Consider the following 85,361-nt stretch of genomic DNA (forward strand, 5'->3'; position numbering starts at 1 on the left):
ATGGAGAATTATAACTGTTAGTGAAATCAACTACGGCATTATAATTTACGTTATAAGTGGGGCTATTTCTGTATACCGGTGCTCCAACTGCCGCAGGTTTGGTTGCGTTTGAACCTCTAGCTTGGGAATACCAAGTACTTACACTGGTATCATTAGCAACCGAAGTTGTTCCGTCTAATAAATCGGCTCGTAACCATAATTGCAAATCAGCGGTTACGCCACCGGGACCATTAACTAAAGTAGCCGGAGGTGTTGCGTCTCCCCATTTTATAATTATTCTTCCGTTTCCACCAAAACCTCCCAAACCTGAGTTTGAACCGTTATTGTTGTTTCTTCTTCCGCCACCGCCACCGCCGCCCGGATTTACCCCAGGGAAACCGTCACCATTTACAGCAATGTAACCATCACCACCATTTCCGCCATAACAAGTTGCAATAGCGCCTTTGTAGTCATTAGCACTTGGGGTTATTCCAATTTCTCCTGGTTCTGCACCTGCACCACCTCCGCCTCCGGAAACATTATCAATTCCGGTAGCGCCATTACCGCCGCTCGCGGTTAAATCACCAATACAGCTCGCTGCATTTCCGCCATTGGAACCAATTTTAACATTGTTACCGGTACTATTACCTCCTTTGGCAAGTATGGTTGTATTATTTATAAACCAAGAATCTCCACCGGGAGCTGTTGTAGTAGCGCCGGTCCCAACATTAACCGTGTAGGTCGCACCGGGAATTACCGCAATTGATTTTGAAGCAAAAGCACCACCGCCGCCGCCGCCGCCAACATTGATTCCGTTTTGAGACAAACATGAGCCTCCTTTTCCACCGCCGCCCCATGCTTCAACAGTGACTTGATAGACACCTGCAGGTACGGTAAACGTTCCTGATGCATTATAGACTTGCGGACTGGTTTGAGCGTTTGAAATTAATGTTATTAATAGGAACAATAACATTATTGATTTTTCGAATTGTAGTAATAATTGTTTCATAACTTTTGGGGGTTTAGTTAATGATTTAATTATTTCTAATAAAGAATCTTACTTCTTCATTTATTTCACATATCAAAATTAAGATTTTAGCTCAAAAAATCGACAAAAATACTAATATAATCGATAAAATGCATATTTATAAAATTATTACATATAAAAAACTTACAAAAAATATTTATTTTTATTGAAAATTAATCTTTCTTATTTATTGATAAACAAATAGTTAAGGAAATAGTGACAGGGTGATTTTGGAATAATAGGGGTGAGTCTTATTTTGATAGTATTTATTAAGAGTGCGGAGTTACTATCGTTTTAAAGGAAATGCACAATAAAAAAAAACTCCCTTTCAAGGGAGTTTTTCGTTAGGAAAATATTAAGATTATTTAATTATGAATTTTTTACTGGTACTACCTTTATCAGTATTCACTTTAACAATGTAAGCGCCACTGGTAAAATTATTTACCGATAATTGTATGTCATTCTGATTTTGGTTGTCCAATGTCCACGTGTTAACTGTTTGACCCATCAAATTGAAAAGTACAACAGAGTCAATATTAACTTCTTGTAACTCATTTTTGATAACAATCATTTCATCAGATTGAGAATGAACAACAGAAATGCCGTTTTGTAATTCGTTTTGGTTAGTCCCAAGCGCACTAGCATCATTGAATCTTAATGAGAATCTGGTATCATTTGTTCCGGCTGGTAAATTGATTTCAAAACTTTCTGACTTGATGTTGTGGTATTCATCTGTTACACTGTCATAAATGTAGATATCCTGATTTTCATCCATAAATTCTTTGTTATCAACGCTGAATTTTACATTTCCGGTCACTGCATTTTTCACACCAAGCGGATAAATATTATTAACATTAAAATAACTGTCACCTTGAATATTCAATCTAGTACCTTCATTGATAAAATACATGTCATTTGTTAATGATTCAATGCTTAATCCATCATATCCTATATCAAATCCTGCTGTTGCATTTTCATTCATAAAGCCAAGCAAAATTTGTCTGTGGTAATTATTAGCAGAATCGAATCCCAGGCTTAACTTTGTGAATTGTTCTTCTTCAATTTCATCATCAGAATCGCTATTCTCAACATTTGAATTGTTGGTTCTGAATAAGGTATAAGAGGCTGTATTTTCTTCTTTAACAAAGCGTCGTTGACTATTTTTATAAGTTATAGTTCCGCCTGCAGGAGATCCTGTAACAAAGAATCCTTGTCCAACAGGAATAAATCTTTTTGGCTTTTTTGCACTGGTTCCTAATCCGCTCACTCCTGATGGTGCTACCGGTGCAGTTCCTCCTGTTTTGGTGTAAGTTGCATAACCACCTTGGTATTGTATCGTATTGTGTGAAGTGTTAGTGCTGTAATGTTCCCAAAAGTATAAAGTTCCCGTTATGCTTGCAGCATTGTCATCAATAAATTTATTGGCATCAATTGCGGAAGGGTAAGGGTTTCCACAAAGATTTAAATTTCCTGAAGACACGGTTGAGGTAATAGTTCCATTATTTGGTTTACCTACAAAAGTATAGTTTTGTTTAGCTGCGGCAGTACCAGAGCCTTTTAAAGTGAAGCCTTGACCTGTCAATAATGCTCCGTTTTGACCTACTGCACCCCAATTGGCAAAACCATCTCCTAATTCTTGGAAATTGAATATCCAATAGCTTGCCAATGTTATTGGGCTTGTAGGAGCACCGTCAATTCCGGCTGACCAAGTTATATTTTGTGGGGTTGAGGTCGTTCCGTCTTTCATCACATCAGCTACAGTAAATCCGTGATTGATTGTTGAACTATTTATTGAACTTACAGGAGATGACCAATAATTATAATTATAAATATTTGATTGTCCTTGTTGATCTCTTTCAATTGTACCGGAACTAGTAACATCTAAATCACTGTTAATTGGCTGAACTAATTGTGATTTTCCGGCTAAATCAATTTTACCGTCTAATTTCAAGTAGTGAGAAATTTCAATTTTGGTATCGTTATTTGCAGTCAAAGTATTATTGGAAACCAATAAGCCAAGTAACATTTTATTGGTAGTTGAAAATACATTATGGCTGGTTCTAACAATATTCCAATTGATTGGTGTTGTATTGTTAACTATAGAAACACCATTTGGAATGGCTTGTATAGAACCATTCAACCAAGTACTAGAATTTGACCATTGTCCTTCAATTACTGTATTATAAGGCATTGGGGCAGTTTGATTGGCCACAGTAACTTTGTTTAGGTTAAATAAATTACCTCTGTTGTTGTTAGCAGAGTCATCATCAACGTGTGTTCCAATGAATGAATTCATAGAATAATAAGCCACAAGATTTGCCCATTTTAATGTTTGGATATCATTTTTGGTTATGGTCTCAGGAATGATAGCTCCTTTTATACCTGTCCCGCTTTGAAGTATTTCTTGATTAATTATAAATTTAATATTAGTTAGGCTTAAATTTTTGTCCCATAATCTGAATTCATCGATATCACCGGCAAAATAATTTCTGATGTCTGATTTGTTTCTGAATTCTGCTCCAATAGAAAAAGTATTTGTGTTTGCAGTCGGAGCCGATGACGCAACTGTAGAATCCAGAACACCATCAATGTATAATTTTGTTGAGCCACTTGAATATACGATAGCAATATTATGCCAAATCGAACTAGGCAATACGGTTGATGAAGTCATTGTAGTTCCGCCAGTCCATGACACATTTAGTTTGTTGTCAGTAGATAAATATACTCTGTATCCCGATGTACCATCGTATTTTGAGGCAATTGTTCTGTCATTGATTAAGGCATTTTGTCCTGTAGGTCTAACCCAAAACATCATAGTAAAAGCACTAGCTAAGTTGTTTACAGCCTCAAATTTTATTAACTCGTCCATACCGTCAAAAGAAGCATGTCTAGAAGAATTAGTTTGATGTGTTATGCCAAAAGTAAAATACTTGGTTCCGTCAAAGTCAAAGTCAGCCTCTAGATTAGTTCCGTTGGCAGTTAAGAACACCGTTTCAACATTGGAAGTAAATCCGGCATCGCTTGCAATAATCATCACATAAGCATCATTGCCTGATAATGCAGGCATTCCTGCCATTCCTGAGGAAGGAATTGATACTTTTATTTTTCCGACATCACCACCGGATTCTACAATTTTCCATCTTCTGTTAGGAAGATCTACAGATGTTGAAATACCTGAAGTACCGCCAAAACTTAATGTTACATCACTATTGGAATCATTCATATCGCTGTTGTTATCACCCCAAACGAGATAATTTCTATCAGCACTGAAAGTATTCGGATTTGCAGCATTCGAAGCAGCAATGTTACCTAATCCAATAACTACAAACGGAGTTGGACCCACATCAGTATTCTGTTTTTTGTTCAAACTTAAGTTGTCATCTCTACCGATTAAATCGATATTGTTGTTGTAACCGCTGTTTGCAGTCGCATTCCAAATGATATTTCCATTTGAATCATATTGGTCTTGACCATACGAAACTGACGTTATTATCAACGTAATTAAAAGGAAATAATTTCTCTCTAGGTTAAGTAATGTGTTTTTCATAACTTTTGGGGTTTAGTTAATGATTAATTATGTTGAAGACTAAGCTCCATCGTTTTATTTGACATTTCAAAACTATAAAAGAGTTTATATAAATCGATAAAAAGTATTAAATAATCGATAAAATGCATAAAAATTAAAATATAAAAAGTAAAATACTTACAAAAAATATTATTTGTAAATTTAAAATTGCATCGCGCTTTAGTTGATTTTTTAGAAGAATTGTGTAAAAAAAGGAAGTAAAAGAATGTTGTAGAAATAAAAAAAGGCCCGGTAATTTCCAAGCCTTTTTTTTGGTAGCGAGGACGGGAGTTGAACCCGTGACCTCAGGGTTATGAATCCTGCGCTCTAACCGACTGAGCTACCTCGCCATTAAGAAGCATTCCCTGAATGCGGGTGCAAATATAAAATTAAAATTATTGGCTACAAACATATAATGGTTATTTTTTTTATTTTCGAAAAACGTTTTTTTTTTGATTTTATATTCTATATATTTCCAAAAAATTTGTTGCATCATGGATAGTAAAATACGTTATGAGCTAGAGTTTCCGTTGAATTCTTCGCCTCAATTATTGTATCAATATATTTCAACTCCTTCAGGGTTACAAGAATGGTTTGCTGATAATGTAAATTCCAGAGGAGAATTTTTTACCTTTATTTGGGATGGTGCTGAGGAAAATGCAAGGCTTGCTTCCAAAAAGACCGGCGAGAAAGTCAAGTTTAAATGGGTTGACGACAATAAAAAGGATACAGAGTACTACTTTGAATTGAGGATTTTAGAAGATGAAATTACCAAAGACGTCTCTTTAATGGTAGTAGATTACGCTATTGAAGACGAATTAGAAGAATCTAAACTTTTGTGGGAAAATCAAGTTTCCGACTTAAAACACGTAATAGGTTCGATATAAATATTTTTATTACAGTATATTTGTCCCGCTAAAAACGGGACTTTTTTATGGTAAATTTTAACGGTGATATTCTGGATTCTGAATTGCAATTAACGGTTTCTAATCGTTCATTTCTCTATGGCGATGGTATTTTTGAGACTTTAAAAGTAGTTGATAATAAAATTTTATTTTTCGAAGACCATTATTTCAGATTATTAGCCTCGATGCGAATCATCAGAATGAAAATACCAATGTCATTTACTTTAGAGTATCTCGAAAATCAAATTTTAGCATTGGTAAACCAACAAAATGTAAACAATGCTGCTCGGGTAAGATTGACTGTTTTCAGAAATGAAGGCGGTTTTTATTCTCCAACAGACCATTCGGTTTCCTTTGTTATTCAGGCTAATGCTTTAAGTGATAAATCATATTCTATCAGCAAGGAAGTTTTTGAAGTTGATTTGTATAAAGATTTTGCTGTCACCAAACAATTGCTTTCGACACTTAAAAGCAACAATAAAATCATTCAAATCACCGCCAGTATTTTTGCCCAAGAAAACCAATTAGATTCCTGTTTGTTAATTAACGAAGACAAAAATGTGATCGAAGCGACCAATGGTAATCTATTTATGTTGCTTAATAATCTACTGATAACGCCGCCAATCACAGAAGGTTGTTTGAACGGAATCATGCGCAAGCAAATCTTAAAATTGGCCAAAGAACTTGACAATATTGAAATAATAGAAAAAGAAATCTCCCCTTTTGATTTGCAAAAAGCCGATGAATTATTTATTACGAATGTGATTCTTGGCATCCAACCAATAACTAAATACCGCAAAAAAGAATTTGAGACAAGATTGTCTAGGGAATTGTTGGCAAAACTAAATCAGTCGATTGAAGTTTAGTTTAAGATAGGATTTTCGGGCGCGTTAGACCAAATAAGGTATTCACCGCCTAATTCAATGATTTTTTCTTTCCAAAAGTGAACAGAAGCCTTGCCTAAAATTTTGTTTTCGTAAACATTTTTAGTCAATATCCACGAGCTCGATTGCATTTCGGTCTCCAATTGCTCAGAATCCCAACCGGTATAACCCAAAAAGAAACGAATGTTTTTCTTTTTCAGCAGTCCTTTGTTGATTAAGTCTTTGGTCAATTCAAAATCACCACCCCAAAAAATACCATTAGAAATCTCAATACTATTCGGAATCAAGTGAGGGACATTATGAATGAAGTATAAATTGTCTTGTTCCACCGGACCGCCATTGTAGATTTTATACTTAGCGTCAATTTCCGGAAGCAAATCCTTGATGGTGTATTTCAAAGGTTTGTTCAAAATGAACCCAACAGAACCTTCCTCATTGTGGTCGGCCAATAAAATTACAGATCTGTTAAAAGACAAATCACCTATAATAGATGGTTCTGCTATTAATAATTGACCTTTTTGTAATTTTTCTGAGATCATTTACAACTAATTTTTATTAAAGTTGGGAAAAAAAATTCAGATAACCAAATGATTTTGGTAAAAACAAAAAAACCACCCCGTTTTATCAGGATGGTTTTTGTATATCAGAAGAACTAATTAATTAGTTTACTGCTCCGTCTAATTCAGCACCAGCTTTGAATTTAACTACATTTTTAGCAGCAATTTTGATAGTTTTTCCTGTTTGAGGATTTCTTCCGTCTCTTGCAGCTCTTTTAGATACTGACCAAGAACCGAATCCTACTAAAGATACTCTTCCACCTTTTTTCAAAGTACCACCTACATTTCCTAAAAATGATTCTAAAGCTAATTTTGCAGCAGCTTTTGTGATTCCAGCGTCAGCTGCAATTGCATCGATTAATTCTGATTTGTTCATAATGTTAGTTATTAATTGTTGGTTAAACATTTTGTTAATGATAACAAATTTAATAGGAATTCCTTACCACACAAGCGTTTTGGCGTTTTTTTCAAGCATTTGTTGATAACTTCGGGCTTTTGTTGATAAACCTCGGTCTTTCGTCGATTTTTTAACTAAAAAAACGCTTGAGACCTTATTCTGCTTGCGCTCTTTCGGAAAAGGTAACCCCATTTAATAGCTCGTAAGCCTGCATTTTTTTCTTTCCGGGCAACTGTAAACTTAGGATTTGAATAAAACCATCTTTTACAGCGACTTTAATTTCTTTTTTGGTAGTGATAATTTGACCAATATTAAAATGATGTTGTTCCAAAATCAATTTTACCTCATACAGTTTCACATTCCATTCTTCACCATTGTCTTTAAAAAAACACCATGCAGAAGGATAAGGAGATAATCCGCGAATTAAATTGTGAATTTCAGCCGCCGATATAGTCCAATCTACCTTGCAGTTTTCACGATTGAGTTTGTACGCCGTTTTGATGTCTGAATGGTCTATTTGAATAGTTGTGGTGACATCACCTTTTTCTATTAAGGCCAAAGTTTCAACAACTGCAGAACTTCCTACTGTCATTAATCGGTCATGGAGTTCGCCTGCGTTTTCTTCAGCGCTGATTCCGATTTCTTTACTCAATATCATCGCACCGGTATCAATTTTATCATCAATAAAGAAAGTAGTCACACCGGTTTTGGTTTCCCCATTAATAATCGCCCAGTTAATTGGTGCTGCGCCACGGTAATTAGGCAACAAAGAAGCGTGAAGATTAAACGTTCCCAATTTTGGCATGCGCCAAACGACTTCCGGCAACATTCTGAAAGCAACAACGACTTGCAAATTAGCATTCAAACTTTGCAATTCCGCCAAAAAAGTTTCGTCTTTTAAATTGGATGGTTGCAATAGTTTTAAATTGTGTTTCAAAGCATATTCCTTCACCGCAGAATATTTCAGCTTTTGGCCACGACCCGCAGGTTTATCGACTGCGGTAATGACACCAACGACTTCGTAATTGTTTTTGATAATGGTGTCCAAAATGCCAACGGCAAACTCAGGCGTTCCCATAAAAACGATGCGTAACTTTTCCATGCTTATTTTAAGGAATATAAATTATTCGAATTGATGCTAATGGTTTCTTCTTCCAACAGCTTTTGCAACGCAAAGATAACATCGTCTTTCGGAAATTTGGTCAACTTTTGAATATCTCTCGAATTGAAATCCTGCATTTTCAATAATTCCACAATCTTCTCGGAAACAGTAACCGGGTTTTGTTTCTTTTTGTTTTTGGCAATACAATAGGAGCAAATGCCACAATCGTCTTTTTGGCTTTCGCCAAAATATTGCATTAATAATTTACTCTTGCAGGTTTTGTTGTCCTTACTATATTGTAAAACGGCTTGAAGTTGTTCGGTTTTTAATTTGTTCTGCGCTTCCAAATATTTCGAAACCCGATTGATCGTTCTATCGTCTTCGCGTACTTCATTTAAAGTTATCGTCGCGTCATTGTTTTTCGCCATCATTTCGATGATGTCTTTTTCTTTTAATTTTTGCAAAAGCGAAAGCACAGCGTTCTCGGTATGATTAGATTTTTTGGCAATCAAGGCCAAATTAAAAGCTGTTTGCATGTCATAAATGCCGGGATAAGTACGCAACATGGTTAATAGAATTTCCTCGTCATTCGGGTTCAAACTCATATAGTGAATCACTTCTTTGGACGGAATAATAAATTGCAAAGTGATTTTCTCCGAGAATTCCTGTGATAAAGTGATGATGCCTTGTCGGTCTATAAACTGCAACGCATTATAGGTTTTCAATGTTGGGAAACTGTATTTGGTACAAAAGTGATTCAGGTTAAAACTAAACTGCTCGTCAATGCCTTCGCCGTAAGCAATCTGGAAATAAGTACACAATTTGGCAAACACCAAATTCAAAAAAGCTTTGTCCGGCAAAACGCTGATGAATTGTGCTTCGGCGTGTAAAATATCGGATGGATTATTTAGTAAAACGGCAAATGCTTTGTCGCCATTCCGACCGGCACGACCCGATTCTTGGTAGTAGTTTTCTAAATTTTGAGGCAAATGCAAATGAATGATCGTTTTCACATTCGCTTTATCAATGCCCATTCCGAAAGCATTCGTGGCAACCATTACCTGAACTTTTTCGTCCATCCAAAGTTGCATGTGCTTTTCTTTGTCTTTCGATGATAATCCGCCGTGATAAAATGTAGCGGTAAAACCAAGGCTTTCCAACTGATGAACGGTTTCAGAACAAGCTTTTCTATTGGTTACATAAATAATAGACGGTTGCGGGTTTTTATGTAATATTTGTTGCAGCAAATGCAACTTGTCTTCGGTTTCAAAAACCATGTAAGCGATGTTGTCCCGATAAAATGATTTGGTGAAAATCTGAGGATTATCGAGTTTTAATTGCGTAATAATATCTTCCTTAACGCGTGGTGTAGCCGAAGCCGTTAGCGCCAAAAAAGGCACTTTCGGGAAGAATTCTTTTAGCTGCACAATCTTCAAATAGGCCGGACGGAAATCATGTCCCCATTGCGAGACACAATGCGCTTCGTCAATGGCTATAAGGTTTATCGGGAGATTTTTAATCCGTTCCAAAATCCAGTCGTTTTGCAAACGTTCCGGTGATAAATAAAGGAACTTGTAATTTCCAAATTGACAATTGTCCAATAAATCTATGATTTCGTCTTGTCGAATGCCTCCGGTCAAAGCGATGGCTTTAATGCCTTTGTTTTGTAAATTTTGTACTTGGTCCCGCATCAAAGCAATGAGCGGAGAAATCACCAAGCAAATGCCTTCCATCATCATGCCCGGAACTTGAAAACAAATCGATTTTCCACCACCGGTTGGCATCAACGCAAAAGTGTCTTTGCCTTCCAAAACGGAATCAATTATGGCTTCCTGCGGCTCGCGAAAAGCATCGTGTTTCCAGTATTTGGTTAGGATTTCTGAGGGTTTAGACATTTTTTTGTTGTATGTTCTATGTTGTAAGTTGTATGTTTTATCAAAGCTACTTAATTTTTTTAATCTACAACTTATAACTTATAACCTACAACCTTTTTAAGCAAGCTGGCTCAAGATAAACTGAATGCGCTCTTCCACAGTGCCACAAGGAACTTGAATCAATTCGTAACCGTATTTTTCATAGGTTTCTATCAAATGGTCGAAGATGAGTTTGGCTTGCTCGAAGTTTTCGTAACGCGCTTCATCACTTTTGTAGATTTCTTCCCAAGGTGGAAGGACGAAAATTTTGGAATATTGGTGTTCTCTGCAGGCGTGGTCAAAAAACGCCGGATAACTGTCGCCGATATAATGCATGTAAGCTAAAATATCTGGTATGCCTCGGTCTAAAAAAACCAAATCGGCTACGTCTTCTGTGGCTTGCTGGTGTTGTTTTCTTCTGCCTTCGAGCAATAATTCGCTGAAAAGGAGAGGTTTTTCTAAGAACAATTGTTCGATACCTTGTTTTTTGGCTTCCAAAGTAACCTGTCTTGAAATTTCAGGAAAACATGCATAACCTTGTTCGATGAATGTATCGATGATGGTGGTTTTCCCCGTACCCGGACCGCCGGTTATGACTATGAGTTCCTTTTTCAAAATTTTTGGAAATAAGGGGCAAATTTATCGAAACAAATTAGAATACCGAAAAGGATTTTGGTTTTTATTTCGGTCGTTGCCAAAAGTGCGAATAGTTTCCTTTTTAGCCCTGATGGGAGCGGTTACCGTGTAAAAGCGGACAGCAGGAAAACGGCTGGCAAATCAACCCGAACCCTTCGCTCAAAAAAATAAATGAAACCGATGGAATTCTTCTGTAAAATCTGAAATCAATACTGTATATTTGCTTTTATTTTTTGATTAATGGATAAGAAAACCCAAGAATTTTATACCCGATTGCGAGAAGAGTTGAACAATACTTCAACATGGCCGACAGAATATTTGTATAAATTTATTGTGCCAACAGACCCAAAAAAGATTGAAGAAGTGGAGAATGCTTTTGATAATTTGGGTGCCGTAATTCAAACTACCCAATCTAAAACGGGAAAATACACCAGTCTTTCGGTAAATGTGATGATGGAAAGTCCGGAAAGCGTGGTCGAAAAATACATCGAAGTTTCTAATATAGAAGGAATAATTTCATTATGATGGCGGAAAAATATATAAAAGAGAATGCCAATGATGTCGTTCACCATTTGGAATACAATGCCGAAAGACCGCATTTGCTCATTCCGGAATATGGTCGTCATTTGCAAAAATTGATTGACCAAGCCACTGAAATCGCCGATAGGGAAGAGCGCAACAAAGCAGCGAAATATATCATTCAGGTGATGGGAAGTTTGAATCCGCACTTGCGTGATGTACCCGATTTTCAACATAAATTATGGGATCAGATTTTTATCATGTCTGATTTTAGATTAGATGTTGATTCGCCATACCCAATTCCGACCAAAGATGTAATTCATCTTAAACCGGAAAGATTGCCTTACCCACAAAAAAATCCGAAATACCGTTTTTATGGTAACAACATCAAGTACATGATTGATGTGGCCAACAGTTGGGAGGAAGGCGAAATGAAAAATGCTTTGGTGAAAGTCATTGCCAACCACATGAAGAAATCTTATTTGAGTTGGAACAAAGACACTGTTACCGATACGGTGATTTTTGAGCATTTATATGAATTGTCCGAAGGCACTTTAAACTTATTGCAAAGCAGCGAAGAATTGTTGAATACCAATGATTTGATGCGTACTAATAAAAAGATGTCGAACAAAAACATGCCGCCTCAAAACGCAAAGATTAAAAGTAATAACGGGAAGAAACCGTTTCAGAAGAAGAATAATAACAATCAGAAATAAAGGTGCTAAGGCGCTAAGGTTCTAAGGTACTAAGACCTCAGAACCTTAGCGCCTTAGAGCCTCAGAACCTTAAAAATACATATGGGAACTTTTAAAATTGAAGGTGGAATTTCACTTAAAGGAGATGTCCAACCACAAGGGGCAAAAAATGAAGCGTTGCAAGTTTTGTGTCCGGCACTATTAACCTCAGAAAAAGTTAGAATTACCAATATTCCGGATATTATTGATGTTAATAAACTAATAGTTTTACTCGGAAATTTAGGGGTTAAAATTCAAAAAAACGGGGTTGGCGATTACACTTTTCAAGCCGATGAAGTTAATATTGATTATTTAAAAACGGAAGCTTTCAAAAAAGAAGGCGGCAGTTTAAGAGGTTCGATTATGATTGTTGGGCCACTTTTAGCTCGCTTTGGTTGTGGCTATATTCCAAAACCGGGTGGCGATAAAATTGGTCGTCGTCGTTTGGATACGCACTTTGAAGGGTTTATTAATCTTGGAGCCAAATTCCGTTACGAAAGAGAAGACCATTTCTATGGTGTGGAAACCAAAACCCGTTTGAAAGGCGCACACATGTTATTGGACGAAGCTTCAGTAACCGGTACAGCGAATATCGTAATGGCAGCCGTTTTAGCCGAAGGAACAACCACGATTTACAACGCAGCTTGTGAGCCTTATTTGCAACAATTGTGTAAAATGTTGAACTCGATGGGTGCGAAAATCACCGGTGTTGGTTCTAACTTATTGACTATTGAAGGTGTTGAAAAATTAGGCGGTTGTGAACACAGAATCCTTCCCGACATGATTGAAATCGGTTCATGGATTGGATTAGCAGCCATGACGCGTAGTGAGATTACCATAAAAAATGTGAGTTGGGAAAACTTAGGGGTTATTCCAAGTGTGTTCAGAAAACTGGGCATCACGTTAGAGAAAAAAGGAGACGATATTTATATTCCGGCTCATAAGAAAGGATATACTGTGAAAACTGATATTGATGGTTCTATTTTAACGATTGCAGATGCACCGTGGCCTGGATTTACACCAGACTTATTGAGTATCGTTTTGGTAGTAGCAACGCAAGCTAATGGAGATGTTTTGATTCACCAAAAAATGTTTGAAAGCCGTTTGTTCTTCGTGGACAAATTGATTGATATGGGTGCCAAAATTATGTTGTGCGATCCGCACAGAGCCGTAGTTATGGGACACAATTTCCAATCACAACTCAAAGCAACGACGATGTCTTCGCCTGATATTCGTGCGGGAATTTCGTTGTTGATTGCAGCGCTTTCCGCCAAAGGAACTTCGACTATTCAAAACATCGAGCAAATCGATAGAGGTTACGAAAGAATTGACGAAAGACTTAGAGCGCTTGGAGCCAATATCGTAAGAGTATAATTCATGAGAATCCTAAGCTTTTGCTTGTTGTTACTGCTAATGTCGTGTAAAACGACTTACCGCAGGGCTGACATCAGTTCAATTTCTGAAAAAGAGAAAGCAAAGGTTTATGATTTTGGAAAAAGATTACTGGAAACCTGTAAAACAAGACAGTTTGTTCAGTTGTCCGAAAGAGAAGTTACCAAAGGTTTGGCCACGCTTTCATTAGCAGAAATGCAGCATGCCTGCGATGTGTTGGATAAAAGAAATGGAAAGTTCATCGATATGACATTGATTGAGGTTATTGATGATACCTTTACCGGGAGTTCAAAAATATACCGATACAAAGGTAATTTTGAGCGAAATGATTTTGTAAATGAAATTAGGATTTGGCTCAGACCCGATGGGAAATTTCAAGGAATCATTTGGATGGAATGGAAAGACGAATATATACCGTATAAAAAATAACAGAATCCCAATTTGCAAATGTGAATTGGGATTTTAAATTTAAAACATGGAAAACTACATCATTGTATTGCTTTGTATTGCTTCTTTCTTCGCCGGTTTTGTCGATGCTATTGTTGGCGGCGGCGGTTTAATTCAAACTCCGGTCGCGATGATCTTGATGCCGAATTTATCAGTAGCGAGTATTATTGGTTCGCTCAAAATCCCGGCATTTAGCGGAACCAGTTTTGCGGCTTTTCAGTATTTGAAGAAAGTCGATATGAACTGGAAGTTGCTTGGTATTATGGCAGTTTTGGCTTTTTGTTCGGCTTTTTGTGGTTCGGCGCTGTTGAATGTGGTCAGTAATGATTTCATGAAGCCCTTGTTGTTTTTTATTCTAATCGGTTTAGCGATTTATACTTTTAAAAAGAAAAACTTCGGGCAACACCAAGAGAAAGACCATTCGACCAAAAAACAAATCATTTATGCCGTTATCATTAGTATTTTGGTTGGTTTCTATGACGGATTTATTGGTCCAGGAACCGGAAGTTTTTTGGTTTTAGGTTTTGTGTCAATTTTAGGTTTTGATTTTTTACACGCTTCCGCGAATGCTAAAATGGTCAATCTTGCGACCAACTTTGGTTCGATTTGTCTGTTTGTATTGAAAGGCAAAATCATTTGGGCCTTTGCGATTCCGATGGCTTTTTCAAATGCTTTGGGTGGATTTATTGGCGCCAAATTGGCTATAAAAAAAGGAAATACTTTTATTAGAAAGTTTTTCCTTTTTGTAGTGATATTGACGTTACTCCGTTTTGGTTATGATGTTTTTCTGGCTTAGAAATTCAAACCAAACATCACGCCATCGCCTTGATACCCATTTTGATAAGTACGAACGTAATCGATTCTTAAAATTCTGAATTTACCAAAGCCTAAATTACTCAAACCTGCTGAGAATTCCTGGTACGGATTTCTATCGGGAACGGCTAAGTTTTTAAAACCTAAAACTAATTTGGATTGCAATTTGTTCAGCAACGGAATTTTATTCATGATAAATCCTTTGTCATTGTATTCCATATGCGTTTCAAAATAGCTGTCGTTGGTGCTGGCTAAGTAGTATGGTAAAAAGTTGAATTGGTTGGTGTACGAACTGCCAAAAACCACATGCGTTTGGTTGCCGTTAAAGTGGTTGTAATCTACAAACGAGATGCCTTCCGCATTGAAGAACTTTCCGGCTTTACTGTTAATGGCAATCTCGCCTTTATTTCCGAGCGTTACATCATAGTTTACTCTGGCCGAAATTTTATCATAATTGTAATTGTCCTCACTGCCGCCGAATCCTTTTTCATAGTTTAGGGAAAGAGTCGGGTATTTGTTATTGCCGAGATTGTATTTCCCGTCGGGACGAGTAATGTATTCTTGGCCAAATTTAATTCGGGCACCCACATTCAATTTAACCAAGTTATGTCGGTCAATTGCCGATGTGGTGTAATCAAATGGCAGCAATGGATTATTAGAAGTATACAAATCATCATTTTTAATAAAAGTATAATCTGTAGAGTTGAAAATCGGTTTTCTTTCGGAATATTCTAGTCCCAAACTCATGTTTAAACCATTGAACATTTCTCTTGAAAAATTGGCTGCTATATAATTCTTCTCATACAATTTCATATAATTGTCTTTGAAAAATAAAGTACTTACGGTGTTGATTAATTTTGAAATCGGCTCTTCTCGGTTGAACTGATTCACAGCATTTCCACCAAAAACAGAAAGATAGGATTTGGATTTGTTACTCAATTTTGATGAAAAATAAGCCGTTGGTCTAAACCTTTCGTCTGAAAAACCATAAGCCAACGAGGAACCAAACTGATAATAAGTGTTTTTGTCTTCGTTTCTTTTGAAGTAGGACAAACCAATACTGGAGTTCCAACCTTGAACAGTATTGAAAGAAGTATTCATCAATGGACCATCATAATTAATGGACCATTTTTTATACGAATTCGAATAGCGGTAACCGTTTAAAATGTCAGTTAAGCCAAATTTATTTTTCTTGGCATCAATAGAATCCAGATATACTTTTGATTTTTTCTTTTCCTGAAGCGCATCTTTTTTGAGGTAATCTGTTGTTTCTTCTGAGGTTAAAGGTACAGGACGAATGGTGTTCCAAAAGGCATCATCTTTCTTATTGGCATTTTCTTCAAATCGGATAACTTCTGCAGTAAAGGTTTTTTTGGCAAACTTTTCCGGAAATTCAAAATTGGAGAATACATAGGTAAATCGCCCTGAGATATTTACTCCAAACATGCCGGCATCAAAGTCAAGTGTTTGCGTATTTTTCGCCCATATTTTTGAAGTGCTGTTGTAACTGAAGCTTTGTTTCAAGGCCATCGTGTTCAGAGCAGGATTTTGAATTTGTTTTCCTGTAAAACTCACATCAACCGCGTAAATGGCATAAGTGTCATCCACAATATAAATGTAGCCCGACATTACCGGTTCGGTTTCACGGCGAGGAATGATTTTGATTTTATTAATCTGTTGGCGATTTTCAGTAAAGAAAGAACCTTCAAATTGGTACTTATAGTAATTGAAAGCGTTATCCGCTATAGGTGAGACAACATTGACATCAAATTCCAAATAATTATCATAAAAATCGAAGTTGGCCGATGATGCATCATTAAAACTAAAACCGTTGTCGTTGCCACTCACTTTAGACGCAAGAATTTCTTCTTTCATTTTATCCGGTTTTTGGAAAGTAACTTTGGAGACTGTTTCGGATAAATACAAAATCCCGCTTCTGGTTGAATCAATGATTTCATCAAAGAAATCAATTTTTTGTCCTAAGATTGTTTTGGGTAAATTTTTAACTCTGAAAATACCTCTTGAATAAAAATCGGCTGTGTATTTCGCTGTTTTGGCTGAGTTTTCTTTTTTGTTTTTGATGGCATTTCTAATGATTTCGTTGGCCGGATTGTCTTTAGGATTAATCACAACCTCATTTAGGATGATATTTTCTTCTGCCAAAATAATCTCTAAAACAATCGGTGTTTTATCTGTAGTAACCGTTTTTTTGATGGTTTTATAACCTAAGTATTGAAAAACAATAGTGTGACTTCCGGAAGTTTTGAGATTTAATTCAAATTGTCCTTGGTCGTTACTGGTTGTTCCGTTATAGGTGTTTTCTTCAAAGATGTTTACAAAAGGTAATGGATTTCCTTTTTCATCGGAGACTTTGCCTTTAATTTGAGATAAAGCAATTGTGCTAAGTAATAAGAATAGGGCAGAGAGTAGTTTTTTTTTCATGGTTTTATTTGTTACACAGAGATTCACAGAGTCTTAAGAGATTCACAGAGTTTAAATTTTGAATCTTTTTTTATTCCTTGTTTTAACAATTTTGTATTATAGTTTTATTAGTTAGTTGATTCCAACAATCCTTGTTCAAGTTTTTTGTTTATTTCAATAGCGAGTATAATAATTGTCTCAATCAGTAGATTAATTTTAATTTTTCTCAGTGTATCTCTTTTTTGCTCCGTGAATCTCTGTGAAATTTTTTTAGTTACACATTGATTAACAGGGATATATGAGATTCACAGAGTTTAAATTTTGAATCTTTTTATTCCTTGTTTTAGCATTTTTGTATTAAAGTTGATAAGTAATCCGGTTGAATAATTTCCTAGTTTCATATAGGTTAATATTTGGGCAAAATGTACATCAGTAAAAGCTTCTACGGTTTTGAGTTCAATAACTAATTTGTTTTCAATTAATAAATCAATTCTATAGCCTTGTTCTAATTTTATTTCTTTGTAAACTAATGGCAGTGCTTTTTCGCATTCAGCATTGATTCCGGATTTTTTAATTTCATAAAACAAACACTCCTTGTATGCCGATTCCAATAAACCAGGCCCAAGTTGTCTATGTACTTCAATGGCTAGTCCAATAATTTTTTCTGTTAGTTGATTAATTTCCATTACTCAGTGTATCTCCGTTTTCTTTGTGAATCTCTGTGAAACTACAAAAAAGATTGCAAAGCCAATTCGTAACTTTTTAAACCGAAACCAATGATAATTCCTTTAGCATTTGGAGAAATAAAAGATTGATGGCGGAAAGTTTCTCGAGCAAATGTATTAGAAATGTGTACTTCAATAACCGGCGTTATGATAGCTTTAACAGCATCGCCAATTCCGACAGAAGTGTGCGTGTAGGCTGCGGCATTGAGGATTATGCCATCATAAGTAAACCCAACTTCCTGAATTTTATCAATTAATTCGCCTTCTATATTGCTTTGAAAATAGCTTAATTCTAGTGTAGGATATTTGCTTTTTAAGGTTTCAAAAAAAGACTCGAAAGTAATGTTTCCGTATACTTCCGGTTCGCGTTTGCCCAACAAATTAAGATTAGGGCCATTGATGATAGCTATTTTCATAGAATGAATTTTAAGTAAAAATAAAAAACCGCTGTCGAACGGACAACGGTTTTGTACTAAAGTTTTGATTTTATTAGAATCGGTAACCTAATGATAGCTGTATTACCCTGTTGGTAACCTCTGCATTTCTGGAAGCTTCTGTTAATCCTGCAATATATCTTGCCTGAAGAAGGAAATGCTCTGTAATGTTATAGCCTAATCCACCGGCAATGCCAAAATCAAATGTTTCTCCTTCAAATTGTGCTGCCACATCTTCATTGACCAAGAATGAAAATTGCGGTCCGGCTTCAAAGCTCAACTTGTTTTTGGTTAAATAAAATTTGGCCAAGACAGGAACTGTGATATAGTTATAGTTGATGTCATCAAATGCGGCTTCGTTAATTTTGGTTCCTTGAGAAGAATATACCAGTTCGGGTTGAATTGATAAATTCTCCAATAGTTTTACTTCTAGCAAAGCACCAAAATGAAAACTGGTGTAAGTAGAACCTTCAACGTTATTACCTTCCAAATTAGAGAAGTTAGCACCGGCTTTAAGACCAAATTTTAAAGTTTGAGCATTTAATAAATTGAAAATGAATAACATAACGATTGATACAACGGCTTTTTTCATAGGAATTGTTTTTTAGTTAAATGAAATACTATAATAAATTAACGGAATTTTACTCTTTTTAGTATAAGGTGATATAAATTTTCTAAATGCTATAAAATGTGGGGAAATCGGCTTTGTTTTGTCAATGGCAAAATATTGGTTGTTTTGCGATGTTCTGTTAAATACCTGTATAACAGCTGTTTTGCAATGTTGTGTTGTTAACAACCTTGTTAATAAGTCGAATTTCCCTTATTATTCCTATTAATCTAAACTTTTAACTTTGCTTATATTAATTTTAAAATTAAACAAACATGAAAAAAATTATTTTAACTATGGCTGCTGTATTTGCTTTTTCTTTTGCAAATGCACAAGATTCTAAAGGCGGATCTAGCGACATGAAATTTGGTGTTAAAGCTGGTTACATCAATTCTAACTTCACTGGTGACTTTGATGGAGATGCTACTTCTAGCTTCTACATTGGTGGTTTAGTAGATTTCGCTGTTTCTGAAAAATTCCACGTACAACCAGAATTATTGTACTCTATGGAAGGAGCTAAAGATGCTGCATTAAACTTCATCAAAATTCCTATTATGGCTAAGTATTACGTAGCTGAAGGTTTCAATTTACAAGCAGGTCCACAGTTTGGTTTTGTTGCCGGTGGTGATGATATCAAAGATTTTACAAAATCTATGGATTATGGTTTAGGAATTGGTGCGGGTTATGAGTTAGAATCAGGTTTGTTCTTTGACGCTAGATATAACTTAGGTTTAGCTGATCTTAACGATTTCCCTAGTGGATCAGGATTTGAAGATTTCAAATTAAACACTACATCTTTCCAAATCGGTTTAGGATACAGATTCTAATCAATTTAGAAGATTATAATTCAAAACCTCTCCATGTGAGAGGTTTTTTTTTGGTTTTAACCAAACTTTACTAGTATAAAAATACTACTTTTGTGTACTAATTTTAAACTTATAAATGATGAAAAAATTTGTTGTTGCCTTTGTCGTCCTAATCAGTTTCAATGCCTTGCAAGCTCAGGATGTAAAGTATGGGTTGAAAGGTGGTTTGAACATTGCCAATTTGAATGTTTCCGGTGAAGCATCCCCAAGCATGAGTTCAATTGTGAATTTTAATTTTGGTGCTTTTGCTGAATTTAAAATAAATAAAAAAATGGCTTTTCAACCTGAGTTGATTTATTCTGTTCAAGGGGCAAAGTATAGCCAAGTTGTTGATCTTGACGGAAATTTATACGATACAAATAACACTTTAAAATTTTCTTATTTAAACGTGCCTTTAATGTTTAAATATTATCCTCAGAGCAAATTTTATTTTGAAGCCGGTCCACAATTGGGTTTTTTAACTGCTGCTAAGGTTGATGTTGATGTTGTAGGATTTGGTTCAGGTAGCGATGATGTGAAAGAATTTTTTAAAACTATTGATTTCGGGATGAATATTGGTTTAGGTTATAATTTTTCTAAAGTCGTATTTGCAAATGCCAGATATAATTTCGGACTTACTAACATAGCTGATACAGAGCCAGGCGACAACACAAAAATGAAGAATAGCGTATTTTCTATCTCATTAGGTTACATTTTCTAAAATAACTGGAACAATTAAAACCTCTCCTTCGTGAGAGGTTTTTTTATACCCATACATTTCGTTTATTTGTAGCATGAACTGGAACAGTTATATCAAAAATTTTCAATCTTATTTAAAAATCGAGCGAGGTTTGTCCAAAAACACGGTGGCTAACTATACATTCGATTTAGAGCGATTGTGTGCTTTTTTAAATGAAAACAGCATCAGTATTGCGCCTGAAAAAATAAAGGAAGAAACTATTCAGCAATTTATTTATGCCATTTCCAAAGAAGTCAATGCGCGTTCACAAGCCCGAATTATTTCCGGATTGAAAAGCTTTTTTTCCTATATGATTTTCGAAGATTTTCGCACCGACAATCCAATGGAATTGATTGAAGCCCCAAGAATAGGTCGAAAATTACCCGATACACTTTCTGTAGAAGATATTGATAATTTGATTGGCGCCATAAATCTGGCAACACCTGAAGGCGAACGCAACAGAGCCATGCTCGAAACGCTTTACGGATGTGGTTTACGTGTTTCTGAAATCATAACCTTGAAGATATCCGATTTATTTTTCGAGGAAGGTTTTATCAAAATCACCGGAAAAGGCAACAAACAGCGCTTTGTTCCCATTGCCAAATCAACTCAAAAGTATATTAAACTCTACCGAGAATCCATTAGAAATCATATGGTCATAGCCAAAGGTTTTGAGGATACTTTATTCCTAAATCGAAGAGGAAAACAATTAACGCGTGCTATGGTTTTTACGATTATAAAAGACTTGGCGGTAAAGATTAATTTGGCCAAAAACATTAGTCCACACACACTCAGACATTCCTTTGCGACGCACTTACTCGAAAATGGGGCAGATTTGCGCTCGATTCAAATGATGCTCGGACATGAATCAATTACCACTACGGAGATTTATGTGCATTTGGACAGAAAACATTTAACACAAATCGTGAACAGATTTCACCCGAGAAAGCAGTAGTTTGTTGGATTTTTATCTATTTTTGTTCAGTCAAAAAACAATAATCCCCAAATCTGTTTTTACAATGAAATTCAACAACGTATTTGTTGTAGATGATGACAAAGTGCACCACTTTATCATCAAAAAGCTACTGGAAAAAAACAATATCCGGACCAACACTTCTTTTTTTGAGAATGGTCATGAAGCCTTGAATAATTTAAAAGTCAAACTTCAAAATGGTGAAAATCCTCCCGATTTAATTCTGTTAGACATTAATATGCCGGTGCTTGATGGTTGGCAGTTTTTGGAAGAATTCAATGAGATAAAAAAGCATATCCTAAATGAAATTACCATCTATGTAGTTACTTCTTCTGACGACTATTTTAATGCGGATAAGATTGAAGAGTATAAAAGTGTGATAAAGAGTTATTACGTCAAACCAATGACTAGTGAAGTAATTAAATCAATATTTTTATAACAAAAAAGGCGACCATTTGGTCGCCTTTTTTAATTTGTAATACTTTATTATTTAGCGATATTCACCGCTCTGGTTTCTCTGATTACCGTGATTTTTACTTGTCCAGGATAAGTCATTTCCGTTTGGATTTTTTGTGAAATCTCAAACGAAAGATTGGCTGCATTTTCATCACTTACTTTTTCGCTTTCCACAATCACACGCAATTCACGTCCGGCTTGGATAGCATATGCATTTTTCACACCGTTAAAGCCAAAGGCAATGTTTTCCAAGTCTTTCAATCTTTGGATATAAGAATCCAACACTTGACGTCTTGCGCCTGGTCTGGCACCTGAAATAGCATCACACACTTGGATAATAGGAGAGATTAAATATTTCATCTCAATCTCGTCGTGGTGAGCTCCGATGGCGTTACAAACTTCTTCTTTTTCGCCAAATTTCTCAGCCCATTGCATTCCTAATAAGGCGTGTGGCAAATCACTTTCTGTATCCGGCACTTTTCCGATATCGTGTAATAAACCGGCACGTTTGGCTAATTTTACATTCAATCCTAATTCGGCTGCCATGATACCACAAAGTTTGGCTACTTCACGTGAGTGTTGTAATAAGTTTTGTCCGTAAGACGAACGGTATTTCATTCTACCAACGACTTTAATCAATTCGGGGTGTAAACCGTGAATTCCTAAGTCGATTACGGTACGTTTACCTACTTCAATGATTTCGTCATCAATTTGTTTCGTCGTTTTAGCTACTACTTCTTCAATTCTTGCCGGGTGAATTCTACCATCGGTCACCAATTTGTGTAATGACAAACGGGCAATTTCTCTTCTCACCGGGTCAAAACACGATAAAATAATCGCTTCAGGCGTATCGTCAACAATAATTTCTACACCGGTTGCGGCTTCTAAAGCACGGATGTTTCTTCCTTCACGACCAATGATTCTTCCTTTTACATCATCCGATTCTATATTGAATACTGATACACAGTTTTCTACTGCTTCTTCGGTTCCAACACGTTGAATGGTGTTGATGATTACTTTTTTAGCTTCTTGTTGTGCCGTTAATTTAGCTTCTTCAATAGTGTCTTGAATATGCGACATCGCTTTGGTTTTAGCCTCAGCTTTTAAACTTTCAACCAATTGCTCACGAGCATCTTCAGCCGATAGACCGGAGATTACTTCCAATTGTTCTACTTGACTTTTGTGAAGTTTTTCCAATTCTTGGTGCTTCTTGTCAAGCAATTCAATTTTGGCGTTGTACTCATTGGTTTTAGCTTCGTAATCGTCGTTGATTTTTTTGGCTTTGGCTAACTCACTAGATACTTGAGATTCTTTATCTCTGGTTCTTTTCTCTACTTCTGCTATTTTTTTGTCTTTGTTCAGAATCTCTTTTTCGTGTTCCGATTTCAATTCTAAAAACTTTTCTTTGGCTTGAAGTAACTTGTCCTTCTTGATGTTTTCAGCTTCAACGTTGGCATCTCTTAAGATAGAAGAAGCTTCTTTTTTAGCATTTTTAATCATGTTAGAGACGTTACTCTTTTCTAAGAATTTTGCAATTCCGAAGCCTCCGCCGATTCCTGCGATTAACGCAATTATAATCAATATAGTTTCCATGTTTTTGTTAGTGTTTATATATAAAAAAAGCCTACATTAGGTGAATGCATAAACTCGTAAGGACAAGTTTTGAGCTAACTCGTTGGTCAAGGATCCACGATAAAAGTGGCGTGCTTTAGTAACGATGACTGGCTCATTCTAATTTGTTAGTGTTGAGTTTACCAATTAAAATCTAATGTAGGCGGTATTGTAATCTATGTTAAGAACGTTATTTTTTGTCGAGATAATCGAACAACAAATCATTAATTTTTTTCAATCTGTTAAGAGTTTCTGTACCATCAATGGTGTTGTCGACTTGCTTTTGTTCTACTTGCGAAGCAAATTGTAAGGCGCACATGGCTAATACATCTTGCTTGTCGCGAACTGCGTAGTTTTCTTCGAATTGCTTAATCATTGCATCAATTTTTTTGGAAGCACTTCTCAGCCCTTCTTCTTGCGATAGGTCTACCGTTAACGGATAAACTCTGTCGGCTATTGATAACTTTATTTTAAGCTTATCCTCCATATTTTAGTCTGACAACTGCGCGATACAGTAATCTATCTCTCGAATTAATGAATTTATTTTAAGCTTGGTATCTCGTTTATTTTCTTCACCGCCTAATAATGAATTGGCCATTTTGAGCGATTCACATTCCGATTTTAAGGTGTTAATTTCATCGGTTTGCTTTTGAATCATACTTGCAGCTTGTTGTAATTCTGTTCTCAATGCCATAGAATTCGTCTCCAAACTGTCTATTTTCATAAAAAGCTTTTCAATCCTATTTTCAACAGAATCAATTATTTCTGCAATGTCACTCATAAATTACTTTATTCATTACTTACTTTACAAAGTTAGGATTCTATTTTGTTTGCACAATATTTTTGACAATTATTTATTGCTAATTTTAAACGGATTTATAATAATTTGTTTTTTAAGGAGTTATAAATAAATTTTACGCTTGTAAATTTTAACTCACTTTTTTCATACCTTAGCTAAAACAACTTTTTTATGAAATTTATTTGGCTGTTTTGTTGTTATACTGCTTTGGTTTTAGGCCAAAATCAATATACGAAGGACTATTTTCGTTCTCCTTTGGATGTACCGTTGCAGCTTTCCGGGAACTTTGGAGAATTGCGACCGAATCATTTTCACTCCGGCTTCGATTTTAAAACACAAAAGAAAGAAGGTTTCCCTGTTTATGCAGTAGCCGATGGTTACATTTCCAGAATAAAAATTGCTGAAAACGGTTACGGCAAAGCCATTTACATCAATCATCCCAATGGCTACACTTCGGTTTACGGTCATTTGCAATCGGGTTTTGGAGAAGTAGAAAAATTAATCAAAAGAGAACAATACAAAGCCAAATCGTACGAAATTGACGTGAGTTTTTCTCCCAATGATTTGTCGGTTAAAAAAGATGAAGTCATCGCTATCTCAGGAAATACTGGAGGTTCAGACGGACCGCATTTGCATTTTGAAATTCGCAACACCCAATCTGAAAAAATAATCAACCCCATGTATTTTGGATTTGATGAATTGCTGAAAGACAGTAAAAGACCCATTTTGAATAGCTTAATGGTTTATCCTTTGGGTCAAAATTCGGTAGTGAACCAATCCAAAAGACCGATTGCAGTGAGTATTTCCCAACAAGCAGACGGTAGTTACATCGCCGAAAAAGTAATGGTCTCCGGAAAAATAGGTTTCGGAATTACTACTATCGATTATGATGATGTTTCTTGGAATGCTAATGGGATTTTTAGGGTGCAAACTTTTCTAAACGGTAAAACCGATTTTCGATACCATTTCGATACTTTTTCTTTTGACGAAACCCGATATGTCAATGCGTTGATTGATTATGGTCGGTATAAAAAAATAGGCCAAAGAGTGCAGAAATTGTTTGCCGAAAATCCATATCCGCTAAGTATCATTCAACCCGGAAATAACAATGGAATTATTTCAATCACTTCGAATGCCAATCAAAATTATAAAATAGAAATTGCCGACTTCAGTGAGAATCTCACAAGGGTTTTTATTCCTATTGCCTTTGAACCAATGGCTGTAAAAGTCAATGAAGAACCGATTACCTCAAAATATTGGGTCAAAACCAACAAAGAAAATATTTTCTCTGTGGAAAATGTTACGGTTACTATTCCGGCCAATGCTTTTCTGAAAGATTTCTCTATGGATTTTGAAGTCAAAAACGGATTATTGCACCTACACGATGATGTTGAACCGGCTTTCGCCAATATGACCATTACTTTTGAAGACAGTCTAAGTTCGGAAAAAGACCGACCAAAAATGTTTATCGGTTCTATTGATGGCAAAAAAATCTATTATTACAATACTAAACGCTACAAAAATTCGTTTACTGTTTATTCCAAATATTTGGGAGATTATAAGTTGTTCAAAGACAGTATGCCACCCAAAATTAAAATCGATAAAAAAATTGGTGGCCAATGGATTAGCCAGCAAGAAACTTTACAATTCACTATTTCCGATGATTTATCGGGTATTAAAAGTTATGAAGGTAAGTTAAACGGTCAATGGATTTTATTAGAATATGATCCAAAAACCAAAAAATTAATCCATCGCTTTTTGGATGGTATAGTAGCCGAAGGGAAAAACGATTTAAAAATAGTCGTTACCGATAATGTTGGAAATTCTACTATCTTTGAAACACAATTTTTCAGAAGTCAAAAACCTTAATCATATAGTTTGAGAACAAATAAATTCCTTTTTACGCTCCTTTTTTTAGCGTTCAGCAGCATCGCTTTTGCCCAAAATCAAACGGCTAAAGTCGCCGGAGTCGTACTCGATGAAAACAACAGACCTGTTGAAGGCGTAACCGTTAGCTACCAAACCAAATCTTCCATAACCGATGCCAATGGTTTTTATGGGATAGTTGTTCCGGCCAACCAAAAAATTGTTTTGGTTTTTACCCATTCCTCCTTGAAGAAAATAACAGCAACATTACAATTAAAACCGAATGAAGAAAGAGAGTTTTATGTAGTCATGAACGATGCAGAGCAATTGGGAGAAGTAGTTGTAACCGGAAGAAGAAGTCGCGTACAGGGAATAGTCTCGGTTTCTCCTGAAACAGTCCGAAAAAATCCAAGCGCCATGCCAGGAGTGGAAAGTGTTATAAAGTTAATGCCAAGCGCCAGCGGAAATAACGAGTTGAGTTCAGGCTACAATGTTCGTGGCGGAAATTATGATGAAAATTTAGTTTATGTTAATGAAATAGAAGTCTATCGTCCGTTTTTAGTTCGTTCCGGACAACAAGAAGGATTGAGTTTTACCAATACCGATATGGTGCAGAATGTAGATTTTTCTGCGGGTGGATTTCAAGCCAAATATGGTGATAAATTGTCTTCGGTTTTAGATATCACTTACCGAACACCAAAAAAATACAGTATAAGTGCTGATGCGAGTTTTTTGGGTGGAAGTATCACGGGTGAAGGCGTTTCTAAAAACAAAAAATGGTCAGCCATAACCGGCGTTCGTTACCGCGACAATTCACTTTTTGTCAACAGTCAGGAAACGCAAACGAATTACCGACCAACTTTTGCCGATGTACAAACCAATGTCAATTTTAGCCCAAATGATAATTGGAATTTCAGTTTCTTGGGCAATGTTTCGCAAAATAAATACAATTACCAACCGTTATCACGCCAAACCAATTTCGGAACCATTGACGAACCAATTGCGCTTCAGGTTTTTTATGAAGGTCAGGAAAAAGACAAATACCAAACGCTTTTTGGTGCTTTTAAAACCACTTTCAACAAAGACGACAACAACAATTTCCGATTGATTACTTCCGTTTACCATACGCAAGAGCAAGAGTACTTCGATATTTTTGCGGCTTATTTTTTAGGCGAAGTCGATACCAATATCGGTTCGGAAACTCTAGGCGAAGTAACTTTTAATCGCGGAATTGGAACACAGTTGAACCATGCACGCAACGATTTAGATGCTTTAATTATCAATGCTGAAATCAAAGGAACGCACCAAATCAATAATAAAAAACACCAAATCGATTGGGGTTTTAAATACACTCGTGAAAATATTCGCGATAGAATAGTGGAGTGGGAAGTAATTGATTCAGCAGGTTTTTCCATCAATCCGCCTGAGTTTGATTTCCCGAACGACCAACCGTATAATCCTTATATCGGACCGTTGGTGCCATACCAAAATGTGAGAGCGACCAATTTTATTGATATTGACAGACTTTCAGGTTTTGCCCAATGGAATACCAAAACTAATTTGGGCAACAGTCAGCTTTGGATTACTGCCGGAGCACGTTTTCACAATTGGACGGTTTCAGGCGATGGTATTTCCAATGCTAAAAACCAAACCGTTTTCAGTCCGAGAGCGCAATTTGCCCTCAAACCGGATTGGGACAAAGATATGGTGTTTAAATTTGCAGCAGGATATTACCACCAACCGCCATTTTACCGTGAATTAAGAGATAGTAACGGTGCTGTGAATCCGAATGTGAAAGCCCAACAGTCGATTCACTTTGTGTTAAGCAATGACTATAATTTTATGATGAACAACCGCAAGTTTAAATTGGTTACCGAAGCCTATTACAAAACGATGACGGATGTAAATACTTATACATTGGAAAACGTTCGTATTCGCTACCGTGCCAACAATGATGCGGAAGCTTTTGCCTACGGATTGGAAGCAAGGTTAAATGGAGAGTTTGTGCCGGGAACGGAATCGTGGTTGAGTTTTGGTTACATGAAAACCGAAGAAAACCAAGACGGAAGAGGTTATATTGCTCGTCCGACCGACCAACGATTGAAATTCGGAATCTTGTTCCAGGATTATATGCCCAATTTGCCTAACATGAAATTATACTTGAATTTAGTTTACAACACCGGTTTACCCGGAGGTTCGCCTTCTTATGCCGATGCTTATACTTACCAGAGTCGTTTGCGTGATTACCGTCGTGCCGATGTGGGATTCTCGTATGTGTTGACTGAGAAAAACAACGAAAGAGCTGAAGGTCATTGGCTGAAAAAATTCGAGGACTTATCGATTGGTTTTGAAATCTTTAATTTGTTCAACAACCAAAATGCGATTACCAATACTTGGGTGCGCGATGTGTATACTAAAAACCAATACGGAATTCCAAACTATATGACTACGCGTGTTTTCAATATAAAACTGACCGCTAAATTGTAGAAATAATTCACTATTTTTGGTTGACAAATTTATATGAGATGAAAAATTGCACTTTCTATATTTCCTTGATTTTAGCGGTGACTTTGGCAAGTTGCAAAAAAGAAGAAACGCCTACACCTAAAGTGATTTACGAAGACACTTCCAAACCTAAAACGGAAGTTCCCGAAGACACTACCCAAATAGAAATAGCCGATTTGCCCATCAATATGGACGGAACAAATTACTTGATTTTCCCAATCGGAACAGTTTCAAGCGATAAGAAAGTTAAAGCTTCTTATGATTCTAATACAGGTTACACCGTTTCCAATTACGGCGAATACCAAATTACTGGTTATTTGCAGAATTTAAAGTTTCAGGAAATAGGGAAGGATACCATTTACGCCTTGACGGATAAAAATGTTTTGATAGAAACCGCGACTTATTTAAAATCCACAGCAGATAAGACTAAAAAGCAACTGATGGCTTATTCTTTGGCGGATATGGATACCAATAAAGACAATAAACTAGACAATAACGATATCAAAGCACTTTACTTGAGCGATATTTCAGGAAAAAACTTCACTAAAATTTCTGTTGATTTTCAGGAATTAATCGATTGGAATGTTGTAGAATCCAGAAGTAGACTGTATTTCAGAGCTATTGAAGACACTAATAAAAACGGAGCATTCGACAAAGAAGACACACTTCATTATTACTTTGTCAATCTTTTGGACAAAGAATGGAAAGCTACGGAAATCAAACCTTTGCCTTAAATAAATCTAAATCAGAATATCGCTTTCTAAATCAGACTTTTCAATCTCAAAGTCAAAGCCTAATTTGTCAACTAATTCGATAACCAACTTTTTATACCAATTCTCTGATTTGGGATGAATGTAGATTTTTTCTATCATTTGGTTGATATCGACGTCAATTTTCAAACCGTCATTGATTTTAATGTCTTTGTCAGATAAGTCGGCAATAATTCTGACTTCGCCTTCGTATTGAAAACTTTTTCGCTTAAACAAGAAGGGGAAAAACATATCGTCAAACGGAATGTATTCCTTTTTGTAATCGATGTAATTGACTTCGCCGATGAATTGGTTGAAATCTTTTTCGGCTTCTAAAGCTTTTTGCAAACGACCAATAGTTGATTGAATCGCCAAACCTTCGCTGTTTTGGGTAAAAATCTGCCACATGGCAAACGATTCGTATTCGTTGATGTGCCAACTGCTAACGACTACTTTTTCGCGATGTGATTTGTAATAAGCTAAGAATTCCGGATTGTTCTCGGACAATTTTTTGATTTCCTCAAAAGTGGGTTCGCTAAAAGTGCCTTCGTATTGGTCTTCAAATTTGTCCGAACGCGACATAAATAACTTTCGCGAAAGCAGTAAATCAAGGAATTTAGACAAGTCCAAATATTTCCAAACTACGGTATTGGGATCTTCAGGCAGTTTGATATTTGGATTGTTTACATACATAAATCACTCAAAAGATTGCAAGGTCACCAATTTAGAATAAGTTCCGTTTTTGGCCAAAAGTACGTCATGTGTGCCTTGCTCTACAATTTTACCTTTGTGCATTACCACAATCATATCGGCTTTTTGAATAGTCGAAAGACGATGCGCAATCACTACCGAAGTTCGGTTTTGCATCATGTTTTCCAAGGCTTGTTGTACCAATCTTTCGCTTTCGGTATCCAAAGCCGAAGTCGCTTCGTCCAAAATCATAATCGGTGGATTTTTCAAAACCGCACGTGCAATAGACAAACGTTGCTTTTGTCCGCCCGAAAGTTTGTTGCCACTATCGCCAATATTGGTTTCAATACCATTGGGCAAATCTTTTACAAACTCATAAGCATTGGCAATTTTCAAGGCTTCAATGATTTCTTCATTGGTAGCGTTTAATTTTCCCAAACGGATGTTGGCTTTAATCGTATCGTTGAATAGTATAGAATCTTGTGTAACCAATCCCATTAATCCGCGAAGTGAATGTAAATCCATGTCTTTTATGTCGACGTTGTCAATAGTGATTTTGCCTTCGTTTACGTCATAAAAACGCGTTAGTAAATTGGCAATCGTACTTTTTCCTGAACCGGATTGACCAACTAGAGCAACGGTTTTTCCTTTTGGAACATTAAGAGAAAAATTCTTTAATACGTTTTCGTCTTCGTATCTGAAATTGATGTTCTCTAAAGTGATGCCATTTTCAAAAGTGGTTTTATGAACAGCGTCTTTTTTACTTTGAATAGGATTTTCTTGTTCCAATATTTCTAAAATTCTTTCGGCTGCGGCTTCACCTTTTTTGACACCGTAACTGGCTTTTGAAATCGCTTTCGCCGGAGTCAAAATATTATAAGCCAGTCCCATATAACCAATAAATTTGGCGCCCGAAAGTGTGCCTTCTACTAAAACCATACTTCCGCCATAGACCAAAAGGACAGCAATAATAAGGATGCCCAAGAATTCACTCAAAGGTGAAGAAAGGTTTTGACGGTGTAGAATTTTATTGTTTAAATGAAAAAATCGTTCAGTAGAATTGGTGAATTTACCTTGAAATACTTTTTCGCTATTGAATCCTTTAATGACCTTCAATCCGCCTAAAGTTTCTTCTATAATGGATAAAAAATAACCTTGTTCAATCGCTGCTCTGTCTGATTTTTTCTTTAGAGATTTCCCGACTTTAGAAATAATAAAACCCGATATCGGAATAAAAATGAATACAAAAAGCGTTAGTTTGACACTAATGAAAAACATGGCGCCGATAGTAAATAAGATGGTCAAAGGTTCGCGCACAATCAATTCTAAAACGGACAAAAAAGAATGCTGAATTTCCAAAACATCCGAAGTCATCCTTGAAATCACATCGCCTTTTCTTTTTTCCGAAAAATAGGAGATAGGCAATTCCACAGTTTTTTTATACATCGCATTTCTAATATCTCTAAGTACACCATTTCTAAGGAAAGTAATGAAATACATTGCCCAATAATTACACATGTTTTTTAGTAAAAACAGCGTAATGATTAAAGTAATCATGATTAATAAAGTGTATTGCGGACCTTGGGTTTCGTTGAAATGCGTGATATAATATCCCATAAAATTTTCCACATAATCTCCAAAATGTTCGATGCCTTCAAAAACCGGTTTAGCCTTAATTTTATTGTCTTCTTTAAAAAGTACGGATAGCATCGGAATTAATGCCACAAAGGAAACAGCACTAAACAAAGCATAGAAAACATTAAAAAAAATGTTTAAGTAAACATACTTTTTATACGGACGAATAAAGGGAAATATCTTTTTGATGCTACTCATTAGTTCAACTGCATTTCAGAAATGATAGTGGTGATTTTTTGGTCTAAATAAGCTTCAGCTACCGGAATTTCTTCCAGGTTTTCGATTGCGGTATTGACACTGAAATAGAACTTGATTTTCGGTTCTGTTCCGCTCGGACGCGCACAAATTTTCGAACCGTCTTCCAAATAATAAATCAACACATCCGATTTTGGAATAGACAAACTTTCCGTTTCTCCGGACAATAAATTTTTCGCGGTCGAATTTTGATAATCTTCCACCATAATCACACGTTGTCCGTTGATTTCAGCCACAGGATTGTCGCGCATGTCAATCATCATTTGTTTGATTTCATTCGCGCCTTCAATTCCTTTTTTCGTAATCGAAATCAGGTATTCTTTGTAGAAACCATAATCGACATACATTTGCTGTAAATATTGGTAAACTGAACTGTTGTTTTCTTTGGCTTGTGCTGCAATTTCACACATTAGTAAAATAGCGCCCACAGCATCTTTATCACGAACGGCATCGCCAACCATATAACCAAAACTTTCTTCACCACCGCCAATAAATTGCAACTCAGGGAAATCTTTGATAAACTTGGCAATCCATTTAAAACCGGTTAATCCCACTTTGCATTCCACACCATAAGCCGAAGCCAATTCCAACATCATAGGCGTTGAAACTATCGTCGAACCTATGAATTGTTTGCCATTAAGTCTGTTCGCTTTTTTCCATTGTTCCAATAAATAATTGGTCATCACAACCATCGTTTGATTTCCGTTGAGGAGGATCATTTTATTATTGTTATCTCTAACGGCAACTCCTAAACGGTCGCTGTCAGGATCGGTTCCAAAAATGATATCGGCATGAAGTTTTTCTGCTAAAGCCAAAGCCATCGTCAAGGCTTCCGGTTCTTCCGGATTCGGAGAAACTACCGTTGGGAAATCACCATTCGGTTCGGCTTGTTCGGGAACGATATTCACATCAGTATAACCGGCTTTTGCCAAAACACTTGGTACCGATTTGATGGAAGTTCCGTGAAGTGAAGTATAAACGATTTTTAAATTGGCTTTTGCATTTGCAGAAGTATTAAAACTTGCATTAGCCACAGTTGAATCTACAAAAGCATTGTCAATTTCGGTGTCGATGTATTCGATTAAACTATTGTTGGCTTCGAATTTGATTTCGCTGTATTTTAAGTCTTCAATGACTTGAATAATTTCTTCATCTTGCGGCGGAACCAATTGCCCACCATCTTGCCAATACACTTTGTAGCCGTTGTATTCAGGCGGATTGTGAGAAGCGGTTAGTACAATTCCGGCATGACATTTTAAATGTTTTAGGGCAAAGGACAATTCCGGCGTAGGTCTCATTTCCGAAAACAAATACACTTTGATGCCGTTCGCCGAGAAAACATCGGCAACCACTTTACCTAAAGTATCACTATTGTGTCGACAATCATAAGCAATCACAACTTTCAATGCTTCACCCGGAAAGGATTTTTTTAGATAATCCGAAATGCCTTGGGTGTTTTTACCCAAAGTATATTTGTTGATGCGATTGGTGCCAACGCCCATAATGCCTCGCATTCCACCGGTTCCGAATTCTAAGTTTTTATAAAAACTCTCCTCCAAATTTTTGGGAGAAGTCGTCATCATTTCTTTGATTTGGTTTTGGGTGTCAACGTCAAAAGTTGGGGTCAACCATTCGTTTACTTTGTCTAAAATAGCTTGTTCGATATGCATGGTAATTATTTTATTGTTGAAATGAAATCTTATAGATTCACTTCGCTTGAAATTTTATAACGCTCTTCATTATTCTTAGTTCGAAGAATAATTTCGCCCAAAAATCCGGCTAAGAACAATTGGGAACCAATAATCATTGAGGTTAAAGCAATATAGAAAAGAGGATTTTGAGCTACCAAAATAGTAGGTTCATGAAATACAAACAGTTTCATCAGTTTAATGCCTATGATTAAAAACGTAGAAATAAAACCAATGATAAACATAATAACACCAAGCGCTCCGAATAAATGCATTGGACGTTTTCCATATTTAGAAAGGAACCAAATCGTAATCAAATCGAGGAAACCATTAATAAATCGGCTCATACCAAATTTGGATTCGCCATATTTTCGAGCTTGGTGAATCACTACTTTTTCGCCTATTTTCCCGAAACCGGCATTTTTGGCCAAAACCGGAATATAGCGGTGCATTTCTCCTGAAACTTCTATGTTTTTAATGACAACGCTTTTATAGGCTTTCAAACCACAATTAAAGTCATTTAAATAAACGCCGGAAGTTTTTCTCGCCGCCCAATTGAATAATTTGGAAGGTAAATTTTTAGATACTACTGAATCATAACGTTTCTTTTTCCAACCCGAAACCAAGTCGAAGTTTTGATTTGTCACCATATCATATAAACCCGGAATTTCATCCGGACTGTCTTGTAAATCGGCATCCATCGTTATTACGACATCGCCTTGAGCTTTGGCAAAACCGGCATGTAACGCTTGTGATTTTCCAAAATTTCTCAGAAAGCGAATGCCTTTTACATTAGGGTTTTCTTTGGAAAGATTTTCAATTATTCCCCAAGAGTCATCCGTACTTCCGTCATCGATGAAAATAACTTCATAGGAATAGCTGTGGGTTGTCATGACTTTGACAATCCATTGGTGCAATTCGGGTAAAGATTCCTGTTCGTTAAGAAGCGGAATTATTATGGATAGATTCATCTATAATCCTTGATTCGATTTTGATTTGAAAATGGCAGCTAAAATAAGGCCAAAAATTGCTTGGAATACTAAAACGATTGCTAATCCGAAAAGTATGTTTCCAATAGAATAATTGTCAGTCTCAGCCATTTTTTGCATGGTTTCATTAATGGCAGCGGCCGGAGTTCCAAATTTTTCCAGCATGTCAGATGTATATTTCATCGTGATTTCCTTGATGGTTTCTTTAGCTTGAACATCAATGAAATTAAATAAAATATAATTGTAAAGCTGAGAGATGAATGAACCAATTAAAGCGGCAATAAAATATACGGTGAAACCTTCTTTGAAGGTCATAGTTCCCATTTGTTTTTTGGTTTTAGAAACTAAGACAACTCCAATAGTTATAGCTATAGCGAAAGAAACTAATCCAATCCACCAACTAGTGAATAGTTGTAAGTCAGTCACATAAATTGCAGTTGTAAAAAGAACCGAAAAAAGTCCTAGGATTATTCCATAGGTTACGCCGTTTTTCTTAATAATTTCATTCATGGTTTTTAGGTTTTAATTAATTAACAAATATAGTAATTCCGCAATTACTTCCCAGTAAGTTTAAAACAATTAAAAAAAGTTACACTTCGCTTTGATTTTTATAAAAAAGTTGTATTTTTGCACTCTCAATTTAAAAAAGAAATTAATAAAAGTTGTAGCCAGTTTACACCTTTCAAAGTGAAAGCTTCAAAACGAACTACCTCAAAACAATAAAAAGATTTATCATGAAAAAAGGAATCCACCCGGAAAATTACAGATTAGTTGCTTTTAAAGACATGTCAAACGAAGATGTTTTTATCACTAAATCAACAGTAGAAACTAAAGAAACTATCACGCACGAAGGTGTTGAATACCCAGTTTTCAAAATGGAGATCTCTAGAACTTCTCACCCTTTTTACACCGGTAAATCTAAACTTATCGATACTGCAGGACGTATTGATAAATTCAAAACTAAATACGCGAAACACGCAAAATAGTAGTTTCAGAGTTCAAATTTTATTAAGACCATTCACGAAAGTGAGTGGTTTTTTTATTGAATAAACTTTGACCCGAGGCTTTGCCGAACGGATTTTTTTTATAAACTTTGGACTCACAACTGATAACAAACAAAATGAACTATATACTTTTCGACGGAACCGTTCGCAATGCTTTACTCCCGTTTACCTTCACACGTCCGGTTGCTGATATTCGTGTCGGTATTCTAACCATACGTGAAAAATGGGAGAAACATTTGGGTTATACCACGACAACTTTAACCGAAGAATACCTTTCTGAAAAGTTTCCAATGGTAGAAATGGAAGAGAATGTAATGATTAACGCATCTTTTTTGCCCAATGATGTTTTGGCAGAAACGATTAAGAGTTTGGAAAAAAACCAAGCCATTTTTCAAGGCGAAGAAGTAGTCGCTTTTTTTACCAATGATACGCAAGAAGAAGTCGATTTTGATTCGTATGAAATTATTGAATACAACGAAGAAGGTTTAAAAATTGAACATACTTGGGATATTTTTGCCAAAAATGACGCCGCCATTCGAGAAGATTTCGAATTAATCACCGAAGGCAGACATTCCCAACCGATTCCAAAAAGTGTCAATGTAATTTCACCAGAAAATATTTTTATTGAAGAAGGCGCAAAGCTGGAATTCGTGACTCTAAATGCTTCAACCGGTCCAATTTATATCGGAAAAAATGCAGAAATCATGGAGGGTTCAGTCATTCGCGGCCCATTTGCCTTGTGCGAATCGGGTAGGGTGAAACTGGCTTCCAAAGTTTATGGCGCGACAACCGTTGGACCACATTCTGTCATTGGTGGCGAGGTGAGTAATTCGGTTTTGATGGGTTATTCTAATAAAGGTCACGACGGGTTTTTAGGCAATGCTGTTTTGGGTGAATGGTGTAATATCGGTGCCGACAGTAACAATTCGAATTTAAAAAATAACTACGAAGAAGTGCGTTTGTGGAGTTATGAAACGGAAGGTTTTGCCCGAACCGGTTTGCAGTTTTGTGGCTTAATGATGGGCGATCACAGCAAATGTGGTATCAATACCATGTTTAATACCGGAACCGTTGTTGGTGTTTCGGCAAATATTTTCGGCTCAGGTTTTCCACGCAATTTTGTGCCGAGTTTTTCTTGGGGTGGTGCATCAGGATTCACGACTTATTTGACTTCCAAAGCTTTTCAAACTGCTAAAATAGTGATGGCAAGAAGACAAGTAGAATTCACTGAAGAAGATGCTAAGATTTTGGAACACGTTTTTGAAGAAACTAAGAAATACAGAAAAGAGTAAATTGCTCAATTTCAAGAGATAGCCATAATTGTGAATGTAGTTATGGCTTTTTTATTTCCATTTATTCTCCTTAAATTTGCCCACTCATTTTTTTGACAACGATTTCATCAATTGAGACAGCTTATGGAAAACAGAAAAAAAGTCGCCTTTTATACTCTAGGGTGCAAATTGAATTTCTCCGAAACGTCTACCATCGCGAGAAACTTCCAGGATGAAGGTTTTGACCGCGTCGATTTTGAAGAAGTAGCCGATATTTATGTCATAAATACTTGTTCGGTTACCGAAAATGCCGATAAACAATTCAAACAAGTAGTAAAAAAAGCCATGAAGCTCAACGATAAAGCGTTCGTTGCAGCGGTTGGTTGTTATGCCCAATTAAAACCGGAAGAATTAGCTGCCGTTGATGGTGTTGATTTGGTTTTGGGCGCGACAGAAAAATTCAAAATCACCGATTACATCAATGATTTGTCCAAAAATGATATGGGCGAAGTGCATTCGTGCGAAATTGAAGAAGCCGATTTTTACGTCGGCAGTTATTCCATAGGTGATAGAACGCGTGCATTCTTAAAGGTGCAAGACGGTTGCGATTATAAATGTACATATTGCACGATTCCTTTAGCTCGCGGCATTTCTCGTAGCGATGCGTTAGAAAATGTTTTGAAAAACGCCTTCGAGATTTCGCAACAAGGCATCAAAGAAATCGTTTTGACCGGTGTGAACATTGGTGATTATGGCAAAGGAGAATTCGGTAACAAAAAACACGAGCATACATTTTTAGATTTGGTAAAAGCTTTAGACGAAGTAGAAGGCATCGAAAGATTGCGTATTTCTTCCATCGAACCGAATCTGTTGAAAAATGAAACTATCGAGTTTGTGTCGAAAAGCCGCACTTTTGTACCACATTTCCATATTCCATTACAATCCGGAAGCAATGATATTTTAAAGAAAATGAAACGCCGTTATTTGCGCGATGTCTATACTGAAAGAGTAGCCAAAATCCGTGAAGTGATGCCACATGCTTGTATTGGTGTTGACGTAATCGTTGGTTTTCCGGGCGAAACCGATGAACATTTCTTGGAAACTTATAATTTCTTAAACGAATTGGATATTTCTTATTTACACGTATTCACCTATTCCGAAAGAGACAATACTGAAGCGGCCGAAATGGATGGCGTTGTGCCTGCCAATGTGCGTTCTAAAAGAAGTAAAATGCTTCGAGGTTTGTCTGTGAAAAAGCGCCGTGCTTTTTATGAAAGCCAAATCGGAACCAACAGAACGGTTTTATTCGAAAGCGAAAACAAAGAAGGTTACATCCACGGTTTCACCGAAAATTACGTCAAAGTAAAAACCCCTTGGAATCCTGAATTAGTGAATACTTTGCATGAAATCAATTTGTCTCGAATTGATGAAGACGGAAGTGTAAGAATGGAGTTTTTGAATGTAGAAGCTTAATATTTATAATGAAATCTGATTTTAGTGATTCTAAAAACAGAAATCCCGTATAGCTCAATGAATTCAAATTTGTTTCTTCCCGTTTGTTCAAACCCAATGATTCTATCGGCTGAAATTTCGTAATACATATTGCTGCCTTCCATCATTAGTTTTTCGCCGTTTTTTCGGTAAGCAGATCGAATCAATTCAAACTCGGATAAATTCCATGTCGTTAAATTTGCATCAAGATTTTCCATGTCAGTACACAAACCTTCGGTAATCTCCGTTTTAGAACCGTAGTATTTATCGATATTTTCGAAGAAAGCAATGATCTGTTGTTGGAAGTCTTTAGTGTTCATTCGTTAAATATAAATAAAATCCATAAAAAAAGTCGTCCTGATTTCTCAAGACGACTTTTTATTTTTAAGTTGTGCTCTGTTAGATTTTGATTCCCGGCGGCAATAAATCTCTGTAGGTTGTATTTTTTCTAAAGAAAAGCGCGATTTTGGGTAAAATCGGAACCACTTTTAGTTTGCGTTCATAAGCAATTTCCATGATGTTTTTTAGCAATTCACTAATAAACTCCTCATCATTAAAGCCCTCAAAAGTATTAATTCTCGTCAGGAATATTTTCTTTTCTTGAAAGGAATATTCAACAGAAATTAATTTGCCATCCACCAAAGTTTCAAACTGTCGAGCAAAGGTGTTGTCTTTAATTTCCATTTTTTCTGAAATTAATGTTGTGTTCATAATCAAGTGAAATAAAAGGATTATTTTTATGCAAATTTACTAATAATTAACGAGCTTACAGTTAAATAATGTCTAAAATCCATGTTTACTTCATGCCGGGTATGGCAGCCAGTCCGACGATTTTTGAAAGAATCCAATTGCCCGAAGATATTTTTGAAATGCATTTGCTCGAATGGGAGATTCCAAATGTCGGAGAAAGTCTAGTTGCTTATGCTGAAAGAATTGCTGAAAAAGTGACTTACAAGAACCCAATCTTGATTGGTGTTTCCTTTGGAGGCGTTTTAGTGCAAGAGATGAAGCAATTTCTCAATCCGAAGAAAGTCATCATTATTTCGAGTGTAAAATCGAATACAGAATTCCCAAGGCGATTTAAAGTCGCCAAAACGACCAAAGCTTACAAGCTTATTCCTACCACATTATTTGAAAATATCGAAATGTTGGTCAAGTTTTCCTTTGGTTCTTCAATAGTCAAACAAAGATTAGCGCTGTATGAAAAGTTTTTGGCTGTTCGCGACAAACGTTATTTAGATTGGGCGATAGAACAAATCATCAATTGGAACCGTATAGAAATCGACGAAGAAATCATCCATATTCATGGCGACGCCGACGAGGTTTTCCCACCTAAAAACATCAAAAATTTCATCCCTGTTAAAGGCGGTACACATATTATGATTCTCAGTAAATACCGTTGGCTCAATGATAATTTGCCTAAAATTTTGATAGAAGAAAAGGCCTAACGGTGCAATTTTTGTAGCTTTACAATATAAAGTTGTAGTTTTACAACATTAAAAAGAGTGAATATGAAAACGAATAAAGCCCTGTTATCCGTAGTAACTATTGTTTTGCTTTCCGGAATTCTGGTTTTTGGAATTTCCGGCGACAATAAAGATAAGCTGGTTCACGAAGGTACAGCCATGTATTTTCCTGAGGAAGTTGACTTTGCCGGTGAAAAAGCACCACTCCAAATTACAGACGTTCGCGAACGTTTGGACAGAGAATTACTCATCAATGCTAATCTTGACGCTACAACAGCGTTAATCATAAAAAGAGCCAACCGTGCTTTTCCAATCATTGAACCCATTTTAGCAAAATATGGTGTTCCAGATGATTTCAAGTATTTAGCCGTAATTGAAAGTGGTTTGGTCAATGCTGTTTCTTCGGCCGGAGCACGTGGTGTTTGGCAATTCATGCCCGAAACCGCCAAAGAAAAAGGAATGGAAGTCAACGATATAGTAGACGAAAGATACCATTTAGAAAAATCAACTGAAGCCGCTTGTCGTTATTTATTGGTTGCCAAAGATAAATTTGGTTCCTGGACATTAGCCGCAGCATCATACAACGGCGGAATGAGCGGCATTACCAAAAAAATTGACGAACAAAAAGTCAGTAACTATTATGACTTGGCTTTAACCGAAGAAACTTCTCGTTATGTTTTTAGAATCTTGGCCTTAAAAGAAATCATGAAACAACCCGCAAAATACGGTTTCAGTATTTTCTCAAGCGATTTGTACGCGCCAATTCCAACCAAAAAGATTGAAGTAGATAGCAGTATTACCGATTTGACAGGTTTTGCAAAATCTCAAGGCATAAACTATAAGATTTTAAAAATTCACAATCCGTGGTTGAGAGATAAGAAGCTGGTCAATCCAACCAAGAAAAGATACGAAATTGAAATTCCGTTAGCGGGATATTAAAGGAGTGATCAGTGATCAGTTGGCAGTAATCAGATAAAAAAAACGTCCTGAGATTTTCAGGACGTTTTTTTATGTTAAAATGTAACTGCTTACTGAACACTGTAAACTGAACACTAGATTTTCTTCATCTGCTCTTTCATCATCTTAATCTGATCATTCAGCATATTTTGTTTGTCGAGCTTTTTCGCTTCGTTTAATAAAGCCGTGGCTTCCATTTTACGTCTTCTGGACATGGCGATTCCGGCTAAGTTTAATTTGGCCACCGCCAAATCCATATCCATGCTCAATCCTAATTCAATCGCTTTTTTGAAGAATTTTTCTGATTGGTGCAAATTGGTCTGCGACGTCATCAATCCGTGCAAATAATTGTAATAACCTTGTTGTTTTCTTACCAAAGCCGTTTCCGGGTTTTTGATTTTGTCTAGCCAAACTTTCGCGCCGGCAAAATCCTGCTTTCTCAATTTCAAGAAAGCCAATAAGATAAACTCGTTTTTGTAATATAAAAAGATAGGAATTGCGGTCAATAAAATCAAGAAAATACCGTTACCGATATTCCCTTCCGTAAATTGCCAAATTCCCGCTGCGACCATCAAAGCCGCTATAATTAACTTAATAAATCTGTGAAACATAATTATAATTTTTTTGTGGTTGCAAAGGTAGTAAAATGAATTAAAAATATTTTTAAAAAACTACTTGCCAGAAAAAAAAAGGTTTGTATATTTGCACTCGGTTTTAAAACAGCCGTATACCATAGAAATTAATACAAGATTTTAAAGATACACAGCAATGAGCAAAAGAACGTTTCAACCATCGAAAAGAAAAAGAAGAAATAAACACGGATTTATGGACAGAATGGCTTCTGCAAATGGAAGAAAAGTCCTTGCGCGTCGTAGAGCAAAAGGAAGACATAAGTTGACTGTATCTTCTGAACCAAGACACAAAAAATAATGATTAGCTACTAATCAATATCAAGCCGTTACTTTTATTAGTAGCGGCTTTTTTTTAAACCTGTTCATAAATATTGATAATTTTTAGGAGCTATTTCCCGCTTTCCACTCCAATCTTTTTAATTTTAAAGCAAAATCAAAAAGGATTTCCGTTGCAATCGGGGCTATGGTTTCACTGAAACAACAACATACAACTTATAACATACAACTTACATTTGATATTAAGAGGAGAATGTCCGGTGGACATTCGGAAAAAGAATAATACGAGAACAACTAAATAAAATACAACTAACTACAATGCCTAAAGACAACTCCATCAAATCGGTTTTAATTATTGGTTCAGGACCAATCGTAATCGGACAAGCCTGCGAATTTGATTACGCCGGTTCTCAATCTGCTCGTTCATTAAGAGAAGAAGGAATCGAAGTCATCCTAATCAATTCCAATCCGGCCACGATTATGACAGATCCAAGTATGGCCGATCATGTTTACTTATTGCCTTTAACCACCAAATCGATTATCCAAATTCTAAAAGAACATCCGCAAATCGATGCTGTTTTACCAACAATGGGTGGACAAACCGCTTTGAATCTTTGTTTAGAAGCTGATGAAAAAGGCATTTGGCAAGATTTCGGAGTAAGATTAATCGGGGTTGATATTAATGCTATCAACATCACAGAAGACCGTGAGCAATTCAAACAACTTTTAAAGAAAATAAATGTGCCTTCTGCACCGGCAGAAATATGTACTTCGTTTCTAAGAGGAAAAGAAATTGCTCAGGAATTTGGTTTTCCGTTGGTAATCAGACCATCGTTTACCCTTGGCGGAACCGGAGCAGCAATAGTGTACAAAAAAGAAGATTTTGCAGATAAACTCACCTATGGTTTAGAAATGTCACCTATTCACGAAGTCTTGATTGATAAGGCATTGATGGGTTGGAAAGAATATGAATTAGAATTATTACGCGATCAAAATGACAACGTAGTTATCATCTGTTCTATCGAAAATATGGACCCAATGGGAATCCATACCGGAGATTCAATCACGGTTGCGCCGGCTATGACTTTATCCGATACGACCTTCCAAAAAATGCGTGATTATGCCATTTTAATGATGCGCTCTATCGGAAATTTTGCTGGAGGTTGTAATGTGCAATTCGCCGTTTCCCCTGACGAAAAAGAAGATATCGTAGCGATTGAAATCAATCCGCGTGTATCACGTTCGTCAGCCTTAGCGTCAAAAGCAACCGGTTATCCGATTGCGAAGATTGCCACCAAATTGGCTTTAGGCTACAACCTAAACGAATTGCAAAACCAAATCACCAAATCGACTTCGGCACTTTTCGAACCAACCTTAGATTACGTAATCGTAAAAATCCCGCGTTGGAATTTTGATAAGTTCGAAGGTTCAGACCGAACTTTAGGATTGCAAATGAAATCGGTTGGAGAAGTGATGGGCATCGGACGTTCGTTCCAAGAAGCGTTGCACAAAGCGACTCAGTCGTTAGAGATTAAGCGAAACGGAATCGGAGCAGACGGAAAAGGTTATAAAAATTACGAGCAAATTATCGAGAAACTGACTTTCGCAAGTTGGGACAGAGTTTTCGTGATTTATGATGCGATTGCTATGGGAATTCCATTGAGCAGAATCCACGAAATCACTAAAATCGACATGTGGTTCTTGAAACAGTACGAAGAGTTATACTTATTAGAAAGAGAAATCTCCAATTACAAAGTAGAGACTTTACCAAAAGAATTATTACTCGAAGCAAAACAAAAAGGCTACGGTGACCGCCAAATCGCCCACATGATGGGTTGTTTAGAAAGTCAAGTTTATAAGCTGCGCGACGAAATGAATGTCAAAAGAGTTTACAAATTGGTAGACACTTGTGCCGCTGAATTTAAAGCTTTGACACCATACTATTATTCAACCTTCGAAGCCGAAATTCAAACGACAACCGGAGAAAGATATGTTCACAACGAAAGCATTGTCACTCCGAAAAAGAAAGTGGTGGTTTTAGGTTCTGGACCAAATAGAATCGGGCAAGGAATTGAGTTTGATTACTCTTGTGTGCACGGTGTTTTAGCTGCTAAAGAATGTGGTTACGAAACCATTATGATCAACTGTAATCCGGAAACAGTTTCCACCGATTTTGATACGGCAGACAAATTGTACTTCGAGCCGGTATTTTGGGAACACATTTACGACATCATTCGACACGAAAATCCGGAAGGCGTAATTGTACAGTTAGGTGGACAAACCGCCTTAAAACTGGCTGAAAAATTAGACCGTTACGGTATTAAAATATTAGGAACATCTTTCGATGCTTTGGATTTAGCCGAAGACAGAGGCCGTTTCTCCGACTTGTTGACCGAATTAAAAATTCCATTCCCACAATTCGGAATAGCCGAAAATGCAGACCAAGCCTCAGCTTTAGCGGATGTATTGGATTTCCCATTGTTGGTTCGTCCTTCATATGTATTAGGCGGACAAGGCATGAAAATCGTAATCAACAAACAAGAATTAGAAGAGCACGTAATCGATTTATTGAAAAATATTCCGGGCAACAAATTGCTTTTAGACCATTATTTAGACGGCGCCATCGAAGCCGAAGCGGATGCGATTTGCGATGGAGAAAATGTTTACATCATCGGAATCATGGAACATATCGAACCTTGTGGCGTGCACTCGGGCGATTCGAATGCGACTTTGCCACCGTTTAACTTGGGCGAATTTGTAATGCAACAAATCAAAGACCATACAAAGAAAATTGCTTTAGCCTTGAGAACGGTTGGTTTAATCAACATCCAATTTGCCATCAAAGACGATATCGTTTACATCATTGAAGCCAATCCGAGAGCGTCGCGCACTGTTCCTTTCATCGCGAAAGCTTATGGTGAACCTTATGTGAATTATGCCACGAAAGTAATGTTGGGCGTGAACAAAGTAACCGATTTTACGTTCAATCCAAAACTGAAAGGTTATGCGATTAAGCAACCTGTATTCTCTTTCAGCAAATTCCCGAATGTAAACAAAGCACTCGGGCCGGAAATGAAATCCACCGGAGAAAGCATCTTGTTTATTGATGACTTGAAAGATGATCAATTCTACGAATTGTACTCGAGAAGAAAAATGTACTTAAGTAAATAGTATTAAGACGAAAGTGTTAAGATGAAACCGTTACAACTTGTAGCGGTTTTATTTTTTACTTTCTTCTTCCAAATCACTCAAATGCAAACGCAAAGCCGTTACCGAAATACTAATTTCCCAAAATGAAATCGCCAACGAAGTCAATAAACACAATAAACTCGCCGCAAAAAGATAAATCCCGGCAGTTTGCCATTCTACAAACAAACACAACATCGCAAACACAGAAAGAAATAGACACAACACGCCAAAAAGTTGCATGTAACGAATCAAAGATAGCCTTAAGTTAAGATTTCGAATTTGCATTAAAATGCTTTTGGTATGTGATTCGTCATAGTGCTTTTTCAAACTGCGGACAATTTGCGCAATGGTCAAAAACCTATTGGTATAAGCCAGCAAAATCAAAGAGGTTGCAGAAAATAATAAGGCCGGAGTTTCTATGTTGAGTGTCATGATAAGTGCAAAGTTTGATTTAAGAAGTACGAAGTACGGGAAATATATCCAATAAAAAAACCTGCAAGCTTTCACTCACAGGTTTTTTAACTATTGCCTTTTGGCTAATGCCTAATTACTTAATCAACTCAAAACTTCTCTTTACAAAAGCCGTCAATTCTTCGCCCTTTAATAAACCTTGAGAAATCTTGGCCAAATCTAAAGCTTGTTTTACCAAACTTTCCTGAGCCGATTTGTCGGAAGTGTTTAAAATAGTTGTGGCCAAATCTGAGTTGGTGTTTACTACCAAATTATACATTTCCGGGAAATTCCCCATGCCAAACATACCGCCGCCACCGGATTGACTCATTTCTTTCATTCTTCGCATGAACTCGGGTTGGGTGATGATAAATGGAGCTGCAGTGCTTTCCATTGGCTCCAATTGAACCGAATAGTTGGCTTTTGGTACAATTTCTTCCACAACCGTTTTCAATTGGGTTGATTCTTCTTCTGAAAGTTTAGAAATTTGCGTGTCTTCTTTTTGAATCAATTTGTCGATGTGATCAGAATCTACTCGAACAAAAGTTACATTTTCATTATCGCTTTCTAATTTCTGAATCAAATGCGAAACGATTGGCGAATCTAACAAGATTACTTCATAACCTTTTTCTTTGGCGATTTCAATATAGCTGTGTTGGGCATCTTTATTTGATGTATATAAGACAACCAATTTGCCGTTTTTATCGGTATGGTTCGCTGAAATGGCTTCTTTCAATTCGGCCAAAGTGTAATATTTGTTATCTACTGTTGGATACAAAACAAAATCACCGGCTTTTTCGTAGAATTTTGGTTCCGATAACATACCGTATTCCAAAACGATTTTGATGTCATTCCATTTTTGCTCGAAATCTTCGCGGTTTTCATTGAATAACAATTTCAATTTATCAGCGACTTTACGCGTGATATAATTCGAAATTTTCTTCACATTACCATCGGCTTGCAAATAAGAACGCGATACGTTCAACGGAATATCCGGAGAATCGATTACCCCTTTTAGCATGCCTAAAAACTCTGGAACGATTCCTTCAACGTTGTCTGTTACATAAACCTGATTTTGGTACAATTGGATTTTGTCTTTTTGCAACTGCAAGTCGGCTGACATTTTTGGGAAATACAAAATTCCGGTCAAATTGAAAGGATAATCCACATTCAAATGAATATTGAACAAAGGTTCCTCAAATTGCATCGGATACAATTCGCGGTAGAAATTTTTATAATCTTCCTCAGTCAAATCCACCGGTTGTTTGGTCCACGCCGGATTTGGGTTGTTGATGATGTTGTCCACTTCCACTTCAGTGAAAATATTGTCTTTATCTTCTTCTGCAACAGATTCTCCTTTTTTCTGCTCAATTTTTTCAGTTCTTGTACCAAATTTAATCGGCACAGGCATGAACTTATTATATTTAGTCAACAACTCGTTGATTTTATACTCTTCCAAAAATTCTAAAGAATCTTCAGCGATGTGTAAGATGATTTCGGTTCCTCTGTCGGTTTTGTCATGCGGTTCCAAAGTAAATTCGGGACTGCCATCACAAGTCCAATGCGCTGCCGGTTCGTCTTTGTATGATTTGGTGATGATTTCCACTTTTTCGGCTACCATAAAAGCAGAATAAAAACCTAAACCAAAGTGACCAATGATACCTGAATCTTTGGCAGAGTCTTTATATTTTTCTAAAAACTCTTCAGCACCTGAAAACGCCACTTGGTTGATGTATTTTTCCACTTCTTCGGCTGTCATTCCTAACCCTTGGTCAATGAGGTGTAATTTTTTGCCTTCTTTGTCAATTTTAACTTCAATAATTGGGTTGCCGTATTCTACTTTGGCTTCACCAATACTGGTTAAATGTTTTAGTTTTAAGGTAGCATCCGTAGCATTGGAGACTAATTCACGCAAGAAAATTTCGTGGTCGCTGTATAAAAACTTCTTGATTAGCGGAAAGATGTTTTCTACTGATACATTAATTTTTCCTGTTGTCATATTTCGATTTATTTAATTAAACAATTTGAATTCAATTAGTCAAAACTAATACCAATTATACCGTTTATGACAAATTGACGTAGTAACAATTCTACAATCATTTAGTGAAATTATGTAAAGGGAAAAATCAAAAAGGGACGTATATTTGTCTATATTAATTCATAATTTTAAAATAAGGATGAAAAAAATTATTTTTCTAGGTTTAGTTTCCATTTTGATTTTTTCTTGTAAATCAAAGAATTCTGCCACAAGCACTAAAATAGATTCGAAATCTCAAACGGCAATTAAAGGCGAATGGGTCATTTCTTCGGTTAATTATCCGGGTTCTGAGGTAATTAAAGTAACTTCATTTGACTTAGCGGATTCTAAATGTTTTATTGGAAGCAAATGGAAATTTGTTTCTATGAGTAACAAAGGAAATATGGCTTTGAACAGTCCGAGTTGCACAACCTATTCTACACCGATTTCTTGGTTTATCAACAAAGAAGGCGAGTTTGTACTAAAAATTTTAGATGAAGCGAAAGCCAAAACAGTAAAATCGGGCTACGTTTTGAAAGTAGCCAACCAAACGGATAAATCGTTTCAGTTGATTGACAAAATCAATGTTGGCGGTACTTTAACCGATGTAGTATATCAATTTCAAAAAATAAATTAATAAGACATGAGAAAATATAACGCACTATTATTAGGAAGTTTAATGATGGTTTCAATGTTGTTTACCAGTTGTGAAGCCGTAAAAAATACAAGTAGCCAACAACGTGGCGTTGCCATTGGAGCCGTTGGTGGAGCCGTTATCGGTGGGATTTTAGGAAACAATATTGGTAAAGGTGGAAATGGTGCTCTTGGAGCAGTTTTAGGCGGAGTTATTGGTGGAGTTGCCGGTGGTGTTATCGGAACTAAAATGGACAAACAGGCCAGAGAAATAGAAACGGCATTGCCGGGTGCTCAGGTTGAAAGAGTTGGGGAAGGAATCAAATTGACTTTAGGTGAAAATGCGGTTCGTTTTGATACCAATAAATCAACTTTGACTTCAACCGCAAAAGCCAATTTAGATAAATTGGTTCCCGTATTTAATCAGTATCCGGATACTAATATCCAAATCTACGGTTATACAGACAGTACAGGAACTCCGGAATATAACTTGACTTTATCTGATCAAAGAGCAGCTTCAGTGAAAGCTTATTTGTCGAGCAAAGGATTGTCGTCTTCCAGATTTGTTACCACAGGTTTAGGGATTGCTGATCCTATTGCTACTAATGATACTCCGGAAGGCAGAAGTCAAAACCGCCGTGTAGAATTTGCCATTACAGCCAATGAAAAAATGGTTCAAGATGCTCAAAAAGAGGCCGGAAAATAGTTCCAGGTCAATTTAGATAAAATAAAAAAGCTGTTTCTTTCGAGACAGCTTTTTTTATTTTATTTTTTTTCTAAAGCTTCCAATCGTTTTAAGATTTCTTGATTGTCTTTGAGAAGTTTTTCGTTTGTTTTCATAAGTTGCTCAATAAGCAGTTGTTGTTCTTGGATTGCTTTGATAATGAAAGGTGAAAATTTAGAATAATCAATTGACTTATAGCCTTCAGCATCTGTATGAACAACCTCGGGAACAAGTTTTTCCACTTCTTGAGCAATAAATCCAACTTGTCTTTCATGCGTTTTATCTCCACCAAAAGCAATTGATTTTATTTTTTCAGCAGTTAATTCTTCTTCTGTTTTAAAATAATAATTGACAGGTTGTAATTTGCTTAAAATGTCTAAGCTTGGTGAAATGGGACTTATCTCTTTTTTGTACCTCAAATCAGATGACGCCGTAAATGTAACAGCATTAACCGTATTACTGAAGTAATTATTTGTAACGGATGCATTTCCAAATTTCATAGTATTGCTTACGGTACATAAAGCGCCATTCCCAATGGCTGTACCATTTGTTAATCCTGATGAAATATCTGATTGATAACCAATACAAGTGTTATTTGTTCCGGCACCAATGTTATATCCGGCAGCATATCCTATGCCTATGTTAAAACTTCCCGTAGAACCAAACAAAGCATTTCTGCCCACAGCGGTTGATTGTTGACCGGTAGAATTATTATTCAAAGCTCCCGAACCAATTGCGGTATTGTCAATTCCTGTTGAAGTGCCTTGAGCCGCATTGTAACCTATGGCTACACTATTACTGTTTGTAGTAGCTGAACCAAAAGCATTTACACCCACTGCAACACATTGTGCAGTGTTATTGCCACCCAAATTATCCATGGCACCAAATCCAATCGCAACGTTATTAGAAGACGATGCATTGGTACTGTTAGTAAGAGCATTCACTCCGATAGCAGTATTGTGGGTAGAGCCATTATTTGATGCTGCCAGTAATCCAAATGAAGTGTTGGTAGTTCCTATTTTGCCGGCTGCTGTATTGTTTCTTCTGAAGGCAACATCAACGTTTGTTAAAGCTGCTGTTCCAATAAAATTGGTGCCATCAACAATGCCGGTGTTTCCTGTTATCAGCCAAGAATTGGCTGTTGTTGTAGCCAAACGTACCCAAGGACCTGTATCGGCACTCAAGTAATAAAATCCGGGAGTGACATCGCCTGTAGTGGCGGTATTATAAACAAGTTCTGAAGCTTTACCGGTTAGAATAGGAAGTACTGTTGATGTGTTAGTTAATGCTACTCTGGGAATCAATAATCCATTATTGGTTGATGTTATGTCAAGGGCACTATATGGATTTGTAGTTCCTATGCCCACTTGAGCCGTCATATCATTCGAAACAATCAAAATGAAGAATATTATTAAAATAGAAATCGATTTTTTCATGTACATAGATAATAATAGTTAACCATTAAAGATATTCTATAAAATGACAACTAAAATTATGTAATGTATAAATTAACCATACATTTTTAGTTAATTTTTTATTTATTGAAAATATCACGCAATCTATTGTATTATTTGGGGTCTTAACTTTTTTGCATCACTGTTTTTTTAAAAGAATATTTTACATGTTGAGTTAATGTAAAGGTAGTTACTTGGAATAATGTTTGATTTTTATAGAGCTTAGAGCAGAATGATCATGTAATCAAACGTTTAATTATCGCAAAGCGTTCTTTTTTCATTTTTTTTGAACAACATTTAACAAAACTTTTTGTTTAGTTATTTTACAGAATGATTAAACAGTTGTAAATTTACATACCATTTAAAATTAATAGTATGGCCACAACAAAAAACGCAAGAGCAAAGAAAAACACAATCAATGACGATCACATAATTGAATCGTACATGAATGATGTTTTGGAAGATAATCAAGAACCTAAAAATGTATTTGTATTTTGTAAGAAGCACAAGATTGAGGAAAGTGATTTCTATTCTTTTTTTGCTTCAATCGATTCAATAAAACAAGCCATTTGGGTTAAGTTTTTTGAAAATGCTGTGGCATCCATTGAAAAAGAGGCAGCTTTTGAAACCTATTCGGATAAAAATAAATTATTGACGCTGTATTTCACTTTGTTTGAAATACTAACGTTAAACCGAAGCTATATTTTGTTTTCGCTAAAAGAAAATAAGGAAGGATTAAAAAATCTGAAAAATTTAAAAGAGTTCAGAAACCGATTTAAACAATATATCGTAGATGTAATTAAGTCAAAACCTTCAGAGCCATTTGGGAAAGTGGCGAAAGTAACAGAACCCGTTTTCTCTGAAGGTGCTTGGCTTCAGTTCTTATTCTTATTGAAATTTTGGATGGACGATACCTCCAAAGGATTCGAAAAAACCGACGTATTTATTGAGAAGTCCGTAAATACAGTAGTAGATTTATTAGACACTAAACCGTTGGAAAGTCTGTTTGATTTAGGCAAATTCCTTTGGAAAGAAAAAATGCAATAAATGAAAACATTAGATAAAATTCCAACCGGAAAAATAGAACGAGCCAGTCAATTAGTAAAAACCGGAATCAAAGTAGGAGGAAATTATGTAGCCTATTATGGCGAAAAAATGGTGAATCCAACCTTAAACCGTGATAAATTAAACGAAAGCAATGCCGAAGACATTTATGACGGATTAAAAAACTTAAAAGGAAGTGCTTTGAAAGTCGCCCAAATGTTGAGCATGGACAAAAGCATTATGCCACAAGCATATGTCGATAAGTTTTCGCTGTCTCAATTTTCGGTTCCGCCTTTGTCAGCACCTTTGGTTAGAAAAACATTCAAAAAATATTTAGGGAAATACCCTGAAGAACTATACGATTCTTTCACTCCGGATGCTATGAATGCGGCGAGTATCGGTCAGGTACACAAAGCAACAAAAGAAGGAAAAAAGCTTGCTGTGAAAATCCAATATCCCGGAGTGGCGGAAAGTATAAGTTCTGATTTAGCCTTGGTGAAACCATTTGCCGTCAGAATGTTTAATATTAAAGGGAAAGATTCTGATAAATATTTTCAGGAAGTTGAGAACAAATTACTAGAGGAAACCGATTACATCTTAGAACTTAAACAAAGTCTCGAAGTATCTGATTGGTGCAAGAATATTGATAATTTACGTTTTCCGAAATATTATCCTGAGTTTTCGTCGGAGAAGATTTTAACGATGGAATGGATTGACGGCGAACATTTATCAGAGTTTACCGCTCACAATGAAGATAGAACCAAAGGTGACAAAATAGGACAGGCGTTATGGGATTTTTATATGTATCAAATTCATTATTTAAAACAAGTCCACGCCGATCCGCATCCGGGCAACTTTTTAATAGATGCAGAAGGAAAATTAGTAGCGATAGATTTTGGTTGTATCAAGCATGTACCGGAAGAGTTTTATGTGCCGTATTTTGAATTGGCCAAACCGGAAATCATTGGCAACCCAAAATTGTTCAACGAAAAATTATATGAGTTAGAAATTTTGCGTCATGATGACAGTCCAAAAGAAATTGAATATTTCACTAAAATATTCCACGACTTGCTGAGTTTGTTTACCAGACCGTTTCATGGAGATTATTTTGACTTTTCAGATGAAGATTTCTTTGGCAAAATTGCCCAAATGGGAGAAGAGTTTTCCAAAGATACCCAACTCAGAAAAATGAACGGGAATAGAGGTTCAAAGCATTTTTTATACATCAACCGAACGTTTTTCGGACTTTATAATTTGTTGCACGATTTAAAAGCACGAATTGACACCAAGTCATTTGAAAAATATATACCGAATTAAAGATTGTTTATTTATTGGTTAGGTTGGTAAGAGCGACACTCCACGTTTGAGTCTTGTCGCTCTTATCTTTTTAATAAACTTCGTATGTTTGCATACACTTAAATAAGATGCTGAAAGTCAAAAATATTTCCTTTTCCTATAAAGAAAAACCAACCATTCATTCGCTTTCATTTGAGCTAATGAAAGGCAAAAATTTAGCAGTAATCGGGGAAAGTGGTTGCGGTAAAAGTACGTTACTCAAGTTGGTTTACGGCTTATATGATTTGAATGAAGGACAAATTTTCTGGGATGATAACGAGGTTTTGGGACCCAAATTCCATCTGATTCCCGGTATGGAGTACATGAAGTATTTGGCACAAGATTTCGACTTAATGCCTTTTATTACCGTGGCAGAAAATGTGGGCAAATACTTGTCAAACATTTATGCGGATAAGAAAAAAGAACGAATCGCAGAGTTATTGGCAATTGTTGAAATGTCCGAATTCGCTTCGGTAAAAGCCCAATATTTAAGCGGTGGCCAAATGCAACGTGTGGCTTTGGCGAGAGTTTTAGCTTTAGAACCGGAAGTGTTGTTGCTGGATGAACCTTTCAGCCATATTGATAATTTCAGGAAGAATAGCCTGCGCCGAAAGTTATTTGCTTACCTAAAAGAAAAACAAATCACAACTATTGTGGCAACGCATGACAGCTCGGATGTATTGTCGTTTTCGGATGAGGTGATTGTGATGCAAAATGGTAAAATCATTGCTTCAGATTCACCTAAAAATTTGTACCAAAATCCCAACAACAAATACATTGCCTCGCTTTTTGGTGACGTAAATGTAATAGAAATTGACGGTAAAAACCAATACGTTTATCCACACCAATTGAAAGTGGTCCAGAAATCTGATTTACGAGTTGAGATTATCAATTGTTATTACAAAGGCAGTCATTATTTGGCGGAAGGCAAACACAATAAGGAAATTATTTTCTTTGAAAATCCAACAGGTATTCCAAGAGGAACTACCATTTATCTTGAAATAAAAAACCCTGAAATCGATTAATTTCAGGGTTTTTTTTTAGTTTTTCAAATACTTTTCAAGAAATTGGTCTTGTTCCCAAAGCAAGTGAAGAATATTGTCTTTTGCGGCATAACCGTGACTTTCCTTCGGTAGCAAAACCAAACGAACCGGCGCACCCAAATTCTTCAACGCTTGAAAATAACGCTCCGATTGTAAAGTAAATGTCCCCGGATTGTTGTCGGCATCACCGTGAACTAACAACAATGGTGTTTTCATCTTTTCGGCATTCATAAACGGCGACATACCGTTGTAAATTTCCGGTACGTCCCAATAATTTCTTTGCTCACTTTGGAATCCAAAAGGCGTCAACGTTCTATTGTAAGCGCCACTTCGGGCGATTCCGCAGGCGAATAAATTAGAATGGGTCAATAAATTAGCCGTCATAAAAGCACCATAAGAATGGCCGCCAATCGCCACTTTTTTGCGGTTAATGTAACCTAAATTGTCTACTGCATCAATCGCCGCTTCGGCATTGGCAATCAATTGCGGCATAAAAGTATCGTTAGGTTCGGTTTTGCCTTCTCCAATAATGGGGAACGAAGCGTCATCTAAAACAGCATAGCCTTTGGTTACCCAATACACAAACGAACCATAATTCGGGAATGTAAATTCATTAGGGTTTTTGTTGTTTTGACCGGCGCTGTTTTTATCTTTAAATTCTTCCGGGTAAGCCCAAATTAATAACGGCAATTTCTCCGCTTTCTTAGTTCGGTCATAACCTGCCGGTAAATAAAGGGTTCCGGACAATTCGACACCGTCTTTTCTTTTGTATTTAATCACTTCTTTGTACACATTTTTGATGCTTTCAAAAGGGTTCTTGAAGTTGGTGATTTGTGTCAGCTTGCCCGATTTGATGTTGCGGAAATAGTAATTCGGGAAGTCAGTTTTGGATTGGATTTGCACCAAAACATCGCCTTTTTTGAAATCTTCTATCGATTGTAAGTCTTCTTTTTTGTCTTTGAAAGTTGAAGTATACAAACGCTTAGATTTTAGGGTAGCCAAATTGAATTCGTCTATAAAAGGAAACTGTCCTTCTTTGGTAAAACCATCTCCCATTAAGTAAGTATTGTTTTTTTCAATGGCTAGCACATAACGGTTGTATTGGTTTCTTTTGGTTTCAAAATTACCCGGATCGCTGTAAATATCTTGAGAATTTCGGTCCCAAATAATTTTGGGTGCTTGCGCCGGATTTGACGGGTTGAACAAATATGTTTTTTGGTTACGCGTATCATACCAATCGTCGTAGGCAATAGCTGTGGTTTCGTTGCCCCAAATGATGCCGGCAAAACGTTGTTGGGTTTTTAAAACCGATTTTGGCTCTGCCGAAAATGGCGCATCCCAATTGAAAACTTCATCTCTGAAATCCACTTTTTTAGCTTGATCACCTTCGTCTAAAGCCACTACATAAGACAGCGTCGATGGTTTGTCAGTTCTCCAATTCATGCTTCTTTTGCCTTTTCTTACTGAGGAAAAACCTTTGGGAACTACTTCGCTCAAAGGTACTTCGTTTACAACTTTAATTTCTTTTCCGGTCAAATCATACACAACTGATTTTTGTGGAAAACGACTCAACGGAACGATGTAAGAATAGGGTTTTAGAATGGTGGTAATCATTAAGTAATTTCCATCCGGAGAGAAACTTTCACCGGCATAAATATCGGCCGATTTGAATAGTTCTGTTTTTCCGGTTAGCGAAACTTTATACAATTCTGAAGTCACTAAGGCATCAAAATTGGCTTCATCGGTTTTGTTTTTCAATAAATCCTGGTAGGTTCTGTTTTGTGATTTTGAACCGTCGCTGGAAGAAACCGTTGGGCCTTTCGGTAAATCTTTTTTGCTGTCAATTAAGGCTTGACGATTTTTAGGTAACATTTTGACCAAAAGCGTTTCATTGTCTTTCATCCAACTGTATGGACTTCCCAAGTTGGCATTCAAGTTAGCCTCGGTTATTTTTTTGGCGGAAGCCGTAACCACATCAATCACCCAAAGTTCAACGCCAGTATTGGTCGTGTGGGTGAATCCGATTTTCTTTTCGTTTTGTGACCAGGAAATATTCGTAATTCGGGCATTTTGGGGTAAGCCTGAAACCTGAGTTTCCGTTTTGTCGGTCACTTTTCTCAACTTTAAATTATTGATGTAAGTAACCGTGCTGGAAATATTGGTTATGGGATTAATTCTTAAGCCACCCAAACGCATTTCCTCTTGGTTTAAATCGTCGAGTGTTTTATAAGTGTTTCGGTAACTTAATAGCATGTACTCTTTTTTAGAATCCATACTTACTGATGGCGAGCGTTCAAAATCGGCTAAAGCCAAAATTTCGGCGGAAGGCTTTTGATAATTCAGATTTTCCTGCGCCGAGGAAGAAAATCCCAATCCGATTAAGAATAGAAAGGCAAGACGTAATTTCATATATTGTTGTTTTGGTTTAAAAGTTTGTCTAAAGTACTTCATTCCGGTTACATTATTTTTAAGATTTTGTTAAACTTAGCGGTGAAAATGCGAAGGCGGAAAACCTCTTTTTTGTCAATCTGTAAAATAGAACCTAAAAATAGCTTTTAGAAATATAAGATTGTTAAATTTGCTATTCTCATTTTATTAAATAAGCAAAGAATATGTACCACTCCAAAATAACAGGCTTAGGTTTTTATGTTCCGGATAATGTTGTGACCAATGACGATTTGGCCAAAATAATGGATACTAATGACGAATGGATTCAGGAACGAACCGGCATCAAAGAAAGAAGACACATTAAAAGAGGTGAAGATACTACCACATCAATGGGTGTAAAAGCTGCTAAAATAGCCATAGAACGTTCAGATGTAAGTAACGATGAAATTGATTTTATAGTTTTCGCAACTATTTCTCCAGATTTCTATTTTCCCGGACCTGGCGTAGCTCTTCAGAAAGAATTGGGGTTAAAAACCATAGGCGCTTTGGATATTCGCAACCAATGTTCAGGCTTTATCTATGCGTTATCGGTAGCCGATCAATACATTAAAACCGGCATGTATAAAAACATTTTAGTCGTTGCCTCAGAGTTGCAATCTTTAGGGTTAGACATGACCGATAGAGGCAGAGGCGTTTCGGTAATTTTTGGTGATGGCGCCGGCGCAGCGATGATTAGTAGAGAAGAAGATGTAACCAAAGGAATCCTGTCAACCCATTTACATTCAGAAGGAGAACACGCCAAAGAATTAGCGGTTTTAGCACCGGGAATGGGCGGCAGATGGGTGACCGATATTATTGCCGAAAACAATCCGGATGACGAGAGTTATTTTCCATATATGAACGGACAATTTGTGTTTAAAAATGCGGTAGTTCGTTTTAGTGAAGTGATAAACGAAGGTTTACAAGCGAATAATTTACAGGTTTCCGATATCGATTTGTTAATTCCGCACCAAGCGAATTTGAGAATTTCACAGTTTATTCAACAAAGATTCAAGTTGTCAGATGATCAAGTTTTTAATAACATTCAAAAGTATGGAAATACGACTGCTGCGTCAATTCCGATTGCATTGACCGAAGCTTGGGAACAAGGCAAAATCAAAGAAGGTGACACCTTAGTTTTAGCGGCTTTCGGTAGTGGATTTACTTGGGCGAGTGCAATAATTAAATGGTAAAATTTAACTTCAATAAATAAAAAAGCCAAACAGTACGTTTGGCTTTTTCATTAACAACTATTCAAATAATTTTGTGATAATTATAATAGGCCACCACTACCTTGTGTTTCGTTTTGGTCTCTTTGTTTGCGTTGCATAGCGCTGTTTTTACCGCCACCAAACATATAATTAAATCCTACGTAGAACGTTTGACTTTCCCAATAAAATGCTCCCGTTTGACGATAAGGTATACTTCCGTCAAAGGCAAAATTCATGGTTTCAAAAACGTCATTTACTCTGGCGGTAATGCTCCCTTTTCCTTTTAAAATAGTGTAAGTTGAACCAATATCCATTTTGTACATTGGTTTTCTTTCAAACTGTAAGCCCAAATCTTTTCCTCTGTACATTCCGAATAAATTGAATCTCAGTTTTTTAGTCGCTACAAAGTTGTTGTTTATTCTTGCGTTGAAGATTATTACATCAGCTTCCGCTCTTTCCTGTTCTTGGGTATTGGCATTTTGAACCGTACCTCTAACAGTTCTGAAATAGGCATCACTACTCGCGTTAACCGACCACCATGGTGTTAATTTTAAGTTGGCAGAAACTTCAGCACCAATAGCACTGTTGTCATCAAAATTGTCATAAGAAATGATATCCTGATTGTTATTGTCCGGGTTTTTGTAAATGATTCTACCGATTTCATCATTGATTTGTCTGTAGAATACGCCCGAAGTAACCGAACCGATTTTGGTTGTTCGGGTATAATTTACCTCAAAAGAGTTGGTGAATTGTGGTTCCAATGAAGGATTTCCTCTTGATTCTACTAATGGCGTTGTCCATTCTCTGATTGGGCTGATTTGGCCTATGCTTGGTCGGTCAACACGTCTTGAGAAATTAAAGTTGAACGAATCTTTATCACTCGCTTTGTAATTAAAAAACAAAGAAGGATAGATTGAGAAAATGTCGTCTTTGATAGTGCTTTGGTCATTGATGTTTTCAGTAGGTGTAGAGGAAGTTACTACATTGGCAAAGTCTCCGTCGATTTCATATTGCTCTAAACGAACTCCGGCTTGAACGCTCCATTTTTTCCATTGTTTTCCGATATTGGTATAAAACGAATGGATGTTTCTGGTGAATTCAAAATTAGAATTTCCTTGTCTGTTGTAGGATTCTGAAGGCTCACTTATGGTTTCGTCAAAATCGTTAGTAATTTTTTGAAGACGGGTTTCAGCACCAATTTCCAATTTTACGGTTTCGGATAACGGATTTACATAATCTAAGTTGATTTGCAAATAATCGGTATCGCGCTCAATATCGTTATTGGTAAATCTGGTTGAAGTTGGATTAGTTTGCGTGAACTCATAATCTGTGTTTTCCGGACTTATAGTATTCGAAAAGTTCGCTTGAAAATCGAAAGTTTCTCCTTTTTTGGCAAAATCGTGTTTATAAGCTAAATCATAAGTTTGAGTGTAATTTTCAGTATCCGAATCAGAAATTTGTCTAGAATCTCTCAATAATGCATTTGTATAATCAGCATTTGTAAAACCAATACCACCACCGTTTACAATATTTTGATTGGTGTAAAAGGAAATGGTGTTTTTTTCATTGATGTAATAATCCATGCCCAATTTAACCAAGTGAGAAGTATTTAAGTTTGAGCCACCAAACTCTTGATTGTTCTCCAAAAGTGGTCGGTAACTATCAATATAACCGTTATTGGCATTTTGACCATGGTTTAAACCGTAATTGGTGTAAAAATTTACTTTCCCAAGCTTATAATTCAAGTTCAAAGCCGTATTTACTTTAGGCGTAATTCCGAAAGTCACACCCGAATTGATGCTTCCATTAAAACCTTCTTGCGAATTTTTGTGTAAAATGATATTGATAATTCCGCTCATTCCCTCCGGATTGTATTTGGCAGAAGGATTGGTAATCAACTCAATTTGTTTGATAGAAGAAGACGGAATTTGTTGCAGTAATTGTGCCGCATCAATATTAGAAGGTTTTCCGTCAATCAATACTCTTACATTTGAATTTCCTCTCAAACTCAACTCTTTGGTTTGCGGATCAACACTAACGGTTGGAATATTGTTCATGATTTCTGAAGCTGTATTTCCTGAAGCGATTAAGTCTTTTCCAACGTTAACTACTTTTCTATCAATTTTTTGTTCGATAGTGGAGCGTTCTTTTACAATTTCCACTCCGGCCAATTGAACCGCTTCTTCTTCTATAAAAAGCGTTCCCAGATTGATGTTTTTGTTGTTTTCTGTTAAGGTAATTTCTTGAGTTGTTTTTTTGAAACCAATGAATTGCACTTCAAGGATGTATTTCTTTAAAGCCAAGTTTTTGATAGTAAAATTTCCGTTCTCTTGGGTAATTCCTCCGGTAATGATTTTAGAATCTTCTAAGATAGAAACGTTGACATAAGGAATCGGTTGTTTGCTGTTTTTGTCAATCACTTTTCCCGAGATTACTCCGGAACCAGCGTTCGCTGTGCTTTGCGCCATTAGAATTGAAAAATTACCAACTACTAAAAGGAATAATAATTTAAATTTCATTTTTTGTTTTTGTTGCTTTTAAGTGTTGGGATGAACTTGAGATTTTTAACTTCAAAATTGTCAACACTTGTTAATTAAATCCACCAAGTAGACTTAATAACTGCTTATTTGTTACACTAAAAAACAAAAAACTCTCAAAATATTTTGAGAGTCTTTCAAGGGTATATAGTTTTTGGGTTTAACGTTTCATGGCAAAATGCGCTCTGAATTCCTGATTCACCTGATTTTCATCGGTATAACTCACACTAAACCAATAATCATCGGATGGCATAATATGGCCGTTATAAGTTCCGTCCCAACCATTCCCGTTGGGTCTGATTTGCTTAATAACTTTTCCGTATCGGTCATATATAATGATGTTGGCACTTGGTTGGTTAGACAAATTCGTAATATTCCAAGTGTCGTGATAACCATCACCATTTGGGGTAAAATATTTAGGATAATTGATAACTATCGCCTGAATTATAGTAGATCCACAACCGTTTTTGTCTCTTACCGTGATGGTATGTAACCCTGATGATACATTGTTAAAAACCGGACTGTCTTGGAATGCTCCATCGTCTAATTGGTACTCAAAATTATTTCCTTGACCGGTTGCGGTAACGGTAATCGACTGTGAATCTGAAAAATCCTCTTCAACGGTGTAAGTTACCACGGCCGGCTCAGATGGAGTTACAGTTACAGTTACCGGTACTGAACTACATCCTGTTGCAATTTGTGTAGCCACCAAAGTATAAATTCCCGGTAAAACAGCTGTATAATTGCTTCCGGTACCTACAGTTGTTCCTTCTTCATTGGTCCAAATAAAACTATGAGTTGCCGAACTCAAACCACTTTGGATAGTATAGGCATTTAAAAGCGTTTGGGTTTCGCTGTCGAAACAAATGATTCCGTCAGCCGGAGTTGGTTCAGGTAGTGTATTAACAATCAATGCAATAGGTCTTATGTCAAAACAACTTGAGGTTAAAGTATTACTAACTCTAACATAAACAGTAGAAAGCGTAGTCGCAGTAATAGCATTCGATTGATTCAAGGCGTCTGTCATTGTAGCGTAATAGGCAAGGGTAAATTCATTTCCTGTTTGTGTTCCTAAAATGGTAGCTGTTAAACTTGACAAATTAAAAGAAGTTATACCATCATTGTTTCCATCTTCGTCACATACTGTGCTCAGAGCAGCGGGAACAGAATTGGCTACAGGAGTGTCTATTATGGTTACTGTAAATGAACTTTCATCGGAACATCTTGGTAAATATGGGGATACGGCATAAATATAAACCGTTTGAGAAGTAGAAATTGTGGCTCCGACGCTCAACTGTAATCCTGTTCCATTAGGTCCGGTAAAGTACTGTCCAACCGTTAAAGTCGGTAAAGTGAATTGTTCACAAGTAGCAACATTTGGCAAAACATCAACATTGAAAATAGAAATAGTGAAACTAATTTCACTCGTACAATCGGGAGTAGTATTTGTGCGGGCAAAAACATACACAGTTTGACTATTTGTTATGATATCTCCGGCATTTAATAAAGTACCCGTTCCACCGGATTCGGTATAGTAATTTCCAATAGTCAAAGGTTGAAGCGTATAGGAATTGCATGAATGAACATCATCCATCGTCGTAATTACCTGAGTGCTGTTGATGGTAATCGTAAAAGAGGTTTCATCAATACATGAAAAAGAGGTTCTGATCAACGACTCTTTAAAGATATAAATGGTCTGGTTGGCAGTAATTACAGTTCCGGGTAAAATCTCTACTCCGGTTCCGTTTGGTCCACCTGATTCAGTATAGTATTTATTATTAGCGGTCAATGTTGGCAAGGTAAAACTATCACAAGCCGTCACGTTTGCCATCACATCAGCCGAAGTACTAAATATATTTATTTGAAAACTATTTTGTGCTATACAAGACGGAGTCGTTCCGGAAACGGCATAAATGTAAATTCTTTGTGAAGTTGTTATTACGGTACCGGCAGCCAACATAGTTCCTGTTCCATCGGGACCTGTAAAATAATCACCCACTTGTAAAGTAGTCAGAACATATTGGTCACAAATATCAATGTCAGATCTTGAACTGATAGTTGGTAGAGGGAAAATAGTTACTGTAAAACTTGATTGATTAAAGCAACTGTTGTTGAGTCTTTTGAAAATATAAATGGTTTGGGTCGAAAGTATAACGTCTCCGGGATATAATTGGGTTCCGGTTCCATCTGTCTCAGTGTAATATTCACCATTCGTTAATGAGGGTAAAGTATAACTTTCACAAGCTGATACATCGCTTAAAGTATCAATTGGTGGCTGAGAAATACTTATAGTGAAGTATAAATTATCAGTACAGTTTGCACCACCACTCGTTGTTTGAGCATAAATGTAGATAATGTTACTGGTATTAATTTCGGTACCTGCCGGAATCTGTTGTCCGGTTCCCATAGGTCCGGTATAATAATTACCAATTGGGAGTTGAGGTAGTATATATCCGTTACATTGCGTAATATTTTGGGACTGAGGTATACCTATGTAAACTTCGAAACTATCTTCATCACTACAGGGTGTTGTTCCGGTAGTAGTGGCATAAACATAAATGGTCTGACTCTGAGTAATTTGTGTTCCTGGAGCAAGTTGATTTCCGGTACCACTGGTTCCGGTATAATAATTACCAATTGATAAAGCCGGTAATGTATAAGAACTGCATTCAAATATATCTGATCTGTTCCCAACTTCAATAGTTGGCAAAATGGTAACGTAAAAACTGCTGTCAACAATACAAACAGGCTCTATTTCAGTCATAAAATAATAATAAATCGTTTGCGAGGAACTGATTACTGTTCCGGCAGGTATTTGTGTGCCTGAAGCATTTGGACCTGTATAGTATTCACCATAACTCAACGAAGGCAAAGTGTAGCTTCCACAACTGATTTCATCAGCCGGAGTTAATTCAGAAGGATCTAAGATAGTAACCGAAAATGAAGTATTGGCAACACATAATCCCGGACCATTAGATTGATTGTAAATGTATATTATTTGGGTTTCCGTTATAATATCTCCGGCAAATAAAGGTGTCCCACCTCCGTTGATTGCTGTAAAATAATTACCGTTAGTTAAAGGTTCCAAAGTATAACTCGTACAAACCAAAACATTTTCCAAGTCATCAACCAAAGGGATAGGGTTCACAATTAAATTAAAACTCGTTAGGCTAAAACATCCGGTATCAGTGGCATTATAAACTCTCACATAAATGGTTTGCCCTGAAGACAAAAAGCTTCCCGCACCACTAATTGGATTGATGCCATTTGTAGCATCATTTAAAGAAGTATAATATCTAACAGCATAAACGGTAGAAGATTGTCCATTTAATATGGTAGCGTTCTGTGAATTTAGACTGAACTCTGCATTATTTTGGGTTAAAGATGTAGCACACATTACCATATTTTGTGGTTGTGTAGCAGTTGGCGGTGGTGAAACCAAGAGTTCGAATGATTTAACTCTGAAACAACCGTTTGGCAATTGAATTCTAACATAAATGATTTGTCCTGAAGTACCTGTATATTGAAGTGGTAGCGCATTGATGTTATTATCGGCATCGTTTAGTGAAGCGTGATAAGTAACGATTGTTAACGGATCTAAACCTTGTTTGACTCTGTTGGTATTAGAATTTAAGTCGTAAGTATAAGTAGTAGCTCCTGTATCACATTTAGACAAATTATATGGATTTGGAGAAGAAATCTGAGGATAGTATTCCACAATAATAATATCTGTTATGGGCTCACAAAAATTCGCAACACTCGTGTACGTAACACTATAAGTTCCGGCTTGATTGATTACTAATGATGGACCTGTTTCGCCAGTGATTGTAACGCCATCTCTTTCCCATGAAAAAGTATAATCAGTAGTACTTAAACCCGTATCTAAAGTATGAGTAGTCCCAAAACATAAAGCCGTATTGTCGGTTGTTGTTAAGTCTAGTCCTAAAACATCCTGACCAATATTAAAACTGTCGGAAGAAATAAAAATAGCAGAATCTGATTGCGGATCTAATCGGTCAGCGATGACTAATTTGATATGATATGGTACTCCTGGTGTTAAAACGGAAGCAGCAGTCAGTACAGTGGTTTGTCCATTAAAGTTGTTCGCGGCATTCGCGGCATTCGAACCACCATTAAAACTTCCGAAATATTGCGGGTTTACTGATAAACAAGATGAATTATATAAGAAATCTCTAATCGTAACCACCGAAATTGGGTCAGTTGTACCCGAAACTACTGCCAAGTTGGTAGTTGTTCCTGTATTCATATTGGTAAGCAAAAAGGCAAAGGCATCTGAATATTGACACTGAAAATTGCCATATTCCTCAGAAGCAAAAATAAAGTCAAAACTAAAATTGGGTGAAATAGGCGTAAAATCAAATTCCAAAACAGTAGCATTTGTAGAAACCATTGATATTCCCGACGCAGCTAAGGTTGCTTCCAAAGTGGCATCACCTGTCCATGTTGCAGAACCATCACTTAAAATAGAAGTATTTGGTCCGGGTGCATTCATCGCATTTCCGGTACTCAAAACAACACCACTTTGCATAGGGAAACCGGGATTAGTATTCTGAAAATAACCAATTCCGTTAGACGAATTATAATTGGTCCCGGTTCTCCAAGTAATATTTGTTGCAGATACACAAGGCGAATTGATTAACACATTGTTGACCAATTGTGGAACAGTATGCCCAGTTGTGCTCACGGTTATAGGCTGTGAAAAACCAATTGCACCAACTAACAAGCCAATCGTTAAAATAATTTTATTCATTGTTTGGGGATTTTGACAAAACAAATATTGAATATATAATCGTTTAAATGCAAATAAAATCGATGAAATACATTTTATTTTAAAATAAATATATATTTATCTTACAAAATAACAATTAAATACTTACGAGTCATCTCTTTTTATATTCCTAAAACCAATTCCTTAAAATTTATATTCTAATGATTATCTTTGCCCACCTAAACGAATTACCATGAAGCTTTCTCAAATTTTAACCCAACACATTCAAGTAGCCATTCAGGAATTATTCAATGTCAATGTCGATAGAGTAGAATTCCAGTTGACCCGCAAGGATTTTGAAGGCGATATTACAATGGTTATTTTTCCATTACTCAAAGTAATTAAAGGCAATCCAATCGAAATCGGAACTAAAATCGGTGATTATTTGGTGGCTAATGCTGATGAAGTGGTTCGTTTTAACGTGGTATCAGGCTTTTTGAATATGGTGGTTTCGGATGACTATTATTTGAATTTCTTCAATGAAATCATGGGTAATGAAAACTTCGGATTTGTTTCGGCTTCGCCAAATGAAAAGGCGGTCATGGTTGAATATTCTTCGCCTAATACCAATAAACCGTTGCATTTAGGCCATGTTCGGAATAATTTATTAGGCTATTCTGTTGCCGAAATTATCAAAGCATCTGGCAAAAAAGTATATAAAACCCAAATCATCAATGATAGAGGTATTCACATCTGTAAGTCGATGTTGGCTTGGCAAAAATTCGGCGAAGGCCAAACACCCGAATCTGCCGGTTTAAAAGGCGATAAATTGGTGGGTAACTTCTACGTAAAATTTGACCAAGAATACAAAGCTCAAATCAGCGATTTAATGGCGCAAGGTAAAACCGAAGACGAAGCCAAAAAACAAGCACCAATTATCATAGAAGCCCAACAAATGCTACTCGATTGGGAAGCCGGAAAACCGGAAATAATTGAATTGTGGAAGAAAATGAACCAATGGGTTTATGATGGTTTTGCCCAAACGTATAAAAACCTAGGAGTTGATTTCGATAGCTATTATTACGAAAGCAATACGTATTTGCTTGGAAAAGAAGTCGTGCAATTTGGTTTAGAAAAAGGCATTTTTGAAAAAGATCCTGACGGTTCGGTTTGGATTGACTTAACCGAAGATGGTTTAGATAGAAAAATCGTGTTGCGTTCTGACGGAACCGCCGTTTATATGACGCAAGATATCGGAACGGCTATCCAACGTGTGAAAGATTTCCCCGATGTTGGCGGAATGGTGTATACTGTCGGAAACGAACAAGATTACCACTTCAAAGTGTTGTTCTTAATTCTGAAAAAGCTAGGGTTTGATTGGGCGGAAAGCCTATATCATTTGTCTTATGGTATGGTAGAATTGCCTTCGGGGAAAATGAAATCTCGTGAAGGAACCGTAGTCGATGCCGATGATTTAATGGACGAAATGACCGAAACCGCCGGAAGAATCTCTACCGAATTAGGAAAATTAGAAGGCTATTCCACCGAAGAAAGAGCTAAACTATTCAAAACAATCGGACTTGGAGCTTTGAAATATTACATCTTAAAAGTTGATCCCAAAAAACAAATTCTATTCAATCCGGAAGAATCAGTCGATTTCGCGGGAAATACCGGTCCGTTTATTCAATATACTTACGCGCGTATTCAATCAATTTTGCGCAAAGCGAATTTCGATTTGAATATGGCAACAACTGCAATTGAACTTCACGAAAAAGAAAAAGAGTTACTAAAACAAATCGAACTTTTCCCTGAAGTAATTCAAAACGCGGCGCACAATCACAGTCCGGCTTTGGTGGCCAATTACACCTATGAATTGGTCAAAGAATACAACTCGTTCTACCAATCGGTGTCAATTTTAGGCGAAGAAGATTTGACCAAAAAAACGTTCAGAGTTCAGCTTTCGCAAAAAGTTGGCGAAACCATAAAATCAGCATTCAAGCTATTAGGAATTGACGTTCCCGAGAGAATGTAAAAAAGCAAGGCTGGATTTTCCGGTCTTTTTTTTGGCTAAAAATTGAGCCTCACATTAAAATTAGGGGTCATTTCTAAAGAGAAAGTGTCAATACTCTCTACCGAATTATCCGCAGTATTTACTCGGTAAAAGCGGTTCAAACTGTTTTGGGTATTGAGTAAGTTGAGTATGGAAACAGCAGTTTGTAAAACCATTTTGTCTTTCAATTTCCAATCTTTTGAAGCCGAAAAATTTACTTGAAAATAATCCTTAAGTCTAGCATTATTGGGCGAATTGTAAACGATGTTCGGATTAGCTTCTGTTACAATAAAAGAAGTCGGCGTTGTAATTGGTCTTCCCGTATGCCATTTGGCTCCCAAAGCCAATTTCAATTTATTCCATTCATAAATTCCGGCCCAGGAAATGGCATGGGTAATGTCGTAATTGTTAGGAAAAGAAGTGTTCAACAATTCATCAAAATCATATTGGTTGTCATTATAAGAATAGCTCAGCCAAGTGTAAAATCGGTTAAACGACTTTTGAATCAAAAACTCGGAACCGATAACTTGATAATCACCAACTGTTTTTTCCAATTCAAATTGGTTCTGAAAACCCTGACTGCTGCTCGTAATTCCGGTAACTTTTTTGTAGAAATTGTCTAAAGTGAGCAACCAATTGTTCTTTTTAAAACTCAAACCCAAAGAAACCTGATTGCTTTTTTGAATCGGAATGGTCGAATTGTTTGCCAATGTCCAACGCCTTTTTTCCACACCCAAAAAATCCTGTTGCAGGTCAATAATTTGCGAAAGCGTTTGGCTTTTTTGTTCGCCCAAAATTTCCAATCGCAGGGCAGAAGTCAAAGCTTGATTGAATTGCACTCTCGGCTCCAAAAGAAACGAATTAAATTTGTCAAAATAATTGACACGAACACCTGTTTTTAGGAATGTTTTTTTGTTTTCGGTTTCGAAAATCCCTTCGGCAATACCAACATGCGTCAGCAATACATTGGTAATCGTTCTGGAGAAAAACGGCAAGTTGATTTCGTCAAAATTGGTAATCCCTATTTCGTTGAATTGATAACCGGTGTTGAGGGTAATTTTATTAGAAATCACATTGGAATTTCGCACCTGAAATCCGGTATCAAACACTTGATTTTTTTGGGCCAAAACCTGATTGCTCTCCAATGTTTCGAAAGACGAATTCAAATCATAGCTCGAAAAGTAACCTTTGAATTCGGTGTAATGTTTATCATTCCATTGGGTTTTCCATCGAATAGTTCCGCCAAAATTTTCTTGCTCTAAAGCACTGTTTCTGCTCAAGTCTGCTGATGACTGTTTGAATTGCAAAGTATTTTCAATGGCAATAACATCAATATTCAGTTCGTTTTTGGTACCGATTTTTTGCTGAAATTGGGCTGTAATATCATAAAAATAAAAATCCACCTCACTTTGATAATCTAAAATTTCATAAGTATTCAAATCGGTTATAACCGTGTTTTGAAATATTCTGTTGCTGTAATTTCGGTAAGTTGGTGATTTAAAGAAATCGGTCAAGGAACGTCTTGCGGATAAGGTAAGATTGGCTTTTTCGGAAACCTTGAGTTTGGTATAAAATTCGGCACTGATGAGGTTGGTGCTAAAGCTGCTGTTGGTGGCTTCCACCGTGTTGGTTCGCGAAGAAATATCGACCAAACTCGAAACACTTTCGCCAAAAAAAGCCGAGCTACCGTTTTTAGTAATCGAAATGGTTTGCGCTAAGGATGGATTGAAAGCCGAAATCAGGCCAAAAAAGTGACCGGTTTGAAACATCCGAATACCATTCCAAAGAAAAAGGTTTTGGTCGTGTGTACCACCGCGAACATTAATGTTGGAGATGGTTTCGTCAACACTCATAATTCCGGGAACTTGTTGCATGGTTTGCAAAACGTCGGGCTCAATTAATCCGGGTAAAATACCGAATTTTTTGGGTTTTACCTCAATAGTGCCATCCGTTTTTTTGCTGATTCCGGTGGCTAAATACCTTTGGGTAACCACTTCATCGAGCGTTTGTGTTATCGATTGTAATTTGAATTTCGGGCAATTAGCAACATACAAATCTGCAGGGTTGATGTTGAAAGTTTGATAGCTTTGGTGTTGCACCTGAATTGTTGCCGATGAAACTTTTGGCAACTCAAAGTAACCGTCTTGGTTGGTAAAAACGGAAATAGTGGTTTGGTCAATTTTAATAATGGCGTTTTCTATTCCTTTTTCAGTCTCCGCATCAAGCAAAAAACCACAAAGCGGTTTGTCTAATTTTTGGTTGTTGTAAATGGTGTAATACTTTTTGGCTACGAGTTTGAATTGAAGTTTGGTTTCTTTTTTCAGATATTCAATCTTTTGTTCCAAAGACCAATTTTTTTCAGGTTCAGCCACAGAAAAAATCACAATTTCATCTTCGATATAACTGAATTTGACATCGTGTTGCCGACTAATTTGGGCCAAAATATTTTTCAATGAAATAACATTCTTTTCTCCTTGAGCCATAGAGTAGGCAAAAGAAAAGAGACAGATAAAAAGTGAATAGACTAATCTATTTTTGAGCATCAACCGCTGTTAAGATGAATTCGTTTTTACTCACTTTAGTAGGTTTTAAATGATAGGTTGTGGACAAAATTTGTAATGCAATCTCTAAATTTTCTGATGGAATAGTTCCGGTGAATAATTGTGAATTGTCATTTGATTTCAAGGTCAAAGTTACATTAAAATGACGCTCAAATTCATCTAATATCGATTTTAAATCTTCTTGATAGAAAACCATTTCGTTATTCAACCATTCCGGACCTTGAACTGTACTCTCCGGAATTGCGATAGCCTTTCCGTTTTTAAAAGCAATACTCATGCCTTTGGTGATTATCAATTCTTGGTCTTTGTAGTTTACTTTTACTTTTCCTTCATAACAAGTAACATCAAAACGGTTTTCACGTTGCTTGACGTTGAATTGTGTTCCAAGAACGGTTACTTTTCCAAGGGAAGTATTGACTTCAAATTTTTTCCCTTTAGCCACTTTAAAATAAGCTTCTCCTTCGAGATTTAAGGTTCTATTGTTGTCCCAATTCCATTTTTTATATTCAATTTCGGAACCCGAATTTAGAACAACTTCTGAGTTGTCAGGCAAAAGAAAGGTGTTTTGCGTTCCGTTTTCGGCTATTTGTGTGTTGGTAGCGAAGTTTCTTACCCCAAAAAATAATCCCAATCCAATCACTAAAACCGCAGCTACTCTAAATATCCAATGTTGGGTAAGTGAAATGGTCTTAGTTTCTTTCTTTGGTGTGGCTATTATTTTAGACAAAACCAATTGCTCGTCAAAAGTAGGCGTTTCCAACTCAGCAGAGTGTTTTTTGATTTTATCATATATCGCAAAGTCAGGCTCAGCTTGGAATGCTGCCAATTCATCCTCGGTCATTTCTCCCGAAAGCCATTTCGCCAATTTGTAATTTTCTTCCATAATCTATAGCATTTCAGTACTAAAACAGATTTAATTTATTTTACCCTACTTAAAATGATCAAACTCTTTGCGCAATTCGATTAAAGCCAAATGGATACGCTTTTCTACGGCTTTCACGGAAATGTTTAGTTCGGTGGCGATTTCAGCATATTTTTTTCCGTCAATGCGATGCATTAAAAAAGCCACGCGTTGGGTTTCATTGAGTTTTTCAATAGCATTTTGTAATTTGGTTTTGAATTCGTCTTCTTCTAATATAAATTCCGGACTCTCATTAGTACTTTCACTTTTCCCCGAACTTTTAGCATAATTAAGCACTACTTTTTGGTGGGCAATCACATTTAATGAAGCGTTATTGGCAATGGTATAAACATAAGATTTGGCTTTTTCCAGAGGAACATCGGCACAATTTTGCCACAGTTTGATAAAGGCTTCTTGGGTGATATCTTCGGCTTGGTCTTCGTTGCCAAACTTATAGTAGAGATAATTTCGTAACGCTTTGGCATGGCTTTTAAAGAAACCGGAAAAAATATTTTCCCTACAAATTCCTGATAATTCCTCTTTTGACATACGATTTTATGGCTTAGTCTTTTGGTAAAAATAATTATTTTTTTCAACTAAAGTAGGGTAATTTTACAAATGCATGTTTTACTAACAAAATCAAACCAATTATTGTCCTATGAAAGCAATCAGATACATAATTTTTGGATTTATATTTTTTTCTTTAGGCAGTTGCCAAAAAGAAGAAGAGACCATAATTCAAGACAACTCCCAAAGTTTTGTGGTTAATACCCCAATAGCCGATTTGTTGTCAAGAACTTCTCAAAACCCAACTTCTTTAGACAACGTTTTGGATAGTTCAAGTTGTTTTAGTGTTCAATTGCCAGTGACGGTGATTGTAAACGGTCAGCAAATTACCGTTGCCGAGGAAGCTGATTATCAAATTGTGCAAGCTGCTATTGATGAATTTTCAGATGATGATGATTTGGTCAATTTTGTGTATCCGATTACCATTACTTTTCAAAATTTTCAAACCCAAGTCTTGCAAGATGCCGATGATTTAGATGATGTATTAGATGAATGCGGTGAAGACGATGGTTTTGATGAAATTGACTGTATTACTTTGGTTTACCCAATTACCATCAACATTTATGACAGTAATAACCAATTGGCCAACACGGTAACCATTACAAGTAACAGTAGTTTGTTTAATTTTTTAGCCAATTTAGGAAGCAACACTTATGTAGCTATTAATTACCCTATTTCGGCCATAAATTCCAATGGGCAAACGATTGTCATTAATTCTAATAGTGAGTTGGAGAATTTTATTGATGATTCTATCGACGATTGTGACGATGACAATTCAGGAGGAAGCGGCGGTTCAGGCAGTACAGCTTTTACCGATGTTTTAACTTCCGGGACTTGGTATATTTCCTATTATTTTGAAGATGATGACGATGAAACAAGTGATTTTAACGGATACACTTTTACTTTCAATACTAACGGAAATTCAACAGCAGTACTTAGCGGTGTGACCACTAATGGAACTTGGAGCACTTTTGTAGATAGTGGTCAAAACAAATTAGATTTGATTTTTGATGGTATTGATTTGGATGAAATTGAAGATGATTGGAGAATAATTGAGTATACCAATACACAAATCCGACTCAAAGATGTAAGTGGTGGCGACGGAAGCATAGATTATTTGACTTTTACCAAAAATTAAAATTAAGGATATGAAGTTTTGGCATCACAAATTCTCGGAAAATGAGTTGGAAGTAAAGCAATACACCAAACCTTTGAAAACAAGCGATAAAAGTAAAATGACTTATCTGCTCAACCAATTTTTAATATGGATTTCGATATTTTTTGTACTTATCTTAATAGTTAACTTTTTAAAAACTAATATTCACCTAACAAATATTTAAACTATGAAAAAACTAATTTTAATTCCGGCCCTTTTTTGCCTTTTTATGCTAAACGTGGCCTCTATGTGCAGCTCGGATGATAATTCTTCCTCATCACAAGACCCAACGCCGGTTATCAATACTGCTACTCAAGGCACTTGGCGTGTTACCAGTTATGTTGATTCAGGAAACGATGAAACAAATGATTTTACAGGCTATGATTTTACTTTTGCTTCAGGAAATGTTTTAAGTGCAACCAACGGAACAAACACCTACACCGGAACTTGGTCTGTAACCAATGACAGCAGTGATGATGATAGCCCAAGCAGTGATTTAGATTTCAATATTTTATTTGCTTCTCCGGCTAATTTTGCGGATTTGTCAGACGATTGGGATATTGTTTCTTATACGGCAAATACCATTTCTCTTATTGATGTAAGCGGTGGAAATGGCGGTACTGATACTTTGGTATTCACCAAAAACTAAACTATTGATTGAAAAAGAAATTATAGTTTCTCTTCTAAACCATCTCTATTTAAAGAGATGGTTTTTTTTATTTGGTCAATCATAGAAGTTCTAAATCAAATCCTTAAATTTGCACTTCATTAAAACAAGCATACCATTATGTTCAATAATTTAAGTGATAAACTAGATAAAGCATTACATATCCTAAAAGGACATGGAAAAATCACGGAAGTCAATGTAGCCGAGACTTTAAAAGAAGTGCGTCGTGCACTACTTGATGCCGACGTTAATTTTAAAATTGCCAAAGATTTTACCACTAGAGTTAAAGAAAAAGCCATCGGTGAAAATGTATTAACCACATTGCAACCGGGACAATTGATGGTTAAAATCGTGAAAGACGAATTAACCGAATTAATGGGAGGTGAAGCTACCGGAATCAATTTGAGCGGAACACCTTCAATCATCTTGATGTCGGGTTTACAAGGTTCGGGTAAAACGACTTTCTCCGGGAAATTAGCCAATTATCTTAAAACCAAAAAAGGAAAAAAACCATTATTAGTTGCTTGTGATATATATCGTCCTGCGGCGATTAATCAGTTGCACGTGGTTGGTGACCAAATAGGCGTTGAAGTTTATTCGGAACCTGAAAATAAAAATGCTGTTGCTATTGCGCAAAATGCGATTCAATATGCTAAATCAAATGGCTTTAATGTAGTCATTGTCGATACCGCCGGACGTTTGGCCATCGATGAGGAAATGATGAACGAAATTGCTAATGTTCACGCAGCCATCAAACCACAAGAAACTTTGTTTGTAGTCGATTCGATGACGGGACAAGATGCCGTAAATACAGCAAAAGCATTTAACGACAGACTGAATTTTGACGGAGTAATTTTAACCAAATTAGACGGTGATACTCGTGGTGGAGCGGCGATTTCAATTAAATCGGTGGTTGATAAACCAATCAAATTCATCGGAACCGGAGAAAAAATGGAAGCCATTGATGTATTCTATCCTTCACGTATGGCGGAAAGAATTCTCGGGATGGGTGACGTGGTTTCCTTAGTAGAAAGAGCGCAAGAACAATACGACGAAGAAGAAGCGAGAAAACTCCAAAAGAAAATCGCTAAAAACGAATTTGGTTTTGACGATTTCTTGGCCCAAATTCAGCAAGTGAAAAAAATGGGGAATATGAAAGACTTAGTCGGCATGATTCCCGGTGCCGGAAAAGCACTAAAAGATGTAGAAATTGAAGACGATGCGTTCAAACATATAGAAGCCATCATTCACTCGATGACACCATTGGAAAGAACCAAACCGAATGTTATCGACATGAAAAGAAAAACTAGAATCGCGAAAGGTTCCGGAACCAAAATAGAGCAAGTAAACCAATTGCTGAAGCAGTTCGACCAAATGAGCAAAATGATGAAAATGATGCAAGGTGGCGGAGGCAAAAACTTAATGCGCATGATGGGTGGCATGAAAGGAATGAGATAATGTAGAGACGCGATTTATCGCGTCTTATTTTTTATAATAACACACAACAAAATAACTACATGGAATTATTAGACGGAAAGAAAGTCTCCAACGACATCAAGACAGAAATCACGGCTGAAGTGAATAAAATGAAAGCCAATGGTGAAAAAGTACCACATTTGGCCGCAGTAATTGTGGGGAATGACGGTGCGAGTTTGACTTATGTCGGGAGCAAAGTAAAAGCCTGTGAATTGGTTGGTTTTGAATCGACTTTGGTGAAAATGCCAAGCACAACTTCGGAAACGGAATTGTTGAAAAAAATTAAGGAACTGAATGAAAATGACGACATCGACGGTTTTATTGTGCAGTTGCCCTTGCCGGAGCAAATTGATACCCAAAGGGTTTTGATGGCGATTGACCCGAGCAAAGACGTTGATGGTTTTCACCCGGAAAATTTCGGAAAAATGGCTTTGGATATGACGACTTTTATTCCGGCAACGCCATTTGGTATCTTAGAATTATTGGAACGATACAATGTGGAAACCAAAGGAAAACACACAGTTGTAATCGGAAGAAGTCACATCGTAGGTCGTCCAATGAGTATTTTGATGGGAAGAAAAGGTTTCCCCGGAAATTCGACCGTTACTTTGACGCACAGTTACACTAAAAACATAGCCCAAATCACTACGCAAGCCGATATTATCATCACCGCTTTAGGTGTTCCGAATTATTTGAAAGCTGAAATGATTAAAGACGATGCCGTTGTAATCGACGTAGGAATCACTCGCGTTGCCGATGATACCGATCCAAGAGGTTACAGAATTACCGGCGATGTCGATTTTGAATTTGTATCCAAAAAAGCTTCGTACATCACACCGGTTCCGGGTGGCGTTGGCCCAATGACGATTGCCATGTTGTTGAAAAATACGTTACTCGCCAGAGAGCAGAAACGATTAAGAATGAAATAAAAAAAATCCTGAGTTTAAGCTCAGGATTTTTTGTTTTTACCGTTTTTATATTGGACTTTCTCCACCACTTGGACTTTCGGCGCTTGCTTTTTGTCTTTGGGATTGAAAGGTTTTTTCTTGGAATCTGTTTTAGGCTTTGGCTTGAACTCTGCTTTTGGTTTGAACTCTGCTTTTGGCTTTTCTGAAACATTTTTCTTAACCTCGGCCTGATTTTGTTTGATTACATCCATGGCATTTTTCGGTTCTTCTTTGGTGCCACGCAAATGAATGACCAATCCGTTTAGGAAATTGCGCAACACTTGGTCACCACAATCCATGTATTTAGGATGATCGGCATTGCGAAAAAAAGCACCCAATTCGGCCGCAGAAATTCTGAAATCCACCAATTGCATGATTTCTACTATTTGATCATCGCGCAATTGTAATGCTACGCGGAGTTTTTTAAATATATCGTTGTTGTTCATTTTTTTTGAGTTGCTGAGACACTGAGTAACTGAGTGTCTGAGTTATTTTTATTTTTTTCTAAGGCACTCAGTAACTTAGCTACTCAGTAGCTTAGAAAAGCCAAAGATACGCCTTTTTGAAGTTCTCTCGCCACAATTTTTCGTTGTGTTGGCCATCTTTAACGATTACTTTCTTATTGAGTTTTTTACATTCGCAGCGTTTGGTGTTAACCCATTTTTCTACGTTTTCAAGGTCGGTAACCATATCGGAATCGCCTTCATTGTCTCCACAGAGAAAATAAACTTTAGTTTTGAAATGGTCTGTTTTAGCCATTAAATCATTCATTTCTTTTCGGTTGAACCAAAAAGAAGGCGAGAAGCAACCGACTTTTCCAAACACTTCGGGGTATTTTAAAGCGGCATAAAATGAAACCAATCCACCGAGCGAACTTCCCATAATGGCGGTGTTTTTGGCCTTGGTTTTGGTTCGGTACGTCGCATCCACTTTAGGTTTTAGGGTGTTGACAATGAAATCTAAATAAGCATCGGCTTTGCCACCGGCGTATTTCGGATGTGGATAAGGCGTTAATTCCTCCATTCGTTTTTCGCCACCATGTTCGATACCAATTACAATGACTTGCGCATTGATACTATCCAAAGTTTCATCTACGTTCCATTCGCCTACATACGATGTTTTCGCATCGAATAAGTTTTGGGCATCGTGCATGTAAATCACCGGATATTTTTTGGCGGAAGCCGAATAATCTTTGGGCAAATACACCCAGATTTTTTTGGTGGTTTTGAGTTGTGGAGCCTCAAGGACAAAGGTTGAAACTTGTTTGCTGGCAGTATTTTGTTGAGCAAATCCATTCCAAAAAGAAAGGTAAACAAGTAGGAGATAAATAGTTTTCAAAATACTTATTTCTCGGATTCGGTTTCTTTAGTTTCGCTTTGTTCGGTTTTGTCTTGAGTCTTTTTCTTCTTTTTGTCCTCTTTTTTATCCGGTTTTTGGATCTTTAGGAGTTGGTATTTTTCTCTTTGAGCCGGATTTAAATAGCTCAAGATAGTTTTTTCTATTTTTTCCTGAATCGATTTTAGTTCACTGTTTTTTTCCTCGTCAGATAATTCACTTTTTAACAATATATCAATCCTTTTGCTGTTGGTAGTTACTTCATTTTTAATGGCTATATATTGGAGTTCATCAAGCGATAAGTCTTTTTTTAAAAGCAACATATGGACTTGAATTTTTTCGTTTCTATTTTTTTCTATCTCTTCCGGAGTTGGTTCTTTAGGTGTTTGTTGTGTATTAGGCATTCCGTTATTGGTTCTATTCATACCCATACCGTAGTTGTTGCCGTAACCATATTGCGCATGAGCATTCATAGCCGAAAAAAGAACAAAAAACAATACTATTTTTAAGCTTTTCATGGTGTTATTTTTTAAAAGAGTAAAATTAGCTAAAATAATTGAGTACCAATGTTAAAAAATAAATGATTGCGATTGTTCAAAAAATTATATTTTAGCAGAAAATTATCTTATTGATGAACAAATACGAAGAAAAATTAGCGTTATTGACTGAGATGATTGCATTTTCTGTAGTTGACGGAAGATTGCACGAAAGAGAGTATCTTTTTCTGACGATGATAGCCGACGAACTTCAGGTAGCTCTGGAAGATTTTAAGGCTTTGTTTCATCAAGAAAATTATACAACTGTAATAAAGACTGAGTTTGAACGAATCCAGCAATTCTATCGTTTGGCTCTTTTGATGCATTGTGATGGTGTGTTACACGAGCGCGAACAAATAAAAATCCACGAAATAGGCATCAATATGGGGTTGAATCCTCATGCCATCAAGCGAGTATTGAAAGCTATGGAAATATCACCAACAAAGATGATTTCTCCTGAATTTTTGCTTGAAGTTTTTCAAGAGCAATTGAATTAAAAGCTTATCCCAACATAACAAAAGCATCTCGAAAGAGGTGTTTTTTATTTTCCTTACGGTTTTTAACTTCTTAAAATTTTCTCCATCGACTTACCCTTAGCCAATTCATCAACTAATTTGTCTAAGTATCGAATTTTTTGCATGAGTTTGTCTTCGATTTCTTCCACACGATAGCCACAAATTACGCCGGTAATTTTGGAAGCATTTTCATGTATTTGTGGTGCTTGCTCGAAAAATGATTCAAAATCAGTTTTGTTATCGATTTGGTGCTGTAATTCTTGTTGGTTATAACCGGTTAACCAACAAATAATGGTGTCGAGTTCCGCTTTTGTATGGCCTTTTTTCTCTACTTTATTAATATAATGTGGATAGACGCTAGCAAATGACATAGAAAATATTTTGTGTTTTTCCATTGTATGCTGATAAATAAGGTTATGTTTTATAAACAATAAAAAGATTTAAAAAGGAGCTAAATTACTTTTGTTGCTTTTAATTTCAAAGCTTTCAATGGTTACAAACGGTCTTTATGCACTGGTGTTTAGTTTGTTTTTTTCAATACACTTTTTCTGAAAATACTTCATTATTCTCAAAAAAATTCGAGCTTCGCTCGTAATTTATCTTCTAAACCGGCGCGATTTTCGACAACATTTTCAGTCAACATTTTCAAATTCTCTTTTCGGGAAAATAGAGTTGAAGTAGATTTTAATTTTCTGCTTTAAAATTTGGATTTGATCTTGGAATGCAGATTGTATCCGCTGCGATGATTTATTACTAATGATTCCAAGTACAAAACACCTTTTGAAAGTCCGCAGGACTTTCGGGAGAAGCGCAAGCTTCGCAGTTGCTACAAACTGCTGTTATAAGCCGTTTCGTTCACAGTTGATTCGGAATATCCATCATTTGATGTAACACTCTAACAATTTCCACAATTCCATCTTCAGCTTTCTTGTAGATAATAAGATGTGATTGAACTCTAAATTGTCTGTAACCCAATCTAATTTTTCCAATATCTTTTCCACCTTCAAAATCTTCAACAATGAATTCAATCTCTTGATAAATTAAGCGGTAATAATGATTGGCTTGATTGAGTGACCAATTTTCGAGTGTGTAAATCCAAATTTTGTCTATGTCTTCTAACGCTTTTGCACTTATACGATATTCATTCTTCATAAGTGCTTTTTGTGAAGGCTTGCCAAATGAGCTTCCGGATCAAAATTTGAAATCATTCCGCTTTTTTCACCGATTTCAATTTCCTCTCTAAATTTTTTTAATTTTTGCTCTTCCAATTCTAGTAATCTTAAAGCTGTACGCACAACTTCACTTGCGGAACTAAAACGTCCAGAAGAAATCTCATCACTGATAAAATTTTCGAAATGGTCTCCTAATAAAATAGATGTGTTCTTTGCCATGACTTACATTTTTAATTCAAATATACCAATTTTTGGTATGTGAATGTCTTTTTTGCAGATTTTTTGAGAAATGGCTTATAACGTGCCGCAGATTGTGATTGTGGCGTTCTTCACTCACTTGCGTTTTCAAATATAACTAAAATTTCAGTCAGCCGAGACATTTCTGATAAACCCAAAACCAGCCATAATCACAAACTGCTGTTACCAGCCGTTTTTAATGATTAAACTCTATTATTGGGAAATGAGGTTTCCACATAATTCCTAACCGTTCTTTATTTTCTGCAAATCCAATATCTGTTATTTGGGCATTTTCAAGTTTGTTCTTTAATTTTTCCGAAACATAAATTCCCCACGAATAAAAAGGGATTTTAAACAAGTCAATTTCTGAATTGAAGTTTTTATTAAAGACAATTTTTTCTGTTTCAAAAGAATAACTTTTTCCTGAATTCGTTTTGTTTATTTCAACGAAACTTAAAGTTTCTTGATGTGATTTAATTTTTATTTTTTCTCCTAAATTTTCCACAGCAAAAATTTTACTTTTTTCAAAATCAATCCATTCATAGCTTTCATAAGCGCTTTCATCCAGAAAATTAAGTTCATAGAAATCGTATTCTTTATACTTTTTAATAAAGCCAAATATTTTTTCTTTTCGCAACACTTTAGCTTTACATAGTTTATATGAAATTGTATTACTCTCTTTGAAAATGTTTAATGCTTTTTCATTCAGAATGTAACCTCTTAATGAATGTAATATATCATTGAGTTTGTTGAATTCTGGATCATCGTACATTTTACATATAAGAGTGTTTTCTCCATTGATACTTGTCTTTTCAGTATCTTCGATAGCTCCTGAGTCGTTAATGTGAATAGTGTAATACTTCATGTCTGAAAATTGCATCTAACGTCCTTTGGCTTGCATTCAGTGGCTTTTTTGAACACTGACGCTAACAAATATACCGAAAACTTTGAAAGAAAAAACCTTTATAAAAAAGAAAAAATTTTGACCGATTAGTTTCCCGATAAGTCCCAAGCCAAGCCATTGATGCAAACCAATGTTAGCAATAGTTTTTTATTCAAGAATTTATTTATCACGATTATCCGTGTTTTTAAAATCATTATCGATCGGATTTGCAGCTGTATCATGAGATATTATATAACGCTCATCAATATTAATATCCTCACCGTTACAATAAATTTTTTTTAAACCAAAATATTCTAATACTCCTGTATTTTCCATTTTTGTGAAATCGCAACTATCAGAGACATCATTACATTCTCCTCTATATATTGCAAACTTCCATCTTAAGACAGGCGATTCGCTACAATATCTTCCAGTATTGATAGGAACAAAATAAGAAATTAGCAGTATCGCTACTATAATCGAGATTAAAAGATATATAAGCTTGTTTGACTTCATTTATAAAATTATTGCTAACGTGCCGCAGCTTGTAGCAGCTGCGATAATTTATTACTGATGATTCCAAGTACAAAACACCTTTTGAAAGTCCGCAGGACTTTCGGGAGAAGCGCAAGCTTCGCAGTTGCTACAAACTGCTGTTAGCGGTTCGGTTTCATTACTCCACAATTTTATTTCATCACTGCCCAAAAATGCCATTCCACTGTTTCCAGTATCTTTTTCGCAGTAGCGAGTTTCCTTTTTGCAGTAGCAAGAATTCTACTTGCAGTAGCGAGTTTTCTTCTTGCAGTAGCAAGAATTCTACTTGCAGTAACGAGTTTTCTTCTTGCAGTAGCGAGTTTTCTTTTCGCAGTAACGAGTTTTCTACTTGAAGTTACCAGTTTCCTTTCCGCAGTAACAAGTTTTCTACTTGCAGTAACGAGTTTTCTACTTGAAGTTACAAGTTTCCTTTTCGCCGATGCTAGTTTCCAATTTTGTTAAGAACAAATTATCATTCGTTATATGCTTATTTCCTTAGTTAGCAGGAAACTGACCGCTAACGTCCTGCAGCTTGTAACAGTTGCGACGATTTATTACTGATGATACCAAAGTTAAAATTACTTTTTGAATTTTCGAAGAAAATTCGGAAAAAAACCAAGCCAAGCAATTGTTACAAACTGCTGTTATGTGCTGGCGTTCCTATTATCTAGGACTAAAAACTTTTCCATAAACTTTTCCAATTCTGTTTCAGCGCAAACTACTTCGGTTGTTTTCTTAGAGAATTCGTTGTGGTTTAACCCGCAAACTATATCAACTCTTTATGTAACAATTTTTACTGTAACAATATTTTTTGTTACACATATTTTTGTTACATATATTCCGCAAACATTTCAAGTCTCTGTTTTGCGCAAACAACTTCACGTTCTTCAGAACCTTGATGAGTTATGGTTTATACTGCTTTAATTTCTTTAGGAAGTTGAGCTTGATTTCTGTTGCAATAAGTTCTTGAATTATGAAATCGGAACGCTAGCTCATAACGTGCCGCAGATTGTGATAGTTGCGACGATTAATTACTGATGATTACAAATATAAAATTCCTTTTTGAGTTTTCAGAGAAAACTCGGGATAATCCCAAACCACGCAATTATCACAAACTGCTGTTATGCTCAGTATTTAACCTTTACCGTATAGTTTTTCCGCTTCTTTCAGTGACTTTTTAAATATATCCGCGCCAAACTTTTCAATTATGAGTTTATCCATTTTATCTGAATAACATTCTCTATTATCATCCATAATACAACCGCCATTAATGGAGATTATGTTATATTTTGTCTCAAGATATTCTTTGTAAAACGAAATGAAAACTAAATCAGTTTCTTTTGCCAATCCAAATGACTCACTAAAATAGTAACCTTGCTTTGAATGTTTGATAGCTTTTTCAATTCCGCTTTCGCATGTCCTTTCTGTCCAGACAAGTTTCTTTTCTTGGGAAAATGAAATTTCACAAAGAAGTACAAAAAATAATGTTATCGATATTCTCATAATGTGTCTAAATATTGAGCATAACGTTCCGCAGATTGCTACAGTTGCGACTGCGTGATTAATTTTTTTCTACTAAAGTAAAGATTTTCCAGCGGAAAATCGACAACCGGCTTAAACAAAACTAGCAATTGTAGCAAACTGCTGTTATAAGCTGGCGAAAGATTCTACAACTCAATCATCCATAAATTTTTGAGTAATCTTCTTTCCTTCTGTATCTGTTTTAAAGATATAGTAACCATACCAAAATTTATACTTCAAAACTCTGCTTTTGTCTTTCGGATTACTGTTATTAATATTTACCCAATCATAATCAGGCTTTCCCCAATCTTGCTTTAACTCTGAAATTGTAATATTGAGTTTAGTGTTTTCGTACTTTTTACTGTTATTCCATTCTTTGACAATATACAAGGTTGGAATAATTATTATTAGTAATGAGATGAACGGAATAATTTTACTAAGTGATTTCAAACTTCAATTTTTGGTTATTACATTAACTAATTATTCGTGAATTTCCAACATGATTTGTGCGCTTGCTTATAACGTTTACTGGTTGTAACAGTGCCTGTTGTTAGCTATTAGTTCACTAAAGTACGAGATTTTTCCATAATCTCTACCGTTTCGAAAAAGAACTAAAGCTGGCATTGTTACAACCAGGTGTTAGATGCTGTTTTCTTCTCGAATGAGTTCAGAAAAGCAGGAACAGTTTCCCAGATTACACCTCTTTCTATTTTTCGACGGTATCTACTTCAATGAACCTTGTTTAATTAGGCTTATCAAGCATGATAGGCCTTAGTTAATAAAAGGTTGCCGATACATTTTGTGCTTACACTTCTAAAAAGTTAGGAAAAAATTGACTTTCTCATTTTTTTCTTCTAACTTCGCCAAGTCTTTTACGTTGTCAAACGTTTGAAAGTTAACTTTCTACGATTTTAATCGAAAGACTTGAAGCCAAGAGAATTCTTCTCTGTCTAAGAACTATAATCACAAAATTTATCGGATTCATTACGCAAAATACTTCGTGAGCTGGGAAATTGCATCTAACGTCTTGCGGCTTGCAACAGTTGCAAATTTTAATCACTGCCGATTCCAAATATAAAACTACTTTTTGAATTTTCAGAGAAAATTCGGTGAAAGCCCAAACCTTGCAATTGTTGCAAACTGCTGTTAGCAGCTGTACAAACTCTTTATTATTAACATACTTCCATAATATGATGTACACAAACAAATTATGAAGTTTGCATATTGAATCAAGTTTTCTATGTTGGTGGATTTTCCAGATTCTTCGTCTTTGAGTTGCCACATTGTCAAGTAATACATATTTCTACCTTTCTTTTTGAGTATAAAATTGTCTGATATTTTATAAAGTAAAAGGTATAAAATTCCATAAACAGGATAAAATAAATTTCGCCTTTCAAGGCAATCAAAACTGTCATCAAACTGCAATACTATTCCAATTACTAATAAAACTATTGAAATAATCAAAGCTCTTTTGTACATTCTTGGAAGCCTAAAAATTCTCAATGTATGTGGTAAAGCAAATCCCATTATTATTACAATTCCAAAAATGAAAACTCCTCCAAACCAGTATAAACTTTTAATTATTTCCAATAGGTTGTCTTTTTAACGAATGTTCTGGTATAGCTGCTAACGTTCCGCAGATTGTAGCAGCTGCGATGATTTATTACTGATAATTCCAAACACAAAACTCCTTTTTGATTTCCGCCAGGAAATCGGGGAGAAGCCCAAGCGCGCAGTTGCTACAAACTGCTGTTACCAGTAGTTATTTTAGACTTATTTTTTCGGTTGTTTTTTTTAAGTTTTTTGGCTTAAAATTATTGTCAAACTGAAATGAATTTCCATAAGTATAATATTCAATAGATTTATCATTTCTCTTCACAATGTCTTGCAACTCCTTTGAACTTAAAGTGTCAAAGCCAAAATGAACAGTCATATCCTGAATGATGTAATTCCATTTATCATTGCTTAAACTTCTCGTTTCCATTCGAGCAATTGGAACTGATGGATCTATTTCGTATGAAATCGAAATGTCGTCAGCATTATCACCATTTAAGTCTCCTTCGTTTATAAGTTTCAATTTTCTGTATACGTTTTCTAATTCAAGTGGCTTGATAGCCAGATCACTAAATTCAACAGAATACTTAAGCAATATAACATCATCAAGTTTTTTGGCGCTAACATTTGATAATGTTGCAATTTCGGTTTCTCCATCACCATTAAAATCTCCCTCGATTTTTCCACCTACGGTTTTCTTTTCTTTTCCACAACTTACAATTAGTGAAAGAACAATTGAAAGTAAAAATATATTTCTTAGTTGCATATTGGTTTAATAATTACTGGTAACGTCTTGCGGCTTGCAACAGTTGCAAAAATTTATCACCGCTTATTCCAAATATAAAACTCCTTTTTGAATTTTCGGAGAAAATTCGGTGAAAGCCCAAACCTTGCAATTGTTGCAAACTGCTGTTAGCGGCTGGTCGTTATCTCCATTTCATATAATTTTTCAATCAACTTGTCAAAATCTTCACTTTGCCTTTCAATTCGGTAGCTTAACTTTTCTCCATTTTTTTGATTAATTATAAATTTTGGATAATGACTATAACTTTTCTTTATCTGGATTTTTTCTACATTTTCAATAAATATCCTTTTCTCATCAACAATAATTTCTTTTTTGCCAAATTTTATTATGATGACTGATGATGATTTCCTTTCTGCTAACTTATGAGCGAAAACACCACAAATTAACGCAATAACAATTAGAAGCAAATTTATGTAATTGAATTGAGGAAATATTTTGACTAAGACAACCGCTAAACCTATAAAAATAGCTACCGAAATGATTACACCAATTATAGCTAAAAAATATAATTTATAAATGTTTATTCTAATCAAACCATATGTTTCCATTTTTCACTTAGTGTTTTAGACTTGCCGCTAACGTTTACTGGTTGTAACAGTGCCTGTTGTTAGCTATTAGTTCACTAAAGTACGAGATTTTTCCATAATCTCTACCGTTTCGAAAAAGAACTAAAGCTGGCATTGTTACAACCAGGTGTTAGATGCTGTTTTCTTCTCGAATGAGTTCAGAAAAGCAGGAACAGTTTCCCAGATTACACCTCTTTCTATTTTTCGACGGTATCTACTTCAATGAACCTTGTTTAATTAGGCTTATCAAGCATGATAGGCCTTAGTTAATAAAAGGTTGCCGATACATTTTGTGCTTACACTTCTAAAAAGTTAGGAAAAAATTGACTTTCTCATTTTTTTCTTCTAACTTCGCCAAGTCTTTTACGTTGTCAAACGTTTGAAAGTTAACTTTCTACGATTTTAATCGAAAGACTTGAAGCCAAGAGAATTCTTCTCTGTCTAAGAACTATAATCACAAAATTTATCGGATTCATTACGCAAAATACTTCGTGAGCTGGGAAATTGCATCTAACGTTTACTGGTTGTAACAGTGCCTGTTGTTAGCTATTAGTTCACTAAAGTACGAGATTTTTCCATAATCTCTACCGTTTCGAAAAAGAACTAAAGCTGGCATTGTTACAACCAGGTG

At 36.1% G+C, this 85,361-nt stretch carries 77 protein-coding genes, 1 tRNA gene and 1 other RNA gene (1 of these 79 only partly in view); 33 read left to right on the top strand and 46 right to left on the bottom strand.

The features are described from left to right. The 3 genes from ACK4HO_RS03025 to ACK4HO_RS03035 all read right to left on the bottom strand — a co-directional run. Positions 1-988, bottom strand: the start of a protein-coding gene (locus tag ACK4HO_RS03025; protein WP_409662374.1) for a LamG-like jellyroll fold domain-containing protein. The gene continues 3,698 nt to the left of window position 1, outside the view; the window shows 988 of its 4,686 coding nt (coding positions 1-988); the start codon lies at positions 986-988; its stop codon lies off the left edge, out of view. Between the two features lie 379 nt (positions 989-1,367). Beyond that, entirely contained in the window at positions 1,368-4,553 is a 3,186-nt protein-coding gene (locus tag ACK4HO_RS03030; RefSeq protein ID WP_409662377.1) for a LamG-like jellyroll fold domain-containing protein, read from the bottom strand. A 291-nt stretch (positions 4,554-4,844) separates the two neighbouring features. Further along, a tRNA-Met gene (locus ACK4HO_RS03035) sits at positions 4,845-4,921 on the bottom strand. 144 nt (positions 4,922-5,065) lie between these two features. On the opposite strand from ACK4HO_RS03035, the gene ACK4HO_RS03040 reads away from it, so the two are divergent. Both ACK4HO_RS03040 and ACK4HO_RS03045 read left to right on the top strand, forming a co-directional pair. Then, on the top strand, positions 5,066-5,458 hold the full coding sequence (locus tag ACK4HO_RS03040) for an START-like domain-containing protein (protein ID WP_187659861.1): 393 nt from the start codon (positions 5,066-5,068) through the stop codon (positions 5,456-5,458). A 47-nt stretch (positions 5,459-5,505) separates the two neighbouring features. Continuing rightward, entirely contained in the window at positions 5,506-6,342 is an 837-nt protein-coding gene (locus ACK4HO_RS03045) for an aminotransferase class IV (protein ID WP_409662380.1), read from the top strand. Here ACK4HO_RS03045 and ACK4HO_RS03050 read toward each other — a convergent pair. The 5 genes from ACK4HO_RS03050 to ACK4HO_RS03070 all read right to left on the bottom strand — a co-directional run bounded on the left by ACK4HO_RS03050 (position 6,339) and on the right by ACK4HO_RS03070 (position 10,944). After that, on the bottom strand, positions 6,339-6,899 hold the full coding sequence (locus tag ACK4HO_RS03050) for a YqgE/AlgH family protein (RefSeq protein ID WP_409662383.1): 561 nt from the start codon (positions 6,897-6,899) through the stop codon (positions 6,339-6,341). The genes ACK4HO_RS03045 and ACK4HO_RS03050 overlap by 4 nt on opposite strands. 121 nt (positions 6,900-7,020) lie before the next feature. Further along, positions 7,021-7,323, bottom strand: coding sequence for an HU family DNA-binding protein (locus ACK4HO_RS03055; protein ID WP_158592531.1), 303 nt, complete (start codon positions 7,321-7,323; stop codon positions 7,021-7,023). Between the two features lie 145 nt (positions 7,324-7,468). Continuing rightward, the gene (gene fmt / locus ACK4HO_RS03060) at positions 7,469-8,416 is read right to left on the bottom strand and encodes a methionyl-tRNA formyltransferase (RefSeq protein WP_409662386.1); all 948 of its coding nucleotides are present in this window, start codon (positions 8,414-8,416) and stop codon (positions 7,469-7,471) included. 2 nt (positions 8,417-8,418) lie between these two features. After that, the gene (locus ACK4HO_RS03065) at positions 8,419-10,311 is read right to left on the bottom strand and encodes an ATP-dependent DNA helicase RecQ (RefSeq protein WP_409662389.1); all 1,893 of its coding nucleotides are present in this window, start codon (positions 10,309-10,311) and stop codon (positions 8,419-8,421) included. Positions 10,312-10,407: 96 nt separating this feature from the next. Then, entirely contained in the window at positions 10,408-10,944 is a 537-nt protein-coding gene (locus ACK4HO_RS03070; protein ID WP_409662392.1) for an AAA family ATPase, read from the bottom strand. A 261-nt stretch (positions 10,945-11,205) separates the two neighbouring features. Between ACK4HO_RS03070 and ACK4HO_RS03075 the strand changes: the two genes are divergently transcribed. The 5 genes from ACK4HO_RS03075 (at position 11,206) to ACK4HO_RS03095 (ending at position 14,853) form a co-directional block, all read left to right on the top strand. Beyond that, the gene (locus ACK4HO_RS03075) at positions 11,206-11,490 is read left to right on the top strand and encodes a DUF493 family protein (RefSeq protein WP_171222248.1); all 285 of its coding nucleotides are present in this window, start codon (positions 11,206-11,208) and stop codon (positions 11,488-11,490) included. After that, positions 11,490-12,200, top strand: a complete 711-nt coding sequence (locus tag ACK4HO_RS03080) for a DUF4290 domain-containing protein (RefSeq protein ID WP_409662587.1) — start codon at positions 11,490-11,492, stop codon at positions 12,198-12,200. Before ACK4HO_RS03075 ends, ACK4HO_RS03080 begins: the two co-directional genes overlap by 1 nt. Before the next feature lie 81 nt (positions 12,201-12,281). Beyond that, positions 12,282-13,592 carry a UDP-N-acetylglucosamine 1-carboxyvinyltransferase gene (gene murA, locus ACK4HO_RS03085; RefSeq protein WP_409662396.1) on the top strand — a complete coding sequence of 437 codons (1,311 nt, stop codon included), beginning with the start codon at positions 12,282-12,284 and terminating at the stop codon, positions 13,590-13,592. 3 nt (positions 13,593-13,595) lie between these two features. After that, positions 13,596-14,039 carry a hypothetical protein gene (locus tag ACK4HO_RS03090; protein ID WP_409662399.1) on the top strand — a complete coding sequence of 148 codons (444 nt, stop codon included), beginning with the start codon at positions 13,596-13,598 and terminating at the stop codon, positions 14,037-14,039. A 46-nt stretch (positions 14,040-14,085) separates the two neighbouring features. After that, positions 14,086-14,853, top strand: a complete 768-nt coding sequence (locus tag ACK4HO_RS03095) for a sulfite exporter TauE/SafE family protein (RefSeq protein WP_409662402.1) — start codon at positions 14,086-14,088, stop codon at positions 14,851-14,853. Here the strand turns inward: ACK4HO_RS03095 and ACK4HO_RS03100 are convergent. From ACK4HO_RS03100 to ACK4HO_RS03115, 4 genes are all read right to left on the bottom strand, one after another. Beyond that, on the bottom strand, positions 14,850-17,312 hold the full coding sequence (locus tag ACK4HO_RS03100) for a DUF5686 and carboxypeptidase regulatory-like domain-containing protein (RefSeq protein ID WP_409662405.1): 2,463 nt from the start codon (positions 17,310-17,312) through the stop codon (positions 14,850-14,852). The genes ACK4HO_RS03095 and ACK4HO_RS03100 overlap by 4 nt on opposite strands. A gap of 293 nt (positions 17,313-17,605) precedes the next feature. Beyond that, positions 17,606-17,977, bottom strand: a complete 372-nt coding sequence (locus tag ACK4HO_RS03105) for a GxxExxY protein (RefSeq protein ID WP_409662409.1) — start codon at positions 17,975-17,977, stop codon at positions 17,606-17,608. Positions 17,978-18,018: 41 nt separating this feature from the next. Then, positions 18,019-18,432 carry a type II 3-dehydroquinate dehydratase gene (gene aroQ, locus ACK4HO_RS03110; protein ID WP_409662412.1) on the bottom strand — a complete coding sequence of 138 codons (414 nt, stop codon included), beginning with the start codon at positions 18,430-18,432 and terminating at the stop codon, positions 18,019-18,021. Between the two features lie 73 nt (positions 18,433-18,505). Further along, complete coding sequence (locus tag ACK4HO_RS03115) at positions 18,506-19,042, bottom strand: porin family protein (protein ID WP_409662415.1); 537 nt, start codon at positions 19,040-19,042, stop codon at positions 18,506-18,508. A gap of 290 nt (positions 19,043-19,332) precedes the next feature. Here ACK4HO_RS03115 and ACK4HO_RS03120 point away from each other — a divergent pair, with 290 nt between their 5' ends. The 4 genes from ACK4HO_RS03120 to ACK4HO_RS03135 all read left to right on the top strand — a co-directional run bounded on the left by ACK4HO_RS03120 (position 19,333) and on the right by ACK4HO_RS03135 (position 22,053). After that, a complete protein-coding gene (locus ACK4HO_RS03120) occupies positions 19,333-19,884 on the top strand; it encodes a porin family protein (RefSeq protein ID WP_409662418.1) in 552 nt (183 codons plus the stop codon). A 118-nt stretch (positions 19,885-20,002) separates the two neighbouring features. Next, a complete protein-coding gene (locus ACK4HO_RS03125) occupies positions 20,003-20,623 on the top strand; it encodes a porin family protein (protein WP_409662421.1) in 621 nt (206 codons plus the stop codon). A gap of 73 nt (positions 20,624-20,696) precedes the next feature. After that, positions 20,697-21,596, top strand: coding sequence for a site-specific tyrosine recombinase XerD (gene xerD, locus ACK4HO_RS03130; RefSeq protein ID WP_409662424.1), 900 nt, complete (start codon positions 20,697-20,699; stop codon positions 21,594-21,596). 64 nt (positions 21,597-21,660) lie between these two features. After that, on the top strand, positions 21,661-22,053 hold the full coding sequence (locus ACK4HO_RS03135) for a response regulator (protein ID WP_409662427.1): 393 nt from the start codon (positions 21,661-21,663) through the stop codon (positions 22,051-22,053). 47 nt (positions 22,054-22,100) lie between these two features. On the opposite strand, the gene rny is transcribed toward ACK4HO_RS03135, so the two are convergent. The 4 genes from rny to ACK4HO_RS03155 form a co-directional block, all read right to left on the bottom strand. Further along, positions 22,101-23,663, bottom strand: coding sequence for a ribonuclease Y (gene rny, locus ACK4HO_RS03140; protein ID WP_409662429.1), 1,563 nt, complete (start codon positions 23,661-23,663; stop codon positions 22,101-22,103). 50 nt (positions 23,664-23,713) lie between these two features. Then, a non-coding RNA gene (ssrS, locus tag ACK4HO_RS03145) (6S RNA) lies at positions 23,714-23,821 on the bottom strand. Between the two features lie 50 nt (positions 23,822-23,871). Then, on the bottom strand, positions 23,872-24,168 hold the full coding sequence (locus ACK4HO_RS03150; protein ID WP_409662432.1) for a cell division protein ZapA: 297 nt from the start codon (positions 24,166-24,168) through the stop codon (positions 23,872-23,874). Between the two features lie 3 nt (positions 24,169-24,171). Beyond that, entirely contained in the window at positions 24,172-24,462 is a 291-nt protein-coding gene (locus ACK4HO_RS03155) for a hypothetical protein (RefSeq protein WP_409662435.1), read from the bottom strand. Positions 24,463-24,651: 189 nt separating this feature from the next. Between ACK4HO_RS03155 and ACK4HO_RS03160 the strand changes: the two genes are divergently transcribed. From ACK4HO_RS03160 to ACK4HO_RS03170, 3 genes are read left to right on the top strand one after another with little or no spacing between them, the layout of a single operon-like run. After that, a complete protein-coding gene (locus ACK4HO_RS03160) occupies positions 24,652-26,349 on the top strand; it encodes a M23 family metallopeptidase (RefSeq protein ID WP_409662438.1) in 1,698 nt (565 codons plus the stop codon). A 9-nt stretch (positions 26,350-26,358) separates the two neighbouring features. Continuing rightward, positions 26,359-28,833 (top strand): carboxypeptidase-like regulatory domain-containing protein, encoded by a 2,475-nt coding sequence (locus ACK4HO_RS03165; protein ID WP_409662441.1) that lies wholly within the window; start codon positions 26,359-26,361, stop codon positions 28,831-28,833. A gap of 38 nt (positions 28,834-28,871) precedes the next feature. Beyond that, a complete protein-coding gene (locus ACK4HO_RS03170) occupies positions 28,872-29,585 on the top strand; it encodes a hypothetical protein (RefSeq protein WP_409662444.1) in 714 nt (237 codons plus the stop codon). 6 nt (positions 29,586-29,591) lie between these two features. Here ACK4HO_RS03170 and ACK4HO_RS03175 read toward each other — a convergent pair whose 3' ends face one another. The 5 genes from ACK4HO_RS03175 to ACK4HO_RS03195 are packed head-to-tail and all read right to left on the bottom strand — an operon-like array spanning position 29,592 to position 35,367. Next, positions 29,592-30,293, bottom strand: coding sequence for a hypothetical protein (locus tag ACK4HO_RS03175; protein ID WP_409662446.1), 702 nt, complete (start codon positions 30,291-30,293; stop codon positions 29,592-29,594). A 3-nt stretch (positions 30,294-30,296) separates the two neighbouring features. Further along, positions 30,297-32,123 (bottom strand): ABC transporter ATP-binding protein, encoded by a 1,827-nt coding sequence (locus ACK4HO_RS03180; RefSeq protein WP_409662449.1) that lies wholly within the window; start codon positions 32,121-32,123, stop codon positions 30,297-30,299. Continuing rightward, positions 32,123-33,850, bottom strand: coding sequence for a phospho-sugar mutase (locus tag ACK4HO_RS03185; protein WP_409662452.1), 1,728 nt, complete (start codon positions 33,848-33,850; stop codon positions 32,123-32,125). The genes ACK4HO_RS03180 and ACK4HO_RS03185 overlap by 1 nt, the downstream gene beginning before the upstream one ends. Positions 33,851-33,879: 29 nt before the next feature. Continuing rightward, the gene (locus ACK4HO_RS03190) at positions 33,880-34,839 is read right to left on the bottom strand and encodes a glycosyltransferase family 2 protein (RefSeq protein ID WP_409662455.1); all 960 of its coding nucleotides are present in this window, start codon (positions 34,837-34,839) and stop codon (positions 33,880-33,882) included. After that, a complete protein-coding gene (locus ACK4HO_RS03195) occupies positions 34,840-35,367 on the bottom strand; it encodes a DUF4199 domain-containing protein (protein WP_409662458.1) in 528 nt (175 codons plus the stop codon). 224 nt (positions 35,368-35,591) lie between these two features. On the opposite strand from ACK4HO_RS03195, the gene ACK4HO_RS03200 reads away from it, so the two are divergent. The 3 genes from ACK4HO_RS03200 to mtaB all read left to right on the top strand — a co-directional run bounded on the left by ACK4HO_RS03200 (position 35,592) and on the right by mtaB (position 38,605). After that, on the top strand, positions 35,592-35,843 hold the full coding sequence (locus ACK4HO_RS03200) for a type B 50S ribosomal protein L31 (protein WP_121314882.1): 252 nt from the start codon (positions 35,592-35,594) through the stop codon (positions 35,841-35,843). A gap of 134 nt (positions 35,844-35,977) precedes the next feature. Further along, positions 35,978-37,153, top strand: coding sequence for a GlmU family protein (locus ACK4HO_RS03205; RefSeq protein WP_409662462.1), 1,176 nt, complete (start codon positions 35,978-35,980; stop codon positions 37,151-37,153). Between the two features lie 123 nt (positions 37,154-37,276). Continuing rightward, positions 37,277-38,605, top strand: coding sequence for a tRNA (N(6)-L-threonylcarbamoyladenosine(37)-C(2))-methylthiotransferase MtaB (gene mtaB / locus ACK4HO_RS03210; RefSeq protein WP_409662465.1), 1,329 nt, complete (start codon positions 37,277-37,279; stop codon positions 38,603-38,605). On the opposite strand, the gene ACK4HO_RS03215 is transcribed toward mtaB, so the two are convergent. Both ACK4HO_RS03215 and ACK4HO_RS03220 read right to left on the bottom strand, forming a co-directional pair. Next, positions 38,602-38,943, bottom strand: coding sequence for a hypothetical protein (locus ACK4HO_RS03215; protein WP_409662468.1), 342 nt, complete (start codon positions 38,941-38,943; stop codon positions 38,602-38,604). The two genes, mtaB and ACK4HO_RS03215, sit on opposite strands and share 4 nt — an antisense overlap. A gap of 79 nt (positions 38,944-39,022) precedes the next feature. Next, positions 39,023-39,334, bottom strand: coding sequence for a GNAT family N-acetyltransferase (locus tag ACK4HO_RS03220; protein ID WP_409662471.1), 312 nt, complete (start codon positions 39,332-39,334; stop codon positions 39,023-39,025). 68 nt (positions 39,335-39,402) lie between these two features. On the opposite strand from ACK4HO_RS03220, the gene ACK4HO_RS03225 reads away from it, so the two are divergent. Beyond that, positions 39,403-40,071, top strand: coding sequence for an alpha/beta hydrolase (locus tag ACK4HO_RS03225; protein ID WP_409662474.1), 669 nt, complete (start codon positions 39,403-39,405; stop codon positions 40,069-40,071). A gap of 63 nt (positions 40,072-40,134) precedes the next feature. Continuing rightward, positions 40,135-41,028, top strand: a complete 894-nt coding sequence (locus ACK4HO_RS03230; RefSeq protein ID WP_409662477.1) for a lytic transglycosylase domain-containing protein — start codon at positions 40,135-40,137, stop codon at positions 41,026-41,028. 113 nt (positions 41,029-41,141) lie between these two features. On the opposite strand, the gene ACK4HO_RS03235 is transcribed toward ACK4HO_RS03230, so the two are convergent. Further along, the gene (locus ACK4HO_RS03235; RefSeq protein WP_409662480.1) at positions 41,142-41,657 is read right to left on the bottom strand and encodes a DUF2892 domain-containing protein; all 516 of its coding nucleotides are present in this window, start codon (positions 41,655-41,657) and stop codon (positions 41,142-41,144) included. A 157-nt stretch (positions 41,658-41,814) separates the two neighbouring features. Between ACK4HO_RS03235 and rpmH the strand changes: the two genes are divergently transcribed. Both rpmH and carB read left to right on the top strand, forming a co-directional pair. Beyond that, complete coding sequence (rpmH, locus tag ACK4HO_RS03240) at positions 41,815-41,976, top strand: 50S ribosomal protein L34 (protein ID WP_008464848.1); 162 nt, start codon at positions 41,815-41,817, stop codon at positions 41,974-41,976. Between the two features lie 296 nt (positions 41,977-42,272). Beyond that, a complete protein-coding gene (gene carB, locus ACK4HO_RS03245) occupies positions 42,273-45,125 on the top strand; it encodes a carbamoyl-phosphate synthase large subunit (RefSeq protein WP_409662483.1) in 2,853 nt (950 codons plus the stop codon). A 48-nt stretch (positions 45,126-45,173) separates the two neighbouring features. Here the strand turns inward: carB and ACK4HO_RS03250 are convergent, their stop codons facing one another. Continuing rightward, entirely contained in the window at positions 45,174-45,575 is a 402-nt protein-coding gene (locus tag ACK4HO_RS03250) for a DUF2721 domain-containing protein (protein WP_409662486.1), read from the bottom strand. A 115-nt stretch (positions 45,576-45,690) separates the two neighbouring features. Then, the gene (gene htpG, locus ACK4HO_RS03255; RefSeq protein WP_409662488.1) at positions 45,691-47,592 is read right to left on the bottom strand and encodes a molecular chaperone HtpG; all 1,902 of its coding nucleotides are present in this window, start codon (positions 47,590-47,592) and stop codon (positions 45,691-45,693) included. Between the two features lie 178 nt (positions 47,593-47,770). Between htpG and ACK4HO_RS03260 the strand changes: the two genes are divergently transcribed. Continuing rightward, entirely contained in the window at positions 47,771-48,247 is a 477-nt protein-coding gene (locus tag ACK4HO_RS03260) for a hypothetical protein (RefSeq protein WP_409662491.1), read from the top strand. 6 nt (positions 48,248-48,253) lie between these two features. Then, complete coding sequence (locus ACK4HO_RS03265; protein WP_409662494.1) at positions 48,254-48,949, top strand: OmpA family protein; 696 nt, start codon at positions 48,254-48,256, stop codon at positions 48,947-48,949. Between the two features lie 59 nt (positions 48,950-49,008). On the opposite strand, the gene ACK4HO_RS03270 is transcribed toward ACK4HO_RS03265, so the two are convergent. Next, a complete protein-coding gene (locus ACK4HO_RS03270) occupies positions 49,009-50,409 on the bottom strand; it encodes a tail fiber domain-containing protein (RefSeq protein ID WP_409662497.1) in 1,401 nt (466 codons plus the stop codon). Between the two features lie 387 nt (positions 50,410-50,796). Here ACK4HO_RS03270 and ACK4HO_RS03275 point away from each other — a divergent pair, with 387 nt between their 5' ends. The 3 genes from ACK4HO_RS03275 to ACK4HO_RS03285 all read left to right on the top strand — a co-directional run bounded on the left by ACK4HO_RS03275 (position 50,797) and on the right by ACK4HO_RS03285 (position 53,825). Beyond that, positions 50,797-51,468, top strand: coding sequence for a TetR family transcriptional regulator C-terminal domain-containing protein (locus tag ACK4HO_RS03275; protein ID WP_409662500.1), 672 nt, complete (start codon positions 50,797-50,799; stop codon positions 51,466-51,468). After that, the gene (locus ACK4HO_RS03280; protein ID WP_409662502.1) at positions 51,469-52,782 is read left to right on the top strand and encodes an ABC1 kinase family protein; all 1,314 of its coding nucleotides are present in this window, start codon (positions 51,469-51,471) and stop codon (positions 52,780-52,782) included. A gap of 107 nt (positions 52,783-52,889) precedes the next feature. After that, complete coding sequence (locus ACK4HO_RS03285) at positions 52,890-53,825, top strand: ABC transporter ATP-binding protein (RefSeq protein ID WP_409662505.1); 936 nt, start codon at positions 52,890-52,892, stop codon at positions 53,823-53,825. A 15-nt stretch (positions 53,826-53,840) separates the two neighbouring features. Here ACK4HO_RS03285 and ACK4HO_RS03290 read toward each other — a convergent pair whose 3' ends face one another. Then, the gene (locus tag ACK4HO_RS03290) at positions 53,841-56,252 is read right to left on the bottom strand and encodes a prolyl oligopeptidase family serine peptidase (RefSeq protein ID WP_409662508.1); all 2,412 of its coding nucleotides are present in this window, start codon (positions 56,250-56,252) and stop codon (positions 53,841-53,843) included. Between the two features lie 203 nt (positions 56,253-56,455). Here ACK4HO_RS03290 and ACK4HO_RS03295 point away from each other — a divergent pair, with 203 nt between their 5' ends. Next, complete coding sequence (locus tag ACK4HO_RS03295; RefSeq protein WP_409662511.1) at positions 56,456-57,463, top strand: 3-oxoacyl-ACP synthase III family protein; 1,008 nt, start codon at positions 56,456-56,458, stop codon at positions 57,461-57,463. Between the two features lie 80 nt (positions 57,464-57,543). Here the strand turns inward: ACK4HO_RS03295 and ACK4HO_RS03300 are convergent, their stop codons facing one another. Continuing rightward, positions 57,544-60,000, bottom strand: coding sequence for a TonB-dependent receptor domain-containing protein (locus tag ACK4HO_RS03300; protein ID WP_409662514.1), 2,457 nt, complete (start codon positions 59,998-60,000; stop codon positions 57,544-57,546). 178 nt (positions 60,001-60,178) lie between these two features. Next, positions 60,179-64,789 (bottom strand): choice-of-anchor L domain-containing protein, encoded by a 4,611-nt coding sequence (locus ACK4HO_RS03305; RefSeq protein ID WP_409662517.1) that lies wholly within the window; start codon positions 64,787-64,789, stop codon positions 60,179-60,181. Positions 64,790-65,000: 211 nt separating this feature from the next. Between ACK4HO_RS03305 and argS the strand changes: the two genes are divergently transcribed. Continuing rightward, positions 65,001-66,779, top strand: a complete 1,779-nt coding sequence (gene argS / locus ACK4HO_RS03310; RefSeq protein ID WP_409662520.1) for an arginine--tRNA ligase — start codon at positions 65,001-65,003, stop codon at positions 66,777-66,779. Positions 66,780-66,814: 35 nt separating this feature from the next. On the opposite strand, the gene ACK4HO_RS03315 is transcribed toward argS, so the two are convergent. Genes ACK4HO_RS03315 through ACK4HO_RS03325 form a run of 3 tightly spaced genes read right to left on the bottom strand, consistent with a single transcriptional unit; the run spans position 66,815 to position 70,808 of the window. Continuing rightward, positions 66,815-69,340, bottom strand: coding sequence for a TonB-dependent receptor plug domain-containing protein (locus ACK4HO_RS03315; protein WP_409662523.1), 2,526 nt, complete (start codon positions 69,338-69,340; stop codon positions 66,815-66,817). Then, positions 69,327-70,241, bottom strand: coding sequence for a FecR family protein (locus ACK4HO_RS03320; RefSeq protein ID WP_409662526.1), 915 nt, complete (start codon positions 70,239-70,241; stop codon positions 69,327-69,329). The genes ACK4HO_RS03315 and ACK4HO_RS03320 overlap by 14 nt, the downstream gene beginning before the upstream one ends. Positions 70,242-70,286: 45 nt before the next feature. Then, positions 70,287-70,808 carry an RNA polymerase sigma factor gene (locus ACK4HO_RS03325; protein ID WP_409662529.1) on the bottom strand — a complete coding sequence of 174 codons (522 nt, stop codon included), beginning with the start codon at positions 70,806-70,808 and terminating at the stop codon, positions 70,287-70,289. A gap of 109 nt (positions 70,809-70,917) precedes the next feature. Between ACK4HO_RS03325 and ACK4HO_RS03330 the strand changes: the two genes are divergently transcribed. From ACK4HO_RS03330 to ACK4HO_RS03345, 4 genes are all read left to right on the top strand, one after another. Continuing rightward, on the top strand, positions 70,918-71,964 hold the full coding sequence (locus tag ACK4HO_RS03330; RefSeq protein WP_409662531.1) for a hypothetical protein: 1,047 nt from the start codon (positions 70,918-70,920) through the stop codon (positions 71,962-71,964). Between the two features lie 205 nt (positions 71,965-72,169). Continuing rightward, positions 72,170-72,631 (top strand): hypothetical protein, encoded by a 462-nt coding sequence (locus ACK4HO_RS03335; protein ID WP_409662534.1) that lies wholly within the window; start codon positions 72,170-72,172, stop codon positions 72,629-72,631. Between the two features lie 138 nt (positions 72,632-72,769). Further along, positions 72,770-74,107: a signal recognition particle protein gene (gene ffh, locus ACK4HO_RS03340; RefSeq protein WP_409662537.1), complete on the top strand. Its 1,338-nt coding sequence runs from the start codon at positions 72,770-72,772 to the stop codon at positions 74,105-74,107. A 59-nt stretch (positions 74,108-74,166) separates the two neighbouring features. Next, positions 74,167-75,054 (top strand): bifunctional 5,10-methylenetetrahydrofolate dehydrogenase/5,10-methenyltetrahydrofolate cyclohydrolase, encoded by an 888-nt coding sequence (locus ACK4HO_RS03345; RefSeq protein ID WP_409662540.1) that lies wholly within the window; start codon positions 74,167-74,169, stop codon positions 75,052-75,054. 20 nt (positions 75,055-75,074) lie between these two features. Here ACK4HO_RS03345 and ACK4HO_RS03350 read toward each other — a convergent pair whose 3' ends face one another. The 3 genes from ACK4HO_RS03350 to ACK4HO_RS03360 all read right to left on the bottom strand — a co-directional run bounded on the left by ACK4HO_RS03350 (position 75,075) and on the right by ACK4HO_RS03360 (position 76,925). Beyond that, positions 75,075-75,518 carry a DUF1456 family protein gene (locus tag ACK4HO_RS03350; protein ID WP_409662543.1) on the bottom strand — a complete coding sequence of 148 codons (444 nt, stop codon included), beginning with the start codon at positions 75,516-75,518 and terminating at the stop codon, positions 75,075-75,077. 91 nt (positions 75,519-75,609) lie between these two features. Continuing rightward, positions 75,610-76,410: an alpha/beta hydrolase gene (locus ACK4HO_RS03355; RefSeq protein ID WP_409662546.1), complete on the bottom strand. Its 801-nt coding sequence runs from the start codon at positions 76,408-76,410 to the stop codon at positions 75,610-75,612. A 5-nt stretch (positions 76,411-76,415) separates the two neighbouring features. Further along, the gene (locus ACK4HO_RS03360; protein WP_409662548.1) at positions 76,416-76,925 is read right to left on the bottom strand and encodes a hypothetical protein; all 510 of its coding nucleotides are present in this window, start codon (positions 76,923-76,925) and stop codon (positions 76,416-76,418) included. A 113-nt stretch (positions 76,926-77,038) separates the two neighbouring features. Between ACK4HO_RS03360 and ACK4HO_RS03365 the strand changes: the two genes are divergently transcribed. Then, positions 77,039-77,440 carry an excinuclease ABC subunit B gene (locus tag ACK4HO_RS03365; protein WP_409662551.1) on the top strand — a complete coding sequence of 134 codons (402 nt, stop codon included), beginning with the start codon at positions 77,039-77,041 and terminating at the stop codon, positions 77,438-77,440. A gap of 62 nt (positions 77,441-77,502) precedes the next feature. On the opposite strand, the gene ACK4HO_RS03370 is transcribed toward ACK4HO_RS03365, so the two are convergent. From ACK4HO_RS03370 to ACK4HO_RS03415, 10 genes are all read right to left on the bottom strand, one after another. Beyond that, complete coding sequence (locus ACK4HO_RS03370) at positions 77,503-77,853, bottom strand: DUF2200 domain-containing protein (protein ID WP_409662553.1); 351 nt, start codon at positions 77,851-77,853, stop codon at positions 77,503-77,505. 460 nt (positions 77,854-78,313) lie between these two features. After that, positions 78,314-78,610, bottom strand: coding sequence for a type II toxin-antitoxin system RelE/ParE family toxin (locus ACK4HO_RS03375; protein WP_409662556.1), 297 nt, complete (start codon positions 78,608-78,610; stop codon positions 78,314-78,316). Continuing rightward, a complete protein-coding gene (locus ACK4HO_RS03380; protein WP_409662559.1) occupies positions 78,607-78,849 on the bottom strand; it encodes a type II toxin-antitoxin system ParD family antitoxin in 243 nt (80 codons plus the stop codon). The genes ACK4HO_RS03375 and ACK4HO_RS03380 overlap by 4 nt, the downstream gene beginning before the upstream one ends. A gap of 214 nt (positions 78,850-79,063) precedes the next feature. Next, complete coding sequence (locus ACK4HO_RS03385) at positions 79,064-79,747, bottom strand: hypothetical protein (RefSeq protein WP_409662562.1); 684 nt, start codon at positions 79,745-79,747, stop codon at positions 79,064-79,066. 183 nt (positions 79,748-79,930) lie between these two features. Further along, on the bottom strand, positions 79,931-80,266 hold the full coding sequence (locus ACK4HO_RS03390; RefSeq protein WP_409662565.1) for a hypothetical protein: 336 nt from the start codon (positions 80,264-80,266) through the stop codon (positions 79,931-79,933). Between the two features lie 1,152 nt (positions 80,267-81,418). After that, a complete protein-coding gene (locus tag ACK4HO_RS03395) occupies positions 81,419-81,787 on the bottom strand; it encodes a hypothetical protein (protein ID WP_409662567.1) in 369 nt (122 codons plus the stop codon). 171 nt (positions 81,788-81,958) lie between these two features. Continuing rightward, entirely contained in the window at positions 81,959-82,255 is a 297-nt protein-coding gene (locus tag ACK4HO_RS03400) for a hypothetical protein (RefSeq protein WP_409662570.1), read from the bottom strand. 696 nt (positions 82,256-82,951) lie between these two features. Next, positions 82,952-83,395: a hypothetical protein gene (locus ACK4HO_RS03405; protein ID WP_409662573.1), complete on the bottom strand. Its 444-nt coding sequence runs from the start codon at positions 83,393-83,395 to the stop codon at positions 82,952-82,954. A gap of 172 nt (positions 83,396-83,567) precedes the next feature. Next, entirely contained in the window at positions 83,568-84,125 is a 558-nt protein-coding gene (locus tag ACK4HO_RS03410) for a hypothetical protein (protein ID WP_409662575.1), read from the bottom strand. Between the two features lie 146 nt (positions 84,126-84,271). Next, the gene (locus tag ACK4HO_RS03415; RefSeq protein ID WP_409662577.1) at positions 84,272-84,712 is read right to left on the bottom strand and encodes a hypothetical protein; all 441 of its coding nucleotides are present in this window, start codon (positions 84,710-84,712) and stop codon (positions 84,272-84,274) included. Between the last annotated feature and the right edge of the window lie 649 nt (positions 84,713-85,361).

The organism is Flavobacterium sp., from assembly GCF_046296355.1.
GTDB lineage: Bacteria > Bacteroidota > Bacteroidia > Flavobacteriales > Flavobacteriaceae > Flavobacterium.

Bases quoted from the DNA above. Each gene is read 5' to 3' on its own strand.
- ACK4HO_RS03045 (WP_409662380.1), top strand. From the start codon at position 5,506: ATGGTAAATTTTAACGGTGATATTCTGGATTCTGAATTGCAATTAACG.
- ACK4HO_RS03290 (WP_409662508.1), bottom strand. From the start codon at position 56,252: ATGAAATTACGTCTTGCCTTTCTATTCTTAATCGGATTGGGATTTTCT.
- ACK4HO_RS03075 (WP_171222248.1), top strand. From the start codon at position 11,206: ATGGATAAGAAAACCCAAGAATTTTATACCCGATTGCGAGAAGAGTTG.
- ACK4HO_RS03325 (WP_409662529.1), bottom strand. From the start codon at position 70,808: ATGTCAAAAGAGGAATTATCAGGAATTTGTAGGGAAAATATTTTTTCC.
- ACK4HO_RS03250 (WP_409662486.1), bottom strand. From the start codon at position 45,575: ATGACACTCAACATAGAAACTCCGGCCTTATTATTTTCTGCAACCTCT.
- ACK4HO_RS03260 (WP_409662491.1), top strand. From the start codon at position 47,771: ATGAAAAAAATTATTTTTCTAGGTTTAGTTTCCATTTTGATTTTTTCT.
- ACK4HO_RS03330 (WP_409662531.1), top strand. From the start codon at position 70,918: ATGAAAGCAATCAGATACATAATTTTTGGATTTATATTTTTTTCTTTA.
- ACK4HO_RS03190 (WP_409662455.1), bottom strand. From the start codon at position 34,839: ATGAATCTATCCATAATAATTCCGCTTCTTAACGAACAGGAATCTTTA.
- ACK4HO_RS03090 (WP_409662399.1), top strand. From the start codon at position 13,596: ATGAGAATCCTAAGCTTTTGCTTGTTGTTACTGCTAATGTCGTGTAAA.
- ACK4HO_RS03065 (WP_409662389.1), bottom strand. From the start codon at position 10,311: ATGTCTAAACCCTCAGAAATCCTAACCAAATACTGGAAACACGATGCT.
- ACK4HO_RS03155 (WP_409662435.1), bottom strand. From the start codon at position 24,462: ATGAGTGACATTGCAGAAATAATTGATTCTGTTGAAAATAGGATTGAA.
- ACK4HO_RS03195 (WP_409662458.1), bottom strand. From the start codon at position 35,367: ATGAATGAAATTATTAAGAAAAACGGCGTAACCTATGGAATAATCCTA.
- murA (WP_409662396.1), top strand. From the start codon at position 12,282: ATGGGAACTTTTAAAATTGAAGGTGGAATTTCACTTAAAGGAGATGTC.
- argS (WP_409662520.1), top strand. From the start codon at position 65,001: ATGAAGCTTTCTCAAATTTTAACCCAACACATTCAAGTAGCCATTCAG.
- ACK4HO_RS03180 (WP_409662449.1), bottom strand. From the start codon at position 32,123: ATGAGTAGCATCAAAAAGATATTTCCCTTTATTCGTCCGTATAAAAAG.
- ACK4HO_RS03315 (WP_409662523.1), bottom strand. From the start codon at position 69,340: ATGCTCAAAAATAGATTAGTCTATTCACTTTTTATCTGTCTCTTTTCT.
- ACK4HO_RS03175 (WP_409662446.1), bottom strand. From the start codon at position 30,293: ATGTATGTAAACAATCCAAATATCAAACTGCCTGAAGATCCCAATACC.
- ACK4HO_RS03105 (WP_409662409.1), bottom strand. From the start codon at position 17,977: ATGGAAATTAATCAACTAACAGAAAAAATTATTGGACTAGCCATTGAA.
- ACK4HO_RS03360 (WP_409662548.1), bottom strand. From the start codon at position 76,925: ATGAAAAGCTTAAAAATAGTATTGTTTTTTGTTCTTTTTTCGGCTATG.
- ACK4HO_RS03120 (WP_409662418.1), top strand. From the start codon at position 19,333: ATGAAAAAAATTATTTTAACTATGGCTGCTGTATTTGCTTTTTCTTTT.
- ACK4HO_RS03150 (WP_409662432.1), bottom strand. From the start codon at position 24,168: ATGGAGGATAAGCTTAAAATAAAGTTATCAATAGCCGACAGAGTTTAT.
- rny (WP_409662429.1), bottom strand. From the start codon at position 23,663: ATGGAAACTATATTGATTATAATTGCGTTAATCGCAGGAATCGGCGGA.
- ACK4HO_RS03080 (WP_409662587.1), top strand. From the start codon at position 11,490: ATGGCGGAAAAATATATAAAAGAGAATGCCAATGATGTCGTTCACCAT.
- ACK4HO_RS03410 (WP_409662575.1), bottom strand. From the start codon at position 84,125: ATGCAACTAAGAAATATATTTTTACTTTCAATTGTTCTTTCACTAATT.
- ACK4HO_RS03305 (WP_409662517.1), bottom strand. From the start codon at position 64,789: ATGAATAAAATTATTTTAACGATTGGCTTGTTAGTTGGTGCAATTGGT.
- ACK4HO_RS03320 (WP_409662526.1), bottom strand. From the start codon at position 70,241: ATGGAAGAAAATTACAAATTGGCGAAATGGCTTTCGGGAGAAATGACC.
- ACK4HO_RS03220 (WP_409662471.1), bottom strand. From the start codon at position 39,334: ATGAACACAACATTAATTTCAGAAAAAATGGAAATTAAAGACAACACC.
- ACK4HO_RS03225 (WP_409662474.1), top strand. From the start codon at position 39,403: ATGTCTAAAATCCATGTTTACTTCATGCCGGGTATGGCAGCCAGTCCG.
- ACK4HO_RS03415 (WP_409662577.1), bottom strand. From the start codon at position 84,712: ATGGAAACATATGGTTTGATTAGAATAAACATTTATAAATTATATTTT.
- ACK4HO_RS03095 (WP_409662402.1), top strand. From the start codon at position 14,086: ATGGAAAACTACATCATTGTATTGCTTTGTATTGCTTCTTTCTTCGCC.
- ACK4HO_RS03030 (WP_409662377.1), bottom strand. From the start codon at position 4,553: ATGAAAAACACATTACTTAACCTAGAGAGAAATTATTTCCTTTTAATT.
- aroQ (WP_409662412.1), bottom strand. From the start codon at position 18,432: ATGAAAATAGCTATCATCAATGGCCCTAATCTTAATTTGTTGGGCAAA.
- ACK4HO_RS03370 (WP_409662553.1), bottom strand. From the start codon at position 77,853: ATGGAAAAACACAAAATATTTTCTATGTCATTTGCTAGCGTCTATCCA.
- ACK4HO_RS03125 (WP_409662421.1), top strand. From the start codon at position 20,003: ATGAAAAAATTTGTTGTTGCCTTTGTCGTCCTAATCAGTTTCAATGCC.
- ACK4HO_RS03170 (WP_409662444.1), top strand. From the start codon at position 28,872: ATGAAAAATTGCACTTTCTATATTTCCTTGATTTTAGCGGTGACTTTG.
- htpG (WP_409662488.1), bottom strand. From the start codon at position 47,592: ATGACAACAGGAAAAATTAATGTATCAGTAGAAAACATCTTTCCGCTA.
- ACK4HO_RS03390 (WP_409662565.1), bottom strand. From the start codon at position 80,266: ATGAAGTCAAACAAGCTTATATATCTTTTAATCTCGATTATAGTAGCG.
- ACK4HO_RS03235 (WP_409662480.1), bottom strand. From the start codon at position 41,657: ATGTTTCACAGATTTATTAAGTTAATTATAGCGGCTTTGATGGTCGCA.
- ACK4HO_RS03205 (WP_409662462.1), top strand. From the start codon at position 35,978: ATGAACTATATACTTTTCGACGGAACCGTTCGCAATGCTTTACTCCCG.
- ACK4HO_RS03050 (WP_409662383.1), bottom strand. From the start codon at position 6,899: ATGATCTCAGAAAAATTACAAAAAGGTCAATTATTAATAGCAGAACCA.
- ACK4HO_RS03200 (WP_121314882.1), top strand. From the start codon at position 35,592: ATGAAAAAAGGAATCCACCCGGAAAATTACAGATTAGTTGCTTTTAAA.
- rpmH (WP_008464848.1), top strand. From the start codon at position 41,815: ATGAGCAAAAGAACGTTTCAACCATCGAAAAGAAAAAGAAGAAATAAA.
- ACK4HO_RS03300 (WP_409662514.1), bottom strand. From the start codon at position 60,000: ATGAAATTTAAATTATTATTCCTTTTAGTAGTTGGTAATTTTTCAATT.
- ACK4HO_RS03215 (WP_409662468.1), bottom strand. From the start codon at position 38,943: ATGAACACTAAAGACTTCCAACAACAGATCATTGCTTTCTTCGAAAAT.
- fmt (WP_409662386.1), bottom strand. From the start codon at position 8,416: ATGGAAAAGTTACGCATCGTTTTTATGGGAACGCCTGAGTTTGCCGTT.
- carB (WP_409662483.1), top strand. From the start codon at position 42,273: ATGCCTAAAGACAACTCCATCAAATCGGTTTTAATTATTGGTTCAGGA.
- ACK4HO_RS03135 (WP_409662427.1), top strand. From the start codon at position 21,661: ATGAAATTCAACAACGTATTTGTTGTAGATGATGACAAAGTGCACCAC.
- ACK4HO_RS03230 (WP_409662477.1), top strand. From the start codon at position 40,135: ATGAAAACGAATAAAGCCCTGTTATCCGTAGTAACTATTGTTTTGCTT.
- ACK4HO_RS03335 (WP_409662534.1), top strand. From the start codon at position 72,170: ATGAAAAAACTAATTTTAATTCCGGCCCTTTTTTGCCTTTTTATGCTA.
- ffh (WP_409662537.1), top strand. From the start codon at position 72,770: ATGTTCAATAATTTAAGTGATAAACTAGATAAAGCATTACATATCCTA.
- ACK4HO_RS03375 (WP_409662556.1), bottom strand. From the start codon at position 78,610: ATGAAGAATGAATATCGTATAAGTGCAAAAGCGTTAGAAGACATAGAC.
- ACK4HO_RS03395 (WP_409662567.1), bottom strand. From the start codon at position 81,787: ATGAGAATATCGATAACATTATTTTTTGTACTTCTTTGTGAAATTTCA.
- ACK4HO_RS03265 (WP_409662494.1), top strand. From the start codon at position 48,254: ATGAGAAAATATAACGCACTATTATTAGGAAGTTTAATGATGGTTTCA.
- ACK4HO_RS03040 (WP_187659861.1), top strand. From the start codon at position 5,066: ATGGATAGTAAAATACGTTATGAGCTAGAGTTTCCGTTGAATTCTTCG.
- ACK4HO_RS03380 (WP_409662559.1), bottom strand. From the start codon at position 78,849: ATGGCAAAGAACACATCTATTTTATTAGGAGACCATTTCGAAAATTTT.
- ACK4HO_RS03365 (WP_409662551.1), top strand. From the start codon at position 77,039: ATGAACAAATACGAAGAAAAATTAGCGTTATTGACTGAGATGATTGCA.
- ACK4HO_RS03280 (WP_409662502.1), top strand. From the start codon at position 51,469: ATGAAAACATTAGATAAAATTCCAACCGGAAAAATAGAACGAGCCAGT.
- ACK4HO_RS03385 (WP_409662562.1), bottom strand. From the start codon at position 79,747: ATGCAATTTTCAGACATGAAGTATTACACTATTCACATTAACGACTCA.
- ACK4HO_RS03345 (WP_409662540.1), top strand. From the start codon at position 74,167: ATGGAATTATTAGACGGAAAGAAAGTCTCCAACGACATCAAGACAGAA.
- ACK4HO_RS03055 (WP_158592531.1), bottom strand. From the start codon at position 7,323: ATGTTTAACCAACAATTAATAACTAACATTATGAACAAATCAGAATTA.
- ACK4HO_RS03185 (WP_409662452.1), bottom strand. From the start codon at position 33,850: ATGCATATCGAACAAGCTATTTTAGACAAAGTAAACGAATGGTTGACC.
- ACK4HO_RS03295 (WP_409662511.1), top strand. From the start codon at position 56,456: ATGTACCACTCCAAAATAACAGGCTTAGGTTTTTATGTTCCGGATAAT.
- ACK4HO_RS03100 (WP_409662405.1), bottom strand. From the start codon at position 17,312: ATGAAAAAAAAACTACTCTCTGCCCTATTCTTATTACTTAGCACAATT.
- mtaB (WP_409662465.1), top strand. From the start codon at position 37,277: ATGGAAAACAGAAAAAAAGTCGCCTTTTATACTCTAGGGTGCAAATTG.
- ACK4HO_RS03285 (WP_409662505.1), top strand. From the start codon at position 52,890: ATGCTGAAAGTCAAAAATATTTCCTTTTCCTATAAAGAAAAACCAACC.
- xerD (WP_409662424.1), top strand. From the start codon at position 20,697: ATGAACTGGAACAGTTATATCAAAAATTTTCAATCTTATTTAAAAATC.
- ACK4HO_RS03275 (WP_409662500.1), top strand. From the start codon at position 50,797: ATGGCCACAACAAAAAACGCAAGAGCAAAGAAAAACACAATCAATGAC.
- ACK4HO_RS03160 (WP_409662438.1), top strand. From the start codon at position 24,652: ATGAAATTTATTTGGCTGTTTTGTTGTTATACTGCTTTGGTTTTAGGC.
- ACK4HO_RS03115 (WP_409662415.1), bottom strand. From the start codon at position 19,042: ATGAAAAAAGCCGTTGTATCAATCGTTATGTTATTCATTTTCAATTTA.
- ACK4HO_RS03270 (WP_409662497.1), bottom strand. From the start codon at position 50,409: ATGTACATGAAAAAATCGATTTCTATTTTAATAATATTCTTCATTTTG.
- ACK4HO_RS03350 (WP_409662543.1), bottom strand. From the start codon at position 75,518: ATGAACAACAACGATATATTTAAAAAACTCCGCGTAGCATTACAATTG.